General features: G+C 68.7%; 107 protein-coding genes, 1 pseudogene and 1 riboswitch (2 of these 109 only partly in view). Of the genes and pseudogenes, 74 read left to right on the plus strand and 34 right to left on the minus strand.

Annotated features, from left to right (window positions below; translation table 11 throughout):
* Positions 1–390, plus strand: partial view of an RNA polymerase sigma factor SigJ gene (gene sigJ, locus IU459_RS02735; RefSeq protein WP_195127855.1) — the 3' portion only. 540 nt of this gene lie to the left of the window's left edge; only the last 390 of its 930 coding nucleotides appear in the window; the start codon falls outside the window, past its left edge; it ends in the stop codon at positions 388–390.
* Here sigJ and IU459_RS02740 read toward each other — a convergent pair.
* Entirely contained in the window at positions 369–1,790 is a 1,422-nt protein-coding gene (locus IU459_RS02740; RefSeq protein WP_195127856.1) for a short-chain fatty acyl-CoA regulator family protein, read from the minus strand. The two genes, sigJ and IU459_RS02740, sit on opposite strands and share 22 nt — an antisense overlap.
* A 144-nt stretch (positions 1,791–1,934) precedes the next feature.
* On the opposite strand from IU459_RS02740, the gene IU459_RS02745 reads away from it, so the two are divergent.
* A complete protein-coding gene (locus IU459_RS02745; RefSeq protein ID WP_195127857.1) occupies positions 1,935–3,458 on the plus strand; it encodes an MmgE/PrpD family protein in 1,524 nt (507 codons plus the stop codon).
* Positions 3,459–3,466: 8 nt separating this feature from the next.
* Here IU459_RS02745 and IU459_RS02750 read toward each other — a convergent pair whose 3' ends face one another.
* Positions 3,467–3,640, minus strand: coding sequence for a DUF1737 domain-containing protein (locus tag IU459_RS02750; RefSeq protein WP_195127858.1), 174 nt, complete (start codon positions 3,638–3,640; stop codon positions 3,467–3,469).
* 26 nt (positions 3,641–3,666) lie between these two features.
* Between IU459_RS02750 and prpB the strand changes: the two genes are divergently transcribed.
* From prpB to IU459_RS02765, 3 genes are all read left to right on the plus strand, one after another.
* A complete protein-coding gene (gene prpB / locus IU459_RS02755; protein ID WP_195128154.1) occupies positions 3,667–4,584 on the plus strand; it encodes a methylisocitrate lyase in 918 nt (305 codons plus the stop codon).
* Positions 4,581–5,705, plus strand: coding sequence for a bifunctional 2-methylcitrate synthase/citrate synthase (locus IU459_RS02760; RefSeq protein WP_195127859.1), 1,125 nt, complete (start codon positions 4,581–4,583; stop codon positions 5,703–5,705). The genes prpB and IU459_RS02760 overlap by 4 nt, the downstream gene beginning before the upstream one ends.
* A gap of 115 nt (positions 5,706–5,820) precedes the next feature.
* Entirely contained in the window at positions 5,821–6,192 is a 372-nt protein-coding gene (locus tag IU459_RS02765; RefSeq protein WP_195127860.1) for a nuclear transport factor 2 family protein, read from the plus strand.
* Between the two features lie 7 nt (positions 6,193–6,199).
* Here IU459_RS02765 and IU459_RS02770 read toward each other — a convergent pair whose 3' ends face one another.
* Positions 6,200–6,454, minus strand: coding sequence for a hypothetical protein (locus tag IU459_RS02770; RefSeq protein ID WP_195127861.1), 255 nt, complete (start codon positions 6,452–6,454; stop codon positions 6,200–6,202).
* 531 nt (positions 6,455–6,985) lie between these two features.
* A complete protein-coding gene (gene metE, locus IU459_RS02775; protein ID WP_195127862.1) occupies positions 6,986–9,286 on the minus strand; it encodes a 5-methyltetrahydropteroyltriglutamate--homocysteine S-methyltransferase in 2,301 nt (766 codons plus the stop codon).
* 118 nt (positions 9,287–9,404) lie between these two features.
* Positions 9,405–9,635, minus strand: a riboswitch (cobalamin riboswitch).
* 234 nt (positions 9,636–9,869) lie between these two features.
* Between metE and IU459_RS02780 the strand changes: the two genes are divergently transcribed.
* From IU459_RS02780 to coaD, 3 genes are read left to right on the plus strand one after another with little or no spacing between them, the layout of a single operon-like run.
* On the plus strand, positions 9,870–13,274 hold the full coding sequence (locus tag IU459_RS02780; protein ID WP_195127863.1) for a pyruvate carboxylase: 3,405 nt from the start codon (positions 9,870–9,872) through the stop codon (positions 13,272–13,274).
* Positions 13,271–13,834: a 16S rRNA (guanine(966)-N(2))-methyltransferase RsmD gene (gene rsmD / locus IU459_RS02785; protein ID WP_195127864.1), complete on the plus strand. Its 564-nt coding sequence runs from the start codon at positions 13,271–13,273 to the stop codon at positions 13,832–13,834. Before IU459_RS02780 ends, rsmD begins: the two co-directional genes overlap by 4 nt.
* Positions 13,835–13,887: 53 nt before the next feature.
* Entirely contained in the window at positions 13,888–14,373 is a 486-nt protein-coding gene (coaD, locus tag IU459_RS02790; RefSeq protein ID WP_195127865.1) for a pantetheine-phosphate adenylyltransferase, read from the plus strand.
* A gap of 15 nt (positions 14,374–14,388) precedes the next feature.
* Here coaD and IU459_RS02795 read toward each other — a convergent pair whose 3' ends face one another.
* Entirely contained in the window at positions 14,389–14,907 is a 519-nt protein-coding gene (locus IU459_RS02795) for a GtrA family protein (RefSeq protein ID WP_195127866.1), read from the minus strand.
* A gap of 373 nt (positions 14,908–15,280) precedes the next feature.
* Here IU459_RS02795 and IU459_RS02800 point away from each other — a divergent pair, with 373 nt between their 5' ends.
* From IU459_RS02800 to IU459_RS02855, 12 genes are all read left to right on the plus strand, one after another.
* A complete protein-coding gene (locus IU459_RS02800) occupies positions 15,281–16,027 on the plus strand; it encodes a DivIVA domain-containing protein (RefSeq protein WP_195127867.1) in 747 nt (248 codons plus the stop codon).
* A 97-nt stretch (positions 16,028–16,124) separates the two neighbouring features.
* The gene (locus tag IU459_RS02805; protein WP_195128155.1) at positions 16,125–16,754 is read left to right on the plus strand and encodes a YceD family protein; all 630 of its coding nucleotides are present in this window, start codon (positions 16,125–16,127) and stop codon (positions 16,752–16,754) included.
* A 53-nt stretch (positions 16,755–16,807) separates the two neighbouring features.
* Entirely contained in the window at positions 16,808–16,990 is a 183-nt protein-coding gene (gene rpmF / locus IU459_RS02810) for a 50S ribosomal protein L32 (RefSeq protein ID WP_067476297.1), read from the plus strand.
* 22 nt (positions 16,991–17,012) lie between these two features.
* Positions 17,013–17,726 (plus strand): ribonuclease III, encoded by a 714-nt coding sequence (rnc, locus tag IU459_RS02815; RefSeq protein WP_195127868.1) that lies wholly within the window; start codon positions 17,013–17,015, stop codon positions 17,724–17,726.
* Between the two features lies 1 nt (position 17,727).
* Positions 17,728–18,588, plus strand: a complete 861-nt coding sequence (gene mutM, locus IU459_RS02820) for a bifunctional DNA-formamidopyrimidine glycosylase/DNA-(apurinic or apyrimidinic site) lyase (RefSeq protein WP_195127869.1) — start codon at positions 17,728–17,730, stop codon at positions 18,586–18,588.
* 64 nt (positions 18,589–18,652) lie between these two features.
* Positions 18,653–19,234, plus strand: coding sequence for a dihydrofolate reductase family protein (locus IU459_RS02825; RefSeq protein ID WP_195127870.1), 582 nt, complete (start codon positions 18,653–18,655; stop codon positions 19,232–19,234).
* A gap of 4 nt (positions 19,235–19,238) precedes the next feature.
* Entirely contained in the window at positions 19,239–20,300 is a 1,062-nt protein-coding gene (locus IU459_RS02830; protein ID WP_324198712.1) for a PHP domain-containing protein, read from the plus strand.
* A gap of 105 nt (positions 20,301–20,405) precedes the next feature.
* Entirely contained in the window at positions 20,406–21,947 is a 1,542-nt protein-coding gene (locus IU459_RS02835) for a PstS family phosphate ABC transporter substrate-binding protein (protein WP_195127871.1), read from the plus strand.
* 65 nt (positions 21,948–22,012) lie between these two features.
* Positions 22,013–23,113, plus strand: coding sequence for a winged helix DNA-binding domain-containing protein (locus IU459_RS02840; RefSeq protein WP_195127872.1), 1,101 nt, complete (start codon positions 22,013–22,015; stop codon positions 23,111–23,113).
* Between the two features lie 330 nt (positions 23,114–23,443).
* Complete coding sequence (locus tag IU459_RS02845) at positions 23,444–24,610, plus strand: glycosyltransferase family 4 protein (RefSeq protein ID WP_195128157.1); 1,167 nt, start codon at positions 23,444–23,446, stop codon at positions 24,608–24,610.
* A 14-nt stretch (positions 24,611–24,624) separates the two neighbouring features.
* Positions 24,625–26,736 carry an amylo-alpha-1,6-glucosidase gene (locus tag IU459_RS02850; RefSeq protein WP_195127873.1) on the plus strand — a complete coding sequence of 704 codons (2,112 nt, stop codon included), beginning with the start codon at positions 24,625–24,627 and terminating at the stop codon, positions 26,734–26,736.
* A gap of 97 nt (positions 26,737–26,833) precedes the next feature.
* The gene (locus IU459_RS02855; RefSeq protein ID WP_195128205.1) at positions 26,834–27,022 is read left to right on the plus strand and encodes a hypothetical protein; all 189 of its coding nucleotides are present in this window, start codon (positions 26,834–26,836) and stop codon (positions 27,020–27,022) included.
* 71 nt (positions 27,023–27,093) lie between these two features.
* Here IU459_RS02855 and IU459_RS02860 read toward each other — a convergent pair whose 3' ends face one another.
* The 8 genes from IU459_RS02860 to IU459_RS39255 form a co-directional block, all read right to left on the minus strand.
* Positions 27,094–27,549: a DUF350 domain-containing protein gene (locus IU459_RS02860; protein ID WP_195127874.1), complete on the minus strand. Its 456-nt coding sequence runs from the start codon at positions 27,547–27,549 to the stop codon at positions 27,094–27,096.
* Positions 27,550–27,613: 64 nt separating this feature from the next.
* The gene (locus IU459_RS02865; RefSeq protein WP_195127875.1) at positions 27,614–28,777 is read right to left on the minus strand and encodes a glutathionylspermidine synthase family protein; all 1,164 of its coding nucleotides are present in this window, start codon (positions 28,775–28,777) and stop codon (positions 27,614–27,616) included.
* Complete coding sequence (locus tag IU459_RS38305; protein ID WP_228837279.1) at positions 28,778–29,599, minus strand: hypothetical protein; 822 nt, start codon at positions 29,597–29,599, stop codon at positions 28,778–28,780.
* A gap of 31 nt (positions 29,600–29,630) precedes the next feature.
* Positions 29,631–29,909: an acylphosphatase gene (locus IU459_RS02875; protein ID WP_195127876.1), complete on the minus strand. Its 279-nt coding sequence runs from the start codon at positions 29,907–29,909 to the stop codon at positions 29,631–29,633.
* A complete protein-coding gene (locus IU459_RS02880; protein WP_195127877.1) occupies positions 29,909–30,370 on the minus strand; it encodes an OsmC family protein in 462 nt (153 codons plus the stop codon). The genes IU459_RS02875 and IU459_RS02880 overlap by 1 nt, the downstream gene beginning before the upstream one ends.
* Positions 30,371–30,456: 86 nt before the next feature.
* Positions 30,457–31,140, minus strand: coding sequence for a response regulator (locus IU459_RS02885; protein WP_324198737.1), 684 nt, complete (start codon positions 31,138–31,140; stop codon positions 30,457–30,459).
* Positions 31,141–31,192: 52 nt separating this feature from the next.
* Positions 31,193–33,739, minus strand: coding sequence for an ATP-binding protein (locus IU459_RS02890; RefSeq protein ID WP_195127878.1), 2,547 nt, complete (start codon positions 33,737–33,739; stop codon positions 31,193–31,195).
* A gap of 89 nt (positions 33,740–33,828) precedes the next feature.
* Positions 33,829–33,954: a hypothetical protein gene (locus tag IU459_RS39255; protein WP_267469757.1), complete on the minus strand. Its 126-nt coding sequence runs from the start codon at positions 33,952–33,954 to the stop codon at positions 33,829–33,831.
* Between the two features lie 371 nt (positions 33,955–34,325).
* Here IU459_RS39255 and kdpF point away from each other — a divergent pair, with 371 nt between their 5' ends.
* The 4 genes from kdpF to IU459_RS02910 are packed head-to-tail and all read left to right on the plus strand — an operon-like array spanning position 34,326 to position 39,112.
* Positions 34,326–34,412: a K(+)-transporting ATPase subunit F gene (kdpF, locus tag IU459_RS39605; protein WP_195128160.1), complete on the plus strand. Its 87-nt coding sequence runs from the start codon at positions 34,326–34,328 to the stop codon at positions 34,410–34,412.
* On the plus strand, positions 34,413–36,083 hold the full coding sequence (gene kdpA / locus IU459_RS02900; protein ID WP_195127879.1) for a potassium-transporting ATPase subunit KdpA: 1,671 nt from the start codon (positions 34,413–34,415) through the stop codon (positions 36,081–36,083).
* A gap of 1 nt (position 36,084) precedes the next feature.
* Positions 36,085–38,241, plus strand: a complete 2,157-nt coding sequence (kdpB, locus tag IU459_RS02905; RefSeq protein WP_267469758.1) for a potassium-transporting ATPase subunit KdpB — start codon at positions 36,085–36,087, stop codon at positions 38,239–38,241.
* Between the two features lies 1 nt (position 38,242).
* On the plus strand, positions 38,243–39,112 hold the full coding sequence (locus IU459_RS02910) for a potassium-transporting ATPase subunit C (RefSeq protein WP_195127880.1): 870 nt from the start codon (positions 38,243–38,245) through the stop codon (positions 39,110–39,112).
* 214 nt (positions 39,113–39,326) lie between these two features.
* On the opposite strand, the gene IU459_RS02915 is transcribed toward IU459_RS02910, so the two are convergent.
* The gene (locus tag IU459_RS02915) at positions 39,327–39,956 is read right to left on the minus strand and encodes an MBL fold metallo-hydrolase (RefSeq protein WP_228837314.1); all 630 of its coding nucleotides are present in this window, start codon (positions 39,954–39,956) and stop codon (positions 39,327–39,329) included.
* Positions 39,950–41,035 (minus strand): S-(hydroxymethyl)mycothiol dehydrogenase, encoded by a 1,086-nt coding sequence (locus tag IU459_RS02920; RefSeq protein ID WP_195127882.1) that lies wholly within the window; start codon positions 41,033–41,035, stop codon positions 39,950–39,952. Before IU459_RS02920 ends, IU459_RS02915 begins: the two co-directional genes overlap by 7 nt.
* A 203-nt stretch (positions 41,036–41,238) precedes the next feature.
* Between IU459_RS02920 and IU459_RS02925 the strand changes: the two genes are divergently transcribed.
* Entirely contained in the window at positions 41,239–41,688 is a 450-nt protein-coding gene (locus IU459_RS02925) for a DUF1707 SHOCT-like domain-containing protein (protein ID WP_228837281.1), read from the plus strand.
* Between the two features lie 310 nt (positions 41,689–41,998).
* Here IU459_RS02925 and IU459_RS02930 read toward each other — a convergent pair whose 3' ends face one another.
* Positions 41,999–43,696 (minus strand): hypothetical protein, encoded by a 1,698-nt coding sequence (locus IU459_RS02930; RefSeq protein WP_195127883.1) that lies wholly within the window; start codon positions 43,694–43,696, stop codon positions 41,999–42,001.
* Positions 43,697–44,129: 433 nt separating this feature from the next.
* Between IU459_RS02930 and smc the strand changes: the two genes are divergently transcribed.
* On the plus strand, positions 44,130–47,750 hold the full coding sequence (gene smc, locus IU459_RS02935; RefSeq protein WP_195127884.1) for a chromosome segregation protein SMC: 3,621 nt from the start codon (positions 44,130–44,132) through the stop codon (positions 47,748–47,750).
* 12 nt (positions 47,751–47,762) lie between these two features.
* Here the strand turns inward: smc and IU459_RS02940 are convergent, their stop codons facing one another.
* Together IU459_RS02940 and IU459_RS02945 are read right to left on the minus strand one after the other, a co-directional pair.
* Positions 47,763–47,924 (minus strand): hypothetical protein, encoded by a 162-nt coding sequence (locus IU459_RS02940; RefSeq protein WP_195127885.1) that lies wholly within the window; start codon positions 47,922–47,924, stop codon positions 47,763–47,765.
* 594 nt (positions 47,925–48,518) lie between these two features.
* Positions 48,519–49,379, minus strand: coding sequence for an NmrA family NAD(P)-binding protein (locus IU459_RS02945; protein WP_324198713.1), 861 nt, complete (start codon positions 49,377–49,379; stop codon positions 48,519–48,521).
* Between IU459_RS02945 and IU459_RS02950 the strand changes: the two genes are divergently transcribed.
* Positions 49,317–50,315, plus strand: coding sequence for a TetR/AcrR family transcriptional regulator (locus tag IU459_RS02950; RefSeq protein ID WP_324198714.1), 999 nt, complete (start codon positions 49,317–49,319; stop codon positions 50,313–50,315). The genes IU459_RS02945 and IU459_RS02950 overlap by 63 nt on opposite strands.
* 311 nt (positions 50,316–50,626) lie before the next feature.
* On the opposite strand, the gene IU459_RS02955 is transcribed toward IU459_RS02950, so the two are convergent.
* Positions 50,627–51,016: a DUF2237 family protein gene (locus IU459_RS02955; protein WP_019048221.1), complete on the minus strand. Its 390-nt coding sequence runs from the start codon at positions 51,014–51,016 to the stop codon at positions 50,627–50,629.
* A 193-nt stretch (positions 51,017–51,209) separates the two neighbouring features.
* Here IU459_RS02955 and ftsY point away from each other — a divergent pair, with 193 nt between their 5' ends.
* The 13 genes from ftsY to trmD all read left to right on the plus strand — a co-directional run bounded on the left by ftsY (position 51,210) and on the right by trmD (position 65,122).
* Positions 51,210–52,715: a signal recognition particle-docking protein FtsY gene (ftsY, locus tag IU459_RS02960; protein WP_195127888.1), complete on the plus strand. Its 1,506-nt coding sequence runs from the start codon at positions 51,210–51,212 to the stop codon at positions 52,713–52,715.
* A gap of 390 nt (positions 52,716–53,105) precedes the next feature.
* Positions 53,106–54,434, plus strand: coding sequence for an ammonium transporter (locus IU459_RS02965; RefSeq protein WP_195128163.1), 1,329 nt, complete (start codon positions 53,106–53,108; stop codon positions 54,432–54,434).
* Positions 54,435–54,439: 5 nt separating this feature from the next.
* Positions 54,440–54,778, plus strand: coding sequence for a P-II family nitrogen regulator (locus IU459_RS02970; protein WP_040868325.1), 339 nt, complete (start codon positions 54,440–54,442; stop codon positions 54,776–54,778).
* A 120-nt stretch (positions 54,779–54,898) separates the two neighbouring features.
* Positions 54,899–57,322, plus strand: coding sequence for a [protein-PII] uridylyltransferase (locus tag IU459_RS02975; RefSeq protein WP_324198738.1), 2,424 nt, complete (start codon positions 54,899–54,901; stop codon positions 57,320–57,322).
* Positions 57,323–57,486: 164 nt separating this feature from the next.
* Positions 57,487–57,771: a hypothetical protein gene (locus IU459_RS02980; protein ID WP_195127890.1), complete on the plus strand. Its 285-nt coding sequence runs from the start codon at positions 57,487–57,489 to the stop codon at positions 57,769–57,771.
* A 104-nt stretch (positions 57,772–57,875) separates the two neighbouring features.
* Entirely contained in the window at positions 57,876–59,438 is a 1,563-nt protein-coding gene (gene ffh, locus IU459_RS02985; protein WP_195127891.1) for a signal recognition particle protein, read from the plus strand.
* Positions 59,439–59,476: 38 nt separating this feature from the next.
* A complete protein-coding gene (locus tag IU459_RS02990; RefSeq protein WP_195127892.1) occupies positions 59,477–60,571 on the plus strand; it encodes an amidohydrolase family protein in 1,095 nt (364 codons plus the stop codon).
* A 55-nt stretch (positions 60,572–60,626) separates the two neighbouring features.
* A complete protein-coding gene (locus IU459_RS02995; protein ID WP_195127893.1) occupies positions 60,627–61,610 on the plus strand; it encodes an LLM class F420-dependent oxidoreductase in 984 nt (327 codons plus the stop codon).
* Positions 61,611–61,659: 49 nt separating this feature from the next.
* On the plus strand, positions 61,660–62,397 hold the full coding sequence (locus IU459_RS03000) for a class I SAM-dependent methyltransferase (protein WP_195127894.1): 738 nt from the start codon (positions 61,660–61,662) through the stop codon (positions 62,395–62,397).
* A gap of 751 nt (positions 62,398–63,148) precedes the next feature.
* On the plus strand, positions 63,149–63,583 hold the full coding sequence (gene rpsP / locus IU459_RS03005; RefSeq protein WP_195127895.1) for a 30S ribosomal protein S16: 435 nt from the start codon (positions 63,149–63,151) through the stop codon (positions 63,581–63,583).
* Positions 63,583–63,825, plus strand: a complete 243-nt coding sequence (locus IU459_RS03010) for an RNA-binding protein (protein WP_040780676.1) — start codon at positions 63,583–63,585, stop codon at positions 63,823–63,825. Before rpsP ends, IU459_RS03010 begins: the two co-directional genes overlap by 1 nt.
* The gene (gene rimM / locus IU459_RS03015; RefSeq protein ID WP_195127896.1) at positions 63,826–64,350 is read left to right on the plus strand and encodes a ribosome maturation factor RimM; all 525 of its coding nucleotides are present in this window, start codon (positions 63,826–63,828) and stop codon (positions 64,348–64,350) included. It begins immediately after the preceding gene.
* Between the two features lie 64 nt (positions 64,351–64,414).
* Positions 64,415–65,122 (plus strand): tRNA (guanosine(37)-N1)-methyltransferase TrmD, encoded by a 708-nt coding sequence (gene trmD, locus IU459_RS03020; protein WP_195127897.1) that lies wholly within the window; start codon positions 64,415–64,417, stop codon positions 65,120–65,122.
* 126 nt (positions 65,123–65,248) lie between these two features.
* Here trmD and IU459_RS03025 read toward each other — a convergent pair whose 3' ends face one another.
* Positions 65,249–66,100 (minus strand): helix-turn-helix transcriptional regulator, encoded by an 852-nt coding sequence (locus IU459_RS03025; RefSeq protein ID WP_195127898.1) that lies wholly within the window; start codon positions 66,098–66,100, stop codon positions 65,249–65,251.
* A gap of 100 nt (positions 66,101–66,200) precedes the next feature.
* Between IU459_RS03025 and IU459_RS03030 the strand changes: the two genes are divergently transcribed.
* From IU459_RS03030 to IU459_RS03085, 12 genes are all read left to right on the plus strand, one after another.
* Entirely contained in the window at positions 66,201–67,835 is a 1,635-nt protein-coding gene (locus IU459_RS03030) for an AMP-binding protein (RefSeq protein ID WP_195127899.1), read from the plus strand.
* Entirely contained in the window at positions 67,835–69,472 is a 1,638-nt protein-coding gene (locus IU459_RS03035; protein WP_195127900.1) for an AMP-binding protein, read from the plus strand. Before IU459_RS03030 ends, IU459_RS03035 begins: the two co-directional genes overlap by 1 nt.
* Before the next feature lie 103 nt (positions 69,473–69,575).
* Complete coding sequence (locus IU459_RS03040; protein ID WP_195128164.1) at positions 69,576–71,957, plus strand: Tex family protein; 2,382 nt, start codon at positions 69,576–69,578, stop codon at positions 71,955–71,957.
* A 28-nt stretch (positions 71,958–71,985) separates the two neighbouring features.
* Entirely contained in the window at positions 71,986–72,906 is a 921-nt protein-coding gene (locus IU459_RS03045; protein ID WP_228837283.1) for a hypothetical protein, read from the plus strand.
* Between the two features lie 333 nt (positions 72,907–73,239).
* The gene (gene rplS, locus IU459_RS03050) at positions 73,240–73,581 is read left to right on the plus strand and encodes a 50S ribosomal protein L19 (protein ID WP_040780792.1); all 342 of its coding nucleotides are present in this window, start codon (positions 73,240–73,242) and stop codon (positions 73,579–73,581) included.
* A gap of 77 nt (positions 73,582–73,658) precedes the next feature.
* Positions 73,659–74,441, plus strand: coding sequence for a signal peptidase I (gene lepB, locus IU459_RS03055; protein WP_440446456.1), 783 nt, complete (start codon positions 73,659–73,661; stop codon positions 74,439–74,441).
* A 78-nt stretch (positions 74,442–74,519) separates the two neighbouring features.
* Entirely contained in the window at positions 74,520–75,275 is a 756-nt protein-coding gene (locus tag IU459_RS03060; RefSeq protein ID WP_228837322.1) for a ribonuclease HII, read from the plus strand.
* A 46-nt stretch (positions 75,276–75,321) separates the two neighbouring features.
* Positions 75,322–75,627 (plus strand): DUF2469 domain-containing protein, encoded by a 306-nt coding sequence (locus IU459_RS03065; RefSeq protein WP_011210678.1) that lies wholly within the window; start codon positions 75,322–75,324, stop codon positions 75,625–75,627.
* 89 nt (positions 75,628–75,716) lie between these two features.
* Entirely contained in the window at positions 75,717–76,073 is a 357-nt protein-coding gene (locus IU459_RS03070) for a YraN family protein (RefSeq protein ID WP_195127901.1), read from the plus strand.
* Entirely contained in the window at positions 76,074–77,582 is a 1,509-nt protein-coding gene (locus IU459_RS03075) for a YifB family Mg chelatase-like AAA ATPase (RefSeq protein ID WP_195127902.1), read from the plus strand.
* Positions 77,579–78,796, plus strand: coding sequence for a DNA-processing protein DprA (gene dprA, locus IU459_RS03080; RefSeq protein ID WP_195127903.1), 1,218 nt, complete (start codon positions 77,579–77,581; stop codon positions 78,794–78,796). The genes IU459_RS03075 and dprA overlap by 4 nt, the downstream gene beginning before the upstream one ends.
* 263 nt (positions 78,797–79,059) lie before the next feature.
* Positions 79,060–79,983 (plus strand): tyrosine recombinase XerC, encoded by a 924-nt coding sequence (locus IU459_RS03085; RefSeq protein ID WP_195127904.1) that lies wholly within the window; start codon positions 79,060–79,062, stop codon positions 79,981–79,983.
* A gap of 194 nt (positions 79,984–80,177) precedes the next feature.
* On the opposite strand, the gene IU459_RS03090 is transcribed toward IU459_RS03085, so the two are convergent.
* Positions 80,178–80,675, minus strand: coding sequence for a GNAT family N-acetyltransferase (locus IU459_RS03090; protein ID WP_228837284.1), 498 nt, complete (start codon positions 80,673–80,675; stop codon positions 80,178–80,180).
* Positions 80,676–80,909: 234 nt separating this feature from the next.
* Between IU459_RS03090 and IU459_RS03095 the strand changes: the two genes are divergently transcribed.
* Positions 80,910–81,599 (plus strand): FHA domain-containing protein, encoded by a 690-nt coding sequence (locus IU459_RS03095; RefSeq protein ID WP_195127905.1) that lies wholly within the window; start codon positions 80,910–80,912, stop codon positions 81,597–81,599.
* A gap of 41 nt (positions 81,600–81,640) precedes the next feature.
* Here the strand turns inward: IU459_RS03095 and IU459_RS03100 are convergent, their stop codons facing one another.
* The 3 genes from IU459_RS03100 to IU459_RS03110 form a co-directional block, all read right to left on the minus strand.
* Positions 81,641–82,303, minus strand: coding sequence for a serine protease (locus IU459_RS03100; RefSeq protein ID WP_195128168.1), 663 nt, complete (start codon positions 82,301–82,303; stop codon positions 81,641–81,643).
* A 218-nt stretch (positions 82,304–82,521) separates the two neighbouring features.
* Positions 82,522–82,770, minus strand: coding sequence for a hypothetical protein (locus IU459_RS03105; RefSeq protein WP_195127906.1), 249 nt, complete (start codon positions 82,768–82,770; stop codon positions 82,522–82,524).
* A gap of 233 nt (positions 82,771–83,003) precedes the next feature.
* Positions 83,004–84,467 carry an MFS transporter gene (locus IU459_RS03110; RefSeq protein ID WP_324198716.1) on the minus strand — a complete coding sequence of 488 codons (1,464 nt, stop codon included), beginning with the start codon at positions 84,465–84,467 and terminating at the stop codon, positions 83,004–83,006.
* A 54-nt stretch (positions 84,468–84,521) separates the two neighbouring features.
* On the opposite strand from IU459_RS03110, the gene IU459_RS03115 reads away from it, so the two are divergent.
* From IU459_RS03115 to IU459_RS03135, 5 genes are all read left to right on the plus strand, one after another.
* Positions 84,522–85,235 carry a TetR/AcrR family transcriptional regulator gene (locus tag IU459_RS03115; RefSeq protein ID WP_195127908.1) on the plus strand — a complete coding sequence of 238 codons (714 nt, stop codon included), beginning with the start codon at positions 84,522–84,524 and terminating at the stop codon, positions 85,233–85,235.
* 172 nt (positions 85,236–85,407) lie between these two features.
* Positions 85,408–86,139, plus strand: coding sequence for an acetoacetate decarboxylase family protein (locus IU459_RS03120; protein WP_195127909.1), 732 nt, complete (start codon positions 85,408–85,410; stop codon positions 86,137–86,139).
* Positions 86,140–86,414: 275 nt separating this feature from the next.
* The gene (locus IU459_RS03125) at positions 86,415–86,780 is read left to right on the plus strand and encodes a YidH family protein (RefSeq protein ID WP_195127910.1); all 366 of its coding nucleotides are present in this window, start codon (positions 86,415–86,417) and stop codon (positions 86,778–86,780) included.
* Positions 86,777–87,085 (plus strand): DUF202 domain-containing protein, encoded by a 309-nt coding sequence (locus IU459_RS03130; protein ID WP_195127911.1) that lies wholly within the window; start codon positions 86,777–86,779, stop codon positions 87,083–87,085. Before IU459_RS03125 ends, IU459_RS03130 begins: the two co-directional genes overlap by 4 nt.
* Before the next feature lie 43 nt (positions 87,086–87,128).
* Complete coding sequence (locus IU459_RS03135) at positions 87,129–89,030, plus strand: alkyl/aryl-sulfatase (RefSeq protein WP_195127912.1); 1,902 nt, start codon at positions 87,129–87,131, stop codon at positions 89,028–89,030.
* Between the two features lie 250 nt (positions 89,031–89,280).
* Here IU459_RS03135 and IU459_RS03140 read toward each other — a convergent pair whose 3' ends face one another.
* The 3 genes and pseudogenes from IU459_RS03140 to IU459_RS03150 all read right to left on the minus strand — a co-directional run bounded on the left by IU459_RS03140 (position 89,281) and on the right by IU459_RS03150 (position 90,925).
* Positions 89,281–89,799, minus strand: coding sequence for a DUF1990 family protein (locus IU459_RS03140; protein WP_195127913.1), 519 nt, complete (start codon positions 89,797–89,799; stop codon positions 89,281–89,283).
* Positions 89,800–90,080: 281 nt separating this feature from the next.
* Positions 90,081–90,533, minus strand: a pseudogene (locus IU459_RS03145) (M23 family metallopeptidase); the annotation flags it as partial.
* Positions 90,534–90,607: 74 nt separating this feature from the next.
* The gene (locus IU459_RS03150; protein ID WP_195127914.1) at positions 90,608–90,925 is read right to left on the minus strand and encodes a hypothetical protein; all 318 of its coding nucleotides are present in this window, start codon (positions 90,923–90,925) and stop codon (positions 90,608–90,610) included.
* A gap of 379 nt (positions 90,926–91,304) precedes the next feature.
* Between IU459_RS03150 and rpsB the strand changes: the two genes are divergently transcribed.
* The 5 genes from rpsB to IU459_RS03175 all read left to right on the plus strand — a co-directional run bounded on the left by rpsB (position 91,305) and on the right by IU459_RS03175 (position 95,739).
* The gene (gene rpsB, locus IU459_RS03155; protein WP_067472443.1) at positions 91,305–92,117 is read left to right on the plus strand and encodes a 30S ribosomal protein S2; all 813 of its coding nucleotides are present in this window, start codon (positions 91,305–91,307) and stop codon (positions 92,115–92,117) included.
* A 96-nt stretch (positions 92,118–92,213) separates the two neighbouring features.
* The gene (tsf, locus tag IU459_RS03160) at positions 92,214–93,038 is read left to right on the plus strand and encodes a translation elongation factor Ts (RefSeq protein WP_195127915.1); all 825 of its coding nucleotides are present in this window, start codon (positions 92,214–92,216) and stop codon (positions 93,036–93,038) included.
* Between the two features lie 190 nt (positions 93,039–93,228).
* The gene (gene pyrH, locus IU459_RS03165; RefSeq protein ID WP_039799499.1) at positions 93,229–93,957 is read left to right on the plus strand and encodes a UMP kinase; all 729 of its coding nucleotides are present in this window, start codon (positions 93,229–93,231) and stop codon (positions 93,955–93,957) included.
* A 50-nt stretch (positions 93,958–94,007) separates the two neighbouring features.
* A complete protein-coding gene (gene frr, locus IU459_RS03170; protein WP_195127916.1) occupies positions 94,008–94,565 on the plus strand; it encodes a ribosome recycling factor in 558 nt (185 codons plus the stop codon).
* A gap of 289 nt (positions 94,566–94,854) precedes the next feature.
* The gene (locus IU459_RS03175; RefSeq protein ID WP_324198717.1) at positions 94,855–95,739 is read left to right on the plus strand and encodes a phosphatidate cytidylyltransferase; all 885 of its coding nucleotides are present in this window, start codon (positions 94,855–94,857) and stop codon (positions 95,737–95,739) included.
* Positions 95,740–95,743: 4 nt separating this feature from the next.
* Here the strand turns inward: IU459_RS03175 and IU459_RS03180 are convergent, their stop codons facing one another.
* A complete protein-coding gene (locus IU459_RS03180; protein ID WP_195127917.1) occupies positions 95,744–96,091 on the minus strand; it encodes a LapA family protein in 348 nt (115 codons plus the stop codon).
* A gap of 110 nt (positions 96,092–96,201) precedes the next feature.
* Between IU459_RS03180 and rlmN the strand changes: the two genes are divergently transcribed.
* Complete coding sequence (gene rlmN / locus IU459_RS03185) at positions 96,202–97,311, plus strand: 23S rRNA (adenine(2503)-C(2))-methyltransferase RlmN (RefSeq protein WP_195127918.1); 1,110 nt, start codon at positions 96,202–96,204, stop codon at positions 97,309–97,311.
* 28 nt (positions 97,312–97,339) lie between these two features.
* Here rlmN and IU459_RS03190 read toward each other — a convergent pair whose 3' ends face one another.
* Positions 97,340–98,644: a tetratricopeptide repeat protein gene (locus tag IU459_RS03190; protein WP_195127919.1), complete on the minus strand. Its 1,305-nt coding sequence runs from the start codon at positions 98,642–98,644 to the stop codon at positions 97,340–97,342.
* An 80-nt stretch (positions 98,645–98,724) separates the two neighbouring features.
* Positions 98,725–100,347 (minus strand): DUF4331 domain-containing protein, encoded by a 1,623-nt coding sequence (locus IU459_RS03195; RefSeq protein ID WP_195127920.1) that lies wholly within the window; start codon positions 100,345–100,347, stop codon positions 98,725–98,727.
* Positions 100,348–100,485: 138 nt separating this feature from the next.
* Between IU459_RS03195 and IU459_RS03200 the strand changes: the two genes are divergently transcribed.
* The 5 genes from IU459_RS03200 to IU459_RS03220 all read left to right on the plus strand — a co-directional run bounded on the left by IU459_RS03200 (position 100,486) and on the right by IU459_RS03220 (position 104,755).
* Entirely contained in the window at positions 100,486–102,030 is a 1,545-nt protein-coding gene (locus IU459_RS03200) for an HD domain-containing phosphohydrolase (RefSeq protein WP_195127921.1), read from the plus strand.
* A gap of 80 nt (positions 102,031–102,110) precedes the next feature.
* The gene (locus IU459_RS03205; protein ID WP_195127922.1) at positions 102,111–102,710 is read left to right on the plus strand and encodes a Uma2 family endonuclease; all 600 of its coding nucleotides are present in this window, start codon (positions 102,111–102,113) and stop codon (positions 102,708–102,710) included.
* A 208-nt stretch (positions 102,711–102,918) separates the two neighbouring features.
* Positions 102,919–103,473, plus strand: a complete 555-nt coding sequence (locus IU459_RS03210; protein WP_195127923.1) for an RNA polymerase sigma factor — start codon at positions 102,919–102,921, stop codon at positions 103,471–103,473.
* A complete protein-coding gene (locus tag IU459_RS03215) occupies positions 103,470–103,742 on the plus strand; it encodes a hypothetical protein (protein WP_195127924.1) in 273 nt (90 codons plus the stop codon). The genes IU459_RS03210 and IU459_RS03215 overlap by 4 nt, the downstream gene beginning before the upstream one ends.
* Before the next feature lie 92 nt (positions 103,743–103,834).
* Entirely contained in the window at positions 103,835–104,755 is a 921-nt protein-coding gene (locus tag IU459_RS03220) for a LysR substrate-binding domain-containing protein (protein ID WP_195127925.1), read from the plus strand.
* Between the two features lie 34 nt (positions 104,756–104,789).
* On the opposite strand, the gene IU459_RS03225 is transcribed toward IU459_RS03220, so the two are convergent.
* A complete protein-coding gene (locus tag IU459_RS03225) occupies positions 104,790–105,104 on the minus strand; it encodes a hypothetical protein (protein ID WP_195127926.1) in 315 nt (104 codons plus the stop codon).
* A gap of 139 nt (positions 105,105–105,243) precedes the next feature.
* A complete protein-coding gene (locus IU459_RS03230) occupies positions 105,244–105,513 on the minus strand; it encodes a DUF2631 domain-containing protein (protein WP_195127927.1) in 270 nt (89 codons plus the stop codon).
* A gap of 212 nt (positions 105,514–105,725) precedes the next feature.
* On the opposite strand from IU459_RS03230, the gene dxr reads away from it, so the two are divergent.
* From dxr to IU459_RS03255, 5 genes are all read left to right on the plus strand, one after another.
* On the plus strand, positions 105,726–106,865 hold the full coding sequence (gene dxr / locus IU459_RS03235) for a 1-deoxy-D-xylulose-5-phosphate reductoisomerase (protein WP_195127928.1): 1,140 nt from the start codon (positions 105,726–105,728) through the stop codon (positions 106,863–106,865).
* A gap of 163 nt (positions 106,866–107,028) precedes the next feature.
* Positions 107,029–108,228: a M50 family metallopeptidase gene (locus IU459_RS03240; RefSeq protein ID WP_195127929.1), complete on the plus strand. Its 1,200-nt coding sequence runs from the start codon at positions 107,029–107,031 to the stop codon at positions 108,226–108,228.
* Between the two features lie 153 nt (positions 108,229–108,381).
* A complete protein-coding gene (ispG, locus tag IU459_RS03245) occupies positions 108,382–109,539 on the plus strand; it encodes a flavodoxin-dependent (E)-4-hydroxy-3-methylbut-2-enyl-diphosphate synthase (protein ID WP_195127930.1) in 1,158 nt (385 codons plus the stop codon).
* A 71-nt stretch (positions 109,540–109,610) separates the two neighbouring features.
* Positions 109,611–110,474 (plus strand): GNAT family N-acetyltransferase, encoded by an 864-nt coding sequence (locus tag IU459_RS03250; protein ID WP_195127931.1) that lies wholly within the window; start codon positions 109,611–109,613, stop codon positions 110,472–110,474.
* A 70-nt stretch (positions 110,475–110,544) separates the two neighbouring features.
* Positions 110,545–112,332, plus strand: a complete 1,788-nt coding sequence (locus tag IU459_RS03255) for a penicillin-binding transpeptidase domain-containing protein (protein WP_195127932.1) — start codon at positions 110,545–110,547, stop codon at positions 112,330–112,332.
* A gap of 152 nt (positions 112,333–112,484) precedes the next feature.
* Here IU459_RS03255 and IU459_RS03260 read toward each other — a convergent pair whose 3' ends face one another.
* Both IU459_RS03260 and IU459_RS03265 read right to left on the minus strand, forming a co-directional pair.
* Positions 112,485–113,462, minus strand: a complete 978-nt coding sequence (locus IU459_RS03260; protein ID WP_195127933.1) for a hypothetical protein — start codon at positions 113,460–113,462, stop codon at positions 112,485–112,487.
* A 121-nt stretch (positions 113,463–113,583) separates the two neighbouring features.
* Positions 113,584–115,343, minus strand: the end of a protein-coding gene (locus IU459_RS03265; RefSeq protein WP_195127934.1) for a beta strand repeat-containing protein. Its footprint extends 1,930 nt past the window's final position; the window shows 1,760 of its 3,690 coding nt (coding positions 1,931–3,690); its start codon lies off the right edge, out of view; its stop codon occupies positions 113,584–113,586.

The raw sequence follows: 115,343 nt of genomic DNA on the forward strand, positions 1-115,343 counted from the left end.
CACACGCAGCGTCAGGTGACCGAGAAGCTCGTCGCCGCGCAGGCGGACGGCGACCTGGCCGGTCTGCTGGAACTGCTCGCGCCGGACGTCGCGTTCTGGTCCGACGGCGGCGGCAAGCGGCGGGCCGCGCTGCGTCCGATCCACGGCCGCGACAAGGTCGCCCGCCTGCTCACCGGGCCGAATCTACTCAGCGACGTGCCCGATTTCGGTGTCGGATACCGGTTCGTGAACGGCGACCCGGCCGCGCTGTTCTTCTCCGCGGGCGCGCCGTTCGCGGTCGTCGTCCTCGATATCGATCCGGCTACCGACCGGATTCGCGAGATCTACGCCGTGTCCAATCCGGACAAACTCACCAGGATCGAAGCCGGTCAGCGGCCGACGCGCGGGTAGGGCAGATCGGTGCTGGTGTGCTCGGTGATCGCCAGCGGGCTGCCGATGTGCGGGAACGCGCGCTGCGGGCAGGCGGGACGCTCGCAGACCTTGCAGCCCGCGCCGATCGGCACCGCGGACGCCGGGTCGTCCAGCTGCAAGCCCGCCGAATACACCAGGCGCTCGGCGTATTCGATGTCGCAGCCGAGCCCGATGGCGAAGCTCTTCGCCGCCGTGCCGAACCCGTGCGGCGCGACCGCGGCCGTGCGAGCGATCCACAGGTAGCGGCGTCCGTCCGGCATCTCGGCGACCTGGGTGAGAATGCGGCCGGGATGGGCGAACGCCTCGTGCACCACCCACAGCGGGCAGCTGCCGCCGACCCGGGAGAAGTGGAACGCGGTGGCGGACTGGCGTTTGGAGATATTGCCCGCGCGGTCGGTGCGGACCAAGAAGAACGGGACGCCGCGCTGTCCCTGCCGCTGCAGGGTACTGAGCCGATGGCAGATGGTTTCGAAGCCGACCTCGAAACGCAAGCTGAGCAGGTCGATGTCGTACTGCAGTTCCTCCGCCGACCGCAGGAACCGCCCATACGGCAGCACCAGCGCTCCCGCGAAGTAATTGGCCAGCCCGATCCGGGCCAGCGTGCGGGATTCGCCGGTCAACGACGGGGTCTCGGCCAGCACCGCGTCCAGCTCGGCGCCGTACAGCAGGAAGGCGAGGGTGGTGGCGATCTGGAAAGCGCGCTGGCCGGGACGCAATCGCCGGGCCAGCGTCAGCGTGCGGCTCTCCGGGTCGTAGTGCCGCTTGGGGATGGCCGGGTCCGCGCCGTCGCCGCGCACCAGAACCGTCATCCCGGCGCGTTCCTCGGCGATCCGCGCGAGCTGGCGATCGAGCGAGCCGATGGACAAGCCGGAGTTCTCGAACAGCTGCTCGGCGGCGATGTCCAGCTGCGGGATGTGGTTGTGGTGGTCGTAGAAGAAGTCGCGCACGTCCTCGTAGGGCATCGGCACCCCGGGCGCGCCCGCGGGCGCGGACACCCGCGCTGAGAGCAGATCGAGCTGGTCGGTAGCCGCCCGTAGTCGGCGGTGCATCGCCACCACGATCCTGGCTATCTCCGGCTGGCGCGTCGCCAGCTCCTCCACCTCGGTGAGCGGGGCGGTGTGCCCGCCCGCGGCGTCCACCAGCACTTCGTGCAGGTCGGACACGAGGCGCGCGTCCGAATCGGCGGCGAAGAACTGGACGTCGAGGTCGAAGGTGGAATTGAGTTTCAGCAGTACGGGAATGGTGAGGGGCCGCTGGTCGCGTTCGAGTTGATTGAGGTAGCTGGGCGACAGGTCCAGCGATTTCGCCAGGGCCGCCTGGGTCATCCTCCGCTCTTCGCGCAACCGCCGAAGCCGGGCGCCCGCATACATCTTGCGCACGTGCACGATGGTAACGGCGCCTATTCGCAATCATCGCAAAATCGGGGATTGTGTCCCGCGAAAATATGCTTTTGCGAGGTATTCAGCAATATGTCCGGCCTGCGTAGCGTGCGAAGAGGGATTGCACACGCTCGTGGAGGACGCATGAAGAGACACATCGTACGCGCACGCGCCGCCGCCGAGGCGTTTCCGCGCTCGGAACATCTCGCCACCAAGATCGCCGAGGTCGCCGCGGATCCGGTCGAGGTGACCGCCGAGGTCAGCGCGATGATCGTGAACCGGATCATCGACAACGCCGCCGTGGCCGCCGCCGCGCTTACCCGCCGCCCGGTGACCGCCGCGCGTGCCCAGGCCACCGCGCAGCCCTACCGCCCGCGCGCGGGCCGGTCAGGCGCGACGGTGTTCGGACTGCCTGCGCGGCAGCGGGTTCCGCCGGAGTGGGCGGCCTGGGCCAATGGCGTCGCGGTACGTGAATTGGATTTCCACGACACGTTTCTCGCCGCGGAATACTCGCATCCGGGCGACAACATTCCGCCGATCCTCGCCGTCGCCCAGCATCTCGGCCGCAGCGGCGCCGATCTGGTCCGCGGGCTGGCCACCGGCTACGAGATCCAGATCGACCTGGCGCGCGGCATCTGCCTGCACGAGCACAAGATCGATCATGTCGCCCACCTCGGCCCGTCCGCCGCGGCGGGCATCGGCACGCTGCTGCGGCTCGACACCGAAACGATCTATCAGGCCCTCGGTCAGGCGTTGCACACCACGACCGCGACGCGGCAATCCCGCAAGGGGGAGATCTCCAGCTGGAAGGCCTACGCTCCCGCCTTCGCGGGCAAGATGGCGGTCGAGGCGGTGGATCGCGCGCTGCGCGGTGAATCCGCGCCCGCGCCGATCTGGGAGGGTGCCGACGGCGTGCTCGCCCGCCTGCTCGGCGGCCCGGACGCCGAATACCATGTGCCGCTGCCCGGTCCGGGCGAGGTCAAACGCGCGATCCTGGACAGCTACACCAAGCAGCATTCGGCCGAGTACCAGAGCCAAGCGCCGATCGACTTGGCGCGCCGGATGCGTCCGCGAATCGGCGATCTGGATCGCATCGCCTCGATCGTGCTGCATACCAGCCACCACACGCACGTGGTGATCGGCACCGGATCCGGCGATCCGCAGAAGTTCGATCCGCACGCCAGCCGCGAAACACTGGATCATTCCGTTCCTTATATCTTTGCGGTGGCGCTGCAAGACGGAAGCTGGCATCACGAACGGTCGTACGCGCCGGAGCGGGCGCGGCGGCCGGACACCGTCGCGCTGTGGCGCAAGATCAGCACCACCGAGGACCCGGAGTGGACCAGGCGCTACCACGCCACGGATCCCGGCGAGAAGGCGTTCGGCGCGCGAGCTGTGGTGACGCTGACCAGCGGCGAGACGATCGTCGACGAACTGGCCGTCGCCGACGCGCATCCGCTCGGCGCACGTCCCTTCGGTCGAGCGGAGTACATCGAGAAATTCCGCACCCTCGCCGAAGGGGTGCTCGAGAAAACCGAGCAGGACCGCTTTCTGGATGCGGCCCAGCGGACGCCGGAACTGGCCGCCGGGGAACTCGACCAGCTGAACTTCACCGTGTCCGACGAGGTGCTCGACCGGGCGCCGCGCACTCCGGAGGGGATCTTCTGATGGTGGCGTCAGTCGTTGTCCAAGATCACCGCTTGCGCGGCGATCACGTTCTTGCCGTCGAAGGTGATCGCGGGCGAGCCGTGCAGCCGATACCCCTGCGCCAGCAGCTCGCTGATCCGCGCGCAGAATCGCGCGTCGTCCACGCCGGTGATGAGTCGGTAGCGCAAGGGTTCGTCGGTCATGCCCTGAGCGTAGGCCGGTGGGTGCGGTGACCGGCCTGCTGGCGGCCGGGACGAGCGCGGCGCAGAAGCGTGTGGCGTTCCGGGCGGGCCTCGGCTCGGGGCGCATCCAGCGACTACCCGGCGCGTTCGATCCGCTGGTGGCACGGCTGATCCAGGAGATCGGGTTCGAGGGCGTCTACCTCTCCGGCGCCGTGATGTCGGCCGAGCTGGCGTTGCCCGACATCGGGCTGACCAGCGCCGGCGAGGTGGCCGCGCGGGGGCAGCAGGTCGCCAGGGTCACCGATCTCCCGGTGCTCGTCGACGCCGACACCGGTTTCGGGGAGCCGATGAACGCCGCGCGGACCGTAACCCTTCTGGAAGACGCGGGGCTGGCAGGCTGCCATATCGAGGACCAGGTGAACCCCAAGCGCTGCGGCCACCTCGACGGCAAGGCCGTGGTCCCGGTCGAGGACATGGTGCGGCGCCTGCGGGCGGCCGTGTCGGCCCGGCGCGACCCGAACTTCGTCATCTGCGCCCGGACCGACGCGCGCGCCACCGAAGGATTGGCCGCCGCGATCGACCGGGCCGAGGCCTACGCCGACGCGGGCGCGGATCTGATCTTCACCGAAGCGCTGACCGACGCCGCGGAGTTCACGGAATTCCGTGCTGCCGTGGAAGTTCCGCTGCTGGCCAACATGACCGAGTTCGGCAAATCCGAGCTGCTGTCCGCATCCGCCCTCGAGGAGATCGGCTACAACGCGGTCATCTATCCGGTGACCACGCTCCGCCTGGCCATGTATGCCGTGGAGCACGGGCTGCGCGAGATCGCCCGCAGCGGAACGCAATCCGCGCTGCTCGGGTCAATGCAGCACCGGTCCAGGCTCTACGAGCTGCTGCGTTACCGGGAGTACGCCGAATTCGATGCTGGAATATTCACCTTCACCGGAAGCGAGTCGCTGACATGACCGAGATCAAGAAGGGCTTGGCCGGGGTGGTCGCCGACACCACCGCCATCTCGAAGGTGGAGCCGGAGACCAACTCGCTGACCTATCGCGGCTACGCCGTGCCGGACCTGGCGCGGCACTGCGGTTTCGAGGAGGTCGCGTACCTGCTCTGGTACGGCGAGCTGCCCGATGCCGCGCAGCTGGAGTTGCTGTGTCAGCGCGAGCGTGCGCAGCGGCGCGTCGACCGGTCGATCCTGTCGCTGGTCGAGAAGATGCCGGAGTCCTGTCATCCGATGGACGTTGTCCGCACGGTGGTGAGCTACCTCGGGGCCGAGGACGCGGAGGAGGATCTGGGCGGTACGCCCATCCAGCGGGCGTTGCTGGCAAAAGCGCTGCGCTTGACCGCGATGTTGCCGACCGTGATCGCCACGGCCATGCGGCGGCGGCGCGGCCTGGACCCCGTCCCGCCGCACCCGCATCTGGGCTTCGCGGCCAACTTCCTCAACATGTGCTTCGGCGCGGTGCCCGACCCGCTGATCGTGCGGGCATTCGAGACCTCGCTGATCCTCTACGCGGAGCACGGTTTCAACGCCTCCACCTTCGCCGCGCGGGTGGTCACCTCCACGCGATCGGATATCTACAGCGCGGTCACGGCCGCCATCGGGGCGCTGAAGGGCCCGCTGCACGGCGGTGCCAACGAGGCTGTCATGCACGCCATGCTGGAGATCGGCGAACCGGAGCTGGCCGGGGCGTGGCTGCGCGCAGAGCTCGCGGACAAGCGCAAGGTGATGGGCTTCGGTCACCGGGTCTACAAGAACGGCGATTCCCGCGTACCGGCCATGCGGGCGGAGCTGGAGCGCGTCGCGGCGGTGACCGGAGGTGAGCGCTGGTTGCGCATGTACGTCGAGCTGGAACGCGCGATGGCAGAGGCGACCGGGCTCGCGCCGAATCTCGATTTTCCCGCCGGCCCCGCCTATTACCTGATGGGGTTCGACATCGCGATGTTCACGCCGATCTTCGTGATGAGCCGGATCGCCGGGTGGACCGCGCACATCATCGAGCAAGCGGTATCGAACGCGTTGATCCGCCCGCTGTCGGAGTACACCGGCGTACCGCAGCGGGAGCTGGCCCTCAGGCGCTGACCGGAGCGACCTGCCCGGTGGGTGGGCCTTCGATTCCCTTCCCTACCGAGCAATTGCTTGGTTGAATCGAGGGGCGAACCCCGCCCGCCGGCTAGCAGGAAAGTGAGCCACGCGAATGCCGACTCCCGACGAGCTCGTCCGTGCGATGTGCCGAAGCTGGTCCGACCCCGATCCCGACCGGATCAGTGCGTACTTCGCCGAAGACGCTGTCTACCACAACATTCCGATGGAACCCATCGTCGGCCGCGCTGCCATCCGCGACTTCATCGCCGGCTTCCTGACCACCTTCGACGCCATCGACTTCGACATCCACCACCAGATCGCGTCCGGCAACGTGGTCATGAACGAACGCACCGACACCCTGCTCTCCGCAGGCCGCGCGACCCCACTCCCGGTCATGGGCTTCTTCGAGGTCACCGACGGCGCCATCAGCACCTGGCGCGACTACTTCGACATGGCGGTCATCAACAAGGCTTTCGGACTGTAGGGCTGGGTCAGCCGAAGGCTTCGTCCTCGGATTCGGCGGTGGCGGCTTTGCGAATCCAGGATTCGAGTTGGTCGATGTTCATGCACCCGGCGATCTTGACCCGCACGTGGTCCGCGATGGTGATCCCGCGAGCGTCGAGGGCCATGAGGAGCAGTCGCGCGGCTTCCTCGGCTCGTCCCTCGGCTCGTCCCTCGTCGCGCCCCTGTGCGACGTACTTGCGGGCGAAGTCGCTCTGATATTCGTACTTGAAGGCGGATGTCATGAGTTCCTCCAATTTGGCTGCGTCCGGAACATCTCTACGAGCACTTCGTGCTGCTGCGTCGGCATGGCAACGGAAGTTACACGGGGACAGCGATATTCGGTATCGCGGAAATTAGTCGCGATTGCCTGGAACCGAATCGGGTGAGCACGCGTCGAAGTAGGGCAAGAGGGGAAAGACCGAGTCGGAGATGACGTGCGAGGAGGGGTCTGCCGATGGAGCGTTGTTCCGGGTGTCATACGGCGTGGCGGAAGGGGATGCGGGCGCGGGCGCGGGTGCTGCCGGTGGCGCGGCGGGAGGAGCCGTGTGAGCGGTATACGTCACGGCGGCAGCGTCCACGGCCGGAACCGGAGCCCGAATGAGTCCGTAGGGGATTGGCTTCCGGGGAGGATATTTCGCTCGGCGGGTCAAGACTCGGTCGATGGGGATCGGGGCGAGCGCTCAGGACCGCAGGCAACGCGGTCGGTCGGGACGTGAGCCGGCGCCCCCTTCGCCGGGGGAAGGGGGCGCCGATCACCGCTCAGGCGGACGCGTTCACCGCACAGCCGCCGCCGCGGCGACCATATTGCGCAGCGAGGCTTCCACTTCGGCGCGTCCCCTGGTCTTCAATCCGCAATCCGGATTGACCCAGAGACGTTCGGCTGGAACGGCTTTCAGCGCGGCTCGCAGTGAGGTGGTGATCTCGTCCACGCTGGGCACCCGCGGCGAGTGGATGTCGTACACGCCCGGGCCGACGCCCAGATCGAAGCCCGCCGCATTGAGGTCGTCGAGCACCTCCATGTGCGAGCGTGCGGCCTCGATCGACGTGACGTCGGCATCCAGCCCGGCGATCGCGTCGATCACCTCGCCGAACTCCGAATAGCACAGGTGCGTGTGGATCTGCGTGGCATCCGAGACACCGGAGGTGGCGAGCCGGAACGACCGCACAGACCACTCCAGGTACGCGGGCTGGTCCGCCGCGCGCAGCGGAAGCAGCTCGCGCAGAGCCGGTTCGTCGACCTGGATGATCCGGATGCCCGCCGACTGCAGGTCCACGGTCTCGTCCCGGATCGCCAGCGCCACCTGGCGTGCGGATTCCTCCAGCGGCTGGTCGTCGCGGACGAACGACCACGCGAGAATGGTCACCGGGCCGGTCAGCATCCCTTTGACCGGCTTGTCGGTGAGCGACTGCGCGTAGCCGATCCACTCGACGGTCATCGGCTCCCGGCGCGCCACGTCTCCGAACAGGATCGGCGGCCGAACGCAACGCGTCCCGTACGACTGCACCCACCCGTGCTCGGTGGCCGCGAAACCGTCCAGCTGCTCGGCGAAGTACTGCACCATGTCATTGCGCTCCGGCTCGCCGTGCACCAGCACGTCCAAGCCCAGGTCCTCCTGGAGCGCGACGACGTCCGCGATCTCGGCGCGCATGCGGCGCACGTACTCCGCCTGATCGATCTCCCCCTTGCGCAGCGCGGCCCGCGCCAGCCGGATCGCGGAGGTCTGCGGATAGGAACCGATCGTCGTGGTCGGCAGCGCGGGCAGCCGCAAACGATCCCGTTGCAGCTCACGGCGCTGCTCGGCGGGCGCACGGTGGACGGCGTCCGGCCCGAGCGCGGCCAACCTGGCCCGCACCTGTGGGTTATTCAGTCGTGGATCCGACCGCCGCGCCGCCAGCGCCGCCTGCACCGCGGCCAAGTCGGCACCGATCGCTTCCGGTCCCTCGTGCAGGCCGGTGGCGAGAAGCTGTACCTCCGCTACCTTCTCCGCCCCGAAAGCCAGCCACCACCGCAGTCGCTCGTCCAACCGGGTCTCCGCGGCCAGCGTGTACGGCACGTGCAGCAACGAGCACGAGCTCGAAACCGCCACCCGCCCGGCGGATCCCAGCAAAGTGCCGAGGGTGGCGAGGGCGCGGTCCAGATCGGTGCGCCACACGTTGCGTCCGTCCACCACTCCGGCGACGACCAGCTTGCCCGCGAGGGCGGGCACCGCCGCCACCGCGGAAACATCGGTGCCGGAGGTGAAGTCGACGGCGACGGCCTCGATACCGGTTCCGGCCAGCGGGGCGAGCGCGGCACCCGGATCACCGAAGTAGGTCGCGACCAGGATCGCGGGACGCTCGGTCGCCTCGGCCAGTTCGGCGTAGGTGATCTGCACCAGGTCGATCTCCTCCGCCGTGAGGTCGGTGACCAGCACCGGTTCGTCGATCTGCATCCACTCCGCGCCCGCGACGGCGAGCCTGCGCAGCAGCTCCCGATACAGCGGAAGCAGCTCGAGCAGCCGGGCCAGTGCCGGGCCGCCGGTCGCCTTCGCCAGCTTCAGGAAGGTGATCGGACCGATCACCACCGGCCGCGCGGGTACGCCCAGCTCGAGCGCCTCCCGCAGTTCCTCCAGCAGCTTCTCCGGGTGCAGCGAGAACGCGGTGTCCGGGCCGATCTCCGGCACCAAGTAGTGGTAGTTGGTGTCGAACCACTTGGTCATTTCCAACGGTTCGACCGTGTCGGTGCCGCGAGCGGCGGCGAAGTACCGATCCAGCGGATCGGCGATCCCGGCGACCCGAGGCGGCAGCGCGCCGAGCAGCACGGCGGTGTCGAGCATCTGGTCGTAATAGGAGAAGGTCCCGACGGGGATCGAGTCCAAGCCCGCCGCGAGCAGTTCGGTGAGCTGAGCACGCCGTAGCTCACGTGCCACAGCGTGCAACTTCTCGGCGTCGATATTGCCTGCCCAATACGCCTCGATGGCCCGTTTGAGCTCGCGCCGCGGCCCCACTCGTGGTAGCCCGAGAACCGTTGCGGTGAACGGATTTTGCTGTGAAACAGTCACGATGTTTCTCCATTGCTGAGGACGAAAAGCCATCGCCATACGGGCAGGCGGAGAACCTTATGACATGCCGGAGATATTCCCGGCCGAGGAGCCCGACATGTCAGCTGGTGGTCCGCGCGCCCAATCCACGAGGCGGTGGCCGCCGGATACGGCGTACCCGGCACGGCTGGCAGGTCTTCGGACTCGCGGGCACCGGCCGGGGGACGGTCCGGCTCGCGCCGGTGTTCCCGATGGCCGACCTACTGGCCGTCGCTTCCCGAGTCGCGGCACCTTGCGGCCCGGTGAACTCAGTGCCTGATGACGGCGGTCGTTCCTGCATACCGCTGCGGGACAGTCCCGGATTCCCACCGGGTTCCCTCTCGCCCGCCGTGACGTCGCCGCACGGACGGGCTCGACTCCGTCGCGCGACGTAGGGGCTCCATCTCGCCGCGCACCGGTGAACCAGCTGCTCCTTCAGCATAGGCTGCCCCGCCTCTCCGGGCATGATTGCTCCCCCGAAGCTCATGTATCGGGACTGTGAACGCAACTTCGCAACGGTGCTAGGGGCCTTTGTGAAGAGCCTTGCGAAGGGGGATTCCTTGTTCGTGCTTTTCACGAAGCCGGGTACCTTAGGTCAATGTTCTCGAAAGTCTTGGTTGCCAACCGTGGCGAGATCGCCATCCGCGCCTTCCGCGCGGCCTACGAACTCGGCATCGGGACGGTCGCCGTGTTTCCCCATGAGGACCGCAATTCGGTTCATCGGCTGAAGGCGGCGGAGTCGTATCAGATCGGGGAGCCAGGCCATCCGGTCCGGGCGTACCTGTCCATCGATGCGATCATCGAGGCGGCCAAGTCGGCGGGGGCGGACGCCATCTACCCTGGCTACGGCTTTCTCTCGGAGAACCCGGACCTGGCGGCGGCCTGTGCCCGGGAGGGCATCACCTTCATCGGGCCCTCGGCCCAGGTGCTCGAGCTGGCCGGGAACAAAGCGCGCGCCATCGAGGCGGCCAAGGCGGCCGGGCTTCCGGTGCTGCGCTCCAGCGCGCCGTCGGCGGACGTGGACGAGTTGCTCGCCGCGTCCCGGGAGCTGCAGTACCCGATCTTCGTCAAGGCGGTCGCAGGCGGTGGCGGACGCGGCATGCGCCGCGTGGCCGCCCCCGAGCAGTTGCGTGAGTCGATCGAGGCGGCCTCGCGGGAGGCGGAGTCGGCGTTCGGCGATCCGACCGTGTTCCTCGAGCAAGCGGTGGTGAACCCGCGGCACATCGAGGTGCAGATCCTGGCCGATCAGCACGGCAACGTGATGCACCTGTTCGAGCGAGACTGCTCGATGCAGCGCCGTCACCAGAAGGTCATCGAGCTCGCGCCTGCGCCGAACCTGGATCCGGCGCTGCGGGAACGGATCTGCGCCGACGCGGTGGCCTTCGCACGCCAGATCGGCTACTCGTGCGCGGGCACCGTGGAGTTCCTGCTCGACGAGCGCGGCAACCATGTCTTCATCGAGATGAACCCGCGCATCCAGGTCGAGCACACGGTGACCGAGGAGATCACCGATGTGGACCTGGTGCAGTCGCAGTTGCGCATCGCCGCCGGAGAGACCCTCGCCGACCTCGGGTTGAGCCAGGACGCGGTGACGATCCGGGGCGCGGCGCTGCAGTGCCGGATCACGACCGAGGACCCGGCCAACGGATTCCGCCCGGACACCGGCCGCATCACCGCCTACCGCACGCCGGGCGGCGCGGGCATCCGGCTGGACGGCGGTGCGAATCTCGGTGCCGAGATCGGCGCCTACTTCGACTCGATGCTGGTCAAGCTCACGTGCCGCGGTCGCGACTTCCCGTCGGCGGTGGCGCGGGCGCGACGGGCGCTGGCGGAGTTCCGCATCCGCGGTGTGGCCACCAATATCCCGTTCCTGCTCGCGGTGCTCGATGATCCCGACTTCAAGGCGGGCCGGGTCACCACGTCGTTTATCGACGAGCGTCCGCAGCTGCTCACCCTGCGCCAATCCGCCGACCGCGGCACCAAGATCCTCGAGTACCTGGCCGATGTCACCGTGAACAAGCCGCACGGTGAGCGGCCGACCACGGTGTACCCGCACGACAAGCTGCCCGCGATCGACCTGAGCGTGCCGCCGCCGGACGGCTCGCGGCAGCGGCTGCTGGCGTTGGGTCCGGAGGGTTTCGCGCGGGCGTTGCGCGAGCAGAAGGCGGTCGGCGTCACCGACACCACCTTCCGCGACGCGCACCAGTCGCTGCTGGCCACCCGGGTGCGCACCAACGGCCTGCTCGGTGTGGCCAGGCACGTCGCGCGCCTGACGCCGGAGTTGCTGTCGATCGAGGCGTGGGGCGGCGCGACCTACGACGTCGCCTTGCGGTTCCTGTACGAGGACCCGTGGGAGCGGCTGGCCGCGCTGCGCGAGGCGGTACCGAACATCTGTTTGCAGATGCTGCTGCGCGGCCGCAACACCGTCGGCTACACCCCGTATCCGGAGCAGGTGACCCGCGCGTTCGTTTCCGAGGCAACCGCGACCGGCATCGACATCTTCCGTATCTTCGACGCGCTCAACAATGTCGACCAGATGCGTCCGGCCATCGACGCGGTGCGCGAAACCGGGACGGCGGTGGCGGAAGTCGCCATGAGCTACACCGGTGACCTGGCGAATCCGGACGAATCGCTCTACACCCTCGACTATTACCTGAAGCTGGCCGAGCAGATCGTCGACGCGGGCGCGCACGTGCTGGCCATCAAGGACATGGCCGGTCTGCTGCGCGCCCCGGCCGCTACCAAGCTGGTCACCGCGCTGCGCAGCAACTTCGATCTGCCGGTGCACGTGCACACCCACGACACCCCCGGCGGACAGCTGGCCACCTACCTCGCCGCCTGGCAGGCCGGTGCGGACGCCGTCGACGGTGCGAGCGCGGCGATGGCCGGAACCACCAGCCAGCCCGCGTTGTCGGCGATCGTCGCGGCGGCAGCGCACAGCGAGTACGACACCGGTCTCGATCTGCAGAATGTGTGCGATCTGGAGCCGTACTGGGAGGCGCTGCGGAAGGTGTACGCGCCGTTCGAGTCCGGGCTGCCCGCACCCACCGGCCGGGTCTACACCCACGAGATCCCCGGCGGTCAGCTGTCGAATCTGCGGCAGCAGGCCATCGCGCTCGGTCTCGGCGACCGGTTCGAAGAGGTCGAGGCCAAATACGCCGCGGCCGACCGGCTGCTGGGGCGTCTGGTGAAAGTCACGCCGTCATCGAAGGTCGTCGGCGACCTCGCGCTCGCGCTGGTCGGTACCGGCGTCGACATCGAGGACTTCGCCGCCGACCCGGGCCGCTACGACATCCCCGACTCCGTGATCGGGTTCCTCCGCGGCGAACTCGGCACTCCCGCAGGGGGATGGCCCGAGCCGTTCCGCAGCAAGGCGTTGGCCGGTCGCGGCGCGGCCAAGCCGGAGACACCGCTGACCCCCGCGGACGAGAAAGGGCTGGCCGGTACCTCCGAAGAGCGGCGCGCCACGCTCAACCGCCTGCTCTTCCCCGGCCCCACCGCCGAATTCCTCGCCCACCGGGAGAAGTACGGCGACACCTCCGGACTCTCGGCCAACCAGTTCCTCTACGGTCTGCGCCGTGGTGAGGAACACCGGGTGCAGCTGGAGAAAGGCGTCACCCTGCTCATCGGCCTGGAGGCGATCTCGGAGCCGGACGAGCGCGGCATGCGCACGGTGATGTGCATCCTGAACGGGCAGCTGCGGCCGATCTCGGTGCGTGACCGCTCGATCGCCAGCGACATCCCCGCCGCGGAGAAGGCCGACAAGGCCAATCCGGGGCACGTCGCGGCCCCGTTCGCCGGCGTGGTGACTCTCGCTGTGTCCGAAGGCGATTCGGTCGCCGCGGGCGAAACCATCGGCACCATCGAAGCCATGAAGATGGAAGCCGCGATCACCGCGCCGCGCGCGGGCATCGTCGGACGCGTCGCGATCGGCCCGGTGCAGCAGGTGGAAGGCGGCGATCTGCTCATCGAGCTGACCGTGCGGGAATCCTCCGCCCAATGACCCGGATCGTCGCGGGGACGGCGGGCGGGCGGCGCCTGCGGGTGCCGCCCTCGGGCACCCGCCCGACCTCCGATCGGGTACGGGAGGCGCTGTTCAGCGCCTTGGACGCGCGGCTGGACTTCGCGGGCGCCCGCGTGCTCGACCTTTACGCGGGCTCCGGCGCGCTCGGGTTGGAGGCGCTCTCGCGCGGCGCCGAGCACGCGTTGCTCATCGAGTCCGACCGCAAAGCGGCCGCGGTGGTGCGCGGCAATATCACCGAGCTCGGGCTGCCCGGCGCCGAGCTGCGCGTCGCGACGGTGGCCAGCGTGCTGCGGCTGGGCGGTGCAGGTGGCTTCGACGTGGTGTTCTCCGATCCGCCCTACGCGGTCGACAACGCCGCCGTTCTCGCCGACCTGCGCGCGCTGGCCGAGCACGGCTGGCTGCGTCCCGGCGCCGTGGTGGTGCTGGAGCGTTCGGCGCGTTCGCCCGAAACAGCTTGGCCCGCAGGCTTCCTCCCCGCGAAGCCGCGCCGGTACGGCGAAACGCGCATCGATCTGGCGGAGTTCGAGCCGGAGGAGTAGACGCGGGCGTGGCCACGCGTGCCGCAGGGCCGCGGCCCTGCTAGCGTCGCCTCATGGCAGGAGCACTGTGCCCCGGGTCGTTCGACCCCGTGACCAACGGACACCTCGACGTCTTCAACCGGGCGGCGGCCCAGTTCGACGAGGTGGTCGTCACCGTCCTGATCAACCCGAAGAAGCAGGGCATGTTCACCGTCGAGGAGCGCATCGAGATGCTGCGCGAGTCGACCGCGCACTTGTCCAACGTCCGGGTGGAGTCATGGCACGGCCTGCTCGTGGACTTCGCTCGGGAACAGGGGATCACCGCCATCGTGAAGGGCCTGCGCGACTTCGGCGACTTCGGCTATGAGCTGCAAATGGCGCAGATGAACAAGAAACTCTCCGGCGTGGACACTTTTTTCATCGCCACCAACCCGTCCTTCAGCTACTTGTCCAGTTCCCTTGTCAAGGAGGTCGCCGCGTACGGCGGCGACGTCACCGACATGCTCCCCCCGTCGGTCCACAAACGCCTCCTCGACCGCCTCGCGGAACGTAAGAGCTGAATCAGCCGGACAGCCTCAGAACACCAGACCGCGCAAGGCCAGGAAGCGCATGCCGCCGACCGCGGCGGTGATCGCCAGGATGGCCGCGGCCTGTGCGGTGCCCCCGAGGCCGGGCGCCCACACGCCGAGTGCGGCGAGGGCCGCGGTCGTGATGCCGAGACCGACGAGCGCCAGCCCGCCGCCTTCCCACTGGGCGGTGAACCAGCCGACCCGGCCCGCGGCGTGGAAGGTCAGCTGGCGGTGCAGTTCGTTGGCGATCATGGTGCTGACGACCGAGCCGGCGACGTTCGCGATCAGCGGCCCCGCGCCGTGTACGGCGAAGAACAGCAGCACGTAGGCGACGTTGCTGGATCCGCCGACGAGCGCGAAGCGGATCAGCTGGGCGAAGGCGCGGTCACCGCGCAGGTACTGGATCAGCTGTCCGAACTTCGCCGCGGCGTCCGCCTGCGGCAACACCGGGTACGGGCTCACCCACGGCGTGAACAAGCTGGTGGCGCTCACTCCCGCCGGTCGCGGTAGTTCCAGAACAGTCATCGTCATTCCGATCGAACACGAGCCATCGGCAGGGTCAACGGCGACGGGTCATCGCTTCCTTCCCCGTCGACTCTTGGCAGGTTCCGTACGTAGCGCATATTCAGCAATCGCTGAATGGTCGGACCCTGTCAACACTCGACGGGTAGTTGTCCATCCCTCCGGCTCTTCGTCCGCGATCCCGGCAGGACCGCGGTCCGTGCTGAAGATCCGAGTTCGATCTTCCAGACGAATGTAACACGAAGCGGAGAGGGGGGCTCCACTTGATTTCTGTGGCGTGCAAGACACTGCCGCGACACACCGGAAAGTGATTCGGCACGAGCCGTGACTAGGGGCACACTGGGTTTCGTCGTGAGTTCGCAGGAGGGTAGTGAGCATGTATCGCGTATTCGAAGCGCTCGACGAACTGGTCGCCATAGTCGAGGAGGCGCGCGGCATCCCGCCGACCCGCAGCTGCATCGTTCCGCGCGGCGACGTACTCGAACTGCTCGACGACGTCCGTGACGCGCTGCCCGGCGAACTCGACGACGCCCAGGACGTGCTCGATCACCGGGACAAGATCGTTTCCGATGCTCGGACCGCGGCCGAGACCACGGTGCAGGGCGCCAACGAGCAGGCCGAGCGCACCATCGGCTCGGCGCGTGAGGAGGCCGACCGCATCCTGGCCGACGCCAAGGCGCACGCCGACCGGATGGTCGCCGAGGCGAACGCGCACGCCGACCGCCTGGTCAGCTCCGCGCAAGAGGAGGCCGCGCGCGTGGTGGCCGACGGCAACGCCGAATACGAGGCGCTGACCGGCCGCGCGCGCACCGAGTCGGAGCGGATGATCGAGGCGGGGAAGGCCGCCTATGAGCGTTCCGTCGCGGAAGGTCTCGCCGAGCAGGAGCGTTTGGTCACGCAGACCGAGGTGGTGCGCGCAGCGCATGCCGAATCGGCCAGGGTGATCGACGCCGCGCACGCGGAATCCGATCGGCTGCGCGAAGAGTGCGACCACTATGTCGACTCCCGGCTGGCCGATTTCGAGGAAACGCTCACCAGCACGCTGCGCACCGTCGGCCGCGGGCGTCACCAGTTGCGCAGCGGGGCGGGCGCGCCCGACTACGCCACCGAATTCCGCAGGTAGCGGCACCCGGGATGATCAGCGGCGTTTGGGTGAGAACCACGTGGTCGCGTATTGTTGAGTGGTTGCCCGTATCCCCTCGATCGTGAGTGAGTCCGTGATGTCCGCCGGTTCCGGTTCCGCGTCGCGTTCCCATTCGGCCAAGCGCCGGATGCCGGACGCGGGTTTCGTGCTGGACGCCCGCAGCCTCGGCCGCAGGCCGGGGACGATGCGCGAGCTGCGTCGCACCGTGACCACCGAGGAGCGGATCGGCCTGGACCTGATCGCCGTCCCCGTCGGTGCGCAGGTGGAGCTCGACCTGCAGTTGCAGGCGGTGTCCGAGGGTGTGCTGGTCACCGGAACGGTGACCGCGCCGACCGAGGGGGAGTGCTCGCGCTGCCTGGAGCCGTTCACCGGCGAGGTCGGCCTGCGGCTCACCGAGTTGTTCGCCTATCCGGACAGCACCACCGAGCAGACCACCGAGGACGACGAGGTCTACCGCATGACCGACGACCTCATCGACCTCGAGCCCGTGGTCGTCGACGCGTTCGGCCTCGAGCTCCCGCTGCAGCCGCTGTGCACGCCGGATTGCGCCGGACTGTGCCCGGAATGCGGGGTGCGGATGGCGATTGCGGGTTCCGAGCACAAGCATGAGATACTTGACCCTCGCTGGGCCGGACTGGCTAACTTCGCCTCCGGATCGCCCGGCACCGGCAGCCCCGACGAGGGTGCGGCCGACCGAGACCACTGAGCAAGACCGATCAGCCGAACCGGCAAAGCAATTAGGACAGAGGAGAATTAGTCGTGGCCGTTCCCAAGCGCCGGATGTCCCGTTCCAACACCAGGTCGCGGCGCAGCCAGTGGAAGGCCGCAGCGCCGACCCTGATCACCTGCCCGAACCGCGGCTGCGGCGAGAAGACCCTGCCGCACATCGCCTGCCCGTCCTGCGGCACCTACAAGGGCCGCCAGGTCACCGCCGCGGTCTGATCGTTCGACCTGTCGTAGCGACGTGACCGACGAACCCGACTCGTCCGGTGAACACGCGAGCCTGATCGCCGCGCTAGGCGTCGACGTGCAGCCGGATCTGCTGCGCCTCGCGCTGACCCACCGGTCCTACGCGTACGAGAACGGCGGTCTGCCGACGAACGAGCGTCTCGAATTCCTCGGCGACTCCGTGCTCGGGCTGAGTATCACCGAGCGGCTGTATCACGAACATCCCTCGAAGACCGAGGGCGAGCTGGCTAAGCTGCGCGCGAGCGTGGTGAACATGCGCGCGCTCGCCGAGGTGGCCCGTGGTCTCGGCGACGGTGGCCTCGGTGCGCACCTGCTGCTGGGCAAGGGCGAAGAGCTCACCGGCGGCCGGGACAAGGACAGCATCCTCGCCGACGGCATGGAGTCGCTGCTCGGCGCGGTGCATTTGCAGCACGGCATCGAGGTGGCGCGCTCGGTGGTGTTGCGGCTGTTCGCCGAGTTGCTGGAGCGGGGCCCGCGCATGGGCGCCGGCTTGGACTGGAAGACCAGCCTGCAGGAGCTCACCGCCGAGCGTGGTCTCGGCGTGCCCAGCTACGAGATCACCTCGACGGGGCCGGACCACGACAAGGAGTTCACGGCCACCACGGTGATCGGCGGCCGGGCCTACGGGCAGGGCGTCGGCCGGTCCAAGAAGGACGCCGAACAGAAGGCCGCAGGGGCCGCCTACGAGGCGCTGACCGCCGAAACCTGACGTGCCCGAGCTTCCCGAGGTCGAGGTGGTTCGACGTGGCCTCGCCGAGCATGTGGTCGGCCGGGTCGTCGAATCGGTGGCGATCACCCATCCCCGTTCGGTGCGCCGCCATCTCGAAGGCGCCGCCGATCTCGCCGCGCGGCTGACCGGCCTGAAGGTCGAGTCGGCCGAGCGGCGCGGCAAATTCCTCTGGCTGACCTTCGACGACCCGGAAGCCGCATTGGTGGTGCATCTCGGGATGAGCGGTCAGATGCTGATCCAGCCCGCCGACGCGCCGCTGGAGAAACACGCGCACATCCGCGCCGGCTTCAGCGACGGCACGCAGCTGCGTTTCGTCGACCAGCGCACCTTCGGCGGTTGGGCGCTCGCCCCGCTGGTCGAGGTGGACGGCACCCTGGTGCCCGAGCCGGTCGCCCACATCGCCCGCGACCCGCTCGACCCGCGCTTCGACGTCGAATCCGTGGTCGCCGTCATCCGGGGCAAGCGCAGCGAAATCAAACGTGTTCTGCTCGACCAGGGCGTCGTCTCCGGCATCGGCAACATCTACGCCGACGAGGCACTGTGGCGCGCCAGGCTGCACGGAGCGCGGATCGCCGCGGGATTGTCCAGGCCCGCCGTGCGCGCCCTGCTCGCCGACGTACGCGAGGTGATGGGCGAAGCGCTCGCCGCGGGCGGCACGTCCTTCGACGCGCTGTATGTGAACATCAACGGTCAGTCCGGGTATTTCGAGCGCTCCCTCGCCGTCTACGGCCGGGAGGACGAGCCGTGCCGCCGCTGTGGCGCGCCGATCATCCGGGAGCGGTTCATGAACCGCTCCTCGTACTCGTGCCCGCGCTGCCAGCCGAAGCCGCGCCGCCGCTAGCGCGAGCGCGTTACCGTTTCCTCAGGGCGGTTCGGAATGTCACCCGACCCGTGAGGAAGGAAGCATGCGCAAGGTCACCTATTACGTCGCCTCGACCATCGATGGATTCATCGCCACCGAGGAGGGCTCGGTCGACTTCTTCCCGGTCGGCGGCGACCACGGCCCCGCGATCAACGCGCAGTACCCGGAGACACTGCCGACCAAAGTGCGCGAAGCGATCGGCGTCGAGCAACGCAATCGCTATTTCGACACCGTGCTGATGGGGCGCAAGACCCACGATTTCGGCGTGCGCACCGGCACCTCCAGCCCGTACGCGCATCTGCGGCAGTTCGTGGTCTCGACCACCCTGCCGGAGAGTCCTGATCCAGCCGTGGAGCTGATCTCGGCGGACCCGGTCGAGAAGGTCAGGGCGCTGAAGCGGGAAAGCGGGCTGGGCATCTGGCTGTGCGGCGGCGGTGAGCTGGCGCAGGTGCTGCTCCCGGAGATCGACCAGATCTTCCTCAAGCTGTACCCGATCGTGCTGGGCAGCGGGCGTCCGCTGTTCGGCGCGGGGTCGCGGCTGCCGGAACCGGCCAAGTTCCGGGTGATCACCAGCACGGTGTTCGAGGACGGCGTGGCCTTCGTCAAGTACAGCCGGATCCCGTAGTCCGGTGTTCGACCAGGATCCGAGCGGGACTCCGGACCGTGCGATCGCGCCCGGTCCGGTGGCGGCGTTGCGGGAGATCGGCTTCTGGCTGGAACGGGCCCGAGCCGAAACCCACCGGGTCAAGGCCTACCGGCGCGCCGCCGACGCCGTCGCGGGGCTGACCGACGAGGAGCGCGAGGCGCGTCGGGCGGCGGGGAGCTGGCAGGAGATCGCGGGCATCGGACCCAAGACCGCGGCCGTCATCGAACAGGCGTACGCGGGCACGGTGCCGCGGTACCTGGCCGAGCTGCGCGCTGCCGCGCAGCCGATCGGGGCGCCGGGCAAGTCGTTGCGCGAGCGTCTGCGCGGCGATCTGCACACGCACTCGAACTGGTCGGACGGCGGCAGCCCGATCGAGGAGATGATGCGCGTCGCGGCGGCGCTCGGCCACGAATACTGCGCCCTCACCGACCATTCACCGCGATTGACCGTGGCCAACGGGCTGTCCGCCGACCGGCTGCGCAAGCAATTGGACGTGGTCGCCGAACTCAACGACCGGATGGCGCCGCTGCGCATCCTCACCGGAATCGAGGTCGACATCCTGGACGACGGCACTCTCGATCAGCGGGCAGACCTGCTCGCCCGGTTGGACATCGTCGTGGCCAGCGTGCATTCGCATCTGCGCGACGACAGCGCGACGATGACCAAGCGCATGGCGTACGCGGTCGCCGATCCCAATGTCGACGTGCTCGGGCACTGCACCGGCCGTCTGGTCACGGGTGGTCGTGGGACCAGGCCGGAATCCACCTTCGACGCCGAGGTGGTTTTCGAGGCATGCCGCACCTACGGCACCGCCGTCGAGATCAACAGCAGGCCCGAACGACTCGATCCGCCATCGCGGTTGCTGCGCTTGGCTGTGGAGATGGGCTGTCACTTCGCCGTCGACACCGATGCGCACGCGCCCGGACAGCTCGACTGGCAGGGGTACGGATGCGAGCGCGCGGTCGCGAACGGTGTTGCCGCCGAACGGGTGATCAACACGTGGCCGCTGGCGGATCTGCTGGCGTGGACCCGCGCTGGTGCATGACCGGCGGGTTAACGGTTGTCGAACAGTTCTAATCCCGGTGTGCCGGAGCATGTTCGCCGCACAGAATGAGTGCCACACGGTTTTCTCGGGGAGTGGGATCATCTGGTGGGCGACTTGCCGCTCGACACCGTTCTGACGCTGATAGGTACCCTTGCCGCGGTCATAGCTCTCGTCGTGGCGGTCGTCGGGCCGTTATGGGAATTCGTTCTGGCGGGCCGCAAACGGCTCGGCTACCGGGTGCAGATGGATACGCCGGTAACCGGCGAGATCGAGTCGAGGTTTCCCGGGGTGCTCACCCAGCTGCGTCCCTCGGCCGACGGTGCGAGCCCGGACTTGAAGGACATCTCGGTCGTCTTGGTGCGCATCGAGAACGCGGGTATCACCAGCATCGATATCGAGGATTACACAGCGCCGAGCCAGCAGATCGGTCTGCACCTGCATTTTCCGCAGCGCCGGGTGATCGGCATGGCGGTGAACGAACTGAGCGATCCTTCGGCGCTGGCCGACCACCTCGGTCGCAACTCCGGCATCGACGTGCGCGAGGACACCGGCGGGCACATCGGCGTGATCGATTTGCCGAAGGTACCGCTCCGCAAGGACGATCACTACAAGATCCTGGCCATCCTGCAGCGCTCCGACGGCGGGGGGAACTACCCGGATCCGGTGCTGCGCGGCGGCATCAAGGGCGGCCGGATCATCGAAACCCGCGCGGGCACGTCCCGAAGGCTTGTCGCGTTCACGATGTCTCTGGTGCTGGTGATCGGGTTCCTGCTCGTGGTGATCTGGCGGGAGCCGTCGCCGCCGCCGCTCGAGTGCGCGTCGGGCAAGCTGACCGTGATCGGGTCCTCGGCGTTCGGCCCGGTCATCCAGGAGGCCGCCGACCAGTATCGGAAGCGCTGCACCGGAGCGGAATTCGCGTTCGACTTCGAGGGGACCGAGGACGGCTTGGACCGGCTCGCCGAGGAGGGCGCGGGCAATTCCGGTCTCCTCGCGATCAGCGACGGCGCCAAAGGCAGCGGGTACCCGAGCCTGGTGCACCGCCCGCTCGCGTTGTCACTGTTCACCATGATCGTGCATCCCGACATCGGTGTCCGTGACCTGACCGTCGCCCAGATCCAGGATCTCTACCGGGGCAAGATCGGCAACTGGCGCGAGGTGGGCGGTCCGGACCTGCCGGTGCTGCTGGTCAACCGCAATCCCGGTTCGGGTTCGCGAAACACCTTCGAGCGCGGGCTGCTCGATGGCGGGCAACCGGATCGCCCGCACATCAGCTGCACGGCGCTCAAGGACACGGTTATCACCGCGCTCGCGCACTGTGATGTGCAGGTCACCGCGGACATGCACAAGGCGGTCGCTGAACTTCGCGGCGCCATAGGCTATGTGGAGTTTTCCGAAGCGATCGCCGCGGGTTTGCCCACCGTCGCGATCGACGGCGTCGGCGCGGGCCGCGACGCCGCGGTGCGGCGCGCCTACCCGTTCTGGGGCGTCGAGTACGCCTACAGCAATGGCGAACTGCCCGGCGACTCGCTCGCCGCGAGCTTCTTGCACTTCCTGACCGATCAGACCGGCAAAGAGGTGCTGCGATCGCACGGCAACGCGCCGTGCGCCGACCTGCCCGACCCGGGGCGCTGCCTGCCCGACCGGTAATCCCGCACGCTCGCCGAGTACCGCGCCGTCACCGACCTGTCGGTGGTATCCGCGACGATGGACGCATGACGGAACTTTCGCTGCGCGAACTGAATCGGACGCTTCTCGTCCGCCAGAAGCTGGTGGAGCGGGTGGCGTTGACCCCGTTGGAACTCGTCCGGCATCTGGTCGCCGTGCAGGGCCAGGAGCCGAACTGGCCGTATGTGGGACTGTGGTCGCGGCTGGCGGCGTTCCGGCACGACGACTTGGCCGCGCTGCTGCGTGAGCGTCGGCTGGTGCGCTCCACCATGATCCGCCGGACCGTGCATCTGGCCGACGCCGCCGACTTCCGCTGGTTGCGGCCCACGGTGCAGCCGGTGGTCGATGCGGCGCTGAAGGCGCCGTACTTCCGCGATGAGATCGACGGCGTCGACCTCGAGGAACTCGCGGCGGCCGGACGCGAGATGCTGGCCGGTCGGCTGCTGCGCCGCGGGGAGCTGGGCGAGTTGCTCGCGGATCGCTTTCCGGACCGGCACACCCGTCGGCTGGCGGAGACGGTGGAGTTGCTGGTCCCGCTGGCGCACGGTTCGGAGACCGGTGTGTGGGGACGGTGGCGCAACCGGTACGTGACGGTGGGGCTGGCGGAGGAATGGATCGGCGCGCCCATGTCCGCCGCGCCGCAGCCCGAGACGCTGGTCCTGCGCTACCTGGCCGCGTTCGGGCCTGCCACGGTGGCCGATATGCAGGCGTGGGCCGGCATCACGCGGTTGGCCGAGGTCGTCGACGAGATGCGCACGCGGCTGCGGGTGTTCACCGACGACCAGCACCGCGTGCTGTTCGATCTACCGGATGCGCCCTTAGCGGAGCCGGATGTGCCCGTGCCCGTACGTTTTCTGCCCGCGTTCGACAACGTGCTGCTCGGCCACAAGGACCGCCGCAGGATCATCAGCGAGGAAGATCGCAAGCGCACTGCCAAGGAGGCGTCCGCGGGCGTGCCCATGTATCTGGTCGACGGCTTCGTGCACGGCCGCTGGTCGCTGGACGGCGCCACGCTGCGCATCCTGCCGTGGCATCCGCTGTCGGCGCCGGACGAGGCGGCGGTCCGCGCCGAAGCCGAGAATCTGCTGTCGTTCGTCGCGGCGGGCGCGGATGCCGACGAAGATCCGAAGGTTGTCATCGAGGCTTGACGAATCGGGGCCATCGGACTACCCACTGATTGCTGATTAATTGCTACTTCGTTGACTCTAGTCACATCGATGGGTTTGAAACGGCGCGTCTGAGGTACCTCCCAGACGGCCCCCCTGATCATGCCGACGGCGTGACCAGGCCAACCAAGCCCCATGGACGGCGGTGCAGCAAGGTCTTCACCTCCGCCGCGGGGGCCACTTAGTTCAGTTCGGCGCCCGGTACTCCGAGTGCTGGGTGAATGCGAGTGCTACTTGGTTGTCCCTGGAAGGAGGGTCATGAGCGCGATGTCCGTGCCGATTTCGGGGCAGAGGGAATTGTCCGATCTGCCGATGGCGGCGTCCGACTACTTATCGGTCGACCATTCCAGCGGTCCATTCCGCGTCGCGATGGTCGTGCCACCGTATTTCGACGTGCCGCCCAAGGCATACGGCGGTGTCGAGGCCGTGGTCGCCGATCTGGTCGACGCATTGGTGGCCCGCGGGCACGACGTGACCCTGTTCGGGGCGGGGGAGCCGGGCACCAAAGCCAAGTTCGTGCCGGTGTGGGATCGTGCCGTGCCCGAACGCCTCGGAGAGCCGTTCCCCGAGGTCGTGCACGCGATCCGGGTGCGCCGCGCGATCGAGAAGGTCGCGGCCACATCGGGTGTGGACCTGGTGCACGACCACACTTTCGCCGGGCCGCTCAACGCATCCGTCTTCCAGCGCCTCGGCCTGCCCACGGTGCTGACCGTGCACGGACCGGTCGAGGACGACATCTACCGGTACTACCAGGATCTGGGCGACGAGGTGGCGCTGGTCGCGATCAGCGACCGGCAGCGCGAACTCGCCGCCGGCCTGAACTGGTCTGGGCGCGTGCACAACGCGCTGAACGTCGACGACTGGCCGTTTCGCGTCGACAAGGACGACTACGCGCTGTTCCTCGGCCGGTTCAGCGAGTGCAAGGCCCCGCACCTGGCGGTGGAAGCCGCGCACGCCGCGGGCATCCCGCTGGTGCTGGCGGGCAAATGCAGCGAACGACCCGAGCAGATCTACTTCGAGGAGAAGGTGCGGCCGCTGCTGACCGACAACGACCACGTATTCGGCCTCGCCGACGCCACGGCCAAGCGTAAGCTACTGGCCAATGCGCGTTGCCTGTTGTTCCCGATTCGCTGGGAGGAACCGTTCGGCATGGTGATGATCGAATCCATGGTCTGTGGCACGCCGGTGGTCGCGCTGCGCGGCGGGGCGGTGTCCGAGGTGATCGTCGACGGCGTGACCGGCCGCATCTGTGACGACCCCGCCGAGTTGCCCGCGGCCATCGAGGAAGTCCGGGCGATGGACCCGTTCGCCTGCCGGGCCCATGTGAAGGCGAAATTCGGCTCCGACACCCTCGGCCTCGGCTACGAGCAGGTGTATCGCCGGGTGCTGCGGTCCAAGAAGCGGTTCGGCGCTGTGCCGGTCGACGCGGGCGTGCCCGCTTCGGCGCCGGCCAGGGTCGCCGCGAGCGGCTTGGCGTGAGCGGTACCCCACCAATGAGTCCCGCCCCCCTGAATTCCGGTGAACCGGCCGGGTTCGGGGGGTGCGGTTCGGTGACCCTGGTGGAAGGCGGCACGTTCTGCCTGTCGAACCGGCTCGGCGATGTGGAGCCGGGCAAGCCGCACGGGTTGTTCTTCCGCGACGCGCGCGTGCTCTCCCGCTGGGAGTTGCTGGTGAACGGCAAACCCGCCGAGTCGCTTTCGGTGCTGAGTCCGGAGGCGTTCGCCGCCAGGTTCGTGTTGCGCAGGCCGCCGCAAGCGGGCCTGGCCGACAGCACGCTGCTGGTGGTGCGCGAACGGATCGTCGCCGACGGCATGCACGAATTGCTCACCCTGGAGAACATGGGGCGCGAACCCACGGCGGTGCTGCTGGAGTTGCATGTGGACGCCGATTTCGTCGACCTGTTCGCGGTGAAAGAGGGCCGGGCCGGACACGCGAGGGCCGACGTGACGGTCGCCGACGGCGAACTGGTGTTGCATGACCATGCCGACCGCACCCGCGGGATCTCGATCTCGGCCACGGTGGAGCCCCAGGTGATGCCGGGCACGCTGCTGTGGCGGGTGATCGTGCCGGTCGGCGAGTGCTGGCAGACCGAGATCATCGCCCAGCCCACGGTGGGCAATCAGCGCTTCCAAGCGGTCGCTCCCGGCGAGCACTATGGAATCAGCGCGCCGGGGCGGAAGATCGAGGCGTGGCGGGATACCGCCACCGATATCCTCGCGTCCGATCCGGTGCTCACCCGGGTGCTGCGCCGCACCGAAAGCGATCTGGGCGCGTTGCAGATTCACGACGAATCCGGCGACGCCCGCCCGTTCGTCGCCGCGGGCGCGCCGTGGTTCATGACCCTGTTCGGTCGCGACAGCCTGCTCACCGCGTGGATGGCGCTGCCCTTGGAAGTCGACCTCGCGCTGGGCACGCTGCAGCAGCTGGCGGAACTGCAAGGGCAGGAGGTGAACCCGCTCACCGAAGAGGAGCCGGGACGCATCATGCACGAGATGCGCCGCGGCCCGGCCGGGGGCCAGGTGCTCGGCGGCAATATCTACTACGGAAGCGCCGACGCCACGCCGCTGTTCGTGATGCTGCTCGCCGAATGCCATCGGTGGGGCGCGGATCCCGAGGCGATCCGGCAACTGCTGCCGGCCGCCGACGCAGCCCTGCGCTGGATCACCGACTACGGCGACCGCGACGGCGACGGCTTCGTCGAGTACCGCCGTGCGACCGACCGCGGCCTGATCAACCAGGGGTGGAAGGACAGCTTCGACGGAATCAACGACGCCTCCGGCCATATCGCCGAGGCGCCCATCGCGCTGTGCGAGGTGCAGGGGTATGTGCACGCGGCGCTGCTGTCGAGAGCCGAGCTGGCCGATGCCTTCGACGATCCGCGGCTGGCCGCCCAACTGCGCGAGCGCGCCGCCGAGTTGCGCGGCAAGTTCGCCGAGCAGTTCTGGCTGCCCGACCGCGGCTGGTACGCCGTGGCGCTGGACGGCGGCAAGCGGCAGGTCGACGCGCTGACCAGCAATGCGGCGCACTGCCTCTGGTCGGGTATCGCAAGTGACGAGCACGCGGCCGAACTGGTGCGGCATATGGGGGGTCCGGAGATGGACTCCGGCTTCGGACTGCGCACGTTGGCGTCGAACATGGGTGCTTACAACCCGATGAGCTACCACTGCGGCTCGGTCTGGCCGCACGATACGGCGATCGCGGTGGCGGGCCTGCTGCGCTACCAGCATGTGCCGGGCGCGGTCGAACTCGCGACACAGCTGGCCATCGGATTGCTGGACGCGGCAGCTGTGTTCGACGGGCGGCTGCCGGAGTTGTACTGCGGCTTTCCCCGGTCGCGGTTCGCCACCCCGGTGCCGTATCCGACGTCCTGTTCGCCGCAGGCGTGGGCGAGCGCCGCGCCGCTGCTGCTGGTGCGCGCGTTTCTCGGGCTCGAGCCGGACGTTCCGACCCGGACGCTCACCGTGCGCCCGCACCTTCCCGAACGGTGGGGGCGGGTCTCGCTGCGCGCGTTGCGCCTCGGTGCGATCACCGTCGACCTGGAGGTGGAGGGCACCCAGATCACCGCGGCGCGCCTTCCCGACGACTGGCGATTGGTGACCCGATGACAAGGTCAGGTTGCCGGAAGCCGAGCCGGGGTATGCCTCCAGCGTAAGGATGTTGGCAAGCCTTCTCGCACTGAAACGCAGGCATGGGAGGTGCACGATGCAGACATCGCTGGATATGCAGGATCTGTGGCGCACGCAGCACCGGGACTGCACCGCGGAGCCCACGACCGATCTCGACCTGGACCGCGCGCTGTTCATACGCGGCGTGCACGCCGGTCACGGCCCGGAGTGCCGCCAATACCTCGCGGCGGCGGCATATTGCCTCGATCATTTGGACGGCAGCTGACCCACCGGCTCGTACCGCGAAGCGGCTGACGGGTGCGCGCGCCCCGCGATGACCTGCGCGTACGGTGACCGCTACAGAATCGCGAAGGCGACGACCAGGCCGAGCGCGAAATGCGCGGCCGCCACGACGAGGACCTCGGGGGTGTAGGTCTCGGCGTGCAACGCGGCGCCGATATCGATCCCGAGCGCCCGCTCGATGACCCGCACCGAGATGACCTGCGCGACAATGCCTACCAGCCCGAACACCAGCGCCGCGATCAGGCCTTCGGAGAGTTTGCCGCCGCCGCCCACCGCGAAGATGGCGAGCACGACGATGAACGCCATGCTGATCATGCCCGCGGCGGTCACGATGATGGCGTTCGGCTTGCCCGCCACCACCAGCTTGCGCAGCTTGCCCGGCGTGGTCAGGTCGACGGCGTAGAAGCCGACGAGCATGAGCACCAAACCGACAAGGGCGTAGAGGATGATCGCTCCCACACCCTCGCCCAGCGAACTCCAGTACCCCGATTCCAGGGCGACTGCGGTCATCTTGATCCTTCCGAAATGGGTTGGCCTGCGGTCGAGGCGGATTCGTGTTCGTCGGTGACGATGCTCAATCGGTGATGCGGTGCGGGACGAAGGCGGAGCCGTCGTCGGTGATCAGTCCCGCGGTCTCGCGGATGCCGAGACCGGCCGCGGAATCGCCGACGATCCACGCGCCGAGCACCGGGCGCATGTCGTCGAACTCCGGTAGTGGGTCCAGCAATTGGTACACGTAGCCTTCTTCGCCGTAGACGCCGCCGGTGGCGGTCTCCAAGCCGGCGCCGACGATGGTCATGTTCGCGCCCTCGCGGCCGAGCTTCGGTTTGCGGATGTACTCGGTGAGCTCATGAGGCTGGTCCAGGTAGGCGGGCAAGAGATTCGGGTGGCCCGGGTACATCTCCCACAGCACCGCGAGGATCGCCTTGTTGCTCAGCAGCGTCTTCCACAGCGGTTCGACCCACATGGTCTGCGGCAGGCTGTCCACGACGCGCTTGCCGAACTCGTCGTCGAGCACCCATTCCCAGGGATAGAGCTTGAAAATCGCCTCGACCGGCGCCTCGGCCAGGTCGACGAAACGCTCCAGCTCCGAATCGAACCCGACCTCCTCGATCGGCAGCGCGATGGTGTCGAACCCGGCCTCGGCCGCGGTTTCCTGCATATAGGCGGTCGTGACGTTGTCCTCACCCGTGGCGTCCGCGCCGGACCAGGTGAAATGCAGCTGCGGAGCGGGCAGCACGTCACGCAGCGCGCCCCACCGCTCGACGAGCCTCTCGTGCAGCGAGTTCCACTGGTCGCCGCCGGGGTAACGGTCGGTGAGCCAGTGCCACTGCACGATCGCCGCCTCCAGCAACGAGGTGGGGGTATCGGCGTTGTACTCCAGCAGTTTCGCTGGGCGGCGCGCGTCGTAGCGCAGGTCGAAACGTCCGTAGACGTGCGGGTCGGAGCGTTTCCAGGATTCCGCGATCGGGCCCCAGCTCCACTCGGGCAGGCCGAAATCGGCGAACCGCTCGGTGAGCACGATGTGCTCCACCGCGTTCAGGCACATCGAGTGCAGCAGTTCGACATCGGCCTCCAAAGCGAGGATTTCCGGCATCTCGAACTCGTAATGGACCGATTCGTCCCAGTACGGCCGCGGCTGCCCGCTCGCATCCCGTCCCGGCGAACCGTAGACCAAGCCCTGGCTTTCGATGATCTGCTGCCAGCCCGGCCGGGGCGTGTCCCGTACGCGCCGCATCTACGATCCTCCGCCGGTGCTCTTGCTGCCCAGTCCGCCGCGCTGGATCGTGGTGCCGCTCTTGGTCTTGATCTCGGCGCCCTTCGGCTTGATCGTGGTGCCGCCGGTGGGTGGTTTGCCGATGGTGCCGGTGCCGCCGTAGTAGTAGCGGTACTGCGGTCCGCCGCCGAGGATGATCACGCCGGGCACACCGCTGGTGAAGCCCGGACGGCCTTCACCGCAGTAGGAGTCGTCGACCACGATCTCTTGACCGTTCTCGGTCTTCACGCAGTGCGCCGTGACCCGGTCCGGCGCGGCGAGGGCGCGATAGGCGAGGTAGCCGCCGCCGACCAGACCGGCGACGCCGACGATGGCGACACCGCCGATCATGACCCGCTTGCGCTTGCGCTTCTTGGCCTCCTCGGCCGCCGCGGCCGCGCGCTGCGCTTCTTCGGCGCGCTTACGCGCTTTGTCTCTGGCCCTGGCCTCGGCCACCGTGGGCGGCCGCGGCTGCGTGACACCTGGTTCCTGACGCTGCACGCTGCCGCGCCGGGGTTGGGGCGCGGCGGGCTGCTCTTCAGGAGCGCCCTCTGCGGGCTCCTGGCCGGTCCCCGTGCCGGGCGGCACCGAAGTCGGCGTCGACCAGTCGATCTCCGATGGTTGCGCGGGTCCGCTCGGCGCGGACACGGGCGTCGACCAGTCCGTGCCGCCGGATGTGGGTGCCGGCCGCTCTTGCTGGTCGGCTGATTCGGGCGTGGTCGCAGGCGTGGGCCGGTCCTCGGCCGGTCGTTCGGGTTCGGCGTCGTCCGGCCGTTTGCCGTCACCCGGATCTCGCGTACTCACCGCTGCTCCCCCCTTGTCGCCCGAATCACCATTACCGCTCCTCGAAACCCGTCAAATCACCCCGCGCGGGCTCCCAGCTTTCCACAACCAACCGCACCCGACCAGGTGTATCCCCCGAACGCAACAGGTCGAGCAACCGCTCGCAGGCGGGGCGCGGGCCCTCCGCCACCACGTGCACCCGGCCGTCGCGGGCGTTGGTCGCGTGCCCGGCCAGCCCGAGCTCCAGCGCACGGGCGCGGGTCCACCAGCGGAATCCCACGCCCTGGACCAGGCCGTGCACCCATGCGCTCAACCGGATGGCGTCGTCCATCAGGCCTCGATGTCGAACGACAGCGTCACCTTCGATCCCGCCTTCAACGTCCGGCCCACCGTGCACACCTTGTCGATCGCGCGCTGCACGGTGACCAGCAGCCGCTCCCGCGCCTCGTCGTCGAGTTCGCTGAGGTCGAGTTCGAACACCTCGTCCAGTTGCGGGTAGACCTCGTTCTCCCGGTCGGCGTCGCCGGAGACCCGGATGGTCGCGTCGAAGCTGTCGCCCAGCTTGCGCGACAGCGCGAAGTCCGCGCTCAGGCCCGAGCAGGCGGCCAAGGCGATCTTCAGCAGCTCACCGGGGGTGAACACACCGGGAACACCCTGCGAACCGATCAGGACCTCGGCGCCGCGGGAGCTGCGGCCGGTGTAGGCCCTGGTTCCGGTGCGCTCGACCCACAACGTCGTCGGTTCCGGCGCGGTCGGCGCCGCGGTGGCGGTGGTAGCGGTCTGTTCAGCCATGGGTTCGATCCTGCCATTCTCGTCGCGATCGGCTCGCGCCTGGCAACGCCGCGCCATTCCGGACCGCCGGTTGCTGGTGGCTGGGATTACTCCTGGAAGCGGTAACCCATACCCGCCTCGGTGAGCAAGTGCTTCGGGTTCGACGGATCGTCCTCCAGCTTGCGCCGCAACTGGGCCAGATACACCCGCAGATAGTGCGTCTCGGTGGCGTAGGACGGGCCCCACACCTCCCGCAGCAGTTCGCGCCGCCCGACCAGCTTGCCGCGGTTGCGCACCAGCATCTCCAGCATGCCCCACTCGGTCGGCGTCAGATGCACCGTCTCGCCGTGCTTGGTCACCTTCTTGGCGGCCAGATCGACGGTGAACGACGCGGTCGTCACGACGGGAGCCGGGGAGTCGCCGTCGGCGGCGCCGCGGCGCACCGCGGCACGCAGCCGCGCCAGCAGCTCGTCCATGCCGAACGGCTTGGTGACGTAGTCGTCGGCGCCCGCGTCCAGGGCCTCGACCTTGTCGGCGGAGTCGGTTCGCGCGGACAGCACGAGCACCGGCGCCGAGGTCCAGCCGCGCAGCCCGGCGAGCACCTCGATGCCGTCCATGTCGGGTAGGCCCAAGTCGAGGATCACCACGTCCGGATGCCGGTCGGCGGCCGCGCGCAGGGCCGCGGCACCGGTGGCCGCGGTGATCACCTCGTAGCCGCGGACCGACAGATTGATCCGCAACGCCCGCACGATCTGCGGTTCGTCATCGACCACGAGCACCTTCGTCGCCACCGCCTCGGGCGTTTTCGTCACGACCGCCGCCTCCTGTGTCGTCAGGGACACCTCACTCACCTGCGCTCATCGTCTCGTGCGCGACCTCGCCGCCCACATCACTGGAGTTCGGCACTTCGTCGGCGGGTAGATCGACGAGCATGGTCAATCCTCCCCCGGGTGTGGGTTCGGCGTGCACCGTGCCGCCCATCGCCTCCACGAAACCGCGCACCACCGAGAGGCCGAGGCCGACGCCGGTGGTGTTGTCCCGGTCACCGAGGCGCTGGAACGGTTCGAACAGCTGCTCCTCGGTGCCGGGAGGCACGCCAGGGCCGGTATCGACGACGGTGATCGAGACGCGGTCGCCAGTGCGTTCTCCAGTGACCCGGACCAAGCTGTCGCGCGGCGCGTGCCGGAGCGCGTTGTCGATGAGATTGGCGAGCACTCGTTCAAGCAGGCCGCTGTCGGCGCGCACCGAGACGTCGCCGACCTCGACCTTGACCCGGTCCATCGCCGCGCGCCGCAGGCCCCGGGCGCCCATTCCGACGCTCACCAGCGCGCGATGCACCGCCTCGTCCAGATACACCCGCCGCAGCTGTGGCGTGATCACGCCGACGGCCAGCCGCGACGAGTCGAGCAGATTGCCGACCAGCGCGGTGAGCTGGTCCACCGATTCCTCGATCGTCTCCAGGAGTTCGGCGGTGTCCTCTGGGGAGAATTCGATGTCGTCGCTGCGCAGGCTGGACACCGCCGCTTTTGCTCCGGCCAGCGGGGTGCGCAGATCATGGCTGACGGCCGAGAGCAAGGCCCGCCGCAAACGGTCGGCCTCCAGCAGCGCCGCGGCAGCGCTGGCCTCCTCGGCCAATCGCGCTTGCCGCACCAGGGCGACGGCCTGGTTGGTTACCGCGTTGAGCACCGGCCGGTCCGCCGTCGCCAGCGGGCGGCCCGCGAGGAGCAAGAAGTGCTTCGCGTCGCCCGCCTCGACCACGGTGTTCGCATCGGAGGGTAGTCGCGGTGGATCGATGCCGACCTCGGCCAGCACTTGGTCACCCGCCATCAGGCTGACCGCGCGCTGGGCGAAGACCTCCCTGATCTGCTCGAGCAGCTTGGGCAGGTCTGCGCCGTGCAGAATGGCGCCGGAGAACATGGTCAGCAACTCGGCCTGACGGGAGGCCTTGCGCGCCTGTCTGGTCCGCTTCGCGGCCAGATCGACCAGTGCCGCCACCGCGACAGCGACGATGAGCAGCACCACCGCGGTCATGAAGTTGTTCGGCTCGGCAATGGTCAGGCTGTAGCGGGGCGAGGTAAAGAACCAGTTCAACAGCAAGCCGGAAAGGAGCGCGGAAACCGACGCGGGCACGACGCCGCCGAGCAACGCCACGGCGACCACGCCGACCACGAACATCGCGCTCATCCCACCCAGATCCAGCACCTTGTCCAGATACGCGACGCCGAGTGCGCACACCAAGGCGGGCACGAGGAACGCGGCGAGCCAGGCGGTCACGGGGTGACGGGTGTACAGGACCGAACGCCGGAGTCCGCGATGAGCCTCCTCGTGGGTCACCATGTGCACGTCGATCTTCCCGGACAGCTGCACCACCGTGGAGCCGATGCCCTCGTCGAAGATCCGCGCCCAGCGCGAGCGCCGCGAGGTGCCGAGCACCAGCTGGGTGGCGTTCACCTCACGGGCGAACTCGAGCAGGGCGGTAGGCACGTTGTCGCCGGTGACCGTGTGCAGCGAAGCGTCCAGGCTGGCCGCGAGTTCGCGCAGCCTGGCCAGGCGCCCGGTGGAGACCCCGGCCAGGCCGTCGCCGCGCACCACGTGCACGACCACCAGGTCGGCGCTGGATTTGGTGGCGATTCGGCTCGCCCTGCGCACGATCGTCTCCGACTCGGGTCCGCCGGTCACCGCGACCACGACGCGCTCGCGTGCTTCCCACAGCTCGGTGATCTTGTGGTCGGCCCGGTACTTGGCCAGCGCGGCGTCGACCTGGTCGGCCAGCCACAGCAGGGCCAATTCGCGCAGCGCGGTGAGGTTCCCCGCCCGGAAGTAATTGCGCAACGCCGCGTCGATCTTCTCGGCGGCGTATACGTTGCCGTGGGAAAGCCTGCGCCGCAGCGCTTCCGGCGTGATATCGACCAGTTCCACCTGGTCCGCACCGCGCACTACCGCGTCCGGCACCGTCTCGCGCTGCTGGATGCCGGTGATCTGTTCCACGACGTCGTTGAGGCTCTCCAGGTGTTGCACGTTGACCGTGGAGATCACGTCGATGCCCGCGTCGAGCAGCTCGGCCACGTCCTGCCAGCGCTTCTCGTGCTCGCTGCCGGGCGCGTTGGTGTGCGCCAGCTCGTCGACCAGCACCACCGCGGGGGCCCGCCGCAGCACCGCCTCGACATCGAGTTCGGGGAAGGTGGCGCCGCGATACTCGATCATCTTCGGCGGAATGCGCTCGATGCCCTCGAGCAGCCGCGCGGTCTTCTCCCTGCCGTGCGTTTCGACCACCGCGGCCACCACGTCGCGGCCGCGCTCCAGCCGTCGGTGCGCCTCGCCCAGCATGGCGTAGGTCTTGCCGACTCCCGGCGCGGCGCCGAGGTAGATGCGCAACTGACCGCGCTTCACGCGTTCATCATCGCGCGCCGCGCCTCTCCGGCCCAGCGGCCCCAGCCGATCCGGCGGGCTGTGCCTGGTATCTCCGCATCTTGCGCGCGTCACTGCCGCGCACCCTCCACTTCGATCACGACGGGTTGGGCGCACCGTGCCTGCTCGCGCACACTGAGCGCGCGGATGATCAGCGCGCAGCAGACGAATCCGACGACAATCGCGACTGCCGACATGACGATCCTCTCTTCCCTCCCCGGCGGATGACCCCGGGCGTGCTGGAGCCGTCTCCGGCCTTCCACTTCTACCTTCGTAGCGGGCGCCGACCTCGATCTTTACGGTGTGTTGACAGTTCGGCCGCGTACTTTGACGCGATACTTGCGGCCTTGTCCGGCGTGTCAACGAACCGCAAATGCCGAGCACCGGGGCGTCAAGAAGTCGTCAGGAAGCGATCGCGGCCGCCGCGTGGACGCTTCACTTGCTCTGATGCGCCGAAGCGTCGGCGCGCGGATGGAGGTTGACGAGTCATGTCGGTCGTCGTGTTCACGGCGCTCACCGTCGCGGTGTTCGCGCTGTTGGGACTGGTGCAGCGCGGGGTGGAGAAGCTGTGACCGCGAATCTGATCGGTCTGGTTCTCGCTGCCGGTGTCGCGGTCTACCTGGTCGCCGCGCTGCTGTTCCCCGAGAGGTTCTGAGTGAGCACGACAACCGCGGGGATCGCCTTCGTGGCCTCCCTGATACTGGCGCTCGCGTTGGTGCATGTACCGCTGGGCGACTACATGTACCGGGTCTACAACGGCCGCAAGCATTCTCGCGTCGAGCGCGTCGTCTATCGCGCGATCGGCGCGCAGCCCGAGGTCGAGCAGACGTGGCCGGTGTACGCGCGCAGCGTGCTGGCCTTCTCGGCCGCCGGCATCCTGTTGCTGTTCTTCTTCCAACTGGTGCAAGGCAAACTGCCGCTGCACCTGAACGACCCGGCCACCGAGATGACGCCGGCGCTGGCCTGGAACACCGCCGTCAGCTTCGTGACGAACACGAACTGGCAGAACTACTCCGGCGAATCGACCCAGGGCCACCTGGTGCAGATGGCCGGGCTCGCGGTGCAGAACTTCGTCTCCGCGGCGGTCGGCATGGCGGTGGCGGTCGCGCTGGTGCGCGGGTTCGCCCGCAAGCACACCGGGGATCTCGGCAACTTCTGGGTGGACCTGGTGCGCGGCACGCTGCGCATCCTGCTGCCGATCGCATTCGTGTTCGCGATCGTGCTGGTCGCGGGTGGCGCGATCCAGAACTTCCACGTGTACGACCAGGTGGCGCAGACGCTGAACGGCTCCCAGCAGACCATTCCGGGCGGCCCGGTGGCCAGCCAGGAGGCGATCAAGGACCTGGGCACCAATGGCGGCGGCTTCTACAACGTCAACTCGGCGCACCCGTTCGAGAACCCGGCCTCGTGGACCAACTGGGTGGAGATCTTCCTGCTGTTGGTGATCAGCTTCTCGCTGCCGCGCACCTTCGGCCGGATGATCGGCAGCCGCAAGCAGGGTTTCGCGATCGTCGCGGTGATGGGGACGATCGCACTGATCAGCGTGACGCTGACCAACCTGTTCCAGCTCCAGCACCACGGGACCGTGCCGACCGCGATCGGCGCGTCGATGGAAGGCGTGGAACAGCGCTTCGGCGTGGCGAATTCGGCTACCTTCGCCGCCTCGACCACGCTGACCTCGACCGGCTCGGTCGACTCGTTCCACGACTCCTACACCAGCCTCGGCGGCCTGATGCTGTTGTTCAACATGCAACTCGGTGAGGTCGCGCCGGGCGGTGTGGGGTCGGGCCTGTACGGCATGCTGATCCTGGCCGTGATCACGGTATTCGTGGCGGGCCTCATGGTCGGGCGCACACCGGAGTACGTCGGCAAGAAGATCACGCCGCGCGAGATCAAGCTCGCCGCGTCGTACTTTCTGATCAGTCCGCTGATCGTGCTGGTCGGCACGGCCACGGCAATGGCGCTGCCCGGGCAACGGGCGGGCATGGCCAACTCCGGGCCGCACGGCCTGTCGGAGGTGCTGTATGCCTTCACCTCGGCGGCCAACAACAACGGCTCGGCGTTCGCGGGCCTGACCGGCAACACCGAGTGGTACAACACCGCCCTCGGCCTCGCCATGGTCTTCGGCCGCTTCCTGCCGATCATCTTCGTGCTCGCGCTGGCCGGTTCGCTGGCGCAGCAAGGCACCACTCCCGAGTCGATCGGCACCTTGCCGACGCACCGGCCGCAGTTCGTCGGCATGGTCGTCGGTGTGACGGTGATCCTGGTCGCGCTCACCTTCCTGCCCGTGCTCGCGCTCGGGCCGCTCGCCGAAGGAATCCACTGACATGGCCGGTCCCGTCATCGAAAAGAACGTCTCGGCGGAGGCCGAACACCAGAAGCCGCTGCGGGGCAAGGGCGTCCAGGCCGGGGTGCTCGACCCCAAAATGCTGCTGACCTCGTTGCCGGACGCGGTCCGCAAGCTCGACCCGCGCACCCTGTGGCGCAACCCGGTCATGCTGATCGTCGAACTGGGCGCGGTGTGGTCGACCATCCTCGCGCTGGTGGATCCGAGCTTCTTCGCCTGGGCGATCGTCGTGTGGCTGTGGCTGACGGTGATCTTCGCCAACCTGGCCGAGGCAGTCGCCGAAGGCCGGGGCAAGGCGCAGGCCGACACGCTCCGCAAGGCCAAGACCGACACGGTCGCGCGGCGGCTGGTGGACTGGTCGCCGGGCGGGCGGGTCGTCGAAGAGCGGGTCGCCGCACCGGAACTGCGCCCAGGTGATCACGTCGTGGTCGAAGCAGGCCAGGTCATCCCTGGCGACGGCGACGTGGTGGAAGGCATCGCCTCCGTGGACGAGTCGGCGATCACCGGTGAGTCGGCTCCCGTGATCCGGGAGTCCGGCGGCGACCGTTCCGCGGTCACCGGTGGTACCACCGTGCTGTCGGACCGGATCGTCGTGCGAATCACCCAGGAGCCGGGCCAGAGCTTCATCGACAAGATGATCGCCCTGGTCGAAGGCGCGAGCAGGCAGAAGACGCCGAACGAGATCGCGCTGAACATCCTGCTGGCGGCGCTGACCATCATCTTCGTCTTCGCCGTCGCGACACTGCAGCCGCTGGCGATCTTCAGCAAAGCGAACAACCCCGGGGTGCCGGACAGCTCAGCGCTGGACGTGCACGGCGTCACCGGCATCGTGCTGGTCTCGCTGCTGGTCTGCCTGATCCCGACGACCATCGGCGCGCTGTTGTCGGCCATCGGCATCGCGGGCATGGACCGCCTCGTGCAGCGCAACGTGCTCGCCATGTCCGGCCGTGCCGTCGAGGCAGCGGGCGACGTGAACACGCTGCTGCTGGACAAGACCGGCACCATCACCCTCGGCAACCGCCAGGCCTCGGACTTCGTCCCGGTGCCCGGCGTGAGCAAGGACGAATTGGCCGACGCCGCACAACTGTCCAGCCTCGCCGACGAGACGCCGGAGGGCCGCTCCATCGTCGTTTACGCCAAGCTGGCCCACGGGCTGCGGGAACGGACGCCGGGCGAGCTGACCCACGCGCACTGGGTCGAGTTCACCGCGCAGACCCGGATGTCGGGTGTCGACCTGGACGGCCGCCAGTTGCGCAAAGGCGCGGCGAGCGCGGTCACCGAATGGGTGCGTGCCAAGGGCGGTGCGGTGCCCGACGAACTCGGCGCGACCGTCGACGGCATCTCCGCCGCGGGCGGCACGCCGCTGGTCGTGGGCCAAGTCACCGACGGCGCGGCCCGGGTGCTCGGCGTAATCCACCTCAAGGACGTCGTGAAGCAGGGCATGCGGGAGCGATTCGACGAGATGCGCCGGATGGGCATCCGCACCGTGATGATCACCGGCGACAATCCGTTGACGGCCAAGGCCATCGCGGACGAGGCTGGGGTGGACGACTTCCTCGCCGAGGCGACGCCGGAGGACAAGCTCGCACTGATCAAGAAGGAGCAGGACGGTGGGCGGCTGGTCGCGATGACCGGTGACGGCACCAACGACGCGCCCGCCCTGGCCCAGGCCGACGTGGGCGTGGCGATGAACACCGGCACTTCGGCGGCCAAAGAAGCGGGCAACATGGTCGACCTGGACTCCGATCCGACCAAGTTGATCGAGATCGTCGAGATCGGCAAGCAGTTGCTGATCACTCGCGGCGCGCTCACCACGTTCTCCATCGCCAACGACATCGCCAAGTACTTCGCGATCATTCCCGCGTTGTTCGTGACGCTGTTCCCCGGGCTGGACCTGCTCAACATCATGCGGCTGGCCAGCCCGCAGTCGGCGATTCTGTCCGCGGTCATCTTCAACGCCCTAGTCATCGTCGCGTTGATCCCGCTGGCGCTGCGCGGCGTGCGCTACCGGCCGTCGAACGCCTCGAAGTTGTTGAGCCGCAACCTGACCCGGTACGGGCTCGGCGGCATCATCGCGCCGTTCCTCGGCATCAAACTCATCGACCTCGTGGTCCAATTCCTCCCCGGGATGTCCTGACATGCGCTATTCGACCTGGATCCGGCAACATCTCGCCGCGCTGCGCGCGCTGCTCGTGCTCACGGCGATCACCGGAATCGTCTATCCGCTCGCGGTTTTCGCGGTCGCGCAGCTGCCCGGATTGCGTGAGAAGGCAGACGGCTCGCTGCTCGACGCGAACGCGACGACCGTGGGCTCCAGCCTGATCGGCCAGTCGTTCACCGACGCCGACGGCGCCGCTCTGGTGCAGTACTTCCAGAGCCGTCCGTCCGCCGCAGGCGACGGGTACGACCCGCTGTCCACCGCGGCGAGCAACCTCGGCCCGGAGGACATCGTCGACACCGAGTCGCGCGAGAGCCTGCTGACCCAGGTGTGCGCCCGGAGCAAGGAGGTCGGCGACCGTGAGGGCGTCGACGGCAGCCGTCCGTTCTGCACGAAAGAAGGGGTGGGCGCGGTGCTCTCGGTGATCGGCCCACGTGACGCCGGCGGAGACGTGTCGCGTCCGGTGCAGGTGGTCAGCGTGAACGAGGCGTGCCCGGCGAAGCCATTCCTCGACGCCTACCGCGGCGTGCGGGTCGAATGCGCCGAGCCCGGCCAGGACTACTCGGTCGGCCGCATCGTGCCGATCCACGGCGACGCCCCCGTCGGCCCGGCGGTGCCCGCGGACGCCGTCACGGCGAGCGGCAGCGGGCTGGACCCGCATATCTCCCCGGAGTACGCGGCCATCCAGGTGGCTCGTGTCGCGAAGGCGCGCGGGGTCTCCGAGGAGCAGGTGCGCGATGTGGTGGACGAGCACACGAGCGGGCGGGCTCTGCAGTTCCTGGGTGAGCCGCGCGTCGATGTCCTTCAGCTGAACCTGGAGCTCGACCACCGCTATCCGTACCGCGGCTGATCGACTCCCTCCGCCGGGCGCGCCCGCGCCCGGCGGAGGGGCGGATCCCTGTCGGCCTCGAAGCCTTTGCGTACTGATCGTTGAGGACGCTCGGTTTTGTAGGTATCGGCCGCGTAGGCGCGACAGGGGACCGCGCTGATGGCTGTGAGCGGGGCCCGAGCCGCGAAAACCTCCCGGCGGACGACCGCGGGCGATGCCGTGTCGCCCGCGGTCGTCAGTGGCCGCGGGCGATCCAGTCGGCCAGTCCGGGTTTCTCGGCGCCGATGGTGGTGGAGTCGCCGTGTCCGGTGTACACCGTGGTCTCCTCCGGGAGTGTCAGCAGCCGATCTCGGATCGACTCGATGATCGTGCCGAAATCCGAGAACGAGCGACCGGTCGCGCCGGGTCCGCCGGAGAACAGGGTGTCGCCGGTGAATACGGCCTTCGCCTCCGGTACGTGCAGCGAGACGGATCCGGGGGAGTGGCCAGGGGTGTGCAGGACATGGATTTCGGTGTCCGCCAGAGGAATCCGCTCGCCGTCCGCGAGTGGGCGATACGCGGCGTCCGGATGGGTCATGCGCCAGAGTGGCTCGTCGCCGGGGTGCAGCAGGATCGGTGCGTCCAAGCGCTCGGCGAGTTCGGGAGCGACCGTCACGTGGTCGTTGTGCCCGTGGGTGCACACGATCGCGCGGACGGCCCGGCCCGCCACCGCCGCCACGATCGGATCGGCGTCGTGCGCGGCGTCGATCACGACCACCTCGGCGTCGTCGCCGACCAGCCAGACGTTGTTGTCCACATCCCAGGTGCCGCCGTCCAGGGTGAAGGTGCCCGAGGTGACCACACGGTCGATGCGAGCGGTCACCAGACCACCACCGAGCGCAGCACGTCACCGGTGTGCATCTTGTTGAAAGCGTGCTCCACCTCGTCGAGTCCGATGCGTTCGGTGACGAAGCGGTCCAGCGGCAGGCGGCCCTGGCGGTACAGATCGATCAGGGCGGGGAAGTCGCGTTCCGGCAAACAGTCGCCATACCAGGAGGATTTCAGCGCGCCGCCGCGGGAGAACAGGTCGAGCAGCGGCATCTCGATGACCATGTCCGGGGTCGGCACGCCGACGAGGACGACCGTGCCCGCCAGGTCGCGGCCGTAGAACGCCTGCTTCCAGGTCTCCGGCCGGCCGACCGCGTCGATGACGACGTCGGCGCCCCAGCCGCCGGTGTACTCCTGGATCTTCTGCACCACGTCCTCCGTGGTCGCGTCGACGGTGTGCGTGGCCCCGAATTCGTTGGCCCACGACAGCTTCCGGGCGTCCCGGTCGACCGCGATGATGGTCTTCGCTCCGGCTAGGCGTGCACCGGCGATCGCCGCGTCCCCGACGCCACCGCAGCCGATCACCGCGACAGTGTCGCCGCGTGACACGTTGCCGGTGTGCATCGCCGCACCCAAGCCCGCCATCACGCCGCAGCCGAGCAGCCCCGCCACCGCCGGGTCGGCTTCCGGGTCGATCTTGGTGCACTGGCCTTCGTGTACCAGGGTCTTGTCCACGAACGCGCCGATACCGAGGGCGGGCGTCAGTTCGGTGGCGTCGGCGAGCGTCATCTTCTTGCTCGCGTTATCACTCGCGAAGCAGTACCAGGGACGGCCGCGTTTGCATGCTCGGCACTCTCCGCAGACGGCGCGCCAATTGAGGATCACATAGTCGCCCTGTGTCACGTGGGTGACCGCGGCGCCGACGGTTTCCACCACGCCCGCCGCCTCGTGGCCGAGCAGGAAAGGGAAGTCGTCGGTGATCCCGCCTTCGCGGTAGTGCAGATCGGTGTGGCAAACCCCGCAGGCCCGCACCCGCACCACCACGTCGTGCGGTCCCGGATCCGGAATCACCACGTCGACGAGGTCGACCGGTGCGCCTTTGCTCCGGGCCACGATCCCACGCACGGTTTCCGACATCTGTGCCTCCTGAGCGAATTCACCGATGGCGCGGTCCGGCCGCTCGGCGGGCCCGCGAGCTGAACACCTGTCCATACTCCTGTACCCGATGCCGCGAACGCTACCGCCGGGCCGTGCGAAGTCACGCCTTTCCGTAGTGGAAGCCCGAAGAGTTGACATTCCACTTTGGAGGGTTATGCTTGGTTTATATTCCACTATGGAGCATGGAAACGTCGATAGGACCAGGCATGGACATCTCCACCGGCACCCGGGCTTCGAATGCCGAACGCGAGACCGTGGTGCGACTGCTCGGCAGGCACATGGCGGACGGGCGGATCGACGCCGCCGAGTACGACCAGCGTGTCGCCCAGGTGTACGCCACCACGATCCGTGACGACCTGCGCTCGGTGCTTTCCGATCTGCCCGAGCTCGCCAAGGACGCCGCCGAACCGGCCGGCCCACGGCCGCGCATCCCGATCTGGCAGCGCATCGAGGGCGGCACGTGGCTCGGCGTCAGCGTGCTCGTGCTGGTGATCTGGGCCGCGATCTCGGTCGGCGTCGGAGCGTTCACCTACTTCTGGCCGATGTGGGTGATCGGTCCCTGGGGTGCCGTACTGGCGTTCCGCGTGCTGACCGGCTTCGAGGGCGGTCGTTTCTGCCACCGCGCGAGCTGAGCCGGATTCGGCGCCGTCATTCGGATCACCCAATGGTGCCGACGAATCCTGCTCTACGTCGTGGACCCATAGCTTCGAAATAGCCCGCCTACCATTGTCTTCCCCTGGCGGTGCTGGGCGCGTCGTGTGCCGTTCCCGGCTTACCTCCCGCAGATGGCCGCAACCCGTCGGCTTCCAGCGTGGTCAACCGGCTGTGGTTGCGGTCGGAGCCAGCTGCGGGGCGTTTGTGGGATCGGCGGTAGTCATATGGTGGCTGGCTCTTCGCCTTGCAACCGCCATTTGACTCCGCTCGATGCCCGCATCTTGTGTTCTACCAGCTGCGCCGCGGGGTCCGCTCTTGTGACGGGGAGGGGTGATCGCGTCGCGAGCGCTGGTCAGCGTTGCGGCGTCGCGGCGGAGGGTGGTCGGGGGTTCGTTCGGTGGCTTGGTCGCCCGGTGCGAGTCGGTCGCGACGTGTGCGCTCGGGCTGGCCGCGTCCGCCCGTCCTCGAATCCGGATCTGGTGGCGCGTACGGGTTTCGCTGGCGCCGGGATTCTCGAGGCGATTGGTGGGCGTCGGCCTCGTAGTCCGATCGTTGGTCGGGACTCGGCGGCGGGCTGTATCGCCCGGCGTGCCGGTCATCGGCAGGTGGTTCGTCGGCCGGTTCTCGACGGCGGCGTCGCGGCAGCTCGGGACGCCCGGGGGTCGGACGCAAGGGTTGGCCGGGTTCGGCGGCGGATTGCGGAAACTGGCCACTGTGGCGGGCCGGATCGGGATTGCTGCGATGGCGGCGCGCCGAGCGGGAGGGCCTGTCGTCGTCGGACCGCTGCTCCGTGGCCCGGGAGGCGGCGCTGCGGGATCGCCGATCGACTTCGGCGCGGCGGGACGAGGACTGCGGATCGGCGGCTCTTCCGCGCGGCGAGCGGCCTTCCCGGTGGGGCGGCAGCGGCTCGACGGTGGCCGGAGGTCTTTCCCGGCGGCCGGGGAACCGGGCATCGCGGACGTCCGCGATGGACGTCGTACGAGGGTGTCCGTCCTCCGGCGATTGCCGATGCGGCGCCCCTGGCCGGAGCGGGAGCCCGGGCTGGAGTACGGGAAGTTCCCGGGTGACCTCAGAGGCGGTGACGCCCTTCTCGCGATAGGTCCCGGGAATGTCGTGGGCACGCAGCCATGCGCCCGGGTCATGGCGGGCGCCGGCGTCGAGCCACGGAATGGTTTCCTCGAGCAGGTCCAGCAGATCACCGGACCGATCGCCGAGCGCGGCGCGGATGCCGGGGAACGCGTCGGGTTGGAATGTCCACCGCCATTCCGACCGCGGATGGGGACCACCGGTCGCGCGGCCGTGCACCACGAGATCGCCGGTGCGGGCGATCTTGACGCGGATCGTCCGCGTGCTGGACTCGATGACGAGTTCGCCCGTTTCGGTGCGCGTGATCTGCTCGAGCTCGTCGTGGTCGTCGAGGTCGTCGTCGAGGTCGCCGCGGCGCGCCCACTTCGTCACGGCGTTCCAGGTGGACAGCAGTGAACGCTCGTCCTCGGCGCCACTGCGGCCGATCCGCAATGTCCGCGCAATCCCGGCGACGAGGTCGGGGCGCGGGGAATGCTCGGTGGGTTCGAACTGGTCGTCCGCCCCGACCGGCGGCATGGGCCCCGGCCGCGCCCGGCGACCGGGGCGCTCGCCCGGCTCGTCTTCCGGGTACTCCTCGTCTTGGGATCGGCGGGCCGGCCGGGAAAAATTCCCACGAATGGGAGCCTCGACCTGCTCGGATTCGTACTCCCACCCGCTGTCGGCACCGGGACGCGCGTCGTCGCCCTCCTGCTCCTGCATCCTCAACTTGATTTCGAACCACGCCGCCGTCATCGCCGCCGCGACGAACGCGGCGGCGATGACGACTTCTCCCCACACGTCGCTGAGCACCGCGCTCTTGCTGCGCTCGCAGGCATGCAGAAACACCAGGCTGCCCAGCACCAGCGCCGCGATGCGGGCAAGGCGGAACGCCGTGGGAGACCCTGGTGAGGGGGCAGACATGGTTGGTGCGCTCCAGAACGTGCCGCTGGCGAATCAGAGGGATCGTATGTGGCGGGACGGCGCGGCGTCAGTGCCAGTTCAGAACTGCTCGGCATCGGCGCGGCGCGGCCGGGCGGGAGTGCGGGAGGACGGCACACCGCCTCGGGTCTTTCCCGCGCCACGGCAGGACGGCCCCGTGATGTGTCATGCTCGCGTTGCGCAAGGTGGCCGAGCGCGGTAGACAGCGATACGGGCCGTCCCGCAAATCTGGAGCACATCGCAATGCGCGGGATCACCGGGCGAGTCGATAACCTACGGGTAGGGCTGAACTGCCAGTCGGCCGCACGCTGTCGGGCCTCGGACAGTTCCGGCACGTGACGGAATACCATGACTGGTCGCCGAAAGCGCTGTAGAGCACACCGGACGCGGGCGGTACACGGAAAGGTCGTCGAATTTGCACTTGAAGAGCCTGACGTTGAAGGGCTTCAAGTCCTTCGCGTCCGCGACGACGCTGCGGTTGGAGCCGGGCATCACGTGTGTGGTCGGCCCGAACGGATCGGGCAAATCGAACGTCGTCGACGCGCTCACCTGGGTCATGGGGGAGCAGGGTGCGAAGGCGCTGCGGGGCGGCAAGATGCAGGACGTGATCTTCGCGGGCACCGCGGGACGCGCCCCGCTCGGCCGCGCCGAGGTCACGTTGACGATCGACAACTCCGACGGCGCGCTGCCGATCGACTACGCCGAGGTGTCCATCACCCGGCGGATGTTCCGCGACGGCGCGGGCGAATACGAGATCAACGGCAACTCCTGCCGCCTGATGGACGTGCAGGAACTGCTCAGCGACTCCGGCATCGGCCGGGAGATGCACGTCATCGTGGGACAGGGCCAGCTGTCGGCGATCCTGGAATCGCGCCCGGAGGACCGCCGCGCGTTCGTCGAAGAGGCCGCAGGCGTGCTCAAGCACCGCAAGCGCAAGGAAAGGGCGGTCCGCAAGCTCGAGGCCATGCAGGCCAATCTGGCGCGCCTCACCGACCTCACCACCGAGCTGCGCCGCCAGCTCAAACCCCTGGGCAGGCAGGCCGAGGTGGCCCGCAGAGCGCAGACCGTGCAGGCCGATCTGCGCGACGCCCGGCTGCGCCTGGCCGCGGACGACCTGGTCACCCGCCGCCGGGAACTGGAAAGCCAGCAGAGCAAAGAGGCTTACGCCCGCGAGCAGCAGATCACCGTGCAATCCGAGCTGGACGCCGCCAACGCGGCGCTCGCGGAGCAGGAGTTCCAGCTGTCCCGGCTGACCCCGAGTGCCGAGGCGGCCGCACAGATCTGGTTCCAGCTCTCCGCGCTGGCCGAGCGGGTCAACGCGACCATCCGGATCGCGGGCGACCGGGCCCGCCACCTGGACACCGCGGTACCGGTCGGCACCGGTCGCGACCCCGAGCAGCTGGAAGCCGAGGCCGAGCGAGTGGAGGCCGAGGAGGCCGAGCTACGCGAGGCGGTCGAGATCGCCGTCGAGACGCTGGAGGCGGCCAGGGACCAGCTGGCCGAACGCGAACACGCCGCCAAGGCCGCCGAACAGGCGCATCTGGCCGCCGTGCGGGCAATCGCCGACCGCCGCGAAGGCCTGGCCCGGCTGTCCGGCAAGGTCGACACCCTGCGGGCCAGGGCCCAATCGGTGGACGCCGAGATCGCCAGGCTCTCCGCCGCCATCGCCGAGGCCCGGCATCGCGGCGAGACCGCGCAGGCCGAATTCGACACGGTGCAGGCCGAACTCGCCGAACTTGACGCAGGCGAAGTGGGCTTGGACGCTCAGCACGAGCACGCGGTGCAGGCGCTGGAACTGGCCGATCAGCGCGTCACCGAACTGCGCGAGCAGGACCGTGAGGCGAGCAAGCGGGTGGCGTCGCTGAGCGCGCGCATCGAGGCGCTCGGGATGAACCTGGCCCGGCGTGACGGTGTGGCCTGGCTGGTGGAGAACCGGGAACAAGGGTTGCTGGGCCCGCTCTCGGCGCTGTTGCGCCTGCACGGTGGCTACGAGGCGGCGGTCGCGGCCGCGCTGGGTCCGCTCGCCGACGCCATCGCCGCCGACACCGACGAGTCCGCGCACGCCGCGATCATGGCGCTCAAGGACGCCGACGCCGGACGCGCCGCCGTCGTGTACGGCGCCGCGGAGGCCGATCGGCCGCCGCTCGCTGCACTGCCTGGCAACGCCAGATGGCTGATCGATGTGGTGGATTGCCCCGACAGCGTGCGCGCCGCGATGGCCGCGTTGACAGCTGACATCGCCGTGGTCGACGATCTGCCCACCGCGCGGGCAGTGGTCGCGGCCCGGCCCGAAGTCCGCGTGGTGACCCGTGACGGCGACCTGGCCGGAAACGGCTGGCTGCTCGGCGGTTCCGATCGCGCGCCGAGTCAGTTGGAGATCCAAGCCGACATCGATGCGGCCACCGCCGACCTGGCCGCGGCGCAGCGGCGTGCCGAGGAGCTCGAGGCCGCGCTGTCCGGCGCGCTGGACGAGCAGGCCGACCGCAAGGACGCCGTCGATCAGGCGCTGCTGGCCCTGCACGAATCCGACCAGGCGTTGGTGGCGATCTACGAGCGGCTCGGCAGGCTCGGTCACACCGCCCGCACCGCGCACGCCGAGAGCGAGCGCCTGCTGGCCCAGCGCACCGACGCGGAGACCAGCCGGGAGGAGGCGCTCGCCTTGCTCGCCGACCTGGAGGACCGCCTCCGCCACGCGGAACTCGAACAGTCCGAGGTCGACACCGACGGCGCGGGCGCGGCGGGCACCGAGTCCGCGGGTCGCGTGCGGGAGGAGGCGGCGGCCGCGCTGGCCGAGGCGCGGGCCATGGAAGTCGAGGCCAGGCTTGCCGTGCGTACTGCCGAGGAGCGGGCGGAATCGGTACGTGGCAAGGCGGATTCACTGCGCCGAGCGGCGCGGGCGGAACGGGAGACCCGGGCGCGCGCCGAACGCGCCCAAGCCGCGCGCAAGAAGGCGGCCGAGGTGGCCGCCGCGGTCGCCGAGTCTGGTGCGAAGGTCGCCGCCGAACTGGAGAAAGTGGTCGCGGAGGCGGGCAGCCGCCGCGACGAGCTGGTGCGCAGGCGCTCCGAATGCGCCGCCCAGGTCGAGCAGGTCAAGGAGCGGGTGCGCGCGCTCGGAACGCAACTGGCTCAGCTCACCGACGCGGTGCACCGCGACGAGGTGGCCAAGGCCCAGGCGGCGCTGCGCATCGAGCAGCTGGAGGCGACCATCGCCGAGCAGTTCGGCATCGCGCTCGACGATCTGATCGCCGAGTACGGTCCCGACGTGCCGCTGCCGCCGTCGGCGCTGGAATTGCAGGAGTACGAGCAGGCCGCCGAACGCGGTGAAAAGGTCAGCCCGCCTGCTCCGATGCCCTTCGACCGGCAGACCCAGGAGCGCCGGGCCAAGCGTGCCGAGAAGGACCTCGCCACGCTCGGCAAGGTGAATCCGCTCGCGCTGGAGGAGTTCGCCGCGCTGGAGGAGCGCTACAACTTCCTGGCCACGCAGCTCGAGGACGTCAAGAGCGCGCGCAAGGACCTGCTGGACGTGGTCGCCGAGGTCGACGCCCGCATCCTGCAGGTGTTCACCGAGGCCTACGCCGACGTCGAGCGCGAATTCGTCGAGGTGTTCGCGAAGCTGTTCCCCGGCGGCGAGGGCAGGCTGCTGCTCACCGACCCGTCGGACATGCTCACCACCGGCATCGAGGTGGAGGCCCGCCCGCCGGGGAAGAAGGTCAAGCGGCTGTCGCTGCTGTCCGGCGGCGAGAAGTCGCTGACCGCGGTCGCGCTGCTGGTGGCCATCTTCCGCGCCAGGCCCTCGCCGTTCTACGTGATGGACGAGGTCGAGGCCGCGCTGGACGACACCAACCTGCGCCGCCTGATCGGCCTGTTCGAACAGTTGCGGGAGAAGAGCCAGCTGATCGTCATCACCCACCAGAAGCCGACGATGGAGATCGCCGACGCCCTCTACGGCGTCAGCATGCGCGGCGACGGCATCACCCAGGTCATCTCGCAGCGGCTGCGCGGGGAGAACCTGGCTCCGGTGGGCGCGGCGAGCTGAGCGGGCGGGCGGTCAGTCGCGGCGCGCGGTGAGTGTGACGGTGCCGGAGTCCAAGTCGATCAGCGGTGTGTCACCGGAGATCCGATCGTCGAGCTTCGCCGTCGCCACCCATTCCTTGCGCTCGTGGATGTGCTTGCGCGACGGGCCGAATATCTCGTCGACTTCCGCACCCACCGGGTTGCGCCGGGGACGACGGGATCTTCTACCGAAACGTAGCACCGTGCCCACGGTACGCCGGACGTGCCGAGTCCCTTTGTGACCAGGGAGAATGACGCGTCCGGCGGAGCATCCCGCCGCTCGGATGCCCCGCCGTGCGTGCTCCGTGCGCGGGATCAGTTGTCCGTGAGCCTCGATATGAGCTCATGGCCCGCCGGAATCACTTGCCGCACTCACCTTTCATTGCGCAACAGCGCTTCCACCGGACCGCCGGGTATCCGGCCGTGACGGCCGAGTAGCCAGCCGTGCGTGATACGTGGACACCGAATTCGCGTGGCTTCGATCCGAGCGAGCCGTCATGATCGTTGGCATGCCTCCGACGTGGGTGATCGTGTGGTCGGTCCGGGCTTGGACCGGGCCGTCAGGGTATCCCGGCCGTCATGGTCGGATACCGCGCACCGCGGGATATGTGGGCGGTCCCCGGCCTCGATCCGAGCGAGCCATCGCGATCGTTGCCACGCCTCCCTCGGCTCGGGTGACCGGTCCGGTGCTGTGCGGCGTGGTGTCGACCTGGTCGGTAGGCCGCGCCGGTACGGCTCCGCGCAGCACGGCTCACCGCGCCGAAGTGACCTTTTCGCCGTCCAGCAGCGCTTTGATCTGCGCTGCACCGGTTTCGGCCAGCCAGGTGTCGAATGTCCTCAGGCCGGGGTGGATTTCGCGGATCTCGTCGACGTCGGCGTGCCAGCCGCCGGTGCGGCGCATCAGCCGCCAGGTGTTGCCGATCTCCGTGCCGATCGCTTCCGCCTCCTCCTCGGTGACCTCCTGATAGCGGATTTGGTGCCCGGTGGCCTTGCTGATCGCCTCGGCCGCCGCGGGTGGGGCGAGCGCGTCGCCGGCGAGTTCGAGGACGCGGCCGTGGAAGCGATCCGGATCGGCGAACGCGAGAGCCGCGATGTCGCCGATGTCGGCCAGAGCGATGATCTTCATCGGCCCGGCGGCGGGAAAGAGATGCCGGTGCACGCCGCCGGAGATGCCGTCGACCGGCGAGGTGCGCAGCAGGTAGTTCTCCATGAAGCGCACCGGACGCAGCAGCGTGTATCGGATACCACTGGCGATGATCGCGTCTTCGATGCGCTTCTTGCCCTGCGTGCCCCACGAGGTGTTGTCGCCCATCGACGCGATGCCAGTGAACACGATCTGCTGGACGCCGGCGCGGCGTGCCGCGTCCACGAGCGCCTCGCCGCGCGCGGCTTCCAGTTCCACGTCCCAGCCCTGCGAGCTGTAGGCGGCGGGCGGGACCGCGAACAGCCCGGTGACACCGTCCAGGGCCGCCGACACGGTGTCGGGGGAGTCGAAGTCGCCGACCGCGAGTTCCGCGCCCGCCGCAGACAATTCCCGTGCGGCGGGCGAGTGCGGGTCGCGGACCAGCGCGCGCACCGCACGGTCATCGGCCAGCAACTTGCGGGCAGTCACGCCGCCCTGCTTGCCGGTGGCTCCGGTGACCAGGATGAGATTGTGCTGAGGGGACATGCTTCGCCTTCTCTGCTCGATAGAATCGGGTTTGGTAACCCGGATTCGAACGATACGGGTGGCTCGACCCGATTCAACCGGACGAAAGAGGAAGGCCGTAACGAAATGACCGCATCGTTGGCCCCCGGCACCACGGCGCGCGCCGATGCCCGGCGCAACCGCGCTCTGGTGCTGGCGGCCGCGCAGCGCGCCTTCGCCGAACAGGGAGTCTCCGTGTCGCTCGCCGAGGTCGCCCGGCGCGCCGGCGTCGGCGCGGGCACCGTCTACCGGCACTTTCCGACGAAAGGCGATCTGCTGGAAGCGGTTATGCAGCAGCGCATCGATCGGCTGGCCGAACTCGCCGCCGAACACCTCGGCGCACCCGACGCCGGTACCGCCTTTTTCGACTTCTGCGCTGCGGTGATCGCGACGACGCCGGGCAACCAGGCACTCTGCGACATGGTCCGATCCGATGACGGCTGGCCCCGGGTGCTGGTGCGCAGCGCGGGCGAACGTTTTCACCGAGCACTGTCGGCCCTGCTGGTCGCGGCCCAGCGTGCAGGCGCGGTCCGGGCCGACGTCGAGCTGGAGGACGTGCTGGCGATTTTCACCGGATGCGTTGCGATTCAACAGCTCAGAAAGACGAGCGGCGGTCTCGACCGCACCGCCGCGATCGTGCTGGACGCGCTGCGGCCGCGTCCGGACGGACCGGTCGTAACGAAACAGGACGCGGACGCGGGAAACCGTAACGAATCAGTCGACCGTAACGAAAGCGGTGGCGAGTACTGCCCGATGTGTCACGCGGCGGTTCCCCGGGGCCGGACCGGTCGCCGGGCCACGTACTGCTCGGCGGCGTGCCGCCAAAAGGCGCACCGGCGCCGGGCCGCTGCGGCGCGCTAGCACCAGATGGCGCATTTGTGCCATCTGGCTCTCTGCTGCGCCACGAACCGATCGGAACCCGGCGAGTGTCCCGGTGCGACGGAGGGATGAGACGGCCGTCACAGGCGATCAGGAGAAGGTACGCCGACCGCTACGCAGCCGATCGCGCCGGTCGGCTGCTTCGGCGCAGGAGATGGGCGGCGCGACGCGAGCGACGGGATATGTGGCATCACTCGTGGAGCGGCTGCCCGCTGCGGCCGCTCTTCATCCTCGCGACGGAGAGTGCCGGACAAGGGTCCGGATGCGCGCAGCCCGCACCGCATCAGGGCAGCTCAGAGCAGGTCGCTGACGTCGTCCGGCACGTCGACGGCGTACTTGCGCAGGATGTCCATCGAGATCACTTCCAGGGCGTTCTCGTGCGTGGCGGCCAAGACGACGGGCGCGGCGACACCGTCCTCGTGCGCGTGCAACCACCGCACGGCCACGACGCACCAGCGGTCGCCCGGCTGCAGGCCGGGAAAGTTGTTCTCCGGACGCGGCGTGCTCAGATCGTTGCCGATGGAGGCTTGATGCTCCAGGAACTCCGCCGTGACGACGGTGCACACGGTGTGGCTGCCCAGATCCTCCGGCCCGGTACTGCAGCAGCCGTCCCGGTAGAAGCCGGTGAGAGGATCGGTGCCGCACTCTTCCAGCGGCCCCCCAAGCACGTTTCGATCGGTCACGTCGCCGATCCTATTGTCCCTTCGCGAGAAGTTCCGCAGGACAAGAAATCTCAGGGGCTGTGTCGGTGCCCGCCGAAGCCCGCCCGTGGCTCGGGACGCGCGGTGTTCGCCGAGCGTCTGCCGTGCTCGTGGGGTCGCGACGCGACCGTTCGGTGTGGCTCGGGGCCCGGCCCGTGACGACCGGTCTGCAAGGATGGTTCGCGTGAGTCCCGAAGTCTGGATCCTGATCGCCGCGGTCGCCGCACTGCTGCTGGTGGTGCTTGTCGCCGGTTTCGTCCGGTACAAGCGCGGCCGCGTGTCGCTTGCCCCGCCCGCGCAGGACAAAGAGGTGACCGACCGGTCCGGTGGCTACACCGCGTCCGGCGGATTCAACTTCAGCCGGGGCGGCACCGCTACCGCGCCGCCACCGCTCGAGCGCACCGACACCGAAGGACAGCCGCACATCGGCGACGACGCGGCGATCCCGCGCGACGCGCCCAAGCGCGGGATCACCAACGTGCCACTTCCGGAGGCGGATGTCGCTGAAGCGCCCCCCGCGTCCGGCGGCGCGGCGCCGGCGACGGCGCCCGCCGAGCCCGAGGCCGAACCCCCGACCGCCGAGGCGCCCGCGCCGACCGACAAGGTGGCGACGCCGGAAGACGTGGCCGACACGACCGCGCCCGTCATCGAACCTGCTACCCCGGAGGCTGCGCCCGATACCGCCGCCGCCCCGACGACCGAAGTCGTCGCCCCGGACACCCCCGCGGGCGTGGAGACCGCCGCGGCGCTGGAAGAGATCGCGCCCACCGAGGGCCGCCTGGTCCGGCTGCGCGGACGCCTGTCCCGCTCCCAGAACGCGGTCGGCAAGAGCCTGCTCGGCCTGCTCGGTGGCGGCGACCTGGACGACGAATCGTGGGAGGAGGTCGAGGACACCCTCGTCCTGGCCGACCTCGGCACCGCCAGCACGGCCGCGGTCGTCGCCCGGCTGCGCGCCGAGATGGCGGCGCGTAGCGTCCGCACCACCGACGAGGCTCGTACCGTGCTGCGTGAGGTGCTGATCGAGCAGTTGCGACCGGAGCTGGACCGTTCGGTCCGCGCGCTGCCGCACCCGGATCACCCATCCATCCTGCTGGTGGTCGGCGTGAACGGCACCGGAAAGACCACCACCACCGGCAAGCTGGCCCGGGTGCTGGTCGCCGACGGCCGCCGGGTGCTGCTCGGCGCCGCCGACACCTTCCGCGCCGCGGCCGCCGACCAGCTGCAGACCTGGGGCGAGCGGGTCGGGGCCGACACCGTCCGCGGCCGCGAAGGCGCCGACCCGGCCGCCGTCGCCTTCGACGCGGTGGCCGCGGGCGTCGAGCACGGTGTCGACGTGGTGCTCATCGACACCGCGGGCCGGCTGCACACCAAGACCGGCCTGATGGACGAGCTGGGCAAGGTCAAGCGCGTCGTGGAGAAGAAGGCCGCCGTCGACGAGGTCCTGCTGGTGCTGGACGCCACCGTCGGCCAGAACGGACTGAACCAGGCGCGGGTATTCGCCGAGGTGGTGGACATCACCGGCGTGGTGCTCACCAAGCTGGACGGGACGGCCAAGGGCGGCATCGTCTTCCAGGTCCAGCACGAATTGGGCGTGCCGGTGAAGCTGGTCGGTCTCGGTGAGGGCGCTGACGACCTGGCCCCGTTCGAGCCCGCCGCGTTCGTGGACGCGCTGTTGGGCTGATCCTCCTGGTCCTTCGAAAAGGGTTGAGCCCGCGGCCTTCCGCGTAAGCGGCGCGCCGCGGGCCGGAGTCCGCGCGCCCGCGGTATCGGTGGGAGGCAGGTCACACCCCAAATGTTTGCCGACTCCTCCTCGGCGCTAACGAATGTCCGATTTCGCCGACACGCCGCTCACGGCTTCGGCAAACATCTGGTGTACATCACGAAACGTGGTAGCAACACAGCTGCGCCATCCGTTCACACAGGCGAAACACCACAGCTCAACGGATGAAACACCGAGTGAGGACCCTTCTGTGCAGGTCCATTTGCCGGAATCGGCTGGGCCCGAGATGAGGAGGACATTAAGGTGGCATTTCCGCTTACCGGTGCGCCGGACACCGGTGATACCGCATGGATGCTGGCGAGTTCGGCGCTGGTGTTGCTGATGACACCGGGCCTGGCATTCTTCTACGGCGGCATGGTTCGGTCGAAGAACGTGCTCAACATGATCATGATGAGCATCAGCGCGATGGGCTTGGTCGGCGTGCTGTGGTCGCTGTACGGATACTCGACGGCCTTCGGCGACAACAAGTTCGGCGTGATCGGCGACCCGACGCAGTTCTTCGGCCTGAAGGGCTTGATCGGTGGTAACTCCGTCGCCGAGGTCAAGGACGCGGCCGGCGCCGTCACGACGGAGGCGGTGAACATTCCGCTCGCGGGCACGATTCCGGCGACGGTCTTCGTCGCGTTCCAGCTGATGTTCGCCATCATCACGGTTGCCCTCATCTCGGGCGCTGTCGCCGATCGCCTGAAGTTCAGCGCGTGGCTGCTGTTCGCGGGCATCTGGGCCACGGTGGTCTACTTCCCGGTCGCGCACTGGGTGTTCGACTTCGATGTGAAGGACGCCGACGGCAACGTCGTGCACGAGGGCGGCTGGATCGCCAACGACCTGCTCGCGGTCGACTTCGCCGGTGGCACGGCGGTGCACATCAACGCCGGTGCGGCCGGTCTGGCGCTGGTGCTGGTGCTCGGCAAGCGCAAGGGCTGGCCGACCACGCCGTTCCGCCCGCACAACCTGCCGTTCGTCATGCTCGGCGCCGGTCTGCTGTGGTTCGGCTGGTTCGGATTCAACGCCGGTTCCGCGGTGACCTCGGGCGGCCTCGCCGGTTCGACGTTCATCATCACCACCATCGCGACCTGCGCCGCGATGCTGGCCTGGCTGCTGGTGGAGAAGGTCCGCGACGGCAAGCCCACCTCGCTGGGCGCCGCCTCGGGCATCGTGGCCGGTCTGGTGGCCATCACCCCGTCGTGTTCCTCGGTGAACGTGCTCGGCGCGCTCGCCATCGGCGTGGTCGCGGGCGCGCTGTGCGCCCTCGCGGTGGGCCTGAAGTTCAAGTTCGGCTTCGACGACTCGCTCGACGTGGTCGGCGTGCACCTGGTCGGCGGCATCGTCGGCACCCTGATGGTCGGTTTCGTCGCGGCGCCCGAGGCGGGTGCGGCCAAGACCGGTCTGTTCTACGGCGGCGGTGTCGACCAGCTGTGGCGCCAAGCGGTGGGTGCCGGTGTGGTACTTGCCTTCTCCTTCATCGCGACGCTGATCATTGCCTATATCGTGAAGTTCACCATTGGGCTGCGCGTGAGCGAGGAAGAAGAGTCGGTGGGCTTGGACGAGTCCGAGCACGCGGAAACCGCCTACGACTTCGCCGCTCTGGGTAGCACGGCACGTTCTGCCAAGGAGGCATGACGAACATGAAACTGATCACCGCAATCGTCAAACCGTTTACGCTCGAGGACGTCAAGAGCGGGCTCGAGCAGGCGGGCGTGTTGGGCATGACCGTCAGCGAGGTACAAGGGTACGGCCGCCAGAAGGGGCACACCGAGGTGTACCGCGGCGCCGAGTACTCGGTCGATTTCGTGCCGAAGGTCCGCGTCGAGGTCGTGGTGGACGACGCGTCCGTCGACAAGGTCGTCGAGGTGATCGTTGAGGCGTCCCGGACCGGCAAGATCGGCGACGGCAAGGTCTGGGTCACCCCAGTGGAGTCGATCATCCGGGTGCGGACCGGCGAACGCGGCACCGACGCGCTGTAACGAATCTCGAATAGAGCGGCGGCCCCGCTCCCACCGGAGCTCCCGGTCGGAGCGGGGCCGCACGCGTGAAATGGGCGGTGGGTTGTGGGTAGTCAGCACGAGCACGGCGGTGACCCGAAGGTGACCGAAGAAGTCAACGGCAAGATCTCCAACGCGGCGGCCGACCTGGTCCGCGCACGAACCCAACTGCTCGACGGGGGCCTGCCCCGCAATCCTCGGCTCGACGCGGAGTCGCTGCGACACGCCCTGGTCGACCTCTTCGAACTCTGGCTCACCAGCAAGGGCGCCGAACTGGGCATCACCGCCGACAGCGGTCTGGCCGTGGTGGCGGTCGGCGGTCTGGGCCGCGGCGAGATGCTGCCGTACTCGGATCTGGATCTGATGCTGCTGCACGACGACGTCGACCCCGCCCGGGTCGCCGAGGTCGCCGACCAGCTCTGGTACCCGCTGTGGGACGCGCACATCAAGCTCGACCACAGCGTGCGGACCGTGCCGCAGGCGCTGCGGGTGGCCGCCGACGATCTCATCGCGGCGCTGGGCATGCTCGAAGCCAGGCACATCGTCGGCGACCAGGAATTGAGCAACTTGTTGATCGGCGGCGTACGCCGGGAATGGCGCACCGGAATCCGCAACCGCTTCGACGACCTCATCGCTCAGGCCCAGGCCCGATGGGAGCGCAACGGCGAGATCGCGCACCGCGCCGAGCCCGATCTGAAAAACGGGCGCGGCGGCCTGCGCGACATCCAGCTGCTCGACGCCCTGGCCATCGCCCAGCTCACCGACGCCATGCCCGGCCTCGGGCCGGACGTGCCCGGCGGCGGTTTGAAGCAGGCGCATCGTCGCCTGCTGGACGTGCGCACCGAACTGCACCGGGTCGCCGGCCGCTCCCGCGACCAGCTGCGCGCGCAGGACGCCGACGAGATCGGCGCGGCCCTGCGCATCGGCGACCGCTTCGATCTGGCTCGTACGCTGAGCGATTCGGCGCGCACGGTGAGCTATTCCGTGGACGTCGGGTTGCGCACCGCGGCCAACGCGCTCCCGCGCCGGGGGCTGGCGCGGCTGCGCCGGATGCCGGTGCGCAGGCCACTCGACGAGGGTGTCGTCGAGCATGCCGGTGAGGTCGTGCTCGCCCGCGACGCGCGCCCCCAGCGCGACCCCGGCCTGATCCTGCGGGTGGCGGCGGCCTCGGCGCAGACCGGGCTGCCGATGTCGGCCACCACGCTGAACCGGCTTTCCGAGGACGCGCCGGAGCTGCGCGAGCCGTGGCCCAAAGACGCCCTCAACGACCTGCTGGTCCTGCTCGGCACCGGCCGCGGCGCCATCGACGCGATCGAGGCGCTGGACCGGACCGGCCTGTGGGGCAGGCTCCTTCCGGAGTGGGGCGCCGTGCGCGATCTGCCCCCGCGCGATGTCATGCACACCTGGACTGTCGACCGTCACCTCGTGGAGGCGGTCGCCTACGCCAGCGCGATCAGCACCCGGGTGGCCCGGCCGGACCTGCTGGCTCTCGGCGCGCTGCTGCACGACATCGGCAAGGGCCGCGCAGGCGACCACAGCGTCGTCGGCGCGGAGCTGGCCACCCACATCGGCCGGCGGCTGGGCCTGTGGCCCTCGGACGTGCGCACGCTGAGCGCGGTCGTCCGCCACCATCTGCTGCTGCCGGACACCGCGACCCGGCGCGATCTGACCGACCCAGAGACGGTGCGGTTCGTGGTCGACACACTCGATGGCGATCCCCAGCTGCTGGAGCTGCTGCACACGCTGGCCGAGGCGGATTCGCTGGCCACCGGCCCCGGCGTGTGGGGTGACTGGAAGGCGTCGTTGATCGGCGAGCTGGTCCGGCGCTGCCGGTTGGTGATGGCGGGCGATCCGCTGCCGACGCCGGAGCCCATCGCGCCGGAACTGGTCGAGAAGGCGCGCGCGGGTGGGGTGCACGTCGACCTGAAGCCGGGGGACAGTAAATACACCTATACGGTCACCGTCATCGCACCCGACACCCCGGGCCTCCTCTCCGATGCCGCGGGGGTTCTCGCGTTGCACTCGTTGCGCGTACTGTCTGCGGCAGTGGGCGTCGAAGGCGATTTCGCCGTGGACACTTTCGTCGTCTCGCCCAAATTCGGCGACCCGCCGGATCCGGGGTTGCTGCGCCAGGAACTGATCCGCGCCACCGCTGGTGATCTGGACGTCTCCGCGGCGCTGGCCAAACGCGAGCGTGAGGCGAGCGGCATCGGCCGGGCCCGCTACGCGCAGGCGCCACCCCGGGTGATCTGGTTGGATACTTCGGTGCCCGGCCAAGTGATCCTGGAGCTGCGCGCCGAGGACCGCGTCGGGTTGCTCAGCCGTCTGGCCGCCGAACTGGCGAGCTGTGGGGCGGATGTCCGTTGGGCCAAAGTGGTCACGATGGGGTCGGCGGTGGTCGACAGTTTCTGTCTCGATCTAGGCCAGGAGGAAGCTCCCGCGCGCCGGGAAGCAATCGAGAAAGCGATTCTCGCAGTGGTTCCCAGAACTGCGCCAAAGCCGCCGGAAAACGACGCGACAAACTAAAAATGCGGTTTGACCGGTAATTTGTCCGGTGATCAATCTGTTGCCAGATATTTGCTAGATAACAGCTCCGACCTGGCGGCACGCCCCTACGATCTAGAGCGTCTGGCTATCGCGAGCACGAGGGGAGCAGGTCGGTGGCAATTGAAGTCGTTTCGGCGTCGACAATGACAAGTGACGAGACCACGCACATGGCGCGCTGCGTCGGCGGTGACCGCTGGGTGGTCTCCTGGCTCCCCGGGCGCACCTTGACCGGACGGCAGGCGGTGACCGCGATGACGATCGCGACCACGGTCGCCACCTCGCCCATGCCGAGCACGGCGGAATGGGCCGTCCTCGACAACCTGGCCCTAGAGCTGGGGCTGACCGCCAACGAGGCCGTGTTCATGGTCACCGAGGAGAACCGGGACTACCGCACACCGCCCAAACCGCGCCGTCGCGTGCTCGACTAGCGGACCCGCCGCGCCGGAAAGGACGCACCGCCTGCGCGATGACGCGGGCGATCCCATTACCCTGGGAGAGAATGTGACGTCCCCCGAGATCAGGAGCGCGATCGGTGTTCGAATCCCTGTCCGACCGGCTTACCGGTGCCCTCAAGGATCTGCGTGGTAAGGGGCGTCTGTCACCGGCCGACATCGACGCCACCTGTCGGGAAATCCGCCTCGCCCTGCTCGAGGCCGACGTGGCGCTGCCCGTGGTGCGCGGTTTCATCGGGCGTATCAAGGAGCGGGCCAAGGGCGCGGAGGTCTCCGCGGCGCTGAACCCGGCCCAGCAGGTCGTGAAGATCGTCAACGAGGAGCTCATCGGCATCCTCGGCGGCGAGACCAGACGGCTGAACCTGGCCAAGAATCCGCCGACGGTGATCATGCTCGCCGGTCTGCAGGGTTCCGGTAAGACCACGCTCGCGGGCAAGCTGGCGAAGCTGTTGAAGGGGCAGGGGCATCAGCCGCTGCTGGTGGCCTGTGACCTGCAGCGCCCCGGCGCCGTCACGCAGCTGCAAGTGGTCGGCGAGCGTGCCGGCGTGCCCGTCTACGCGCCGCATCCCGGCACCTCCGTCGGTGGTGGCGATAACCCGCTGGGCATCTCGGCCGCCGACCCGGTGAACGTGGCGAGCGGCGGTGTCGAGGAAGCGCGGCAGAGGCAGTACGACGTCGTCATCGTCGACACCGCGGGTCGCCTCGGTATCGACGAGGAACTGATGCGGCAGGCCGCGGGCATCCGCGACGCCGTGCAGCCGGACGAGACCCTCTTCGTGCTCGACGCGATGATCGGTCAGGACGCGGTCAGCACGGCGGAGGCGTTCCGCGACGGCGTCGGCTTCACCGGCGTGGTGCTCACCAAGCTCGACGGCGACGCCCGCGGTGGCGCGGCGCTGAGCGTCCGCGAGGTCACCGGTGTCCCCATCCTGTTCGCCTCCACCGGCGAGAAGCTGGAGGACTTCGACGTCTTCCATCCGGACCGCATGGCCAGCCGCATCCTCGGCATGGGCGACGTGCTCACCCTGATCGAGCAGGCCGAGCAGGTCTACGACGCCAAGCAGGCCGAGGAGGCCGCGCGCAAGATCGGCAGCGGCGAGCTCACCCTCGAGGACTTCCTCGACCAGATGCTGGCCATCCGCAAGATGGGCCCGATCGGCAACCTGCTCGGCATGCTGCCCGGCGCGGGTCAGATGAAAGACGTGCTCGCCCAGGTCGACGACAAGCAGCTCGACCGCGTGCAGGCGATCATCCGCGGCATGACCCCGGCCGAACGGGAGAACCCGAAGATCATCAACGCGTCGCGCCGGCTGCGCATCGCCAACGGCTCCGGCGTCCAGGTCTCCGAGGTCAACCAGCTCGTCGACCGCTTCTTCGAGGCCAAGAAGATGATGGCGATGATGGGCCGCCAGATGGGGCTGCCCGGCTCCCGCCGCGGCAGTGCGAAGAAGGGCAAGAAAGGCAAGAAGGGCGGCCGCGGCCCGACCCCGCCGAAGGTGCGCGGCGGGTTCCCGGGGATGGGCGGCATGCCGGGGATGCCCGCGGGCATGCCCGACCTGTCCAACATGCCCGCCGGGCTCGATGAGCTGCCTCCTGGTCTGGAGGGCTTCGACATCTCCAAGCTGAAGTTCCCGAAGAAGTAGACCGGTTGGAGGCAGCCGACGACGTCCGGGAGATTGCTGTGCATTTGCGAGGAGTGGTTCTCCCCGACGACGAGGTCTGCGATATCTGGGTGCGGGACGGGCTGGTGTCCTTCGAGCCCGTCCCCGGCGCCGAAACACTGTGCGCCAGCGGGTGGATCGTGCCCGGCCTCGTCGACGCGCACTGCCACGTCGGTATCCGGTACGGCGGAGGCCACGAGGACCGCGCGGGCGCCGTCGCGCAAGCCGAGGTCGAACGCGAGGCCGGTGCGCTGCTGCTGCGCGACGCGGGTTCGCCGATCGACACCCGGTTCATCGACGACCATGATGAACTGCCGCGCATCATCCGCGCCGGCCGCCATATCGCCCGGCCCAAGCGCTACATCCGCGAGCTCGGCATCGAACTCGACGACGAACGCGACCTGCCGGAGATCGTCGCCGAACAGGCCCGCCTCGGCGACGGCTGGGTGAAGATCGTCGGTGACTGGATCGACCGCTCCGTAGGCGACCTGCGCCCGCTGTGGAGCGACGCGATCCTGAAAGAGGCCATCGAGGCCGCGCACGCCCACGGCGCCCGGGTCACCGCGCACGTCTTCGGCGAGGACGCGCTGCCCGGCTTGATCAGCGCGGGCATCGACTGCCTGGAACACGGCACCGGCCTCACCGACGACACCATCGAGATGATGGTCGAGCACGGCACCGCCTTGGTCCCGACCTTGGTCAATATCGACACCTTCCCCGAGATCGCCGACAGTGCGGGCAAATTCCCGGTTTACGCCGCGCACATGCGCGACCTGCACCGCCGGGTACGCGGCACGGTCGCCGCCGCGCACGAGGCGGGCGTGCCCATTTTCGCGGGCACCGACGCCGGCGGTGCCATCCGGCACGGGCGCATCGCCGACGAGATCGCCGCGCTCGGCGCCGCGGGCCTGTCCCGGCACGACGCGCTCGGCGCGGCTTCCTGGGATGCCCGCGGCTGGCTCGGACGACCGGGCATCGAGCCCGGCGCGCCCGCGGATTTCGTTGTCTACCAGCAGGACCCGCGCACCCATCCGGAAGCGCTCACCGCACCGTACGCCGTCGTGCTGCGCGGGCGCGTGTACGGCGGGCGCGGTCCGGTCACCGGTCATCGGTAATTCGTCATTCGCGGCTCACCCGTTCGTTTCCGATCGAAGCGTAAGGTCGGATTTCGTGACCATTCGCCTCGGTTATCAGATGCCCAACTTCAGCTACGGCAAGTCGGTGCGCGAACTGTTCCCGACCGTCATCGCGCAGGCCAGGGAGGCCGAAGCCGCCGGTTTCGACACCGCCTTCGTGATGGACCACTTCTATCAGCTGCCCGGCATCGGCACCCCTGACGAGCCGATGCTCGAGGCGTACACCGCACTCGGCGGCCTCGCCACGGCCACGGAGCGAATCCAGTTGTCGGCCTTGGTAACCGGCAACACCTACCGCAACCCCGCCATGCTCGCCAAGACCGTCACCACGCTGGACGTAGTCAGCGGCGGCCGCGCGGTGCTGGGTATCGGCGCGGGCTGGTTCGAGCTCGAACACCGATCCTTCGGCTACGAGTTCGGCACGTTCACCGATCGCTTCGAGCGGCTAGAGGAGGCGCTGCAGATCATCCAGCCGATGCTGCGCGGCCAGCGCCCCACTTTCGACGGCAAGTGGTACCACGTCGAGAACGCGATGAACGAGCCGCGCGTGCGCGAGGACGTGCCGATCCTGCTCGGCGGCAGCGGCGAGAAGAAGACCTTCCGCCTGGCCGCCCGTTTCGCCGACCACCTCAACCTCATCTGCAACGCTTCCGAGCTGCCGCGCAAGATCGAGGTTCTGCGCGAACGCTGCGCCGAAGCCGGCCGCGACCCGGCGACGTTGGAAACCAGCTACCTGTGCTTCCTGATGGTGGACGAAGACGGCGACCTGGTCCGCAAGCAGCAACAGGATTACTTGAGCCGCATGGGAATCGACCTGTCGGCGCTGTCGGAGTCCGAGCGGAAGCAGACTCCGGCCGACCGCCAGTTCGTCGGCACGCCGGACGAGGTTGCCGAGCAGCTGCGGACTCGCGTTCTCGCCCACGGTGTCGATGGTCTGATCGTCAACATGGTCTTCCAGGGACACGAGCCGGGCGCGGTCGAACTCGTCGGACGCACCCTGGCGCCGCTGGTGGCCTGACGAGCGGGAACCGGACGCGAATGCCGTTGTCGCCGGATACAATCGGCCGATGATAGCCCCTCCGTGGCGCGCGTCGTACGGTGTCGACGCGCCGTCGGTGCTGCTGTTGCTGGGAGTTCTCGCGGTCGGTTACCTGGCCGCCGCACTGGTGGTGGCGCTGTTCCAGCAGCCGCGCCCGAGCCTGCTGCTCCTGCTGATCGGCATCGTGCTCGCCGCGCAGTTCGGGCTGTTCCTGCACGCGACCCTGCGGGGTAAATTCCGGGTCTGGGCGAGTCTGCTCGACGACCTCCAACTTCGCGGCGACGAACTGCTCCTCGACATGGGCTGCGGGCGCGGGGCGGTGCTGCTCGCGGCCGCCCGGCGGCTGCCCGCCGGGCGCGCCGTCGGCCTGGATCTGTGGTGCTCGGCCGATCACTGCGGCAACACGCCGGCCACCGCCGAGCAGAACGCGCTCGCCGAGAACGTCGCCGAACGCATCGAACTGCGCACGGGCGACATGACCCGGATGCCGTTCCCGGACGGCGCGTTCGACGTGGTGGTATCCAGCCTGGCCATTCACACCATCAGGACCGCGCAGGGGCGCGACGACGCCATCCGCGAGGCATGCCGTGTCCTGCGTCCCGGCGGCAAGCTGGTCATCGTCGACATCGGCAATACCCGGCAATACCGCGCCACCCTGGCCGGGAGCGGCGCCACCGGGCTCACCCACCGCGGCCTCGGCTGGCGGATGTGGTGGGGCGGCCCCTGGGTGCCCACCCGCGCCCTGACCGCCACCGCCTCCGGATAGCCCACCGCTTCCCCCGGATCGAGGGTAGTCGAGTGGCGGTTCGAATCAGCACGGCAACCGCCATTCGACTCCCCTCGATGCTCCAGTCTTGCAACGCAACCACAGCCGGTTGACCTGGCTGGAACCGCGGGCGCGGACACCGCTGCGGGAGGTAAGCCGGGTACGGCACTCAACGTGCCCAGCACTGCTCCACTACACCCCACGGAGGGTGCGCTCAACTACGCGGTGCGGCCAGAGATATCTCTGCCCCGGCCAGTTGAGTAATGCCCGCCTACCATTGTTTTCCTCTGGCGGTGCTGGGCGCGTCGGGTGCCGTACCCGGCTTACCTTCCACAGTTGGTCACATCCCGTGGGCTTCCGGCGTGGTCAACCGGCGGTGGTTGCGTTCAGAAATCCCGGGTGAGGGCTTCGCGGAATCGAGGGTAGTCAAATGGTGGCTCTGTTTTGGTCCGAAGCCGCCATTTGACTCCGCTCGATGCTCCAGTCGGCGTCTGTGCCCCACGCTTGGGGTTGCGGCGGAAGAGCCCATGCTCGGGTATGGCGGGGGCGGCGAGGCGTGAACACGGGAACGCGATTTCTGGCGCGATCGTCCCGTCTGGCACAATGGACCACCGTCCTTCCGGACAAGTGTCAGCCCGTCTCCGGTTACGTACCGCGCGGCGGTCACACACTCGAAAACGCAAAACCGGGCTCGCAGACCATGCGGGTCGCCGCATTGCGTCGTGACCAACCAACGAAAGGCAGATCAGCAGTGGCTGTTCGCATCAAGCTCACCCGCCTGGGCAAGATCCGCAACCCGCAGTACCGCGTCGTCGTCGCGGACGCCCGCACCCGCCGGGACGGCCGGGCCATCGAGTCCATCGGCAAGTACCACCCGAAGGAAGAGCCGTCGCTCATCGAGATCGACTCCGAGCGCGTGCAGTACTGGCTGGGTGTCGGCGCGCAGCCGACCGAGCCGGTTCTCCAGCTGCTGAAGATCACCGGTGACTGGCAGAAGTTCAAGGGCATCGACGGCGCCGAGGGCACCCTGAAGGTCAAGCCGGCGAAGCCGTCGAAGCTGGATCTGTTCAACGCCGCGCTGGCCGCCGCCGACAACGAGCCGGTCGCCGAGGCGGTCACCCCCAAGAAGAAGGCCGCCAAGAAGGACGCCGAAGAGGGCGCCGAGGCAGCTGAGGCCGCCGAGTAATGAGCGCCGTAGTCGCCGATGCCGTCGAGCACTTGGTGCGCGGCATCGTCGCCAACCCCGACGACGTCCGCGTCCATCTGATCACCGGTCGCCGCGGACGCACGGTCGAGGTGCACGTTCATCCCGATGACCTGGGCAAGGTGATCGGCCGCGGCGGACGCACCGCGACCGCGCTGCGCACCCTCGTCGCCGGTATCGGCGGCCGGGGCATCCGGGTCGACGTGGTCGACACCGACCAGTAGATGGAACTCGTCGTCGGACGGGTCGCCAAGGCGCACGGTGTGCGCGGCGAACTTGTCGTCGAGGTGCGCACGGACGAGCCCGAGGAGCGGTTCGCGCCCGGCGCCACGCTGCGCGGCCGACTGCCGCGCACCGACGATGTCCGCGACTTCACCGTGGAGTCGGCCCGGGAGCACTCGGGCCGGCTCCTGGTGTTTCTCGCCGGAGTCGCCGACCGCACCGCGGCGGACGCGCTGCGCGGCACGCTGCTGATGGTCGACAGCGCGGATCTGCCTCCGTCGGAGGATCCGGACGAGTTCTACGACTACCAGCTGGAAGGGCTGGAGGTCCGGCTCACCGACGAGACCGTGGTCGGGTCCGTGCGCGAGGTGCTGCATTCCGCGGCGGGAGAGTTGCTCGCGGTGCGTGCCGCCGACGACGGGCGCGAGATCCTGATCCCGTTCGTCACCGCGATCGTGCCCACCGTGTCGATCGCCGACGGTGTGATCGTCATCGATCCGCCCGAGGGCTTGCTCGACCCGGAATGAGGCGCTGGAGGACCCGATCGCGCGGCGCCCGCCCGGCTCGTGGCCGCGGCGACAGGAGACAGGCATGAGAATCGACGTCGTCACCATCTTCCCCGAGTATCTGGAGCCGCTGCGCACGGCGCTGCTCGGCAAGGCGATCGACAAGGGGCTGATCTCCCTGACGGTGCACGACCTGCGCGGTTGGACGCATGACGTGCACAAGTCGGTGGACGACGCGCCCTACGGCGGCGGGCCCGGCATGGTCATGAAGCCGACCGTCTGGGGTGACGCGCTCGACGAGGTCTGCCCCGACGAGGCGCTGCTCGTCGTCCCCACGCCGGCTGGCGTGCCGTTCACCCAGGCCACCGCGCACCGCTGGGCCGCCGAGCAGCACCTCGTCTTCGCCTGCGGTCGCTACGAGGGCATCGACCAGCGCGTCTTCGACGACGCCGCCCGCCGGGTGCGCGTCGAGGAGGTCAGCATCGGCGACTACGTGCTGATCGGCGGCGAGGCGGCGGTGCTGGTGATGACCGAGGCCGTGGTCCGGCTGCTGCCCGGCGTGCTCGGCAACCAGCAGTCCCACCAAGAGGATTCGTTCTCCGACGGACTGCTCGAAGGTCCCAGCTACACCCGCCCGGTCTCCTGGCGCGGACTCGAGGTCCCGCCGATCCTGCTCTCCGGCGACCACGCGAAGGTGGCGGCCTGGCGCCGCGAGCAATCCCTCGCCCGTACCCGCGAACGCCGCCCGGACCTGCTCGCCGATCACGACAGGGAGTCCGGACTCCAGTCGTAGGCGGAGTCGCCGGACGTCGACCTCACACTGAGCCGACGCCCGCCGGCACCCGTTTCGAACTGCACCATTGGGCGACCCAGCAGGGGGCACAGACGGTGCTGAGACATAAGACCCGCTGTCCGATTCTCACGGCAGCAGCCCGTGGCGGCGCGCCGCCACCACCGCCTCGTGCCGGGAATGGGCGTCCAGTTTCACCATCGCATTGCGGAGGTAGCTCTTCACGGTCTCCGGTCGGAGCGAGAGGCGTTGGGCCGCTTCCTGATTCGTGCAGCCAAGGGCTATCTGGGACAGCACGTCGAGTTCGCGGCGGGACAGCCGCGGACTGTCGGGGTGCGATTCGCCGACCAAGACGCGGGTGAGTCGTTCACACACCGCGTGCAGGCGTCCGCGCAACCGGTCGTCGTCGGCGGAGCGCGCCATGCCGCGGAGTTCGGCGTGGATGTCGCGGAGTTCCTCGGTGACGGCCGGCGCGGTACCGGCCGCCGGCGTGGCCAGCTCCAGCATCCGCACCCGGCGGTCGACTTCGTCGCGAATGGCGATCTCGGTAGCCAGGCGGCGACCGGCCTGGACGACGAGATCCGCGGTGCGATCACCCAGCGGCGCCGCGCCCCGGGTGGCGGCATAGAGCACCGCGCGGGAGCGCTGGTCCACGACCACCGGGACCGCGAGCACGGACCGGATGCCTTCACCGGAGACCGGCCCGTCGTAGTCGGGGGTGATCGAGGACGACGTGCGGTAGTCCGCCACCACGGCGGGCCGCCCCGAATCCATCACCCGGCCGCCCAGCCCCGACGTGCGCACGACCGCCAACCCGCGCAGCCCGTTGGTGAGCGTGCCGACGAACTCCGACAGCAGCAGGGCGTCGCCGTGCACTTCGCCGCCGAAGGCCACCGGCACGCCCGCGGTGCTCGCCACCCAGCGGATCTCGGCACGTAACGCGTCGGCGTCGCGCGGACGCAGCAGCGCGGTGTGGGTCACGGGGACTCACCCCTTTTCGGGGGTAGTGGCCGGCGGGATGTGACCCACATCCTATTGCACACCCGGGTGGAGCTGGATCACAGACAGAGGAGAACCGAAGATGGGCACCGATACCGATCAGCGGGTGCGCGAGCTGCTGGACTGTTACGACCGCGCGGACGCGTCGGCGGCGGACCTGCTGTGTGATCGGCACCCGGCCGACCGGGTGGCCTTCACGATCGTCGAGGCAGACCTGTCTTCGACCGACCTCACCTATGGCGAGCTGCGCGAACGCTCGGCCCGATTCGCCGCCGCACTCGCCGGACTCGGCGTCGAGCCGGGCGACCGGGTCGCCACGTTGATGGCGAAGTCGGCGGACCTGGTGGTGGCGCTGCTCGGCATCTGGCGCCGCGGTGCGGTACACGTCCCGCTGTTCACCGCGTTCGCACCGCCCGCCATCGCGCTGCGGCTGGATGCCGCCGAGGTCTCCCTCGTCGTCGCCGACTCGGATCAGGCGCCGAAACTGGCGCCAGGTCCGGATCTGCCCGCGGACCCGTCCTGGCGGCTGATCGTGTCGGGCGCCGAAATCCCGGACGTCGCGCTGCGGATGGCCGATCTGCTCGAGCGCCATTCGGCAACCCACCCGCAAGCTCGCCCGGTCGCGGTCGGCGGCGACGGCCTGCTGGTCCAGCTGTTCACCAGCGGCACCACCGGCACGCCCAAAGGCGTCCCGATTCCCCTGCGCGCGCTCGCCTCCTTCCACGCCTACCAGGAGTTCGCGCTGGACGTCCGGCCCGGCGACGTGTTCTGGAACGCCGCCGACCCGGGCTGGGCCTACGGCCTCTACTACGCCATCCTCGGCCCGCTGGCCACCGGCATCCGCAGCATCTTGCTGCACGCGGGCTTCTCCGCTCCGCTGACCTGGCAGGTGCTGGAGACCTTCGGCGTAACCAATTTCGCGGCCGCGCCAACGGTGTATCGCGCGCTGCGCGCCGAAAGCGCCGCGCCGCCGGTGCACTCCCGGTTGCGTCGCGCCTCCTCGGCGGGCGAGCCGCTGACGCCCGAGGTCGTGGCCTGGTCGACGGAATACCTGGGCGTCGCGGTGCGCGACCACTACGGGCAGACCGAGCACGGCATGGTCATCTGCAATGCCTGGCACGAAGACCTCGACACCGAGACTCCCGCGGGCTCGATGGGGCGCACACTGCCGGGCTGGTCCTGCGCGGTCCTCGCCGAAGACGCCGACACCATCGCTCCCACCGGCGCATTGGGCCGGGTCGCCATCGACACTGAGCACAGTCCGCTGCTGTGGTTCCTCGGCTACCTCGACGCCCCGGAACGCACCGCACAGCGCTACACCGCCGACGGCCGCTGGTATCTGACCGGCGATGCGGGCTCTCAGGACGCGGACGGCTTCTTCCACTTCTCCGCCCGCGACGACGACGTGATCATCATGGCGGGCTACCGCATCGGCCCGTTCGAAGTGGAGAGCGTCCTCCTGCTGCACGAGCAGGTCGCCGAGGCCGCCGTGGTCGGCATGCCGGACGACCTGCGCGGCGAGGTCCTGGAGGCGTTCGTCGTACTGCGCGACGGCGCCGAGGGCAGCCCCGAGCTGAAGTCCGAACTGCAGAGCTTGGTGAAACGGAAGTTCGCCGCGCACGCCTACCCGCGCAGAGTGCACTTCGTATCGAGCCTGCCGAAGACACCCAGTGGCAAGGTGCAGCGATTCGTGCTGCGGCAGGGAGGAATTCGGTGATGTCGTCGCACGAGCTGTCTCTGCCCAGCTACGCTTCCGGCGTTTCCGACGTCCCGCTGCTCGGCGACACCATCGGCGGCAACCTCGCCCGCACCGTCGCGGCGTTCCCGGATCGAGAAGCGCTGGTGGACCGTCCGTCCGGACGCCGCTGGAGCTACAGCGAACTCGGTGCGGCGGTCGACGCTCTGGCCAGTGGCCTCGCCGATCGCGGCATCGGCAAAGGGGACCGGGTCGGCATCTGGGCGCCGAACTGCGCGGAATGGTTTCTCGTGCAGTTCGCCACGGCGCGGATCGGCGCGATCCTGGTCAACATCAACCCGGCCTACCGCACCAGCGAACTGGAGTACGTGCTCCGTCAGGCAGGTGTGCGGATGCTCGTGGCGGCCGAGCGGTTCAAGTCCTCCGACTACGTCGCGATGATCGAGCAGGTACGACTGAACTGTGTAGCGCTGGAGCAGGTTCTCATACTGGGCACGCCCGAGTGGGACGCGCTGACTCGCACCGTGATCGACGCCGACCGGCTCACGGCGCTCGCCGCGCTGCTGTCGACCGATGACCCGATCAACATCCAATACACCTCGGGCACAACCGGTTTTCCGAAGGGCGCCACGCTCAGCCACCACAACATCCTGAACAACGGTTATTTCGTCGGCGAGCTGTGCGGTTACACCGAACACGACCGGATCTGCGTTCCGGTGCCGTTCTATCACTGCTTCGGCATGGTGATGGGCAACCTCGCGAGCACGAGTCACGGTGCGGCCATCGTGATTCCGGCGCCATCCTTCGATCCGAAGGTGACTCTGGCCGCGGTCGAGGCCGAGCGCTGCACTTCCCTGTATGGCGTGCCGACGATGTTCATCGACATGCTCACCGAACTGGATTCGGTCACCATGGATCTGGCCGGCCTGCGCACCGGGATCATGGCCGGCTCGCCGTGCCCGGTCGAGGTGATGAAGCGGGTGATCGACCGGATGGGCATGGACGAGGTATGCATTTGTTACGGCATGACGGAGACCTCACCGGTCTCGACACAGACCCGCCGCGATGACAGCATCGACCGGCGTACCGCCACGGTCGGCCGGGTCGGGCCGCACCTGGAGGTCAAGATCATCGACCCCGCAACGGGTCTGACGGTGCCGCGCGGCGAACCCGGCGAGCTGTGTACCCGCGGCTACTCGGTGATGCTCGGCTATTGGGACAACCCGGATAAAACCGCCGAAGCGATAGACGCCGCCCGCTGGATGCACACCGGCGACATCGGCGTGATGGACGACGACGGATACCTGGCCATCACCGGACGGATCAAGGACATGGTGATCCGCGGCGGCGAGAACATCTATCCGCGCGAGATCGAGGAATTCCTCTACACCCACCCCGACATCCTCGACGCCCAGGTGATCGGCGTGCCGGACCCGAAGTACGGCGAGGAGCTCATGGCGTGGATCCGGATGCGCGAGGGCGCAACGCCATTGGACGCGGCCGCGCTGCGTGAGTTCTGCACCGGCAAGCTGGCGCACTTCAAGATCCCGCGCTATGTGCACGTGGTCGAGGAGTTCCCCATGACGGTCACCGGCAAGATCCGCAAGGCCGAAATGCGAGAGCTGTCCCGGCGGATACTCGGCCTGGGCGACAGCTGATGTGGACCGGTTCACCTGGGCGTGGACAGCGTGTCAGGTGGCGACTGTAGTGTCTCCCAACGTGACGACAGCGCCCGAGACTTCCAGTGCAGAGTCCAACACCGTGCTCCCTCCCGCGCCGCCGCCTTCCGTCGCCGCGGCCGGAGCCAGCGTGACCCGTCGCATCGCCGAGGAGCTCGCGGTGCGCGAGACCCAGGTCCGCGCCGCCGTCGAGCTGCTCGACGCGGGCTCGACGGTGCCCTTCATCGCGCGCTACCGCAAGGAGGTCACCGGCGGTCTGGACGACGCGCAGCTGCGCCAGCTCGACGAGCGCCTGCACTACCTGCGCGAACTCGACGAGCGCCGGGCCGCGATCATCGAATCGATCCGCGGCCAGGGCAAACTCGACGACGCGCTGCACCAGCAGATCCTGCTCGCCGAGACCAAAGCCCGGCTCGAGGACATCTACCTGCCCTACAAGCCGAAGCGGCGCACCAAAGCGCAGATCGCGCGCGAGGCGGGGCACGAGCCGGTGGCCGACGCGCTGATCGGCGATCCGAACACCGATCCGGCGCAGTACAGCGCCGAGCAGCTCGACGGAGCGCGCGCCATCCTGGTCGAGCGCTTCGCCGAGGACGCCGACCTGGTCGGCGAACTGCGCGAGCTGATGTGGAACCGCGGGCAGGTCACCTCGACCGTGCGTGCGGGCAAGGAGGAGTCGGGCGCGAAGTTCGCCGACTACTTCGAGTTCAGCGAGCCGTTCGACAAGCTGCCCTCCCATCGCGTCCTGGCGCTGCTGCGCGGCGAGAAGGAGGAGGTGCTGACCCTGCACCTCGAGCCGGACACCGAGGAGCCGGAGCCGGGTCAGCGCACCATCTACGAGGGCCGCATCGCCGCCCGCTTCGGCATCGCCGACCGGGGCCGCCCCGCCGATTCCTGGCTGCTGGACACCGTGCGCTGGGCTTGGCGCACCAAACTGCAGGTCAGCCTCGGCATCGACACCAGGATGCGGCTGCGTCAGGCCGCCGAGAAGGACGCGGTCGACGTGTTCGCCGCGAACCTGCGTGACCTGCTGCTCGCCGCTCCCGCGGGCACCCGCACGACCATGGGCCTCGACCCCGGCTACCGCACCGGCGTGAAGGTCGCGGTGGTCGACGCCACCGGCAAGGTGGTCGCCACCGAGGTGATCTACCCGCACAAGCCGCAGGGCCAGACCGAGAAGTCGCTCGCGGTGCTGGGCGCGCTGGTCGCCCGGTTCGGCGTCGAGCTCATCGCGATCGGCAACGGCACCGCGTCACGCGAGACCGATGCCCTTGCCGCTGAACTGATCTCGCGCATTCCGGAGAACAAGCCCACCAAGATCGTGGTGTCCGAAGCGGGCGCCTCGGTGTACTCCGCCTCGGCCTACGCCTCCCAGGAACTGCCCGACCTGGACGTCTCCCTGCGCGGCGCGGTGTCGATCGCGCGGCGGCTGCAGGACCCGCTGGCCGAGCTGGTGAAGATCGACCCGAAGTCCATCGGGGTCGGCCAGTACCAGCACGACGTGTCCGAATCCCTGTTGGCGCGGTCGCTGGGCGCGGTCGTCGAGGACGCGGTGAACGCGGTCGGCGTGGACGTGAACACGGCCTCGGTTCCGCTGCTGTCGCGGGTGTCGGGTATCGCCGGGTCGGTGGCGGAAAGCATTGTCGCGCACCGGGATCAAAACGGCCCGTTCCGCAGCAGGACCGCGCTGCTCGACGTGCCGCGCCTGGGACCGAAGGCGTTCGAGCAGTGCGCGGGCTTCCTGCGCATCCGCGGAGGCGACGACCCACTGGACACCTCCGCCGTGCATCCCGAGGCGTACCCGGTGGTGCGGCGCATCCTCGAATCCACCGGGCGCGGCGTCGCGGAGATCATCGGCAACACCTCGGTGCTGCGCGCGCTGCGCGCCGACAACTTCACCGACGAGCGGTTCGGTGTCCCGACCGTCACCGACATCATCGCCGAGCTGGAAAAGCCCGGCCGAGACCCGCGGCCGGAGTTCAAGACCGCGGAGTTCGCCGCGGGCGTGGAAAAGGTCGCCGACCTGAAGCCGGGCATGGTGCTCGAGGGCGTGGTGACGAACGTGGCCGCCTTCGGCGCTTTCGTCGACGTGGGTGTCCACCAGGACGGGCTGGTGCACGTCTCGGCCATGTCGCACAACTTCGTGAAGGATCCGCGTGAGGTGGTCAAATCCGGCGACGTGGTCAAGGTGAAGGTGCTCGAGGTGGACGTGGCGCGTCAGCGCATCGGTCTGTCCTTGCGTCTCGACGACGAGCCCGGCGTGCCTGGGAAGGGCGGCGACAAGCAGCGTGGCCAGGGCGGCCGATCCGGCGGCGAGCAGCGGCAGCGGCAGAATGGCCAGAACAGGCAACAGGGCCAGGGCCGTAACCAGGGACAGGGGCGCGGAGGAAACCAGCGTCGCAATGCGCCCCCGCCGAGCGGTGCGATGGCCGACGCGTTGCGCAGGGCGGGTTTCGGCCAGTAGTCCTGCGCACGGGAGGGAGTAGGCGGGCATGCGACGGTGGCTCCAGGAGGACGTGATCGCCCAAGGGCGGCTGCCGTTGCTGTGCTTCCTCCTCGGGTTCATCGTCGGCTTCCTGTTCATCCGGCTCAGCGTCCGGTTGATCCGGGCGCGGGTGCGCTGGTGGCCAGGGAATCTGCGCGCCGGTGACACCCACATCCATCACATGGTGTTCGGGGTGATCCTGGTACTCGTGTCCGGCATCGGCATGGTCACGCTGTACCAGACCGCGGACACGGCGACGGCCAGCGCGCTCGCCGCGGCCTTCGGCGTCGGCGCCGCGCTGGTCCTCGACGAGTTCGCGCTGATCTTCTACTTGCGCGACGTGTACTGGGAGGAACAGGGACGCACGTCGGTCGACGCGGTGTTCGTCGCGTTGGCGGTGACCGGATTGCTGCTGCTCGGCTTCCACCCGCTGTGGTTGCTGGACATCAACGATTTCCGGCGCGATCCGAGCATCGAAGTGCGCGTCTTCGTCGTCGTGTTCGCGGTGGTGAACCTAGCGCTGGCCGCGATCGTCATCGCCAAAGGCAAGATCTGGACCGGGCTGTTCGGCATGTATTTCCTGCCGCTGCTGGTCGTCGGCGCGCTGCGGCTCAGCCGTCCTGGCGCGCCCTGGGCGCGCTGGCGTTACACCGACCGCAGGCGGCTGATGTACCGGGCCATCGTCCGGGAACGGCGATATCGCCGTCCGGTCATCCGTGCCAAGATCTTCGTCCAAGACTTGGTCGCTGGGAAACCGGATGTCGACCATGTCCGCACGGCGGCGGAGGCGGAACTCACCCGCACGGTGGTTCCCGCGCCGCCGGCGCCGCACGGCCACCACTCGCTGTGGCATGCCGACCACAACGGGCTGAAATCGCCCGGTCCACCGCCCACTCAGGACGCGATCTCCGGCGAGCCGAATCACTGACCGGCCGGGCCGAGCGGAACCGTTCGCGTTTGCCGCACCAGCGGGGAGCAGGTCGTACGCCAGGTCACTCGTGGCGTAAGCGATGTTCCGCCTTCGCTCCGGTCATGCGCATGCTGAAGACGGACTACGTCCGGCCGCGCCCATTAGAGTGGAGGAATAACCCAACGCGCTCCGCTCGGGCCGATTTCTTCCCCGCCGCGCTGGTCTGGCACAATGCTCAGGTTGCCCTGGGCGGTTGTCGACCCGGCGCACCCCCTAATTCGGAGCATGAACCGGCCGAGCACACGCAGTGCCGCCAGGGTCCTCTGTTCGCGCGAAACCAGAAGGATGGAAATGAACACCCTTGACTTCGTCGACGAAAAGTCGCTGCGCAGCGACGTCCCCGAGTTCCGCCCGGGCGACACGCTGAACGTGCATGTGAAGGTCATCGAAGGCTCGAAGGAGCGCATCCAGGTCTTCAAGGGCGTCGTGATCCGCCGCCAGGGTGGTGGCATCCGCGAGACCTTCACGGTCCGCAAGGTGTCGTTCGGTGTCGGCGTGGAGCGCACCTTCCCGGTGCACAGCCCGAACATCGACCACATCGATGTCGTCACCCGCGGTGACGTGCGCCGCGCCAAGCTCTACTACCTGCGTGAGCTGCGCGGTAAGGCTGCCAAGATCAAGGAAAAGCGCTGAGTTAGCTTTTCGGCACAACGGATTTTGCTCAGCCCGGCATCGAACGTCCGTCTCGATGCCGGGCTAATCTGTTCGGCGTGGCAGACGAAAGTGGGTCGGTGTCGGTGTCCGAATCGGACGACGAGGGTACGCGGGGAGTTCGCGCGAGGCGCGGGCAGAAGAAGAAGCAGCGGCCGTTTTGGCAGGAATTGCCGATCCTCATCGTGATCGCCGCGGTGATCGCCGCGCTGATGGTCACCTTCGTCGGCAGGCCGTACGTAATTCCATCGGAGTCGATGGAGACCACGCTGCACGGGTGCCCCGGATGCACCGGTGACCGCATCTACGTGCAGAAGCTCAGCTACTACTGGGGTGATCCGCAGCCGGGTGACGTAGTCGTGTTCGTCGGCCCACCGTCGTGGAACACTCACTACAAGTCGATCCGTTCGGACAACCCGGCCATTCGGGGCGTGCAGAACTTCTTCTCCTTCTTCGGCCTGGTGCCGCCCGACGAGAACGACCTCGTGAAGCGGGTGATCGCGGTCGGCGGCCAGACCGTGGAGTGCTGCGACCCGCAGGGGCGGGTCATCGTCGACGGCAAACCGCTGGACGAGCCGTACGCCCGTTATATCGCCCCGTACGTGCCCGGTCAGCCCTACGGCGCAGGCGGCGGGCGTGAGTTCAAGCCCGTGAAGGTGCCCGAGGGGCATCTGTGGGTGATGGGCGACAACCGCAACCAGTCCGCCGACTCCCGCGCGCACATCAGGGATGACCTGGACGGCACCATCCCCGTGGAGAACGTCCGCGGCAAGGCCGTGTTCAAGATCTGGCCGCCCGGCCGGATCGGACCGGTGCGCTCGGAGAATCCCCAGACGAACTGATCGTCCGGCGCGCAGGATAATTGGATCGTGGGGCAGGGTCGAGTGCCAGTGGGTAACGGTTGGCCGCCGCGCGTGGTCATGCGCAGGGCCGGGGGATTGCGCACGCTGGAGGCGGCGTTGATCCGCAGCGGCCTCGGTCCGGTGGCCGGGGTGGACGAGGCAGGTCGCGGTCCGTGCGCGGGACCGCTCGTGGTGGCGGCGTGCCTGCTCGCCCCGAAGGCCTATGACAAGCTGGCGGGCCTCGACGATTCCAAGAAGCTCACCGAGGCCACCCGCGAGGAGCTGTACCCGGTGATCATCCGCTTGGCGCTGGCCTACCAGGTCGTCGTCATCCCGGCCTGGGAGATCGACTCGATCGGCATCCACGTGGCGAACATCGAGGGAATGCGCCGTGCCGTCGCCGCGCTCGGCCAGGAGCCCGGTTATGTGCTCACCGACGGGTTCCGGGTGCCCGGCATCCCGGTGCCCTCACTGCCGGTGATCGGCGGCGACGGGTCGGCGGCCTGCATCGCGGCGGCCAGCATCCTGGCGAAGGTCACCCGGGACCGCATGATGGTCGAGCTGGACGAGCGATTCCCCGGCTACGGGTTCGCGGCGCACAAGGGGTACAACACCCCCGAGCACACGGCCGCGTTGCAACGCCTCGGCCCGTGCAGCGAGCATCGCCGGTCGTGGCGGAATGTGCGCGAGGCCGCCGGGTTGCGGCCGGTCGCGGTCGACGCCGAAGAGGCGGACGCGGTCCTGGCGGGCGAACTGGACGAGACGCTGTCCGAGCAGTTTCAGAACGCGCGTACGGCTGGCCGAGTGGCTACCGACGCGGCGCATGCGCGATGATGTCATCACACGACGCGATGCGGCGAGAAGGAGGACGTCCCACCCGATGAGTGCCGAGGACCTCGAGAAGTACGAGACCGAGATGGAACTCTCGCTGTATCGCGAGTACAAGGACATCGTCGGTCAGTTTTCGTACGTGGTGGAGACCGAGCGCCGCTTCTACTTGGCCAATTCCGTAGAACTGCGGCCGCAGAACGCCGATGGCGAGGTGTACTTCGAAGTGCGGATGAGCGACGCGTGGGTGTGGGACATGTATCGCCCCGCCCGGTTCGTCAAGCATGTCCGAGTCATCACCTTCAAGGATGTCAACATCGAGGAACTGGAGAAGCCGGACCTGCGGCTGCCCGAGTGATTCTCCACAGCAACGCGGTTATCAACAGGTTTTCTGAATGCCCAGCTCGGCGACGCTGACCTGATCCGGGCCCGGCGCACTCTGGCCGGGTGACAGACAAACAGGCGCTCGGCGCGCACGGGGAGGAATTGGCCGCGGCGTTCCTGCGCGCCGCGGGGATGCAGATCATCGCCAGGAATTGGCGATGCCGATACGGCGAGCTGGATCTGATCGCCCAAGACGGAGAGGTGACCGCGTTCGTCGAGGTCAAGACCCGTTCGGGCCTCGGCTACGGCACCCCGGCCGAGTCGGTCACCTTTCTCAAGCAACAGCGCATCCGGCGCTTGGCGCTGCTGTGGCTGGCCGAGCAGGACGGCCCGTGGCGGCGCATACGATTCGACGTCGTGTCGGTGTTGGTGGCACGCGGACGCCCACCGGTGATCGATCACCTCGAGGCGGTGTTCTGAATGGCGCTCGGGCGGGCGCATTCGGTCGCGGTCACCGGCGTGGACGGTCTGCTCGTCGAGATCGAGGCCGATATCGGCCAGGGTCTGCCGTCCGTGCACCTGGTCGGGCTACCCGACACCGCGTTGCAGGAATCCCGCGACCGGGTGCGCTCCGCGGTGGCCAACTCAGGGGAGAAATGGCCGGACGGCCGGGTGGTCCTGGCGCTGTCTCCCGCGACGTTGCCCAAGCTCGGCAGCGTCTACGACCTCGCGCTGGCCGTCGCGGTGCTGGACGCGTCCGGCGCGGTTCCCTCCGAGCGGCTCGCGAAGACGGTGCTGCTCGGCGAACTCGCGCTGGACGGACGGGTGCGGCGGGTGCGCGGTGTGCTGCCCGCCGTGCTCGCGGCCCGCAACGCTGGCTGGTCGACCGTCGTGGTGCCCGCGGTGACCATGGCCGAGGCCGGGCTGGTGGAGGGCATCCAGGTCTTCGGAGCCGGCAGCCTGCGCGGCGTGGTGGCCTGGCTGCGCGGCGAGGGCACGCTCGCCGAACCGGATGGCGACCTGCCCGATGCGGTGCGCCAGGGCGGCGATCTCAGCGAGGTGGTGGGGCAGGAAGAAGCGCGCTGGGCGCTGGAGGTGGCCGCGGCGGGCGGGCACCACTTGCTGCTCACCGGACCGCCGGGCATCGGCAAAACGATGCTGGCGCAACGTCTTCCGGGGCTGCTGCCGCCGCTCACGGAGACCGAGGCGCTGGAGGTGACTGCGATCCATTCGATGGCGGGCACGCTCGCAGGCGACCATCCGCTGGTCACGGCGCCACCGTTCGTCGCCCCGCACCATTCGACCTCGGTGACCGCGATGATCGGTGGCGGTTCGGGGATCGCGCGGCCCGGCGCGGTCAGCCGGGCCCACCGCGGCGTGCTGTTCCTCGACGAGTGCGCCGAACTCGGCACGAAGGTGCTCGAGGCGATGCGAACACCCCTGGAGGAAGGAGAGGTACGCATCGCGCGGCGCGACGGCGTTGCACGGTATCCCGCCCGATTCCAGCTGGTGCTGGCGGCGAATCCGTGCCCGTGCGCCCCGGCACGCGACGTCGACTGCATCTGCGCGCCGCTGGCTCGCCGCCGCTATCTCGGGAAGCTGTCGGGGCCGCTGATGGACCGCATCGACATCTGGGTGCGGATGCACGGCCAGTCGGGCGCCGCGTTCAGTACCGATGCCGCCGAGAGCAGCGAGGTGGTGCGCGGTCGTGTGGCCGTCGCCCGGCGCGCGGCGGCCGAGCGCTGGCGCGAATACGGGTGGCTGACCAATGCGGAAGTCCCCGGTCACGTCCTGCGCCAGAGGTTCCGCTTGCCGCGGGAATCCCTCGCTCCCGTGGAGGCCGCCTTGCGTCTCGGGCGCATGTCCGCGCGTGGCGCGGACCGCGCCATCCGGGTCGCATGGACCATCTGCGACCTGCGCGGCGGCGAAGTGCCATCAGCGCAAGACGTGCTGGCGGCGCTGAATTTCCGCCAGCGGGGCGCGCAATGAGCGCGGCGCCGCCGCGGGACGGCGGTGCCGCGGAGACGAGTGGCACATCCGCGAACCTCTCCGGTCCGGCATCCGGCGATCCCGATGCGCGGCGTTTGGCCTGGGTGTACCTGTCGCGAGTGGTGCAGGGCCCGTGCGCGCCGCTGTCGGCGCTGATCGACGCGATCGGGGTGGAGGAGGCGGCGCGTGCCGTGCGGGAGTGCGCGCTGCCCGAGCCGTTGCGCGGACCGACGGCGCAGCGGCGCGGCATCGACATCGCGAGACGGGATCTCGAGGTCATCGAACGGATCGGCGGACGAGTCGTGACGCCGGACGACCCGGAGTGGCCCGCCTGGCGGATGCTCGGTCTCGCACAGCTCGAACCAGGCCGGGACCGCGACGGGGCCGTGCCGCTCATGCTGTGGGCACGCGGCCCGCGATCCCTGCTCGAGTCCAGCGAACGCGCCGTGGCGGTGGTCGGCTCGCGGTGCAGCACCGGGTACGGCAACCGCGTGACAAGTGAGATCGCCGGGGATCTCGCCGCGCAAGGATGGACCATCGTGTCCGGTGCGGCGTTCGGGATCGACAGCGTGGCGCACCGAGCGGCATTGGCGGTGGACGGCTCGACGATCGCGGTGCTGGCCTGCGGCATCGACCGGCCGTACCCGGTCCAGCACGAGCGCCTGCTGTCCGACATCGCCGCATCCGGCCTGGTGGTCAGCGAGTACCCGCCCGGAGTCACCGCGCACAAGCACCAATTCCTCGCTCGCAATCGCCTGATCGCCGCCCTTGCCGATGGCGTACTGGTAGTGGAGGCGGGGCTGCGCAGCGGCGCGCGCAACACCGTGAAGTGGGCCCGCCGTCTCGGCCGCCCTGCCCTGGCCGTACCAGGCCCGGTGACGTCGGTGGCTTCGGTGGGTTGTCACCGGATGATCCGGGACGGTGAAGCCCGCCTGGTCACCCGTGCCGAGGAAGTCGTCGACGAGGCGGGTCCGCTCCGGCTGTCCCTCCCGGGTGCGACGGGACCTGCCGACAATCCGGAGGACCGGCTCACCGGGGACGAGGCCCTCGTCTTCGCCGCGCTGCCGAGGATCGGTTCCCGGTTGCCACTCGAGCTGTCCCGGCAGTGCGGCCTGTCGCTTCCCGTGGTCCGTGCGACCCTCCCAGCCCTCGAGTTAGCGGGTCTGGTTGCCGCCGACGAAAGTGGTTGGCATCGAATGGCACATCGCACATGAGTGAGCGGCCCTTGCTGACACGGTTTGTGGCGGAGCCGTGCGGTGGGGCGGTAGGGGAACGGGCGTGTGTGGGGGCGATGTCGATGCAGTTCGTTGATGTGATTGCGACGAAGCCCGGCGTTGGGAGGTGGTGGCGATGGGGGAGTGGCGCGGCGAGCATCGGTGCACTCGATGACGTGATTCGGGCCGGAGTCGAGCGGCAGCGACGTGCGGATCCGGCGCGGCCACTTGCCAATCGGGGCTGTGATCGCGACGGTGGGGGAATGGAGCGACTGCCCGAGGACCTGGAAGCGCTGTTGGTGGAGTACGGCAGGCACCTGCGGCTCGGGCGCAATCGCTCGGAGCACACGGTACGGGCGTATCTGGGCGATGCGCGCTCGCTGCTGGACCATCTCTATCTGCGGTCGGCCGATTCGGCGATCCGCGAGCTGGACCTGCCGCTGTTGCGGTCGTGGTTGGCGCGGCAGGCGGCCGCGGGCGCCGCGCGGACGACGTTGGCGCGGCGGGCGTCGTCCGCGCGTACCTTCACGGCGTGGCTCACCAGGACCGGGCGGCTGCCCGTCGACCCGGGCCTGCGGTTGGGTTCACCGAAGGCGCATCGCGTGCTCCCGGCCGTGCTCGGACCGCAGCAGGCCATCGGCGCCATGGACGCGGCGCGATCCGGTGCTGCCCAGTGCGACCCGATGGCGTTGCGGGATCGGGCGATCGTGGAGTTGCTCTACGCCACCGGCATCCGGGTGAGCGAACTGTGCGGGCTGGATATCGAGGATGTCGATCGCGAACGGCGCGTGGTGCGCGTACTCGGCAAGGGCAACAAGGAGCGATCGGCCCCGTTCGGCGCGCCCGCCGACGAGGCCGTCGGCAACTGGCTGCGTTACGGACGCCCCGCTTTCGCCACCGCCGCGTCCGGTCGCGCGCTGCTGCTCGGCCGCCGCGGCAAGCGCCTGGATCAGCGACAGGCGAGAACCGTTGTGCACGAGGTTGTCGCGGCTATCCCCGGCGCACCCGATATGGGCCCGCACGGCCTGCGGCACACCGCCGCGACCCACCTCCTCGAGGGCGGCGCCGACCTGCGTGTGGTCCAGGAACTCCTCGGCCACGCCAGCATGGCCACCACGCAGCTCTATACCCACGTCTCGATCGACCGCCTGAGGAAGGCACACGACCAAGCCCACCCGCGCGCCTGAGGAGACTCGGGGAGCGGCGGTCTGAGCGTGGGTGGGTGGTGGGTGAGCTGTGGTCCATCCGGCGGGCCTGAGGAGACTCGGGGAGCGGCGGTCTGAGCGTGGGTGGGTGGTGGGTGAGCTGTGGTCCATCCGGCGGGCCTGAGGAGACTCCGGGAGCGGCGGTCAGAGTGTCGATCGGCGATGAGCGAGGGGTCTTATGGGCTGACGTAGTAATGCATCCACGCCTCCTGTCCCTCCGCTGTATGCCAGCCGCCAGGTGCGCTGTGTACACGTCGCCAGCCGCTGCGCTCGTACATCGCGATCGCCGCCGCACCACCGGACTCCACGGTGAGCGCAGCACGCTGCCCCCGGCTCGCCGCCGTTCGCGCGGCCGCCGCCAGCAATTGCGAACCGACTCCGGCTCGACGCGCGGATGGTACAACGTACAAGCGGATGACCCATGCCACAGCGAGCGCGCCGGCTGTTCGACGCAAAGCCAACGGTGCTTCTCCGCTGGTGCCGAGACCGACGTGGCCGACCACCCTCCGCGCCTGCTCGGCGACATGAGCCGCGATGAGCTTCGACGGAGACAGCCAACCCATCGGGTCGGCAGGCCAGGTGTCCGGGTATCGGTCGACGTCGTGGACTTGCCGAAGAGCTGCGGCGCAGTCGCGCATATCGGCGGCGGTTCGTGCTCGGATGATCACGCTCATCCGACCACGCTGGCCTGTCGCCAGCGCAAGTACTCGTTCGCGTTGGGGAGATTCTCCGACCGTGGGTCTGTTTTGGCGTCCGACACGCGGGGTGCAGTATTCGTTTTCCTGGTCCTGTCACAAGATCGCGCTGAAGTAGTTGAATTCGGATGTGGTCGGTGCCGGGAGGGCGCACCCTGGTAGGTGCGAATCAGTGCCCGCAATCCATGACGTGCTCCGAGTGGGAATCAGGCGATGTCTACGTCGAGCGGACCACAGGCCCTGCATCGCGGACTGTATTCACTGCAAGAGCAGCCCGCGCAGCCGCAGCCGGGCGCGGTGTCGACGCTGTCCCAGCCGACGGGGCCGGGAACATGGCGTGAGATTCCCCTGAATGGTGACAGGCCCACCGTGACAATCGGGCGCTCGAGCGCGGCCGATATCACCGTCACAGCCGACGCCACCGTTTCTCGGCTGCACGCCATCATCGAACGCGTCTGCGATTGCTGGGTCGTCATCGATGACGGGCTGTCGAAAAACGGGACTTTCGTCAACGGCGAGCGCGTCGGCGGTCGCCGCAAACTCAGCTCCGGCGACCGGATTCGTGTGGGCCGCTCACTGCTCATTTTCCGGGACGGCACCTCCTCTGCAGAGGAAATGACGATCGCTCTTTCCGCGCAGCCCACCCGGAATTCGCTGACCGACGCCCAATATCTGGTGCTCGAGGCGCTGTGCCGCCCGTACGATGCCCGGAACGCGTATTCGTACCCCGCGTCGAACAGTCAGATCGCCCACGATTTGTGCCTGACTGTCTCAACGGTCAAGACGCACATGCGGGCACTGTTCGACAAATTCCGCGTCCCGGCCTTGCCGCCGAATCAGAAGCGCTCATTCCTGGTCGAACGCGCTATCGAAAGCGGCGTGGTAGTCGAGCACGAGCGGTGATTACTCGGCCGGGATGTCGCAGAGCGCCGCGCAGTGTACGGCTAGATCGGGTCGAACCCCGAACCAGCACCACCGCGCGCGTTCGCGTCATTCATGATGGCGATGATATTCGCGCCGACCTCCGGACCGAGGCACGGCACGCTCAGGTACCCGTTGACCATGCCGACGAGGGTCGTGCCCACCACAACCGGTGCGCCCGAATCACCGGGAACGACACATATCTGAGTCCAGGTGAGAGCACCGCCGCCGAATACGTCGCCGTAGGTCAGCCCGCAGGTCCGTCCGGTGCCCCTGCCTTCCTTGCAGGCGATGTCCGGGAACTGCGCCGGTCCCCCGACCCCGGTGATCGTCGTGCTGCCCACCTGGTTCACGGGCACGACCTTGCCCGGATCGAACACGATCACGGCGTAGTCGAGTTCGCTGTTGATGTAGTCGAAGGTGCCCACGACACCGGCGTCACGGTTGGTTTCGGCCTCGACCGCGGATCCCGCCGCACCACAGTGTGCCGCGGTGAACCCGACCAGCCGACCTCCGGCGTCGCGCCCGATCGTGGTGAGTGTGCAGACGTTCTGGTCCGCGACGATGATGCCGGAGCCGCCGCCCAGCACGGCCGATCCCTGGGCGTGCGCGGTAACTGACGACGCCCCGAATAGCGCGGCGGCCGCGGCGAGTGCCGCGGCAGCGCCCACGAGTTTCCTGAACATTGTCATCCGGTAATTGAACCGCATTTATCCGCGCGTCACGGATAAATGCCGATACGCACCCCCCACCGGGCGCATCGGTGGGCCGAGAACACATTCGGCCCGCGACGTCGAGCCCGGCTGGGGCTGCTTTGTCACCAGACGAGACGCCGCGCGTCAGGCCGCGGCCTCAGCCGCGACGCGTGGCGCTCTCGCCCTCGGTGCCGTTCTGTCGAGTGCGGTCAAACGGCGCACACGAACACGGCCACCGCGTTGATGACCGGCGGAAGGAGCAGCAATGGCGCACAGAATATGCCCAGAGGCCAGATCAGACCCAAGGTAGCGGGCTCGACCTGGGCCGGAACCGCGGAATTATCCGCCACGGGCACAGGGGCTACGTCCGGGGCCGCGGAAGCAAATCCGGAACCGAGGGCGATGACCGGTGCGACCGCTACTGCCGCCGCCGTTGCGCGCATTTTGTTCGTGATCATGATGTCTCCTGCGACTGATTGATTCACTGGCCCTCGTCTACTGAAGGCGAGCAGAATGCGAACACACCACCAACTTTGCTCGGCGGGCGCGCACGAGACCATCAGCCCCCGGGTCGGAATCATTCATACCGGGTGAATTCAGGACGCCGAGATCGCGATCTGGCGCCGATGCCGTTTGGTCGGCGGCGCCGCGATGGGGGTGAGCAACGACCACGGCGGCCCGCCGACACCGATCACGCGTTCGTCACCGCGGCGGGTTCCGGCTGCTCGGCCGATTCCGCCCGGCGGGCGCGCAGTAGGGCCGCGCCGAGCGCAGCGGCGGCGATGCTGAATCCAGCACTGATCCATGCTCCGGTCGACATGGCAGCGGTGAAGGCCTCCTTGGCCGGCTCGAGGTAGCCGAGCTGGAACGCCGCGCCGATGGATTCGCGCGCCGCGTCGGGGGCGTCCTCGGGCATGTTCGAGGTGAATACCCCGGCCAGCACGCTGCCCAGGATCGCGATGCTGATCGCCATGCCGACCTGCTGCAGTGTGTCGTTCATCGCGGACCCGACACCCGCGTGTTCGAGCGGGATGGCGCTCATGATGGCCGCATAGGCGGCCGGTCCAGCCAAACCGCCGCCGATGCCCATCACGAGCATGCTGGCCAGGATTCCCGGGTAGCCACTCGCGACGGCCAGGATGCCGAACGCCGCACCCATGACGAGCAGACCGGAGACGATGAGCGTCTTGTTGCTCAGCGTCTTTCCGAGGGTGGCGCCGAGCCCGTTGCAGACGGCCGCGGCCACGGCGTAGGGCAGCAGCGCCAGACCGGCCTTCATGGGCCCGTAGCCGAGCGCGAATTGCAGGTACTGGGTGAGCATCAGCATGACCGCACCCATGCCGAAGACCATCAGCAGCAGCGTGAAGCAGGTACCGGTGAAATCCCGGCTGCGGAACACCGCCAACGGCAGCATCGGATGCGCCGACCGGCTCTCCCACACAACGAACGCGAGCGCCGTCACGGCGGCCAGCGCGATCATGCCGATGTTCCATTCCCGCTCGATGATCACGTAGACGGTCGCGCTGAGCGCCACGATGGACAACAGCACGCCGACGAGGTCGACCGGCCGCTGCTCGCCGGTGGTCTCCGGCATCAGTACCAAGGCCGCCACGATCGCCAAGACCGCCACCGGGATGTTGAGCAGGAACACCGAACCCCACCAGTAGTGCTCGAGGAGAAAGCCGCCCAGTGTCGGTCCGGCGACGATGCCGACCATCGAGACCGTCGACCACGCCGCCATCGCCGTGCGGCGTTCGTCCTCGGCGAAGGTGGTCATCAGGATCGACAGGGTCGACGGCATGAGCAGCGAGCCGCCGACGCCCATCGCGGCGCGGGCGGCGACGACCTGCCACGGTTCGGTGGCCAGTACGGCGGCCAGTGACGCCACTCCGAACAGGGCCAGCCCGGTGATCAGTGCGCGCCGCCTGCCGAATCGATCGGACAGGCTTCCGGCGGTGAGCAGAAGCCCGGCGAAGACCAGCACGTAGGCGTCCAGGATCCACTGGATGTCCGACGGTGTGGCGTTCAGCTCCCGAATCAGCGACGGGATCGCGAGATTGAGCACGGTGCTGTCGAGCATCAGCACCAGCAGGGACAGGCACAGGACGACCAGAACCCACCAGCGGCGGGGGTCTCGTACAACGTTCGATTCCACTCGCACAGCGTACGACAACATCGAACAGTGTGCGAGTGAATATAAGATCTAGGGGTGACCAAGCAGTTCACCTCGGTATGGACCCGGGAACCGCGCCAGCCCAAGACGTCGGGGCTGAGCCGCGACCAGATCATCACCGCGGCCGTCGAGATTCTCGACGCCGAGGGGCTGGAGTCGCTGAGCATGCGCAAGCTCGGCGCGAAGCTCGGCGCGGGCGCGACCAGCCTGTACTGGCATGTCGCGAACAAGGAGGAGTTGCTCGAACTGGTGCTCGACCAGTTCTGGGGCATGGTGCGGACCCCGGAGCCCGAGCAGGCGTCCTGGCGTGAGCTGCTGACCACCTTCGCCTACAGTTTGCGCGCGACGATCCGGGAGCATCCGTGGATGGCGTCGCTGGTCGGGCAGTTGCCCAGTATCGGTCCGAATTCGCTACAGGTGAGCGATCGCCTGCGGCGTGCGTTCGGCCGGGCGGGTTTCCGGGGTGTGGACATCTATCTGGCCGGAGGAACGGTGATGGGTTTCGTGCTGGGCCAGGTGATTCCGGAGATCGCGTGGCAGAAGGCCTCGGGCGGGGCCGAGATGGACACCGACGGCATGCTGCGCGTGATGGAGGACCTCAGCGCCGACTATCCCGAAATGCTCGCGGATATGCGGGCCACCGCGCCGACGGATCCGGAGGTCGCGCGCGCGATGGCCTTCGATTTCGGCCTGCTCTGCGTGCTCGACGGCCTGGAGGCCCGCCTGCGCAACACACCGGGAACCACGTAGTCGTAGCCCACGCATCGGCTGGGAGAGAATTGAAACAAGTTCGGCTCGGGCCTCAGCATTGGGAAAGCTATTGTGCAGAAGATCTGACACGTGTTCTATAGAAATTAGCAGGCGGTACCCGCCCGCATGACACGCGGCGCACGGCTGCGCCGACGCGCGGAAAGGCGTTGACGTGAGCACGCACTCGGTTCTCGGCCGCGAAGTACGGATGCCGGTTCGCATCCGGCTCGCGCACGCTTTCCTGGCGACCTATCCGGTGCCCGCCGCGGCGGCGCAGCAGCTCATCGACTACTCGGGCCTGCGAATCCTGCGGGTGCCCGGTGGACGGGCGATGTGCACGCTGGTGTTCGTCGACTACGTCGACGGCGATCTCGGCCCCTACAACGAGTTCGGCGTCTCGTTCATGGTGCGCCACCACACGGCGAGTACGGCATCGGGATTCGGTGATCTGAGAGACCTGGCGACCGGACGGGCGGGCGTGTTGATCCATCGGCTGCCCGTGGACGGCGATTTCACGCTGGCAGCGGGCCGGGGCATCTGGGGATTCCCCAAGGAACTCGCCCAGTTCGTCGTCGATCACAAGGGCCGGACGCGCAGCGGTGCGCTGCACCAGGACGGACAGTTGATCGCCGATCTCACGATCCGCCCAGGGCTCATGACACCGGGCAGGCGCGCGACCACGTCCTCCTTCGACGCCTACTCGCATATCGACGGCATCACTCGCTGCACGCGGTGGCAGATGCGACCCTCCGGTATGCGAGTCCGTTTCGGCGGTGCGCGATTGACACTGGGCGACCATCCGATCGCGGAAGAATTGCGGTCGATCGGTTTGCCGCGCCGCGCGCTGATGTCCTCGGCCGTCTCGCGCCTGGCCATGACGTTCGAGGACGCGGTCGCGATCTGACGTAGCCCGCACATAACCGGCGGGTCACGGGGGTACTGGGAGCGTGGACGGTCTCCGGGCCTCCGGTTACGCTGACGTAGCGGATCGTTTGCCAACGCTACGAGCGATGGAGTGATGCCCGTGATCGCCGCCGACCAGCGCAGTGCTGTGGATCGACGCTGCGAACCCGGCCGGTCGCGTGCGGCGGTGCCGCGAGCGCGGAACGGTCCGGGCGGGTCGCTGGAAGGCCGCGTGCGCGCCGATGCCCGGCATCCCGCTACCAGAGCCGAGGCGGCGTGACGCTGCCGAACCCCGATGCCGAATCGGAAGAGGGCGAAGAGGAACTCGACTACCGCTTCACGCTCGCGAACGAACGCACCTTCCTGGCCTGGATGCGGACCTCGCTGGGGTTGCTGGCCGGTGGTGTCGCGGTGCACACGCTGGTGCAGTCGTTCCGAGTGGCCGGGCTCCGGCGCGCGATCGCGTTGAGCTGCCTGGTTCTGGGGGCGGTGGTCGCGGTCGGCGCGTACGCGCACTGGCGGCGCGTCGGCGTGGCCATGCGGCAGGGCAGGCCGTTGCCGGACACGGTGCTGGTGCCGATCCTGTCGGCGGGCATCGCGATCGTGTCCGTGCTGGCGGGCTTGGCGGTGCTGCTGCGATGAACGCGCCGCATCTGGCCGCCGAACGTACCGCACTGGCGTGGCGGCGTACCGCGGTGGCGTCGATGGTGGTCGCAACGCTGTTCCTGCACTACGCCATCGACAGCGGATGGCGTGCGGCCGCGATCGTGCCCATCGCCGCCGCGATCGCGATGGTGACGCTGGCAGGGGCCTGCTATTTGCGCAATCGCAGTCTGCGCCAAGGCCGGTACGCACACGGCGACCGCATTGTCGCCGGATCGGCGGTGGCGGTCGCTGTCGTCGCGGTCGCGGCCGCCGCAGCCGGGTTTCTCGATCCACGGCCGTGAAGGGGAAAGCAGCATGGTTGGTCGACACGTGAGGAGGACGACAATGAGCACAGCGAGTGAGCCGAGCGGCTTCATCATCGCGGAGCACCAGCGTGCCGCCGCCGCGCTGCCATCGGACGACACCGCCGATCTGGCCGACGCCGAACGCGGATTCATCGCCGCCCTCGAACCCGGCGTGGTCACCTCCGAAGACGGAACCGTCGTATGGGACAACGACTCCTACGCCTTCCTGCGGGAATCCTGCCCGGCGTCGGTTCATCCCAGCCTCTGGCGGCAGTCCGGGCTTGCGCTGAAACAGGGCTTGTTCGAGGTCACGGAGGGCATCTACCAGATCCGCGGCCTGGACATCTCCAATATGACGCTGGTCGAAGGCGACACGGGTGTCCTGGTGATCGATCCGCTGATCTCCGTGGAGACCGCGGCGGCGGGTCTCGCGCTCTACCGCGCACACCGCGGCGATCGTCCGGTGACGGGACTGATCTACACCCATTCGCACGCCGACCATTTCGGCGGCGGGTGGGGCGTCACGACCGCCGACGAGGTCGCGGCCGGCCGCTGCCCGGTGCTGGCGCCCGCGGGCTTCCTGGAACACGCGGTGGCCGAGAACATCTACGCGGGCACGGCGATGGCCCGCCGTGCGGGATACATGTACGGCGCTGTGCTGCCGCGCGGCCCGCTCGGCGCGGTGGGGTCGGGGCTGGGCCAGACCACCTCGGTCGGCAGCGTCACGCTGATCACCCCGACAGTCGAGGTCACCACGACCGGACAGGAGGAGACGGTCGACGGGATACGGATGGTCTTCCAGCTCACGCCGGGTACCGAGGCGCCCGCGGAGATGAACTTCTACTTCCCCGACCGTCGCGCACTGTGCATGGCGGAGAATGCGACCCACACCATGCACAACGTGCTCACGCTGCGCGGGGCGTTGGTGCGCGACGCGCACGTCTGGGCGAAGTACCTGACCGAGGCGATCAATCTCTTCGCCCGCGAATCCGATGTGGTCTTCGCGTCGCATCACTGGCCCACGTGGGGCACGTCGCGGCTTGTCGAGTTTCTCGCCCTGCAACGCGATATGTACGGATACCTGCACGACCAGACCGTGCGGCTGCTGAACCAGGGGTACGTCGGCGCCGAGATCGCCGAAATGCTCACGCTGCCACCGGCCGTCGAACAAGCATGGCACGCGCGCGGGTACTACGGCTCGGTCAGTCACAACGTCAAGGCCGTCTACCAGCGCTACATGGGCTGGTTCGACGGCAACCCCGCCCATCTCTGGGAGCATCCGCCGGTCGAATCCGCGCGGCGGCACGTCGAATTCATGGGTGGTGCGGAGGAAGTGCTGCGTAAGGCGCAAGTCTGCTACGACGCCGGGGACTACCGGTGGGTGGCGCAGGTGCTCAACTACGTCATCTTCGCCCAGCCGGACAACGACGCCGCAAAGGAATTGCAGGCCAGCACCTTCGAACAACTGGGCTACGGCGCCGAGAACGCGACCTGGCGCAATTTCTATCTCAGCGGAGCCTACGAGCTGCGCTACGGCTCGTTCGGCACGCCGACCAAGGCCGAATCGCCCACCGTGGCCGCCGCGCTGACCGTCGACCAGATCTTCGACGCCTTGGCGTTGCGCGTCGACGGGCCCAAGGCGTGGAACCATCGGCTGGTGACGGATTGGATTCTCACCGACGAGGACCGCACCCATCGGCTCGAGCTGCGCAACGGTCGCCTGACCCACTTCGATGCTTCCCCGGGCATGGCCCTTCCGGAACCCGACGCCGCGTTCACCCTGACCAAGGCCACCCTGATCCGAGTGTTGCTGGCGGGCGAGGATTTCGGCGTCGCCGCGGCCGCGGGTGACATCGTCATCGAGGGGGATGTCACCAAACTCGCCGAACTGGTCAACATCTTCGACGCGCCGGACCCGGATTTCGCCATCGTGACGCCCTGAGTGCCGGGACGATGTGGGCGCGCACGCTGCTGTTTCGGCGCTGCGCTCGGCGCGGGGCGCCGTCGACAATGCCGAGGCCGTCGACGTGGCCGAGCATCGGGCGGGTGGGCTGGAGCACAGTGCGACCGGGCTCGGTGTCGCCGAAGTCGCGCGCCGGAAGCTGACGCCCGCCAGGATGCTGGTCCGGCGACTTCGCCCCATGGCGCTCGAAGCCTCGCTGGGCCGCACTCGAGCCAGTTGCGGACCGCGCTCAGACGGTTGTCGGCAACGCCGCGATATATCTGCCCGCGACGAAGCGCTGGATGAGCCGCACCACCGGTCCGCCGAGTCGGGTGTACCAGGCGGCCGGGCGGGAGAACGCGATGACCAGCCCGTACACGGTTTCATCGCCCGAGTCGTATTCGACCGCGAAAAGTTCCTCGCCCGCCTCCGGATGCCCCGGCAATGTTCCATACGCGAACCCTCGCCGGTCGGGTTCATCGAGCACGTACACCACGCGGCACGGCGCGGTGATCGCCACCGGACCGGCTCCGAGCCGCACGGTGATGGCGCTGCCCGGCTCGGCCGTCGGAGTGTCGGCGTATTGGAATATCCCGGTGCCCTTCTGCATTCGATAGGCCAGGATCTCCGCGCCGACGTGCTCGAACAATGCGCGACCCCGGCCGATCGGACGCCGCAGCCGGAACCGGTGATACCCCTCCGGCAGCGCGCCCTTGGTCGCGCCCACCTCGCGATACGTGAACGGTGGCAGACCGAGCCCATCCTCCATACGTCGATCTTCACCTCCCACGGTGTGGCCCCGCCACTGCCGACCGCGCACCGGCGATTCGCGGCTTGCCCCGGGCGGCGACGCGGCCTCCCCGCGACGGTGTTCGGCGCGGCGGTCGGCGCGCGTCTGCTCTCACCGGCGGGCTCGGCCTGGTGCCGCGTGAGCGCGACGCCTCGGTATACAGCCATCGCACTGGTCGCGGTCTGCTGGCCGGCTTGCGCGCGGGTTCGCCCCGAAAGCCGTCGGCCGTTCCTGGACGGCACCATGACCGGCCCTCGCGAGCCCACCGGTTTGAGCCGCATCGGAGTCAGATGGAGCAGTCCGAGCGGGTCCAGGTACTCGCGCCCGCGACGCCCACTGCCCTCGGTACGCGCTCCCCAGTGCAGGCACGGCGTCGCGCAGCCCGGGTGGCCGGACTCCAGCGTGCCGATTCTGGTGCCGCGCCCGACTCGCCTGCCCGCCGGGACATCGGCGCGGACCGGCTCGTAGGTCGTGCGAAGCCCGCCGGGATGGTCGATCGACACGACCGGCTTGTCGGCCACCGCTCCGGCGAACATCACTATCCCTTCTCCCGCGGCGAGCACGGCCTGCCCCTCGGTTCCGGCCAGGTCGACCCCGCGATGTCCGGGCAGCCAGTTGTGCGCGGGCTTGTCGAAGCGCCGCACCACCGCGGGCCGCGGTTGCAGTGGCCAGCCGAACCGGTTCTCGGGTGCCGCGGTGGCCATCGGCTCCATCGAGACGACCGCGGCGACGCCGAGCCCCAGCACCCACGCGAGATGCCGACGTACCCTCGTGCCGCTCGACGGAGTCATCGGAGCCGGGTCGAGACCGCCGAGGCAACCGTCCCGGCTGTGCATGCGGATTCGGCCTGCTCACACGACGAAGCCCCTGACGATGCGGAACTGGATCCAGGACGGTCGTCCTCGGTCCCCGCGCCGGACTGCCGCAACCGGAACGGCGCGCGGCGCAGCAATCCGGGAAGGGACGGGAGGCAGACGGAACCCGCGCACGCCCCGAGCGTGGGTTCCGCGACGTGGGGATGGGCCGCGGCCGGCGGCGCGCATACGACGCCGAGGCCGAACAGCAGCGGGATGAGCAGCGGCGTCGTCGTGGAGATCGGTTTCATGCCTCCACTCTCCTGCGGCGCAGACGCCTCGGAGCGGGTGAACCGCAGAATGTGGATAATCTCCTCGGCTGTGAAAAATCAGTGTTCCACCTGGTCCAAGGCTTTGGATCCGGCCGATTTAGGTCTGGCCGCCCCCAGGCCGTAAACTGATCGAGCGGTCTGTGCGTGCACGGACCGACTTCGCGCGCCACCCGTGCTTGTTCGTAACGGCGCTGTTCGATCGAGCTCAACAGCTTTTTGGGTTCGCGGCAGCGTGTTCGGAACAGGGAATCGCCGGCTGGTCCCACCCTCGCGGTCGGGTCCGACGATTCGGCGGCGCCAGGGCAGCGGATCGCCGATTCGCTGCGTCAACCGGCAACGAAAGAGAGATACGAGAGCCATGGCTGTCGTAACCATGAAGCAGCTGCTCGACAGCGGCGCGCACTTCGGGCACCAGACGCGGCGCTGGAACCCGAAGATGAAGCGGTTCATCTTCACCGACCGCAACGGCATCTACATCATCGACCTGCAGCAGACGCTGACCTACATCGACAAGGCCTACGAGTTCGTCAAGGAGACCGTCGCCCACGGTGGCACCGTCCTCTTCGTCGGCACCAAGAAGCAGGCCCAGGAGTCGATCGCGGCCGAGGCGACGCGCGTCGGGATGCCCTATGTCAACCAGCGCTGGCTGGGTGGCATGCTCACCAACTTCTCCACCGTGCACAAGCGTCTGCAGCGCCTCAAGGAGCTCGAGGCCATGGAGCAGACCGGTGGCTTCGAGGGTCGCACCAAGAAGGAAATCCTCATGCTGACGCGTGAGATGAACAAGCTGGAGCGCACCCTCGGCGGTATCCGCGACATGCAGAAGGTGCCCTCGGCCATCTGGGTCGTCGACACCAACAAGGAGCACATCGCCGTCGGCGAGGCGCGCAAGCTGAATATCCCGGTCATCGCGATCCTGGACACCAACTGCGACCCCGACCTGGTCGACTACCCGATCCCGGGCAACGACGACGCGATCCGCTCCGCCGCCCTGCTCACCAAGGTTGTCGCCTCTGCGGTGGCCGAGGGCGTGCAGGCGCGCGCCGGTCTGTCCACGGGCGACGAGAAGCCCGAGGCGGGCGCTGGCGAGCCGCTGGCCGAGTGGGAGCAGGAACTGCTCGCGCAGGCCGCACCCGGTGCCGAGGCCGCCGAGTCCTCGGCCGAGGCCTGAGACTCGTAACCAGCCGTTTCGGCGGCGATCACGAGCGAGTGCCATCGTGATCGCCGCTACCAGAAACTCACACTTCCCAAAGGAGGCTCGCCGAGAATGGCGAACTACACCGCTGCCGATGTGAAGCGGCTCCGGGAGCTGACCGGCTCCGGCATGATGGACTGCAAGAACGCGCTGGCCGAGACCGACGGTGACTTCGACAAGGCCGTCGAGCTGCTGCGCATCAAGGGCGCCAAGGACGTCGGCAAGCGTGCCGAACGGACCACCGCCGAAGGCCTTGTCGCCGCCAAGGAAGGCGTCATGGTCGAGATCAACTCCGAGACCGACTTCGTCGCGAAGAACGCGGAGTTCCAGCAGCTGGCCGAGCAGGTCGTCGCCGCGGCGGCGGCCGCCAAGCCCGCCGACCTGGAGACGCTCAAGGCGCTGGACCTGGGCGGCAAGACCGTCGACGAGGCCGTGCAGGCGCTCGCCGCGAAGATCGGCGAGAAGCTCGAGCTGCGCCGGGTGATCTCGTTGAACGGCCCGGTCGCCACCTACCTGCACAAGCGTGCCTCGGACCTGCCGCCCGCCGTCGGCGTGCTGGTCGAGTACACCGGTGAGGGCGAGGCCGCGGCCGAGGCCGCCCGCGCCGCCGCCATGCAGGTCGCCGCGCTCAAGGCCAAGTACGTCACCCGCGACGAGGTTCCGGCCGATCTCGTGGAGAACGAGCGCCGCATCGCCGAGCAGACAGCTCGCGAGGAGGGCAAGCCCGAGGCCGCGCTGCCGAAGATCACCGAGGGCCGCGTGAACGGATTCTTCAAGGACGTCGTGCTGCTGGAGCAGCCGTCGGTCACCGACTCCAAGAAGACCGTCAAGGCGCTGCTGGACGAGGCCGGTGTCACCGTCACCCGCTTCGCCCGCTTCGAGGTCGGCGCGAACTGATCGCCGCACCCCAGCGTGCAGGCCCCCCGTCGACCGAGTGAACGCCGGTTGACGGGGGGCCTTCTGCTGCCGCTCGAACCGAATAAGGCAGGATAGGTGCCGCTCCGCTTTGTTCTATGTCACAGGCGCCTGCCGTGCGCACCACTCGCCGGAAGAACGACAATCCACCGCCGAAGGAGACTGGAGACCCATGACGGACCCGGGGACCGACCGCCCAGGATATCGCCGGGTGCTGCTCAAACTGGGCGGTGAGATGTTCGGTGGAGGCAAGGTCGGTCTCGACCCGGACGTGGTGCAGACCGTCGCCGAGCAGATCGCCGAGGTGGTCGCGACGGGGGTCCAGGTGGCCGTGGTGATCGGCGGCGGGAACTTCTTCCGCGGCGCCGAGCTCGAGGAGCGCGGCATGGAGCGCGCCCGCTCCGACTATATGGGCATGCTCGGCACGGTCATGAACAGCCTTGCGCTGCAAGACTTTCTGCAGCAGCAGGGCGTGGACACCCGGGTGCAGACCGCGATCACCATGGGGCAGGTCGCCGAGCCCTATCTCCCGCTGCGCGCCAAGCGGCACCTGGAGAAGGGGCGCGTGGTCATCTTCGGCGCCGGCATGGGCATGCCGTACTTCTCCACCGACACCACCGCCGCGCAGCGTGCCTTGGAGATCGGCGCGGACGTGGTGCTGATGGCCAAGGCGGTCGACGGCGTGTTCACCGCGGACCCGCGCGTCGACGAGACCGCGACCATGTATACCGAGATCACGCACAAGGAGGTCATCGAGCGCGACCTCAAGGTCGCCGACGCGACCGCCTTCAGCCTGTGCATGGACAACCAGATGCCGATTCTGGTGTTCAATTTGTTGACCAAGGGCAATATCGCCCGCGCGGTCGCCGGTGAGAAGATCGGCACATTGGTTCGGTCCTGATACCCGCGGACCGCGGATCATGACATGACGACGCTGTGGAGGAAACGGTCGTGATTGAAGAAGCGCTCTTCGACGCCGAGGAGAAGATGGAGAAGGCCGTCTCGGTAGCGAAGGACGATCTCGGAACCATTCGCACCGGTCGGGCGAATCCGGGCATGTTCTCCCGGGTCGTCGTCGACTACTACGGTGCGCCGACCCCGATCACCCAGATGTCCAGCATCACGGTGCCGGAGCCGCGCATGGTCGTGATCAAGCCCTACGAGGCGAACCAGCTCGGGCCGATCGAAACGGCGATCCGCAACTCGGACCTCGGTGTCAACCCGACCAACAACGGTGACATCATCCGGATCTCGGTGCCGCAGCTGACCGAGGAGCGCCGCCGCGAACTAGCCAAACAGGCCAGGGGCAAGGGCGAGGACGCCAAGGTCGCCATCCGCAATGTGCGCCGCAAGGCCATGGACGAGCTGGCGCGCATTCAGAAAGACGGCGAGGCGGGCGAGGACGAGGTCGGCCGCGCCGAGAAGGAACTCGACAAGACCACCGCCAAATATGTCGGACATGTCGATGAACTGGTGAAGCACAAGGAAGCCGAACTGCTCGAGGTCTGACGCCGACCGGCGGCAGGAGCCACCGGCGCGTAGGCCGGTCGGGGATGCCGCCCGGAGAACCAGCGGCATGAGCGGCAGGCCCGGAGGCGGTAGCTTGCGTAACCGCGAAGGGCGCCGGAACGCTGCCGGTGCGACACAGCGGAGGGCCCGCCAGGGCGGGGGATGAACGGAACGACGAGTGAGCGACGGGACAATCGTGGCCGAGAACGCCGCCGCGACCGGTGCGGCCGAAGAGCCGCCGGTGAACGGTAGAGCCGATGCGAGGCAAGTACACGCGAACGATGCCGGCGTGTCCGAACCTCTAGCCACGTCCGAGGGCGATGCGGTCGCCGCCCATCCCGACCCGGCATCGAGCGGTTCGCGGGCGGGCCGTAATCTGCCGGCCGCGCTGAGCGTAGGCCTCGGGCTCGGCTTGTCGCTGATCGCGATCCTGCTGTTCGTGCCGAAGGTGTTCATCGGTGTCGCGGCGGCCGGAGTGGGCGTGGCCACCTGGGAGGTCGCCAAGCGTCTGCGGGAAGCGGACGTGCTCGTTCCCCGGGTTCCGCTGATCCTGGGCGGCCAGGCGGTGTTCTGGCTCGGCTGGCCATACGGCGCGAGCGGTGTCACGGGCGCGTTCGCCGCCACCACGCTGGTCTGCATGGTGTGGCGGTTGTTCGACCACGGTCTGCGCACGGCGCCGCGAAACTTCTTGCGCGACACCGCCATCACGGTCTTCACGCTGGCGTGGATCCCGCTGCTCGCCTCGTTCGCGACCCTGCTGCTGCTCGAGCCGGACGGCAACCTGCGGGTGCTGACCTTCATGATCCTGGTGGTCTGCTCCGATGTCGGTGGCTACGTGGCGGGCGTGCTGTTCGGCAAGCACCCGATGGTGCCCTCGATCAGCCCGAAGAAGTCGTGGGAAGGGTTCGGCGGCTCGCTGGTGTTCAGCGTGATCGGCGGTCTGCTGACGGTGACGCTGCTGCTGGAGGCCAACTCGATGATCGGCGTCGTCCTCGGCGTCGGCTTGGTGCTGGTGGCCACCTGCGGTGATCTCATCGAATCGCAGATCAAGCGCGAATTGGGCATCAAGGACATGGGCACCCTGCTGCCGGGCCACGGCGGCATCATGGACCGCCTCGACTCCATGCTGCCTTCGGCGTTCGTTTCGTGGCTGGTGCTGTCCACCCTGCTCTGAGCGTTCAGTGTTGCTTGGCTCGGCGCCGCAACTGCAGAATGCGCACACCTCCGACCGACGCCATGACCAGCGCGCCGCCGATCACCGACAGCAGCACCGTGACGCCGAGCGGCAGGGTGAAGTCCCAGAAGAACAGGTGCACCTGCACCTCATCGAGGTTCTGCAGGATGAAGATCAGCAAGACGACCAGGATGAGGACGCCGACGACCAGCCCCGTCCAGGCGTAGCCGGTGCGCGAGGACAGTGGCTTCCCGGCCGTGGCCGGGGGCTCGGAGGCGCGGCCCGGCTGTGTGGTGCGCGGGTGCGCCAAGTCCGGGTCCGGCTCCGGTACGTGATCAGGGTGGTTGGACATGACTCGATCATTGCGGACCGCTATCACCGCCGCGGGGATTTCCCGGCAACGAACCGGATATGTCGGGCCGACGTGGGCGCGGTGCGCGTGGATGGGAGAATGGAGCAACTATGACGGTCTCCCTGCCCCTCGTTTTCGATGCACCGCGCCGCGGGATGCCGCCGCGCCATCTCGCCGACCTCGACGCCGAGGGCAGGCGTGCGGCCGTCGAGGAGCTGGGTCTGCCGAAGTTCCGCGCCGACCAGATCGCCCGGCAGTACTACGCGCGATTGCAGGCCGATCCGGCGGGAATGACCGACCTGCCCGCCGCCGTGCGGGAGAAGATCGGCGAGGCGCTGTTTCCGCCGCTGCTCACCGAGGTACGGCATGTGGTCTGCGATGAGGGCACCACCCGAAAGTCCCTCTGGCGCGCGGGCGATGGCACGCTGCTGGAAAGCGTGCTCATGCGCTACCCGGACCGCAACACCCTGTGCGTCTCCAGCCAGGCGGGCTGCGGCATGGCCTGCCCGTTCTGCGCCACGGGCCAAGGCGGCCTGAACCGCAACCTGTCCACCGCCGAGATCGTCGACCAGGTGCGCGCCGCGGCCGCCGCCCTGCGGGACGGCGAGGTGGCGGGCGGTCCCGGCCGTCTGTCGAACATCGTGTTCATGGGCATGGGCGAGCCGCTGGCCAACTACAAGCGCGTGGTAGCCGCCGTCCGCCGGATCACCTCGCCGGCTCCGGACGGTTTGGGCATCTCCCAGCGCAATGTGGTCGTCTCCACCGTCGGCCTGGCCCCCGCCATCCGCAAACTCGCCGATGAGGGCCTGTCGGTGACTCTCGCCGTCTCCCTGCACACTCCCGACGACGAGCTGCGTGACACGCTGGTACCGGTCAACAACCGCTGGCCGGTATCCGAAGTCCTCGATGCGGCGCGGTATTACGCCGACAAGACCGGGCGTCGGGTCTCGGTGGAATACGCCCTGATCCGTGACATCAACGATCACCCCTGGCGTGCCGACATGCTCGGCGAGAAGCTGCACAAGGCCCTCGGTTCCCGCGTGCACGTCAACCTCATCCCGCTCAACCCGACTCCCGGCAGCAAGTGGGACGCCAGCCCCAAACCCGTTGAGCGCGAATTCGTCCGCCGGGTGGAAGCCAAGGGCGTCCCGTGCACCGTCCGCGACACCCGTGGTCAGGAGATCGCCGCCGCCTGCGGGCAGCTCGCCGCCGAAGCCTGACGCGGCACCGGCGGCGAGAGCCGCTGCTTCATCGAGCGATGAGCGAGTCGAGGGCTCGTTGGGCGCGGGGCGCGTGCAGGGGTGAGAAGTAGGGGTTGGTTCGCAGCGCATCGGTCAGCGCGGCGGCGGCCTCATCGGTGCGGCCGAGCGCCGCGAGAATCATGCCGCGATGGTAGGCGAGGGCGGCGCTGCGCCAACCCAGGGTGGCCGCGCGGTCGGCGAAGACGATCGCCTCGTCATTGCGCCCGGCCTTGTGCAGCGCCCAGGCGAGCGCGTCGGCGGTGAGGATGCTCTGGCGGCGGTCGAATTCCAGCCGCGCCAGTCGCGCCGCCTCCACGGGATCGCCGTGGTCCGCGGCCAGCAGGGCGGCGTCCAGGTACTCCGTGGCTCCCTGCTCCTCGAGTCGCCGGAACTGGTCGGCGACCTCGCGATACTTGGCGGCCGCCGCATCGGGTCGTCCCGCTGAGTCGAGCAGCTCGCCGAACTCGATCAGGTACTCCGGCAGCGGCGCCCGGGTGGTCAACGCCGTGTATTGCGCGATCGCCTCGTCGACATCGCCGCGAGCGGTGCTCACCTTGGCGGTGCCTTGCAGCAGTGCCGCGTTGTCCTGGTTCGCCAGAAGGCCCGCGCGATACTGATTTTCGGCTTCGTCCAGGTTGCCGGTATTGAACGCGAGTTCGCCGAGGTGGTAGCGGCAGAAGGCGATCTGGTCGGCGGTGGTGGCGGCGGCGAGCGCCATCTGCAGCGCCTGCCGGGCGTCGCCGGTGCGACCGTGCAGTTCGAGGTCGTAGGCGGCGCGAGTGAACGACGGAACACCAGGACGCAGATCGAGCATCCGTTGGACCGCCGCGGTGGCGGCGTCGGCCTCGCCGAGCTGGGTCAGTGCGTCGATCAAGATGCCGTAGACGTCGGCGCTGTTCGGCCGCAATGCGAGGGCTTGTTCGCCGTAGCCGCGTGCGGCGGTGAAGTCGTGCCGGGCGTTGGCGAGCGCGCCGAGCCCGATCAGCGCCTCGGCATTCTCGTCGGGCTTCAACTCCAGCGATCGATCCAGCGCCCGCTGCGCCTGGCCGTAGTTCTCCGGATCCCCGGTTATGCGGGCCGATTCGACGTAAACGGCGCCCAGCGCGGCCCAGCCGGTCGCATTGCCCGGCACTCGGTCCTGCTGCTCTCGCATCTGCGCGATCTGCGCAGCCAACGGGTCGGCGGGGATCGGATCGGCGGTCGATGCCCTGTCGGGCAGTAGTGCGGTTGCGCTCACAATAGCGGCGATCAGCCCGATCGGGAGGAGCGCGAGCACTGGCTTCCGGCGCACGCGGGAAAGGATTGCGGACATGTCTGGTCCTCGAGTGGTACGGGAACGAATTCGGTGATTGCCGGGTGGCCGGATCGGATCCCGCCACCCGGGTCGGGATATCAGGCGCTCGGTGGCGAGTTGAGCGTTGTCGGCCGGTTCGCCCGGCGGCGCAGCACCAGCCAGCCGCCGCCTGCGACCAGCGCGGCGGCACTGGCACCTCCGGCGACGATCGGCATCCACGGCATACCGTCGTCGCCCTGCGGCGCCGCGGCGGGTCCGGTCGCGCTCGTCGACTGCCCAGGCGCGGTCGCGCCCTTCGCCGGCAGCGCGACATACGGGAAGCTCCTGGCGAACGGCGCGTCGTTGGCATCGACCTTGTCCCCGGTGGCGAGCGCGTCGACCAGCTTGCCGGTCTGCGCCGCGCCCTCGACGGCCTGCAGCGCGATATCGACCACGTCGTCGGTCAGTCGTCGGCCGTTGGGGAATCCCTGCAGGTCACCGGCGAGTACGCCGAGCCGGTTGGGCTGAGCCGTCGGCGGCACCGACATGTTCAGCCGCAGCATCTCCGACGGCCGGAACGCCGCGGCATTGGTATCGGCGTTGAGGATCTGCGAGTTCAGGTCGGCCTGGATGGGCGGCGCGCTGCCGTCCAGCGTCGGTGCCTTCTTCGCGATGCCGGTCAGGAAGATCTCCACCAGGTCATTGCGCGGGGTAGCGGGTGCGGGCACCTTGTAGATCGACTCGATCAACTGCGGCAACTCGGGTTTGGTGACCCGCTCGACCACCTGGGGAATCCCGGCGTCGCCGACCGGCTCGAGTCCGTTGAACGCGTCTTTGAGCCCGACCGGGACCACCAGCTCGTTCACGAGCGGGTTGCCGAGTCGCGAGACCTGCACCGACGCGCCGACCGGCGTGGCGGCGCCAGGGCTGAGCTGAAGCGTGCGGCGCTCGGTGTCGCTCCACACGCCGATCACCGGGTTGCGCGCCGGGTCGTTCTTCAGCGCGAGATCGCGCATCGGCACCTGCAGCACAACGGTGTTGACGTTCTTCCCGGCGAGTGTGTCGGTGCCGACCTCGGACAGGTCGCCGCCGTAGAGCAGGTCGAACACCCGCAGGTCGAGGAAAAACGGATCCTCCGCGGCGCCGGCGTACACGGTGCCGCCGCCCGGCAGATTCTCGGTTGCCTGCTTGCGCAGCTCGCCGTAGTCGGGCATCGAGGCCGGACCGGTGTAGGACGGAGCCGCCTGGCCGTGTGCGATCGGGCGCCAATCGTTCGCGCCGTGGCTGACCGACACGGTGTAGTTCTGGCGGAACAGCAGATTCTCGTCGTCGAGGCCGGTGACCGGCCCGTTGTTGTAGAGGAACGTGCGGGCGCCGCGCCGATCGTCGGTCGTGAAGGTGACTCGGTAGCTGATGTCCGGCTTCGCGTTGCCGTCGTTGTCGATGTTGATGTCGTAGTTGGCCTCGGTGGCCCACGGGTAGAAGTTCGGGCCGCCGTCGGGCTCCTGCAGGCCGAACCAGTTGGCGACGATGGTCACTGTGTCGGGTTTGTCCGGGCTGACGAACGCGTAGACGTCGGTGTTGTCCACCGCCGGATCACCGGCGATCAGCGGGGCCTCGCGATGACTGGAAGCGCCGGCGGTCGGCAGGACGAGGCCGCCCACCGTGCCGCCGAGCACAGTGACGCCGACAGCCAGGAGGGCACCGGCGACGCGGCGTCCGCGCCGAGGTGATCGGGACATGAGATTTCCCTTCGATAGGTGCGAAAGACGTTGTTGCCAATGGTCGGCGCGCGACCTGTCCGGCCACATCGGTCGATCGACCTATCCATTCGGAGAGTTCCGAATGACGCGCTGCCTGGGGCGAACTACCGTGGGAGGGTGTCGATCCCGCCCGCATCCATCCGGGTCACCGAGGTTCTCGCCGCGCTGTCGCTGACGACCGACCTCGCGACCGGGGCGCCGTTCGAGAAGGGCTTGGCGACCTGCCTGGTGGCCACCAGCCTCGCGGAACGGATCGGTCTGGACGAGGCGGACCGGCGGACCGTCTTTCACGCGGCCCTGCTCGGCGCGGTCGGCTGCACCAGCCGCGCGTCGGAAAACGCGGCGTCGTTCGCCGACGACATCGCCTTCCAGCGGGCCTACCATGTGCTGGACCCGGGCGATACGCCGATCTTCGCGACCCAGCTGGCGCAGTTCGGCTCGTGGGCGCCCGATAACCAGACACTGCTGCGGGACCGGTACGTCACGACCGCCCCGGCGCACGCGGCTGCAGCGGTCCGGTCGGTGTGCGAAGTCAGCCGTGCTCTCGGTCCCCGGCTCGGGCTTCCCGAGGCGGCGGTGGTGGCGCTCACCGAGGTGAAGGAGCGTTGGGACGGCCTCGGCGCACCGCAGCGGCTCGAGGGTGAGGCGATTTCGCTGACCGGGCGGATCGTGCACGTCGCCGAGCAGGCGGTGCTCGCCGCGGCCGATCGGGGCCGTCACGGTGCGGCGGAGGAGTTGCGGCGACGGGCCGGCGGGCATCTCGACCCCGAACTGGTGGCCCTGTTCGCCGCCGACGCGGACGCCGTGTGGGACTGCCTCGATGTACCGGACGTGCTCACTGCCGTGGTCCACGGGGAGCCCGGGGTGCCGGTGCGCATCAGGCCCGGTGAGCGGCTCCAGCTGTGCCTGGCCCTGGCGATCGTGGTGGATCTGAAAGGCCGCTGGCTGCTGGGGCATTCAGGGCATGTCGCCGATCTGGCGGGCGGGGCCGCGGAGCTGTGCGGGATGGACCCGGGCGATCGCGACGCGCTGCGCGCGGCGGCACTGCTGCACGATATCGGGCGCGTCGGGGTGTCCAGCGCGATCTGGGACCGGCCCGGACCGCTCGGGCCCGGCGACTGGGAGCGCGTTCGGCTGCACACCTACTGGACCGAGCGGGTGCTGCGACGCTGCCCCGGACTGGCCGACCTGGCGGACATCGCCGCCGGTCATCACGAACGCCTCGACGGCAGCGGCTATCACCGCGGCATCCGGGGGCGTGACCTCGCCAAACCGGCCCGGATCCTCGCCGCGGCCGACGTTTTCGCCGCGCTCACCGAGCCACGGCCGTATCGTCCCGCCTTCTCCCCGGACGACGCTGCCCGCGAACTCCTGGACGCCGCCTCGGCGGGCAACCTCGACCGGGAGGCGTGCGCCGCGGTGGTGGAGGCGGCCGGATTGCGCAAGCCCCGCACCGACCTGCCCTGCGGCCTCACCGAACGCGAGCTCGATGTGCTCCGGCTGGCCGCGCGCGGACTGTCGAACCGGCAAATCGCCACGCAATTGGTGCTGTCCGAGCGCACCGTGGGCCACCATCTCGCGCACATCTACGACAAGACCGGCCGCCGCACCCGCGCCGGGGCCGCGGTCTTCGCGATGGAACACGGGCTGCTGCCGGAGTAGGCCCTCCCGTCCGTAGTGGACGGTACGGCGCAGTCACCGCGCGGTGGCCCGGTGCGGTTGGGCCTGCAAGGATGCCCGGCATGAGTGCTGCCGACGAGCAACACGAACTGCGCCTCACGGCCGAGGAGTTCGCCGATGGCGCGGCGGCCGGGCTCGGCGACATCGAGATCGTTGACGGGCGCGTTGTGCGGCTGATGGCCCAGAGCCCTTTGCACAGCCGGGTGGTCCGGCGATTGGCTGGGTTGCTGGAGGCAGCCCGGCGTGATGGTGGGCCGTGCTTGGTGGTGGATTCCGGCATTGCCGCACGATTCGCTGACGCGGAGTGCTCTGGGGCCGATCGGCGGTTGAACATCCGCTATCCCGATATCTGGATTCGGGACTCTGAGCCGTACGACGTCAACACCGTACGGGAGCACTTGCTGCTCGTCGTGGAGGTGACGTCCGAATCAACCATCGACGTCGATATCACCGATAAGCGAATTCAGTACGCGGCTGCGGGCATTCCCCGGTACTTGATCGTCCGCCTGGACCAGAAGGAGGAGCGAATCGAGGATATCGAGGAATACCGCCTCGACGGGTCCGGCCGCCGCTACCTCGTGCACACGGTCCATCGCCGTGTGCTGCTGCTCGATGACCCGGTCGAGGCGACGATTCCGTTCGACGTACTGGAACAGGCCTAGATATCGGCCGGAGCGCGTCCGTGCCTGGCCGACCGTGCAATCCCTCGGGAGAAGCGAATCCTTTCGTGATTTCGAGCCTCTGATGTTCGTGTCAGCACGTCGGCTGGCACGGGACAGGAGGTTGTCGTGATCATTGCCGCCGTTGTCGTGGGTGTTGTACTGGTGTGTGCCTGCAGTATCGCCGTGCTGCGCAGGAAGGGGCGGACCCGTGGTTGAGACGATCTGGCCGGACACGGACCTGGTCGCTTCGGCGCGCGACGGTGACATCGGATCGATCGCCGCGCTGGTGTCCGGCTCGCATCCGCATGTGCGCCGATTCGCCTACTCGCTGTGTGCCACACCGGAGGACGCCGAGGACGCCGCGCAAGAGGCGTTGATCGTCCTGTATCGCAAGATCGGCACCTTACGTGCCTCGGGCGCGCTGGTGTCGTGGATGTTCCGCATCGTCCGCAACGAATGTCTGCGGCAGTTGCGGCTTCGCACTCGGCACATCGAGTCCCCGCCGGACTGCGCTGTGTCCTCGGCCGAGGAGCAAGCCATCCGCGCCTGGGAGGCCGAGCGGGTGGCCGCCGCCATCGCTGCCCTGCCCGGCGACCAGCGGCGGGTGCTGATCATGCGCGACGTTCAGGGCTACAGCGGTCGGATGGTGGCCGATGTGCTCGGCCTGAGTACCGCGGCCATGAAGTCGCGGCTGCACCGGGCCAGGGCGGCGGTCCAGCGCAGCCTGCGGGACGTGTCCGACCCGGGTGAGGAGGCGTCGTGACCGGCGAGCGCGGCTTCGCCAGTGCGTCCGTGCCGCGCCACCTACTGCGCGGGCTGGCCGGATTCGGCGCGGTGATAGCGGCGTTCGCACTGTATCCGCTGGTGGGATTCGTGAGTTTGCTGCTGGTGCCGGTCGGAATGGTCGTCCTGCGCGGCTGCCCGACTTGCTGGGCAATCGGACTCGTCCAGACGATCTCGCGTGGCCGCCTGCGCCGGTCCTGCGTCGATGGACACTGCACACTGGTCGGAACGGAAAGCCGTCCTGACTAGTCAACGCCTGGCAGCGTTCCTTGGCCGGTCGCACGGACAGTCGATCCGGTGGCGCGGACGTTCCCAGTTGTCGGTGGCCTACGCTTCCAGGCGTGAGCGGGTTGGAGTCGATCGACGTGGGGCGTCTGCGCTGGTTCGTCGCGGTCGCGGAGGAGTTGCATTTCGCGCGTGCGGCGAAGGCGCTGCGCATCTCGCGCGAGAAGCTGAGCCACACCGTCATCGACTTGGAAAAAGAACTCGGGACAAAACTTTTCGTGCCCGGTGCCCAGCCGACGCAGCTGACCGATGACGGGCGCGACTTGCTGGAGCGGGCGCGGGAGATCATCGAACGCGCCGAGTCGGAGGTCGATGAGCGGCCGCCGGTGCCGGCGGTGCTCCGAGTGGGCTTCGTGCCGGGTGTCACCGTCTCCAAGTGGACGAGAATCTGGGGCGAGCGTTTCCCCGAGACCCCGCTCGAGGTCGTCGCGCTGGCACAGGCCGACCAAGAGGCGGCGTTGCGCGAGGGACGGGTCGACATGTGCTTCGTCCGGTTGCCGATCGACCGTGCGGGCATGAGCGTGATTCCGCTCTACCGGGAGGTCCCGGTCGCGGTGGTGCAGAAGGACCATCCGATCTCGGTGTTCGACGAGGTCCGCATGGCGGACCTGGCCGACGAACACCTCCAGGACACCTCGGATGTCGACATGGTCGGCGGTGCGCTGGAACTCGTCGCCGCGGCGGGTGGGGCGGCCATCGTGCCGCACTCGCTCGCTCGTTTGCACCATCGCCGCGACCTCGTCTACCGCACGCTGGTCGATGTACCGGAGACGGAGATCGCCTTGGCGTGGCCTGCCGACCGCACCACGGAGGTGGTCGAGGATTTCGTCGGCGTGGTGCGCGGCCGCTCCGAGCGCAGCTCGCGCACTCCGGCCCGCGCCGAGAAAGCGGAGCCGCGGAAGAAGTCCCCGGCCAAACGCATCGGCCAGCGTCAGAGCCCAGCGAAGAAGAAGGCCGCTCGGCGGCGCGGGCGGTAGCGGCGCGAACCAGACGATCCGCGCCGCCGGTCGATCAGCCTTTGCAGACCCGGTTGAGTTCGTCGGTCGCGGCGTCCATGCTGGTGACGCTGTCGTCGGTGAGGGCGCGAGCGTACGCGGCTATGGCGTCCTTCTCCGCGCCTTCGGCGTTGATGGCCGAGAGCTTGGCGGCGAGGGACTGCTGCACGGTCGGGTCCAGGTTGCCACCCGACTCGGCGATGGCGGCGTTGATCGCGTCGATGGCCGCGCCGCATGCCGGTGACTGGGCGTGGGCAGGCGCCGCGGGCAGCAGGAGCAGGGAGCCGATGGCGCTCGCCGAGAGCAGGGCGGCGGAACAGGTCTTGATCATTGCGTCCTAAGCGTCGTGGGTACGGAAACCGGGGTCGGCGACCCGGTCGGGACGCGGACCCCGGACGCACACGGTACCGGACACGGTCGTCGGTATCGGACGAATGAAATTGTGCGAGAAGGCTATTCGTGCCGTGGAACTAGCGCGGCTTGCGCTGCAACCACGAGTCGCGGATGAGGATGCCCACGATCGCGGCGGCGAAGCCGATGAGGAAGATGTTCTCGACCTGGCCGCTGTGGTTGCCGACCAGCATGGCCAGCAGGATCACCGCGACGATCCAGCCCGCGATCCGGAAGGTGCGACGCGACTCGCCGCTCCAACCCCAGGCGGCGGAGGGAACTTCCGCGGGATCCACGCGAGTGACGATGCCGCGCTCGGTGTCGGCGTGTTCGAGTTCCGTGGCGGCCACGATCGCTCCTTTAGCTGTTTCCTGTACCGGGTTCCGGTACGCACTCGATGAGCTACTGCCGCATATCGTGACATACGACGGCGCGTCGTTGTAAGCCGGTATGGCCCGGAGGGGGCAGCGAAGCGTGACCACGGAGGGCTCCGCTCACGCCGAGAATGGGCACAGCCCCGCGCCCGTCGAACGGGTCCTCGGCGGTAGGACACAATGAGGTCGTGTCCGACATAGTCAGAGTCCTGCTGCTGGGCAGCACCGGATCCATCGGTACCCAAGCGCTCGAGGTGATCGCCGCCAATCCCGACCGCTTCGAAGTGGTGGGACTCGCCGCGCGCGGCGGCAACACCGAGCTGCTCGCCGCCCAGATGGCTGCCACCGGCACGCGCAACGTCGCCGTCGCCGATCCGGCCGCGGCGCGGCAGCTGGACCTGCCCCTGGGCGGTCCGGAGGCGGTGACCGAGCTGGTGCGTCGCACCGAGGCGGACGTCGTGCTCAACGCCTTGGTCGGCTCGCTCGGACTCGAGCCCACCCTCGCCACCCTCCAATCGGGCACCCGCCTGGCCCTGGCGAACAAGGAATCCCTGGTCGCGGGCGGTTCCCTGGTGACACGCGCCGCCGCGCCCGGCCAGATCGTTCCGGTCGACTCCGAGCATTCCGCGCTGGCGCAGTGCCTGCGCGGCGGTCGCGCCGAAGAGGTCGACCGGCTGGTGCTCACCGCGTCCGGCGGCCCGTTCCGGGGCTGGACGGCGGAAATGCTCGAATCGGTCGATCCCGCCGAGGCCAAGGCGCATCCCACCTGGTCGATGGGCCTGATGAACACGCTGAACTCGGCCTCGCTGGTGAACAAAGGACTCGAGCTGATCGAGACGCACCTGCTGTTCGGGATCCCCTACGACCGCATCGACGTCACCGTGCACCCGCAATCGATCGTGCACTCGATGGTCACCTTCACCGACGGCTCCACGCTCGCCCAGGCCAGTCCGCCGGACATGAAGCTTCCCATCGCGCTGGCCCTCGGCTGGCCGGACCGAGTGCCCGGCGCAGCCCCGGCCTGCGATTTCAGCACCGCCTCCACCTGGACATTCGAGCCGGTGGACAACGAGGTCTTCCCGGCCGTCGAGCTGGCCCGCGCGGCCGGGCAGGCGGGCGGCAGCGTCACCGCGGTCTACAACGCCGCGAACGAGGTGGCGGTACAGGCTTTCCTGGACGGCGCCATCCGTTTCCCGGACATCGTGCGGACGGTGGCCGCCGCGGTCGAGGCGGCCGGGCAGTGGCGCACCGAGCCGGATTCGCTCGACGAGGTCCTCGCCGCCGATTCCTGGGCCAGGGAATTCGCCGCCGCCCGGGTCCGCGGCTGACCGGGTGAGGCGGATCGGACTCGCGGAGCGACCGCGTCCTGGCACACTGAAGACACCGGGTCGGGCGGTGTCCGGTTAGGGTGATCAGAGTGCTCGCGGCCAGGAGCGGACGCGTGCGTGCGGGATATTCGAGCTGCGCAAACGCAGGAGGGCTGTAGAGCAAATGGTGTTCGCGTTGGGATTCGTGCTGTTCGCCCTCGGCATCACGCTGTCGATCGCGCTGCACGAATGTGGGCACATGTGGACCGCCCAGGCGACCGGAATGAAGGTGCGCCGGTATTTCATCGGCTTCGGCCCGCGCATCTTCTCGTTCCGCCGCGGCGAGACCGAATACGGCCTGAAGGCGCTCCCGCTCGGCGGCTTCTGCGACATCGCGGGCATGACGGCGCTGGACGAGCTGCGCCCGGAGGAGCTCGACCGCGCCATGTACCGCCAGGCCACCTGGAAACGGCTGCTGGTCATGTCCGGCGGCATCGCGATGAACTTCGTGCTCGGCTTCATCCTGATCGTGGTGCTCGCCGTCGGCTGGGGTCTGCCGAACCTGACCGAACCGCCCGCCACCGCACTGGGACCGATGAGCTGCGTGCCGCAGGGGAATCCGGATGGCTCGACCGTGCCGTGCACCGGCACCGGCCCTGCGCAGCGAGCCGGATTGCAGCGTGGCGACATCGTCAAGGAGGTGAACGGTGTCAAGGTGGACACCTGGAAGCAGTTCCAGGCCGAAACTCAGAAGCAGACGGGTCCGTTCACCTACCTCATCGAGCGTGACGGCCAGACCCTCGCCATTCCCGTGACTCCGGAGCGAGTGATGCGCTATCCCGAGGACGGTGGCGCCGGTCGCGAGGTGGGCGCCGTCGGCGTAGCGCCGGATCGCTACGAACCGGTGCAGTACAACGTGCTGGCCGCGATTCCCGCCGCGGGCGCGTTCACCGGCGACATGTTCGTACGCACCGTGGACTCGCTGGCCCAGATGCCCGCCAAGGTGTCCTCGCTGTGGGTCGCCGTCACCGGCGGTGAGCGTGATCCGGAAACCCCAGTGAGCGTGTACGGAGCCAGCAAAATCGGCGGTGAGACCGCCGAACGCGGTTATTGGAACATGTTCATCCTGGTGCTGGCCAGCTTGAACTTCTTCCTCGGCGTCTTCAACCTGCTCCCGCTGCTCCCGCTGGACGGCGGCCACATCGCGGTGGTGATCTACGAGAAGATCCGCAACACCATTCGCGGCTGGAAGGGCCTGGCACCGGGTGCGCCGGTGAACTACTTGAAGCTACTGCCGGTGACCTATGTGTTCGTCGTGATCGGCGGCGCCTACATGCTGCTCACCCTGGCCGCCGACATCGTCAATCCGATCAGGCTGTTCTGACCGGGGGCGATGGCCGGGCGATGTGGTTCGCGACGTAGTCTGTCGCGGTCGGCCGGGAAAGCGTTGTCGCTGCTGTCACAGGGTGGCCGGGCTGCGCCAAGGCTAGACTCGGCACCGAATGTGCCCGGACACGACGAAAGTAGGCAGCCGAAGGTGACCAGCACAATCGGATTGGGGATGCCGACCGCTCCCGCGGCCGTGCTCGCTCCCCGGCGCAAGACCCGCCAGCTGATGGTGGGCAATGTCGGGGTGGGCAGTGATCACCCGATCTCGGTGCAGTCCATGACCACGACCAAGACGCACGATGTGAACGCCACCTTGCAGCAGATCGCGGAGCTGACCGCGTCGGGCTGCGACATCGTGCGGGTGGCCTGCCCGCGTCAGGAGGACGCGGACGCGCTGGCCACGATCGCGCGCAAATCCCAGATTCCGGTGATCGCCGACATCCACTTCCAGCCGCGCTACATCTTCGCCGCGATCGACGCCGGGTGCGCCGCGGTGCGGGTCAACCCGGGCAACATCAAGGAGTTCGACGGCCGGGTCAAGGAGGTCGCCAAGGCCGCGGGCGCCGCCGGGATTCCGATCCGCATCGGCGTGAACGCCGGTTCGCTGGACAAGCGGATGATGGAGAAGTACGGCAAGGCCACGCCGGAGGCGCTGGTCGAGTCGGCGCTGTGGGAAGCGAGCCTGTTCGAGGAACACGGGTTCGGCGACATCAAGATCTCGGTCAAGCACAACGACCCGGTGATCATGGTGGAGGCCTACCGCCAGCTGGCCGCGCAGTGCGACTACCCGCTGCACCTGGGTGTCACCGAGGCGGGTCCGGCGTTCCAGGGCACGATCAAGTCGGCGGTGGCGTTCGGTGCGCTGCTGGCCGAGGGCATCGGCGACACCATCCGGGTCTCGCTGTCGGCGCCGCCCGCCGAGGAGGTCAAGGTCGGCGGGCAGATCCTGCAGTCGCTGAACCTGCGGCCGCGCAAGCTGGAGATCGTGTCGTGCCCGTCCTGCGGACGCGCGCAGGTCGATGTGTACACCCTGGCCAACGAGGTGACCGCCGGTCTGGAGGGCATGGAGGTGCCGCTGCGGGTGGCCGTCATGGGCTGCGTCGTGAACGGGCCCGGCGAGGCACGCGAGGCCGATCTGGGTGTGGCCTCCGGCAACGGCAAGGGCCAGATCTTCGTCAAGGGCGAGGTCATCAAGACCGTCCCGGAGGCGCAGATCGTCGAAACGCTCATCGAAGAGGCGATGCGGATCGCCGAGGAGATGGGCGAGGGCGCGGGCACCGGCGAACCGGTCGTCACGGTCGGCTGAGCCGAGACCCGCCGACCTGGGCTTTCGGCATAGCCGTACCGTATGGCGCCGGTTCGTGGCAGGCTGTCACCGTGCGGAGTCTGCTGGAGCCGGCGCGACGGGCCAAACACGCCCCTGCGCGGCAGCTCGCGAATCGGGACCTGGCGCAAGTACTGCGGGTGCTGGACGCCGATCCGGTGGCCTCCTGCATGGTCGCCGCCCGACTACAAGAGTTCGGTCTGGATACCCGATGTGGTCATGGCGAGCTGTGGAGCAGGGGCGGTCCGGCGGAGTCGCTGTGTTTCTCGGGCGCGAACCTGGTGCCGTTGCTGGGTGACCGAGACGCGCTGCGCGCGTTCGCCGAGCGGGCGGTCCGATGGCCGCGCATCTGTTCCTCGGTGGTGGGCCGCAGGGAGCTGGCGTTGCCGCTGTGGGAGATGCTGACCGTGCACTGGGGCCCGGAACGGGAACTGCGCGGCGAACAACCGCTGCTCGCCCTCTTCCAGCCGCCGCTGGCCACGCCCGATCCGGCGGTGCGCCGCGTGCGTCCGGCCGAGCTCGAGCGCTACCTGTCGGCCGCGATCGCGATGTTCATCGAGGAGGTCGGTGTCGATCCCCGCGCGGGCGACGGCGGGCGCGGCTACCGGCGCCGCATCCAGAGCCTCATCGAATCCGGTCGCGCCTGGGCCCGTTTCGAGGACGGGGAAGTCGTCTTCAAGGCCGAGGTGGGCTCGCTGTCCCGGCGCACCGGCCAGATCCAAGGGGTCTGGGTGCATCCGGACCATCGTGGAAAAGGCCGCGGCACCGCGGGCACGGCGGCGGTCGCGAGCGCGGTGGTCGCCTCCGGCCGTACCGCCAGCCTGTATGTGAACGACTACAACCAGATCGCTCGCCGCGCCTACAGCCGGGTCGGGTTCCGGCAGATCGCGACCTTCGCCACCGTCCTCGTCGACTGACCGCGCATCCGTGCTGAATTCCGGAGTGCCGCAGGCTTTTGCCGGCCGGTGGCCATTACCATCGGTGCCGATGCCGACTCGGATGCTCCTCTCGCTGGCCGTCGCGGTGACCGCGGTGGCCGCCGCGGGTTGCGCGAGCCAGGCGCAGGGTCCGGTGCCCGCCGCGGACGCGTTCGTCAAGGCATTCGCCGAGCATCGCGTGGACGCCGCCGCCGAACTCACCAATCTGCCCGAGAAGGCAAGCGACGCATTGCGTTCCGCCTGGAACCAGTTGCAGGCCGAGCAGCTCACCGCACGCACCGGCGCGGCACGGGTGACCGGCGACACCGCGACCGTCGACTACGCCTACGAATGGCGGTTGCCCAAGAACCGGACGTGGAGCTACTCGGGCCAGTTGCAGATGGGCCGCAGCAACGGGCGCTGGATGGTCCGCTGGACCTCCGCCAACGTCCATCCCCGGCTCGGCGACACCCAGACCATGGCGTTGCGCTCCAATCCGCCGCCCCGGGCGCGGGTCAACGAGCAGTCCGGCAGTGACGTGCTGGTGCCCGGCAAGGTGTCCCGGGTCGCTTTCGCCGCGGCGCAGGCACCCGATGCCGCGGCGGTGGCCACGACCCTGGCCGCGGCGCTGAACCGCTTCGACAAATCGCTGACTCCGCACTCGATCCTCGGCGCGGCGAAGGCCGCTACCGGCGCCTACACCGTCGCCCTGCTCAACGAGAACGAATCCGGCCAGGTGACTACCGATCTCATCGGCCTGCCCGGCGTCACGCTGACCCAGCAGTGGGATCTGGTCGCCACCGACCGCGATTTCGCGCCAGACCTGCTGGCCCAGGTGCGCAAGACGGTGATCGCGGAGGTGGACGGCAAGGCGGGCTGGAGCGTGGTCACCATGAACGCCAACGGCGCCGACACCGACGTGCTCATCGAAGTGCCGTCACAACCCGCGCCGTCGTTTTCGCTCAGCGTCGACCGCAATGTGCAGAACGCCGCGCAGCGCGCCGTGGACGCGCGCACCGAGCAGACCATGATGGTGGTGCTGCGCCCGTCCACCGGCGCGATCCTGGCGGTGGCGCAGAACAAGGCCGCCGACCGGGACGGTCCGATCGCGACGACCGGCCAATACCCGCCCGGTTCGATATTCAAGACGGTCACCGCGGCCGCGGCCATGTCGACCGGTGTGGCGACCCCCGACACGATGCTGCCGTGCCCGAGCCGCATCGTCATCGGCGAGCGGACCATCCCCAACTACAACCTGTTCACAGTCGGCAACGTGCCGCTGGCCACGGCGTACGAGCGGTCCTGCAACACGTCGTTCGCCAAACTCGCCAGTGAGCTGCCCGGCCGCGCGCTGCACGACGCCGCCGCGAAACTGGGTGTCGGCCCGGTCTATTCCGTGGTCGGCGTGCCGACGGCCTCCGGCTCGGTGCCGCCCGCCGACGATCTGGTCCAGCGCACCGAGGACGGCATCGGCCAGGGCAGAGTCGTGGTCAGCCCGTTCGGTATGGCGCTCATGGCGGCGACCATCGCGCACGGCTCGGCGCCCGTGCCCTACCTGCTCGCGGGACGGCCGACCCGCGTCGACGGCGACCGCCCCGCGCCGTCCCCTGACGTGATTGCGGGACTGCGCCTGATGATGCGCAAAGTGGTCATCGGCGGCACCGCCGAGCGGATCGCCGATCAGGGCGAGGTGTACGGCAAGACGGGCGAGGCCGAAGTCGACGGCGGTTCGCACTCCTGGTTCGTCGGCTTCCGCGGCGACATGGCGTTCGCCACGATGCTGGTCAAAGGCGGTAGTTCCGACAATGCCGTCGCCGTGACACGAGATATGTTCGCCGCGTTGCCCGCCGGGTACTGAAGCGCTCGCGTTTCCACACTGGAACAACCCAGAACAGCAGCTCACGGTGCCGTGGGCGGTCCAGCGGGAACCGCGCCACGGCAACCGTAGTCGACCGATACTTCACGAGTGCGCCCTTCTTCGTCGTGCCTGGCTGCCGAAGTGCCGCAGGACTACTCCCGCGACGCGATCAACAGGTGCTCCAAACTGGTCGTCCGGTCGGAGTACTCGTCGACGCCGATGACCGCGACGAACTCGCGATCACCGGCACGCTGCTGGAGCGGACTCCATGAGGTGGCCAGATACCAACCCGCTCCGGCAGTGCCGTGCGGACCCAGACCCCCGCAATAGATCCAATATCGGTCCGGGTGCACATCCGGACTGGGCCGCACCCGCGCGATGACGCCGATGTTGCGGTCGTCGTTCGAGTCGTATTCGCTGCCGTCGCTCAACCGCAGGCGCATCGAACGAGAGCCGTCCGAGGCCGTGCTGTCACGGATCGTGAACAGCGGACGCGCGACGGTCTCGAGATACAGATGGGTGCAGCCGTTGCCGCTCAGCCCGAAGCTGAAGAACGGCCGGTCGGCGCGGGCGACCATGTCGCGGTCGCTGCGGACCTCGGCGCGAATGCTGGTGTGGCGTTGCAGCAAGGAGAACACATACAGCAGTCCGCGAACATCGCTCTCCGTCACGACGGAGGGAAGGTCGACGCCGGTCTGCTCCCCGAAGGGATGAGAGATCCCCGCCACTCCCAGGGCGTCCACGGACGGTCTGGACAGCTCGAGACGCGGATACACCAGAGTGGTTCCCCTGGTGGTCATCTCGGTCCCGAGAAACGCCTCGAGCTGGATGTCGGTGCCGGACGGACCTACCCCGTGTGATCTGGGGTGGGCCGGTGTGGAGTTGGCCATCTGAAACAATCCTTCAACCGTCCAGCCAGGAAACATTCTCTCCAGCACCCGGCAGTGATAGTCGCGCGGAAGCCCGACCATCCGTCCCGACAACCACTGGTAGTACTGCGCCTTCGCCGGCCCATGCCCGGGCGGAATGGGCGGGTCGAGCTGCGCCGCGCACCTGTCGTACGCGACCAGGAAATCCGGATGACTTTTGAGATGCCGCTCCGCCAGCAGCATCTTGAGTACGGTCGCCAACGAAAACCCCCTTACCCCTGCAGCCCCCGTCCACGGTGACGAAGGCTCTGTTGTATTCGCTCAACCGCAACGAAACTGGGCCGCCGGCAATAGCCTGCCGACGGCCCAGCCGCATCAACCGTTAAACATAGGTGAAGGTGAGCCCATTACTTGCTCCTCCTGCGGTCGTGACGGTGAGTTGCACGGCTCCCGTCCCTGCGGGCGAGACGGCCGTGATCTGGGTTGCGGAGTCGACGGTGAACGACGCTGCCGGTGTGGCACCGAAGGTCACCGCTGTGGCTCCGGTCAGGTCCGTGCCGGTGATGACGACTGTCGTTCCACCTGCTTGCGGGCCTGAATTCGGTACCACCGTGGTGAGGGCGGGAGCCGGGACGTAGGTGAAGGAAACCCCGTTGCTGGTACCGCCCGCGGTGGTGGCGGTGACTTGCACGGTTCCGGTTCCCGCCGGGGAGACGGCGGTGATCTGGGTTGCGGAGTCGACGGTGAACGACGCTGCCGGTGTGGCTCCGAAGGTCACCGCGGTGGTTCCGGTCAGGTCCGTGCCCGTGATGACGACCGTCGTCCCGCCTGCCTCGGGTCCCACGATCGGAACCAGCGTGGTCAGGGCGGGCACCGCGACGTAGGTGTAGGCGACGCCGTTGCTGGTTCCACCTGCCGTGGTAACGGTGATGTTCACCGTTCCGGTGCCGGCCGGTGCGACGGCGGTGACCTGTGTCGCGGAGTCGACGGTGAACGAGGTTGCCGGTGTGGCACCGAAGTTCACCGCGGTGACTCCGGTCAGTCCCGTACCCGTGAGGACGACTGTCGTACCACCGGTCACCGGTCCCACATTCGGGACCGCCGCGGTGAGGGTGGGCACCGCCACGTAGGTGTAGGGCAGGCCGAGGCTGGTTCCACCTGCGGTGGTAACCGTGACCTGCGCTATTCCTGTGCCGGCAGGGGCTGTGGCAGTGATCTGGGTTGCGGAGTCGACGGTGAACGAGGTTGCCGGTGTGGCACCGAAGTTCACCGCGGTGGCTCCGGTCAGTCCCGTACCGGTGATGACGACTGTCGTACCGCCCGTTACCGAGCCCAGATTCGGAGCCAGCGTGGTGAGGGTGGGCAACGCCACGTAGGTGTAGGCGACGCCGTTGCTGGTTCCGCCCGCGGTGGTGGCGGTGACGTTCACAGTTCCGGTCCCGGCCGGGGCGACGGCCGTGATCTGCGTATCGGAGTCCACGATGAACGAGGTCGCCGGTGTCGCACCGAAGGTGACCGCGGAGGTGGTGGACAGCCCCGTTCCGGTGAGGACGACGATCGTCCCTCCCGATACCGGACCCACATTCGGCACCACCGTGGTAAGGGTGGGAATCGGAATGTAGGTGAATGCCACGCCGCTACTGGTTCCGCCCGCGGTGGTGACGGTGACCGCCACGGTTCCGGTCCCGGCAGGTGTCACAGCCGTGATCTGTGTTGCGGAGTCGACGGTGAACGAGGCCGCCGGTGTGGCACCGAAGTTGACCGCCGTGGCTCCGGTGAATCCCGTGCCCGTCAGGACGACCGTCGTACCGCCCGTTACCGAGCCCACATTCGGAACAACTGTGGTGATAGTTGGTACCGGAATGTAGGTGTAGGCGACGCCGTTGCTCGTGCCGCCCGCTGTGGTGACGGTGAGGTTCACCGTCCCGGTTCCGGCGGGGGCTGTGGCGGTGATCTGTGTCGCGGAGTCGACGGTGAACGAGGTTGCCGGTGTGGCACCGAAGTTCACGGCGGTGGCTCCGGTCAGACCCGTGCCGGTGATGATGACCGTCGTGCCGCCGGTCGCCGGGCCCACATTCGGAACAACTGTGGTGATAGCTGGTACCGGAATGTAGGTGTAGGCGACGCCGTTACTGGTTCCTC

This window comes from Nocardia amamiensis (genome assembly GCF_015477605.1).
Classification (GTDB): Bacteria; Actinomycetota; Actinomycetes; order Mycobacteriales; family Mycobacteriaceae; genus Nocardia; species Nocardia amamiensis_A.

What these genes read in the sequence shown, in the direction of transcription:
- IU459_RS03140 (WP_195127913.1), bottom strand. Translation starts at nt 89,799, where the DNA reads ATGGAGGATGGGCTCGGTCTGCCACCGTTCACGTATCGCGAGGTGGGC.
- IU459_RS02770 (WP_195127861.1), bottom strand. Translation starts at nt 6,454, where the DNA reads ATGACATCCGCCTTCAAGTACGAATATCAGAGCGACTTCGCCCGCAAG.
- rlmN (WP_195127918.1), top strand. Translation starts at nt 96,202, where the DNA reads ATGACGGTCTCCCTGCCCCTCGTTTTCGATGCACCGCGCCGCGGGATG.
- IU459_RS03100 (WP_195128168.1), bottom strand. Translation starts at nt 82,303, where the DNA reads ATGTTCAGGAAACTCGTGGGCGCTGCCGCGGCACTCGCCGCGGCCGCC.
- IU459_RS02930 (WP_195127883.1), bottom strand. Translation starts at nt 43,696, where the DNA reads ATGTCTGCCCCCTCACCAGGGTCTCCCACGGCGTTCCGCCTTGCCCGC.
- IU459_RS03060 (WP_228837322.1), top strand. Translation starts at nt 74,520, where the DNA reads ATGCGCAGGGCCGGGGGATTGCGCACGCTGGAGGCGGCGTTGATCCGC.
- IU459_RS03225 (WP_195127926.1), bottom strand. Translation starts at nt 105,104, where the DNA reads ATGATCAAGACCTGTTCCGCCGCCCTGCTCTCGGCGAGCGCCATCGGC.
- IU459_RS03065 (WP_011210678.1), top strand. Translation starts at nt 75,322, where the DNA reads ATGAGTGCCGAGGACCTCGAGAAGTACGAGACCGAGATGGAACTCTCG.
- tsf (WP_195127915.1), top strand. Translation starts at nt 92,214, where the DNA reads ATGGCGAACTACACCGCTGCCGATGTGAAGCGGCTCCGGGAGCTGACC.
- IU459_RS03195 (WP_195127920.1), bottom strand. Translation starts at nt 100,347, where the DNA reads ATGTCCCGATCACCTCGGCGCGGACGCCGCGTCGCCGGTGCCCTCCTG.
- rimM (WP_195127896.1), top strand. Translation starts at nt 63,826, where the DNA reads ATGGAACTCGTCGTCGGACGGGTCGCCAAGGCGCACGGTGTGCGCGGC.
- dprA (WP_195127903.1), top strand. Translation starts at nt 77,579, where the DNA reads ATGAGCGCGGCGCCGCCGCGGGACGGCGGTGCCGCGGAGACGAGTGGC.
- coaD (WP_195127865.1), top strand. Translation starts at nt 13,888, where the DNA reads ATGGCAGGAGCACTGTGCCCCGGGTCGTTCGACCCCGTGACCAACGGA.
- IU459_RS39255 (WP_267469757.1), bottom strand. Translation starts at nt 33,954, where the DNA reads ATGTCGGCAGTCGCGATTGTCGTCGGATTCGTCTGCTGCGCGCTGATC.
- IU459_RS03030 (WP_195127899.1), top strand. Translation starts at nt 66,201, where the DNA reads ATGGGCACCGATACCGATCAGCGGGTGCGCGAGCTGCTGGACTGTTAC.
- IU459_RS02825 (WP_195127870.1), top strand. Translation starts at nt 18,653, where the DNA reads ATGCGCAAGGTCACCTATTACGTCGCCTCGACCATCGATGGATTCATC.
- IU459_RS03205 (WP_195127922.1), top strand. Translation starts at nt 102,111, where the DNA reads ATGAGTGCTGCCGACGAGCAACACGAACTGCGCCTCACGGCCGAGGAG.
- IU459_RS03035 (WP_195127900.1), top strand. Translation starts at nt 67,835, where the DNA reads ATGTCGTCGCACGAGCTGTCTCTGCCCAGCTACGCTTCCGGCGTTTCC.
- IU459_RS03240 (WP_195127929.1), top strand. Translation starts at nt 107,029, where the DNA reads ATGGTGTTCGCGTTGGGATTCGTGCTGTTCGCCCTCGGCATCACGCTG.
- IU459_RS02850 (WP_195127873.1), top strand. Translation starts at nt 24,625, where the DNA reads ATGAGTCCCGCCCCCCTGAATTCCGGTGAACCGGCCGGGTTCGGGGGG.
- IU459_RS02875 (WP_195127876.1), bottom strand. Translation starts at nt 29,909, where the DNA reads ATGGACGACGCCATCCGGTTGAGCGCATGGGTGCACGGCCTGGTCCAG.
- IU459_RS03190 (WP_195127919.1), bottom strand. Translation starts at nt 98,644, where the DNA reads ATGTCCGCAATCCTTTCCCGCGTGCGCCGGAAGCCAGTGCTCGCGCTC.
- IU459_RS02780 (WP_195127863.1), top strand. Translation starts at nt 9,870, where the DNA reads ATGTTCTCGAAAGTCTTGGTTGCCAACCGTGGCGAGATCGCCATCCGC.
- IU459_RS03045 (WP_228837283.1), top strand. Translation starts at nt 71,986, where the DNA reads ATGCGACGGTGGCTCCAGGAGGACGTGATCGCCCAAGGGCGGCTGCCG.
- IU459_RS03255 (WP_195127932.1), top strand. Translation starts at nt 110,545, where the DNA reads ATGCCGACTCGGATGCTCCTCTCGCTGGCCGTCGCGGTGACCGCGGTG.
- rpsB (WP_067472443.1), top strand. Translation starts at nt 91,305, where the DNA reads ATGGCTGTCGTAACCATGAAGCAGCTGCTCGACAGCGGCGCGCACTTC.
- IU459_RS02980 (WP_195127890.1), top strand. Translation starts at nt 57,487, where the DNA reads ATGACAAGTGACGAGACCACGCACATGGCGCGCTGCGTCGGCGGTGAC.
- IU459_RS03075 (WP_195127902.1), top strand. Translation starts at nt 76,074, where the DNA reads ATGGCGCTCGGGCGGGCGCATTCGGTCGCGGTCACCGGCGTGGACGGT.
- IU459_RS02855 (WP_195128205.1), top strand. Translation starts at nt 26,834, where the DNA reads ATGCAGACATCGCTGGATATGCAGGATCTGTGGCGCACGCAGCACCGG.
- IU459_RS02845 (WP_195128157.1), top strand. Translation starts at nt 23,444, where the DNA reads ATGGCGGCGTCCGACTACTTATCGGTCGACCATTCCAGCGGTCCATTC.
- IU459_RS03130 (WP_195127911.1), top strand. Translation starts at nt 86,777, where the DNA reads ATGAACGCGCCGCATCTGGCCGCCGAACGTACCGCACTGGCGTGGCGG.
- IU459_RS03010 (WP_040780676.1), top strand. Translation starts at nt 63,583, where the DNA reads ATGAGCGCCGTAGTCGCCGATGCCGTCGAGCACTTGGTGCGCGGCATC.
- IU459_RS02910 (WP_195127880.1), top strand. Translation starts at nt 38,243, where the DNA reads ATGCGCTATTCGACCTGGATCCGGCAACATCTCGCCGCGCTGCGCGCG.
- rsmD (WP_195127864.1), top strand. Translation starts at nt 13,271, where the DNA reads ATGACCCGGATCGTCGCGGGGACGGCGGGCGGGCGGCGCCTGCGGGTG.
- IU459_RS02965 (WP_195128163.1), top strand. Translation starts at nt 53,106, where the DNA reads ATGCTGGCGAGTTCGGCGCTGGTGTTGCTGATGACACCGGGCCTGGCA.
- pyrH (WP_039799499.1), top strand. Translation starts at nt 93,229, where the DNA reads ATGACGGACCCGGGGACCGACCGCCCAGGATATCGCCGGGTGCTGCTC.
- IU459_RS03095 (WP_195127905.1), top strand. Translation starts at nt 80,910, where the DNA reads ATGTCTACGTCGAGCGGACCACAGGCCCTGCATCGCGGACTGTATTCA.
- trmD (WP_195127897.1), top strand. Translation starts at nt 64,415, where the DNA reads ATGAGAATCGACGTCGTCACCATCTTCCCCGAGTATCTGGAGCCGCTG.
- IU459_RS02745 (WP_195127857.1), top strand. Translation starts at nt 1,935, where the DNA reads ATGAAGAGACACATCGTACGCGCACGCGCCGCCGCCGAGGCGTTTCCG.
- IU459_RS02800 (WP_195127867.1), top strand. Translation starts at nt 15,281, where the DNA reads ATGTATCGCGTATTCGAAGCGCTCGACGAACTGGTCGCCATAGTCGAG.
- IU459_RS03135 (WP_195127912.1), top strand. Translation starts at nt 87,129, where the DNA reads ATGAGCACAGCGAGTGAGCCGAGCGGCTTCATCATCGCGGAGCACCAG.
- IU459_RS02760 (WP_195127859.1), top strand. Translation starts at nt 4,581, where the DNA reads ATGACCGAGATCAAGAAGGGCTTGGCCGGGGTGGTCGCCGACACCACC.
- kdpB (WP_267469758.1), top strand. Translation starts at nt 36,085, where the DNA reads ATGGCCGGTCCCGTCATCGAAAAGAACGTCTCGGCGGAGGCCGAACAC.
- IU459_RS03150 (WP_195127914.1), bottom strand. Translation starts at nt 90,925, where the DNA reads ATGAAACCGATCTCCACGACGACGCCGCTGCTCATCCCGCTGCTGTTC.
- IU459_RS02750 (WP_195127858.1), bottom strand. Translation starts at nt 3,640, where the DNA reads ATGACCGACGAACCCTTGCGCTACCGACTCATCACCGGCGTGGACGAC.
- IU459_RS02925 (WP_228837281.1), top strand. Translation starts at nt 41,239, where the DNA reads ATGGAAACGTCGATAGGACCAGGCATGGACATCTCCACCGGCACCCGG.
- IU459_RS02805 (WP_195128155.1), top strand. Translation starts at nt 16,125, where the DNA reads ATGTCCGCCGGTTCCGGTTCCGCGTCGCGTTCCCATTCGGCCAAGCGC.
- IU459_RS02880 (WP_195127877.1), bottom strand. Translation starts at nt 30,370, where the DNA reads ATGGCTGAACAGACCGCTACCACCGCCACCGCGGCGCCGACCGCGCCG.
- IU459_RS02865 (WP_195127875.1), bottom strand. Translation starts at nt 28,777, where the DNA reads ATGCGGCGCGTACGGGACACGCCCCGGCCGGGCTGGCAGCAGATCATC.
- IU459_RS02920 (WP_195127882.1), bottom strand. Translation starts at nt 41,035, where the DNA reads ATGTCGGAAACCGTGCGTGGGATCGTGGCCCGGAGCAAAGGCGCACCG.
- metE (WP_195127862.1), bottom strand. Translation starts at nt 9,286, where the DNA reads ATGGCTTTTCGTCCTCAGCAATGGAGAAACATCGTGACTGTTTCACAG.
- IU459_RS02765 (WP_195127860.1), top strand. Translation starts at nt 5,821, where the DNA reads ATGCCGACTCCCGACGAGCTCGTCCGTGCGATGTGCCGAAGCTGGTCC.
- IU459_RS03000 (WP_195127894.1), top strand. Translation starts at nt 61,660, where the DNA reads ATGATAGCCCCTCCGTGGCGCGCGTCGTACGGTGTCGACGCGCCGTCG.
- IU459_RS03085 (WP_195127904.1), top strand. Translation starts at nt 79,060, where the DNA reads ATGGAGCGACTGCCCGAGGACCTGGAAGCGCTGTTGGTGGAGTACGGC.
- IU459_RS02795 (WP_195127866.1), bottom strand. Translation starts at nt 14,907, where the DNA reads ATGACTGTTCTGGAACTACCGCGACCGGCGGGAGTGAGCGCCACCAGC.
- IU459_RS03090 (WP_228837284.1), bottom strand. Translation starts at nt 80,675, where the DNA reads ATGAGCGTGATCATCCGAGCACGAACCGCCGCCGATATGCGCGACTGC.
- IU459_RS02860 (WP_195127874.1), bottom strand. Translation starts at nt 27,549, where the DNA reads ATGACCGCAGTCGCCCTGGAATCGGGGTACTGGAGTTCGCTGGGCGAG.
- IU459_RS02970 (WP_040868325.1), top strand. Translation starts at nt 54,440, where the DNA reads ATGAAACTGATCACCGCAATCGTCAAACCGTTTACGCTCGAGGACGTC.
- ftsY (WP_195127888.1), top strand. Translation starts at nt 51,210, where the DNA reads ATGGTTCGCGTGAGTCCCGAAGTCTGGATCCTGATCGCCGCGGTCGCC.
- IU459_RS02840 (WP_195127872.1), top strand. Translation starts at nt 22,013, where the DNA reads ATGACGGAACTTTCGCTGCGCGAACTGAATCGGACGCTTCTCGTCCGC.
- rplS (WP_040780792.1), top strand. Translation starts at nt 73,240, where the DNA reads ATGAACACCCTTGACTTCGTCGACGAAAAGTCGCTGCGCAGCGACGTC.
- IU459_RS03180 (WP_195127917.1), bottom strand. Translation starts at nt 96,091, where the DNA reads ATGTCCAACCACCCTGATCACGTACCGGAGCCGGACCCGGACTTGGCG.
- IU459_RS03105 (WP_195127906.1), bottom strand. Translation starts at nt 82,770, where the DNA reads ATGATCACGAACAAAATGCGCGCAACGGCGGCGGCAGTAGCGGTCGCA.